This window comes from Quatrionicoccus australiensis, from assembly GCF_020510425.1.
Taxonomy (GTDB): domain Bacteria; phylum Pseudomonadota; class Gammaproteobacteria; order Burkholderiales; family Rhodocyclaceae; genus Azonexus; species Azonexus australiensis_A.
In genome coordinates this window covers 1,521,348-1,632,487 of record NZ_JAHBAH010000001.1, presented here as the reverse complement: position 1 = coordinate 1,632,487, position 111,140 = coordinate 1,521,348, and the positions used below count along the sequence as shown (strand labels likewise).

The window sequence follows — 111,140 nt, the reverse complement described above, 5'->3', positions numbered from 1 at the left end:
GAGCCGCTGCTGACGCTGTACCTGACCGACAACACGCCGGCCAGCGAAATCGCCAAGGCGGCCGCCTCCGGTTTCGTCAAGGCGGTCAAGCTTTACCCGGCCGGGGCGACGACCAATTCCGACGCCGGTCTGACCGACATTGCCAAGGCTTACGACACGCTGGCCGAGATGGAGCGCGTCGGCCTGCCGCTGCTGGTGCATGGCGAAGTCACCGATCCGGCGATCGACCTGTTCGATCGCGAGAAGGTGTTCATCGATACCGTGCTGCTGCCGCTGACCCAACGCTTTCCCAAGCTCAAGGTGGTGATGGAACACATCACGACCAAGGATGCGGCGGAATTCGTTGCTGCGGCGCCGTCGACCGTTGCGGCAACGATCACCGCGCATCACCTGCTCTACAACCGCAATGCCATCTTTTTGGGCGGCGTGCGGCCGCACTGGTATTGCCTGCCGGTGCTGAAGCGCGAAACGCATCGCCAGGCGCTGCTTGCCGCGGCCGTTTCCGGCAGTCCGAAGTTCTTCCTCGGCACCGATTCGGCGCCGCATGCCAAGGGCGCCAAGGAAGCCGCCTGCGGTTGCGCCGGCTGCTACACGGCTTACGCCGCGATCGAGCTTTATGCCGAGGCTTTCGAGCAGGCCGGTGCACTCGACCAGCTCGAAGCTTTCGCCAGCTTCAACGGTCCGGACTGGTACGGCCTGCCGCGTAACAGCAGCAAAATCACGCTGGTCAAACAGGACTGGACGGTGCCGGCCGATTACCCCTATGTCGGTGACGAGCGCATCGTGCCCTTGCGTGCCGGTGAAACGCTCTCCTGGAAAATGCTCTGAGGAAAAACATCATGCGTCTGCGTCATCTGATTCTGCCGCTGCTGGCGGCACCGCTGCTCACCGCCTGTGTCAATGACGGCGCGACGTATGAAATCGACAACACCCGCGAGCATGTGCTGTCGCTGATCCGCGAGCAGCCGCTGTTCTGGGACAGCAAGGTCGATCTCTTCCTGGTCGTGTCGCGCATGCCGTCCTGCATGCGCCGGCATAGCCTGGGCACGGGGTCGCCGGTGAGCAAGGTCGAGGTGTACCAGGTGCCGTCCGGCGCCTTCATCATCAAGGTCGGCAAGCGGATGTTCGTGACCGAGACGCAGACCTGCGAAGGCTTTGCCAAGCTCAGCGAAGAGCCGGCCGAAGGCATGGGCGAGCTGAAAGGCACTTTCCAGGTCAAGAAGGGCGAGCTGGTCTTCGTCAAGGAAGAAAGCGGCGAAGCCAGCGCCGCGCAGTGAGCCCCGATTCACCCTGCAGCGGCGCGCTGTTCGAGCCGCTGCGCCGCTGGCTGACGCAGTTGCCGCCCGGCCCGGCCACCGGCGCCGTCGCCGAACTGGCAGAACGCTTCCCCATTCTTGTCGGCAATGGCCGGCCGGTGCGCTTCGTGCCGCCGCAGGCCGATGGCCTGGTCTACGAGTGCCGGATCTGGGAAAACGGCGAGGTCGAGACGCGGCCAGACAACTGGCATGACTTCTTCAACGCGCTGGTCTGGCTGACTTTTCCGCAGACCAAGATCGCCGTCAGCGCCCGCCATGTTGGCGCGATGACGCCGGCCGGTGCGGCGCGCGGCACGGTGCGCGATGCGCTGACCCATTTCGATGAATGCGGCATTGCCGTGTTCTCGAGTCAGCCGGAACTGCTCGAATTGCTGCGCAACTTCCAGTGGCAGGAATTGTTCGTCGAGCAGCGTGCCGCCGTTATCGCGGCTATGCGTTTCATCGTTTTCGGGCATGCGACCTACGAGGCCCTGCTCCATCCCTATCGCGGCCTGACTGCCAAGGCGATTCTCTACGACGTCGCGCCGGACTTCCTGGCGCAGCCGATGGAAGCGCTGCTTGCCGCCCTCGATGCCCGTCTTGCTGCTGATCTGGCGAGCGGGCGTTATGCCCGGCCGGGCGACTTCCAGCCCTTGCCCTTGCTCGGCATTCCCGGCCTCACGCCGGCCAGCGAAGACCCTGCCTATTACGCCGACACCTGGCAGTTCCGCCCCGGTCGACGCCGCAAAAACAGCCAAAACCAGGAGGCTACCGATGCCGGCCATCCACGTTAAGTCCATGCAGATCGGCAGCGATGCCATCGATGTGCATGGCCACGTCAATAACCAGGAATACCTGCGCTGGATGCAGGAAGTCGCGATCGAGCACTCGACCCTGCAGGGCTGGCCGCTGCCGCGTTATCTCGAAGCCGGTGCTTCCTGGTACGTCCGTTCGCATTTCATCGAATACCTGCGGCCGGCCTTGCTCGACGACGAAATCCGCATCTGCACCTGGGTCGCCGACCTGGAAAAGCGCAATTCGCTGCGCCGTACGCTGTTCCTGCGCGACGCCGACCGCAGCATCCTGGCGCGCGCCGAAACCCGCTGGAGCTATGTCGATCTGAAGAGCGGCCGCCCCTTGCCGATTCCCGAAATCCTGCGTGCGGCGTTCGAGATTGTCGCCAGCGAGAGTGATGTACTGCACGCCCTGGCCTTTGCATGATCACGGATTAAGCAAAAGTCATTTGTTGATGACATTGGAAACTCCGATAATGCAGCCTTTCCATTCAAAGACAGGTGAGTTTCATGAAAATGCGGGCAACGATAGTCCTCGCCGCGCTGGCGCTGTCGGGATGTGCATCGATTTTTTCCGGATCGACCCAGGATGTGGCGATTCGTGCCACGCCGGGCGCCAAGTTCGTGGTCACCGACACCTACGGACGCAAGGTGGCGAGCGGCGAAACCGAGGGGACGGTGAACCTGGTGCGTGGCGCCGGCTATTTCAGTCCGCACGCCTACAAGGTGAAATTCAGCAAGCCGGGCTACCAGAACAAGACGCTGGCAGTGAATCCTTCGCTGAACGGCTGGTATTTCGGCAACCTCCTGCTCGGCGGCTTTGTCGGCATGGTGATTGTCGATCCGCTGACCGGCGCGATGTACAACCTGCACCCGCGTGAGATCGAGGCTGAACTGGAACCGACCGGCGAGGATATTGCGGCCCTTGAGCGCGAAGCGGCCATCGTCGAAAAAACCCGCACCTATCCGGTCTCGAGAAACGATTACACGGCGCGGCAGAAACTGGCCGAATTGCGCTGTACACCGTTGGGCCGGCCGGCGGTCGAAGGCCTGAATACCGGCAAGGAAAAATTCCTGTTCGAATGCAAGGAAGGCCAGCAAGTACAACTCCAGTGCCTGTCCAATCTGGGCTGTCGGGCTGGCTGACGCTGCCTCGGTACTTTGCTCGTGAAAAAGGCGGGACGGTCGACATGACCGTCCCACCTTTTTTTATGCCGCCGGATCAGGCGGCCTGTTCGCTGCGGGCGATGCCGATCCGGTTGATGCCGCTGAGCAAGGCCTTGATCGAGGCGGTGACGATGTTGGCATCCATGCCGACGCCGTAGCAATCGCCGTTGCCGTTGCCGGCAATTTCCATGAAGGCGCAGGCGCGGGCATTGCCGTCCTCGCCGATCGGCACCATCGAACGCTCTTCGTAGCTGCGCACCTGGATCCGGATGCCGGCGCTCTGCAAGGCATGCACGGTCGCGTTGATCGGACCGTTGCCTTCGCCGGTGAGCAAGTGCGGCGTGCCGTCGATCTCGACATTGAGGCGGATGCCCTGGGCGGCGCCATGCTCGAAAAGATGGTGGCCGAGGTAGCGCACCGGTGCGGCGCTGTCGAGGTAGGTCCGGGCGAAGATGTTCCAGATGTCGTCGGCGCTGACTTCGCCGCCGTGCGTGTCGGTATGCTGTTGCACGACACCGGAGAACTCGACCTGGAGGCGGCGCGGCATGACCACGCCGTGCTCGGTTTCCATGAGGTAGGCGATGCCGCCCTTGCCTGACTGGCTGTTGACGCGGATCACCGAATCGTAGGAGCGGCCGACGTCGGCCGGATCGATCGGAAGATAGGGCACCGCCCATTGCTCGACTGCCTCTTGAGCAGTAAACCCCTTCTTGATGGCGTCCTGGTGGGAGCCGGAGAAGGCCGTGAACACGAGATCCCCGACGTACGGGTGGCGCGGATGGATGGTGAGCTGGGTGCAGTGTTCGAAAGTGCGGGCGACGGCGTTGATGTCGGAAAAATCGAGGCCGGGATGGACGCCCTGGGTGTACATGTTGAGCGCGACGGTAACGAGATCGACATTGCCGGTGCGCTCGCCGTTGCCGAAGAGGCAACCCTCGACGCGGTCGGCGCCGGCCATGAGGCCGAGTTCGGCGGCGGCGACGGCGGTGCCGCGGTCGTTGTGCGGGTGGAGGCTGATGATGACGCTGTCGCGGCGCGCGAGGTTGCGGTGCATCCACTCGATCTGGTCGGCGTAGATGTTGGGCGTCGCGATCTCGACCGTGGTCGGGAGATTGAGAATGACCTTGCGCTCCGGCGTCGCGCCCCAGGCAGCGGTCACCGCGTCGCAGACTTCCTTGGCGAAATCGAGTTCGGTCGCGGTGAAGAGTTCCGGGCTGTATTCGAGGGTGATCTTCGTGCCGTCGGTGCGCTCGAGTTCGTCGGCGAGCGTTTTGATCAATTTGACGGCGTCGACCGCCATGGCCACGACTTCATCCTTGCTCATGCCGAACACGTTGTCGCGGAAGGTCTTGCAGGTCGCGTTATAGACGTGGACGATGGCCTGCTTTGCCCCCTTGAGCGACTCGAAGGTGCGGCGGATGAGATGTTCGCGGGCCTGGGTGAGCACTTCGATGGTGACGTCGTCGGGAATGTGCTTTTCCTCGATGAGGCGGCGTACGAAGCCGAATTCGGTTTCCGAGGCCGACGGGAAGGCGATCTCGATTTCCTTGAAACCGATCTGGCAGAGTGTCTTGAACATCTGCATCTTCTTGTCGGCATTCATCGGCTCGAACAAGGCCTGGTTGCCGTCGCGCAAATCGGTGCTCATCCAGATCGGCGGCGTCGTGATGACGCGGCTCGGCCACTGGCGGTCGACGAGCTGGACGGGGGCAAAAGCGGTGTATTTGGCGGCGGGGTTGGGCAACATGATGACGGCTCCTGTAGCGGCAAGCATTGATTCGATGGACGTCATGTTACGGAAAAAGGCGCGGCAGGTGCTTGCGTTGTTTGCCTTGTTTTGCATGTATTTGGCAATTTAATTGCGTATTATTTTTGTATATTGGATTAATATTTCTCAATATCGAAACGGGTGGAAATATCATGCAACTCGACCGCTACGACCGCCAGATTCTCGCCCTGCTGCAACAGGATGGCCGGATCAGCAACCAGGACCTGGCTGATCGCATCGGCCTGTCGCCATCGCCCTGTCTGCGCCGGGTGCGCACGCTCGAGGAGACCGGCCTGATCACCGGCTACCGCGCACTGCTCGACGCCAAGAAGCTCGGCCTGTCGCTGATGGCGCTGATCGGCATCTCGATGGACCAGCACACGCCGGAGCGCTTCGCCAATCTGGAGGCGACGATTTCGCAAATCCCGGAAGTGCTCGAATGCCTGCTGATTACCGGTCAGCAGTCCGATTACCAGTTGAAGGTGGTGATCCGCGACATGGATGCCTACCAGGACCTGCTGCTCAACAAGATCACGCGCATCCAGGGCGTTACCGGCGTGCATTCCAGTTTTGTGCTCAGGAAGGTGGTCGACCGTACGGCGCTGCCCTTGCCTGCCGAGTGATTCGGCCCGGCATAGTGTTACCCTGAAGTCAGGCCGCTTGCCGGCCCGTCCCAGCGACTGCCTCTTCGGCCCGCATTCCACTTCCCCAAGCGTCGTGCCCGTTCGATCAGAACATTTTCTGATTCGCCACCACGCCTTGTTCCGGGAGGAATGACCATGGCCGACTACCAGGTCCGCTACCAGACGATCAGCGTCGGCAGCACGGATTACCTGATCCGCTCGCTGCTCGATAGTCAGCAATTCGACGATCCGCTCGGCGAGGCCGCCGGGCTCGGCATTTCCTCGGCCAGCTGGTCCCTGTTCGGGCAGGTCTGGCCATCGGCGCGGGTGCTCGCCGGGGTCATGGACAGCTACGCGTTGGCCGGCAAGCGCATTCTCGAAATTGGCGCCGGCCTTGGCCTGGCCAGCCTGGTTGTGCATCGCCGTCAGGGCGACATGACGGCCAGTGACTGCCATCCGCTGAGCCGGGTCTTCCTCAAGGAAAACCTGTTGCTCAATCATCTCGGGCCGCTCAAGTACGAGGATGGCAACTGGGCCGGCACCAACCCCGGACTCGGCAAATTCGACCTGATCATTGGCAGCGACCTGCTCTACGAACGCGACCAGCCGGCGGTACTCGCCGCCTTCATCGAGCGGCATGCGGCGGTCGGGGCGGAAGTGTTGATCGTCGACCCGAATCGCAGCAACCGGCCGGCCTTCCGGCGGGCGATGGCCGGCCAGGGCTATCTCTACAGCGAAAGCAGTGCCGATTGCACCTTCGCCGACGGTGAAGCCTACAAGGGGCATTTCCTGCGTTTTCGCCGCGTCGACCGGGGCGGCGATACCGACATGGCCGGATCGGCCATCCTCGCCTAGACTGAATCCAGACAGTTTCTGGTCGGGCGGGCGGTGCCTGTGGCGTTGATGGGTGCGGTTCTCCCGGTTTCGATTCAAGCAAGGAGAACATCATGGCCACCAAAATGAAAGCCGCCGTCGTGCATGCCTTCGGGCAACCCCTGGTCATCGAGGAAGTCGATATTCCCGCCGTGCCGGCCGGCAAGGTACTGGTGCGCATCGTCGCTTCCGGCGTCTGTCACACCGACCTGCATGCCGCCGAGGGCGACTGGCCGGTCAAGCCGTCGCTGCCCTTCATCCCCGGGCATGAAGGCGTCGGCTACGTTGCCGCGGTCGGCGCCGGCGTGAGCTGGGTCAAGGAAGGCGACCGGGTCGGCGTGCCCTGGCTGCACACCGCCTGCGGCCATTGCGAACACTGCATCACCGGCTGGGAAACCCTGTGCGACAGCCAGCAGATGACCGGCTACACGGTCAACGGCGGTTACGCCGAATATGTGCTGGCCGACCCGGCTTATGTCGGCAAGCTGCCCGACAATCTCGAATTTGCCCCGGCTGCGCCCATCCTCTGCGCCGGCGTCACGGTGTACAAGGGTCTGAAGCAGCTCGATTGCAAGCCGGGCGACTGGGTGGTCGTCTCCGGGATTGGCGGTCTCGGCCACATGGCCGTGCAATACGCCAAGGCGATGGGTTTCCATGTCATCGCCGTCGATGTTGCCGACGACAAGCTGGCGCTGGCCCGCTCGCTCGGCGCCGACGAGGCGATCAATGCGCTGCGCCAGGACCCGGTGCAACTTGTTCAGCAGCAGATTCGCGGCGCCCATGGCGTGCTGGTCACGGCGGTGTCGCGCGCCGCCTTCGGGCAGGCGGTCGGCATGCTGCACAAGCGCGGTACGATGGCCCTGGTCGGTCTGCCGCCGGGCAATTTCGAGCTGCCGATCTTCGATGTCGTGCTCAACGCGAAGACGGTGCGCGGCTCCATTGTTGGTACGCGCAAGGACCTGCAGGAATCGCTCGAGTTTGCCGGCGAAGGCAAGGTTGCAGCGCACTACAGCATGGATCACCTCGACAACATCAACGCCATCTTCGGACGCATGAAGGCGGGCGGCATCGACGGGCGGATCGTCGTCAGCATCTGACACAAAAATGGTGTTTTTCCGGCGTCGACCGCCCGGCGGCGCGATAGTCGGCCGGGCCGGCGCCGGGGTGCGTATAATCCGCGCCTGGAAAGTCGGCCAGGCAATCGCTGGGCGGCGGGGGTAACTTCGCTGCCGGGAGGAAAGTCCGGGCTCCGCAGGGCAGGATGCCAGTTAACGACTGGGTGCTATAAGTCGAAAGACCCAAGGCAACGGAAAGTGCAACAGAAAATAAACCGCCGATGGCTTTGGGCTTCGCCGCTGCTTGCAGCGGCAAAGTCCTTTAGTGGGGCTGCAATGCCTCGCTAACATCGGGTAGAAATACCCGGTGGAGATCAGGTAAGGGCGAAACGGCGAGGTAAGAGCTCACCGCGCTGGCGGTAACGTTCAGCGGCATGGCAAACCCCATCCGGAGCAAGACCAAATAGGGAAGCATTAGGCGTGGCCCGCGCTGCTTCCGGGTAGGTTGCTTGAGCCTGTCAGCAATGGCAGGCCTAGAGGAATGATTGCCGAACCCCGCAAGGGGGGAACAGAACCCGGCTTATCGGCCGGCTTTCCAACTTCTTTCTTTGCCGCTGCTGCGAAAAATGCTCCGGCGCAGCGGTCGACCGTCGGGAATCGGGCAAAACCGGTTCCAGCCCAGGGTTTACAATGCCGCCATGAATGCCACCCTCGAATGGTCGGAAGCCGGCCAAACCCAGCGCGCCGTCTGGCGCTCCGAAGCCGCCTTGCCGGCGCCGTCCGCCATTGCCATCGCCGATGACCGCACCTCGGCCGATGCCGCCTACCGCCAGATGGAAGCCGGCACGGCGTTGCTCTGGCGCGGCGACTGGGTCAATGCGCGGCATCTCATGGAGGCGCTGAGCAAGCGGGCCGACCGTCGTTTCGGCGCGGGCCGCGGCAAGCCGGCAAAAACCGCGGCCGAAGCCTTCGCCCGGCATCGCCAGACGCAGGGCGAACGGGCGGCCTTGCTGGCTCGCCTGCTCGTGCCGGTGGCTGGCGATTTCAGCGTGCCGCTGCGCCGCGCCCAGGAAACCGCAGACGCCTGTCGCGCCGCATGGGGCGAACCGGACGGCAGGGCGAGCGTCGTCGCGCTGCGCGAACTGCTGGCCGTGATCAGCGCTTACGAATGGCGCAAGAAGGGCATCCCGGTGCCCGCCGTCGAAGGTCGCGTCTACCCGCATTACGGCGTTTTCTCGCCGGTGCGCGGCGAGTATGTCGATCTGGTCGCGCGCGCGCCGCTGCCGGCTGACTGTGGCCTGGCTTTCGACATCGGCACCGGCTCCGGCATCATCGCCGCCATTCTCGCCCGGCGTGGCGTCGCGCAGGTCGTGGCGACCGATATGGACGACCGGGCGCTGGCCTGTGCCACGGAAAACGTGCAAAAACTCGGGTTGACCGCTGCGGTGCAGTTGCAGAAATCAGATCTCTTCCCCGCAGGCCGCGCACCGCTCGTCGTCTGCAACCCGCCCTGGGTGCCGGCACAACCGAGTTCGCCGATCGAATACGCCGTCTACGACCCCGATTCGCGCATGCTGCGCGGCTTCCTCGGCAGTCTGGCGGCGCATCTGACGCCGGGCGGCGAGGGCTGGCTGATCCTTTCCGATCTTGCCGAACATCTCGGCCTGCGTTCGCGTGAAGAACTGCAGGGCTGGATTGCCGCCGGTGGCCTGCGCGTCATTGATCGCCTCGACACCCGGCCGCAGCACCCGAAGACGCGCGACGCGAGCGATCCGCTGCATGCGGCGCGCGCTGCCGAAGTCACCTCCTTGTGGCGCCTGGGGCTGGCTGGCGCATAGTCCGCTCAGGCGGAGGTGCCGGTAGCCTTAGCCCAGCGTCGCGCTCGCCAGCTTGATGCCGAAGCCGATGAACAGGCCGCCGACCGCCAGGTTGCCGACTGCCGCCAGGCGTCGCCGTTCGCGGAAATGCCGCGCCAGGTGCGTGCCGCCGAAGATCAGCCCGGTCAGGTAGAGCGCGCTGAGGATTTGCACGATCACCCCGAGGATCAGGAAGGACAGCGCCGGGTGCGGATAGTCCGGGGCGACGAACTGGATGAAGAAGGAAACGAAAAAGAGGATGGCCTTGGGATTGGTCAGGCTGATCAGCAAGGCCGTGCGAAACGGCCGTGCGGTTTCCAGCGTTGTTGTTTCCAGCTGCGCCTTGCCGGCGCCGCGCCAGGTGCGCCGGGCGGCCAGTAGAAGGTTGAAACCCAGCCAGGCGAGGTAGGCGGCTCCGGCGTACTTGAGTGCCATGAACAAGGCCGGCGTGGTTTGCAGCAGTGACGAAATCCCGGTCACCGAGAGGATCATCAGCACGGTATCGCCGACAAAGATGCCGCAGGCGCCCTGGTAGCCCTTCCCGATGCCCAGGCGCGAAGCGATCGTCATCACGTAAAGCGAGTTCGGTCCGGGCAGCAGGACGATGGCGATGGTTCCCAGGACGAAGGTGGCGAGGTCGGTGATGCCGTAAAACATGGGTTTGCCCTGAGCGGTAAAAGCGGATTCTACAACCGGCCGCGCCTCAGCGTTCAGCCGGCGAGCCAGTCCGCGACAATCCAGCCGATCAGGCCAAAACCCCAGACCCAGAGCGGAATCATGATCAGCATGGGAAACCAGAACAGCCCGCATTCGGGCAGGAAGAGGCGGGCCAGGGGGGCTGGGGGTGGCGGTTTGAGGCGCGGGGTCTCCGGCTGCCAGGAAAGGCGCAACGCGATGTCGAAAAGGCTGACCGGCACGAGTGGCAGGAGAAGAAGTACGGCATGGTCGCCCGGTATGGCGGCGTCAAGCAGGCCGAGCAGCCAAAGCCAGAGACAATAGGCGAGCAGGAACAGGAGCATCGCAAACAGCGAGCGCAGTTGGTAATGCAGTCCGGGCAGGAAGTGCAGGCGGGGCATGTTCGATTCCTTGTCTTAACGGCCGTCGCCGACCAGTACGAATGGTGCCCAGAACAGCGGATGCGAGTAGCCGCTGTCGCCGTCGATCAAATCGAGCATGGCGGCTTGCAAGGCGCGTGCCTTGCCTTGTTCGGGGCGATCGCGCAGGCGCCGGAAGGTGCCGGTGCTGAGCAGGACTGTCGATTGGGAAACCACTGACCAGTGCGAGACCAGCAGGTTGCGGGCGCCGGCATGGAAGAAGGCCTTGGCCAGTCCGGACAGCCCTTCGGCACCTGGCTTGCCATCCCCGGCTGCCGTGTTGCAAGCGGACAGGACGACCCAGTCCGCATTCAGGCGTAGTTGGGCGATTTCGCTTGCGGCGAGTAGTCCGTCGTCGTGGCGGTTGGCCGATGCCGGCGGGGTCATGACCAATGCCGCCTCGCCGGCGCCGACCTGTTCGCCGGCCATCAGACCGTGCGTTGCGAAGAGCAGGTTGCGATAGCGGCCGAGGTCGTGCGCCTTGAACTCGGTTTCGCTGGCCCGACTGCCGAGCAGGAGTTCGCCGCCGCCAAGTGCAGCGGCGACGGCGCGGGCTTCATCGGCGGTGTCGGGGAGCGGTGCGAGACGCTTGATCTGTTCGGGATTGGCCAGCCTTCCACTGCGTGTCGAACTTTCCTGCCAGAGGCCTTCGGGAAGCGCCTCGCGGACCCGTCGGCGGCCGCCACTCCGGGTGCCGAGAACAGGGTCGGCAACCGCCAGCAGCGGTTCCGGCGCGCTGGCCGGGAGTGCTGTGCTGCGTGCCAGAGCGAGACTGCCGAGTGACGGCAGGGTGACCGGGGCATGCTGCCGGATCAGCCAGGCCAGTTGTTTCCAGTCCGCTGCCGTCGCCTGTGGCGCGGGGCGCTGCAGGAAGAGGGAGAAGGGAATGCTCTCGAGCGGCCCGTCGGGCACGATGAACCATACGGCCTTGTCGGCGAGCACCTCGGATAGCGGCTCGAGCAGCGTCCGGTAGAGGGCGTACGCCTCGTCAGTGGCGTAGCGCTTGGTGTCTGCCGATTCGGGTGTGACCGACTGGCGCAGGCGGCGGACACCGGTTGCGAGCTCGTCGCTTGAAACGGGGAGGCGGACGAAGGTGGAATTTTCGCGGCTGATTGCCAGCGCGAAGGTTTCGCCCTGGGCGCAGAGGAAAACAATTGCGGCTTCGTCGGCGCCCAGCATTTGACGTGCGGCGGGCAGGGGCAGGCGTTGGCCGGAAAGCAGTTCGTGGTAACGCGGGTGGCGGGTGGCAAATTCAGCCTGCAGCATTTCCAGCTGTCGGTGCTGTTCGGCAAGCTGCCGGCGCAGAGATTCTTCGCCGGCAGTATCGCTATCTTCCCTTTCGAGGCGGGCGGCAAGCGTCTGTTCGGTGGAGGCGAAAGTTTCGCGCACCTTTTCTATGGCGCGCAGGCGATCGCCGGCCTCGCCATCGGCGGCGAACAACGCGCGGGCGAATACGCGTGCGAGCTCGCCGTGACGGGCCAGTTGCATGATTTCGAGGGCTTCGCTGGCGCGCCTTTCCGGGGTGGCCGGGCTCGCAGCCAGCAGGCGCAGATGGGTAGCGATCGCTTCCCGCCAGTCGCGCCGAATTTGGCTACCCGACGAGGTTTGCCAACCGGATTGCAATTCCGGGCTGCGCGTCAGGATGGCGGAGGCGCTGCGGGCGTTGCTCAGGGCACTTGTCGCATCGCCCTGGCGGGCCCGCAACAGGGCCAGACTGGCCAATGTCCGGGCCGTGTCGAGGTGGGCGTCGCCGAGCCGCCGGTGCCGGATTTCCTCTGCCGCGGTGAGGTGCCCATTCGCCGAATCGAGTTGCCCGGTTTCGGTCTCCATCGTCCCCAGGTTGTGCAGGATCGAGGCGCGCAGCAGCGGTCGGTTGCTGCTTTCTGGCAGGGCGGTCAATGCGGTCTGCAGCCGGGCTTGGGCGGTGGTGCTATCGCCCTGGCGATGAAGCAGGGTTGCCCAGTTGTTGTTCAGGGCGGCGATTGCTGTCGTCCCCTTCGCCAGGGGGGCTGCCTGCTGGTAGAACCCGGCTGCGCCGCGGTCGTCGCCGCGGCGTTCGAGCAGGCCGGCGAGATTGAGGAGAAGCGGGAAGCGTTCGTCGTTGTTTTCCGGTCCGCGCATCTGGAGAGCGAGGGCTGCCCGGTACTGACTTTCGGCGCCGCTCAGGTCGCCGAGCTGGTCGAGCAAGGCCCCGAGGTTGTTGTGCAGGATCGCTTTTTCCTGGCGGATATCGCCGGGGATACGGTCGATGCGCTCGATCGCGCCGCGCAGTGACTGTTCGGCCAGTGTCAGGTCGCCGGATTCCTGTGCAATGCGGGCCAGCAGCGCGAGGCCACTGACCTGGCGGTCGGCATTTTCACCTCGCCCCTGTTGTACCGCGGCGCGCGCCGCGCCGAGCGCGCCGGGGAGGTCCGCCCTTTCCCAGGCCTGGGTTGCCTTTTGCATGTGTTCATCCCAGGGATCCAGTTCGAATGCCCGGGCGGGAATGTGATGCAGGAAGGCGGCAAGAAGCAGGGCCGGCAGGAGGACGGGCTTGGCGAGCGGCATGGTGTTGGTTGGCTGGGCAATTCCGGCTGATACTATATGGCTTTTGCTTAGGAGAGGAGCGTTGTCGATGACTCTGTACATGCGCCGACTGTTTGTTGTCCTGGCTCTGGCCTGCGTCCCCTGCGTGACGCAGGCTCAGGATGCCGGTGTGCCGCCCGAAGTTGCCCGGCTGGTCGAGAAATTCAATGACGAAGCCATCCCGTTCAATGACAAGCTGCTTGTCCTCGGCAAGGCCGATGCACCGACGACTGCCGTTCTTGTGTTCGGCCTGTCTGGTAACGGCGCCTATCTGGTCAAACGGGCCATTGCCGAGATCATCGACAAGTATGTCGATACCGGCAAGCTCAAGCTGGTGGTGATCGAGATGCCCCTGACCTGGCATGACATGCAGGCCTTTGCCGGCTTCCGCTGCGTGGCGCCGGAAAAGCACTGGGATGTTCTGAAACGGGCACTGCTTTATCCGCGTGACGTGATGAACATGAAGAATGCCAGCCTGGAGGGTGCGCCCGACTATATCTGGCCGATGATGAAAGGCTTTGATGTGAGTCGCGAGCAGGCTGAAAAATGCATGCGCAATACGGCGATTGTCGGGCTTATCGAAGGGCAGCGCCGGGTCGTTCAGGAAACATGGAATACCGGTACGGCCCCGACCTTCATTGTCGGTGACCAGGTGTTTGTCGATCCGCAGAACGACAATCTGATTCTCGCGGCCATCGCGGCTGCCGTGAAAGGAGAGCAATGATGATCCGGAAACTTGCGTACGCCCTGTCCCTGATCCTTCTTTTTGCGACCGGCTCGGCATGGGCCGGGGCCGGATCGACCCCGGCCGTTGGTATCGATGCCGGTGGCAAGATCGAGAAAATCAACCAGCACGCGCTGAAGAGCGCCGTTCTGGTTCGTCAGCTTCTTGCCCGTAACGGCGTATCGGCAGTTGCCCGTTAGCGGGTTGCCGATAGGCCCTGCGCTTGTCAGCAGGGCCATTTTTACCTCTTTTTTCTAGTCTACCGTTACGCCTTGCTCGAGGCGCCGCAATACGGTGAGCGCTGCCGGGTTGGGGGCCAGTTCGTGCAGGCGCTGGATTGCCTCGATCACCCAGCGCCCGTTCTCGGTCGTGCCCAGCCAGCCGGCTTCAATGATGCGCGCCGTATTCGGGTCGAGGCCGGCCAGTCCGGCTGGTTCCGGGAAAACCGGCAGGTTTGCCGCCGGCACGGCGCGCAGCAGGTCTTCAAAGACGTTGTCAGCAGCATCGGATATTTCGAACAGGTAGTTGCCCTCGGCGAGTTCGCGGCGGGGGGCGAGTACATGTCGTTCGCCGATGCCGGCGAGTGCGATGATCTCCTTGCCGTCCGTCTGGCTGACGAGACGTAGCCGGAAGGGGGGCGTGCCGCCCGACCAGGAGAGGTAGAGCTGGCGTGTCCTTGCCTCGATGAGAAAACGGCGTGTCAGATAGGGTACGGCAAGCGGCGCAGTATTGGCACCGCGAGTGCTCATCGAACTGAGCGCCAGCGTGGTTTCTTTTTTCGCACCGAGCGGGAACAGGCCACTGACCCATTTGAAAACATTGCCTTGCATGCTCGGGGCGTTACCGGGGGCGCTGATGGTGAACGGCGACTGGGCCGCACCGATGCGGCGGCTTTTCCCGTCCGGCGTGCCGATGACGACGGCGCTGCGGCTGTCGCCGATCTGCAGCTGGTCGCCTGCGCGCAGCGTTGTGAATGGCTTGACAGGATCGCTATGCCCCTGGCGAAGCAGGCGAATGCTGTCGCTTTCGCCTTCGATGCTGTTGATCCAGCCAATTTCCTGAGCCTGGGTCTGGCTGGTGAACAGGCCTGCGAGCAGGATGAGGCTGGCGGCAAATTTACGCGGCATGCGTGTTGTCTCCTTCGGAAATTTTCTTGCGATGATCCGTGATGCTCTGAAAAGCTGTTACTGCGCTCAGCGGGAAAATGAAGTCGAGCCAGATGCCGTAGCGGAAGAAATACATGCTCAGCGGAACGAGCAAAACGATGATTGCGGCAAACGAAATCCGGCGGCCATTAACGGAAGGAAAACGGACGAAAATCAGGCTGACGATGACCAGCAGAAGGGCCGCACTGGCCAGTTGCAGCCAGATCGAGGGCGGGCTCAGTTGCCCGTACTGGAGCAGGGAGTGGATGGCATTGATCAGGATCAGGCTGCCTGGCATCGGACCGAGCGGCGTCATGTGGATGTCGCGCGCATCCTCGTTGCTGGCGCCGATGATTGCGATGTGTCCGGGCGGAACGTCGGGCAGTACCCCGCCGTCGAGGACTGCGCGGGCGGGCAGTATGCTGAGCAGACGGGTTGGTCGGCCGGCAAAATCCACGAGCGGTCTTGCTTCGTCGGATTCCAGCAGCCAAGGGAGGGCGTACAGGATGCGTTGCCCATAGCGGTCAGCATTCGGGCTGAAACGATGCTTGCCGATTACAAAGGCTGTTCCGGAAAGTGATGCGCCCGGCTGGCAAGAGGCCGGTGTTGCAGCAGCCAATGCCTCGAGCAGTTGTTGGCTTGCCGTGGTGCCGCCAATGACCGCCAGGGCTTCCATTTGCACCGACGGGGTCAGAAGTGCTGTGCCATCCGGGGCGCAGGCCAGTTGCCAGGGTTGCCAGCGGCGAACCTGGCCATCCGGGTCGCGTTCGAACAGTGGGCTGGCCCATATCTGGAATTGCGAGCGCGGCAGTTGTTTGTCGAGAAAGGATGGGCGGGCGACGAGATGCGGCGTGCCGCTATCCCGGCCTTGCCATCTGAAACTGCGCAGAAATACCAGGGTCGTTGTTTCGGCAAGGCTGGCCTGCTGCCGGAGGAGATCAAGCAATGCTTGGTCGTCCTCCGACGGCCGCTGTAACTCGACGTCAATGATCAGCAAGGCTGGTTTGCGCAGCAAGGCGCGTTCGATCAGGGCCGCCAGTTGCGGGCGTGGTACGTGGAAAGGCTCTCCCCAGGCGGAGTGGGTTGCATCATCAATGTCGTAAAAGACGAAGGGGCGGAAGTCCCGGCCCTCGGTCACGGTGACACCGCGTTGCATGCTGGTCAGCCAGTCGATCGAGCGCTCGCGTCCGGCCCGGAGCGAATCGCTCTCCTGCAGGAGGCTGAGGACGAAGACCACCAGTAAGCCGATGATCAGGTTCTGCCTGATGTGTTGCCAGGTGCTGCTGGGCGGCGGGAAGAATTTGTCCAGCACGGCCTTCAGGCGGGCGTGCAGGCGAAGCCGGGAGATGAGTTGCATGCAGTAGGCGTGATTTTGTCTTGCCCGAGATGATAGTTGGTTTGTTCCGACTTTGTTCAGTGCTCGCGGGTGGCGAGTTGGCGGGTCAGACGCAGCACCTGATAGCTCAGAAACATGCGCAGTCGACGCAGAGCGGGCAGCGCGAGCCACGCGTCGGCGCTAACGCTGTCGCTGTCGTTGCGGATTGTTTCCCGCAGGTGCTCGGCGAGGAGGGCGGTAAAGGCGGCATCCTCGATGACGACGTTAGCCTCTCGTGCCAGTTGCAGGCTGAATGGGTCCATGTTCGACGAACCAACGGTGGCCCAGGCATCATCGATAACGGCAACCTTGGCATGGAGCAAAGCGGGGCGGTAAAGATGAATCCGGATACCGGCTCGCATCAGGCGGGCGTAGAGATGCTGCGAGGCGTAGTGCTGTAACGGGTATTCGATCCGGCCTTGCAACAGCAGGCTGATTTCAACCCCGCGGTGGGCAGCCTCAAGCAGTGCGCGGCGCAGTTTGCGTCCGGGCAAAAAATAGGCGTTGGCGATGATGATGCGCTGACTGGCATGCTGGATCGCTTGCAGATAGGCTCTCTCGATGTCACGGCGGTGGTGCAGGTTGTCGCGCAGTAGCAGTGTCGCAGTCACTGTCTGCACTGCCGGGTTATCGACTGGAGAGGCGAATGATGCGGTAGGCTGAGTTTCCCTTCGCTTTAGCTGCGACCAGCTGACTAGCCACCATAGTTGCCGGACTGCCTGCAGTACATCGGCGACAAGCGGGCCGCGGATGCTGAGGGCGTAGTCGTAGCGCGGAGCCGGGCAGCCGGGATCGAAATCGTGCAGGATGTTGATGCCGCCGACAAAGGCAAGCTGCCGGTCAATGACAACCAGCTTGCGATGCAGACGCCGGATTCCGGTTCGCAGGAAACGGAAGTTGAGGAAGCCGGGGCGATAGATGCGCAGGCGGACGCCTCCTGCTTCAAGTTCGCGTCGTTTTTCCTTTGGGTATTCCTTGGAGCCGAAGCCATCGATCATGAGGTGTACCGCAACCTTGCGCTCGGCTGCTGCAATGAGTGCCGCAGCAAGCTTTTCACCTGTCGGGTCGGCGGAAAAGATGTAGGTTTCGAGAAATATTTCGTGCTCGGCAGCATCGATCGCCGCGATCAGTGCCGGGAAAAACTCGACTCCGCACTTGAGGAGCTCGATATGTGCTTTATTTGTCATGCTGTCCCAGGGGGCGATGAAGGCGTGCCGGTGCATCGCAGTTTATTGGCGGCAATTGTCATACCGAGTGGCTGATTGCGAGCATTCGGAAATTCAACAAATAACCCATGTCGCGTATTGCGTTTTTGGTTTTGTATATATTTTTTGATTTTCGCATTTAGAAAGCTTACACTTTATTTTAATGCTTGTTTAATGCAAAACCGTTCGAAAGACGGTGACGCAAAGCCACGGGACTACAGCATCGCGAGATGTCAGGTTCGCCGGGTTGCCAGGATGGATGTTCCACCTGCTTGCTTTGCGCCATTCGCCTTCCTTGCCTAGAGGATTCACGATGGCTGCCAAACCGATTTACAACGATGCCCAGGTGGTCACCTCGCTGACCAATACCGGTGGTGCCGCATGGCACAGCAGCGTAATCACCTACAATTTTCCCACCAGCATTTCAGCTGCGGCACCCGAGAACGTCGGCTTTTCGCATGCCACGGCCAGCCAGCAGGCGATGACCGATTACTGGATGCGTGCCTGGGATGATGTGGTCGGTGCTTCCATCGTGCGGATTGCCGATAGTGCCACGGCCAATATCACCCTGGCCAACAGTGCCGCCCCGTCTTACGCCTATTCGTATTACCCCAGCAGCGATGGCGCTGGTGTTTATCTGAACCCTGCCTACGGCAGCAACTCGGGCACCAACAACCTGGTTAATCCGACGCTGGGCGAGTGGGGCGGCATGGCAATCGGCCATGAAATCGGCCATGCCCTCGGTCTGTCGCATCCCGGTGCTTATAGCGGTGGCTCGCCGACTTACGAGATGAGCGCGGTGTATATGCAGGATAGCCAGCAATACACCATCATGTCCTATTTCAGCGCAGCCAAGACCGGCTCCGACTGGATTGCCGGCGATAACAAGGTGCACTACGCGCAAACGCCGATGATGAACGACATCATGGCACTGCAGGCGCTTTACGGCGTCGATACCTCGACGCGCAGCGGCAACACCGTTTATGGCTTTAATAGCACGTTGACCGGTACGGTCTTCGACTTTGCTGCCAATGCCCATCCGGTACTCTGCATCTATGATGCGGCCGGCAACGACACGCTCGACCTCTCCGGCTTTGCCGGTGCCTCACGCATTTCGCTGGTCGCCGGCAGCTTTTCCAACGCCGATGCGATGACCAACAACATCTCGATCGCCCGCAATGTCGTGATCGAAAATGCCGTTGGCGGTGCCGGTAATGACACCCTGATCGGCAATGCCGCCGACAACATCCTCAATGGCGGCGGTGGCATCGACAGCATGACCGGTGGCCTGGGTCACGACACCTATGTCGTCGATAACCTGAAGGACAAGGTTATCGAACTGGCCGGTCAGGGCAACGACACCGTGATTTCTGCGCTTTCGTTGAGCCTGGGGGCGAATCTTGAAAATCTGGTACTGAGTGGTTCCGCCAATATCAATGCGACCGGGAGTGCCGTCGCCAACAGTCTGCTCGGCAATGCCGGCGACAATATCCTGAACGGTCTGGCGGGCGCCGACATCATGGCCGGGGGGCTGGGTAACGACATTTATGTTGTCGATAACGCGCAGGATATTGTCATCGAGCAACTGGGGCAGGGAACTGACACGGTTCTGTCGGCGATCAGCTATACCCTGACCGGCAACGTCGAAAATCTTGCCCTGGCTGGTACGGCCTCGATCAATGGCGCCGGCAACGTGCTGGACAATACGCTGAGCGGCAACAGAGGCAACAATCTGCTGGACGGTGGTGCCGGCAACGACATCATGGCCGGCGGTATCGGTAACGACACCTACATCCTCGACAGCACCAGCGATGTCGTCGTCGAGTTGGTCGGGCAAGGTGTGGACACCGTGCTCTCGGCCTTCGGGCAGACCTTGAGCGCGAATATCGAAAATCTGACGCTGACCGGTACGGCAGCGGTCAACGCGACCGGCAACGCACTGGCCAACACACTGACCGGCAATGCCGCCAATAACCTGCTTGATGGCGGAGCCGGCGCGGACACGCTGATTGGCGGGCTGGGTAACGATATCTTCATGGTCGAGAACCCCTACGACAAGATCGTCGAACTGTTGAACCAGGGAACCGACAATGTGTTCTCGTCGGTTAGCTGCACCCTGGCAGCGAATCTCGAGAATCTGACGCTGACCGGGCTGACGGCAAGCAGCGGAGTCGGTAATGCGCTGGACAACACCCTCGCTGGCAATGGCGCCAGCAATATCCTGAACGGTGGTGCCGGCAACGACATCCTGATTGGCGGATTGGGGGCCGACAAACTGACCGGTGGCATCGGCGCCGACATCTTCAGGTTCCTCGGTCTGGGCGATTCCTCAGCCGGTGCGGCGCGAGACATCATTTACGACTTCAGCAACGCCCAGGGCGACCGTATCGACCTTACTCAGCTGCTCACTGGCATCACCCTGCCCAACAACCAGAGCCTGCACTGGGCCGATGCCGGTTTCACCGGCGTTGCCGGTGACCTGTGCTTTAAGTCCGGTGTCCTGATGGCCGATACCAACGGCGACGCCAAGGCCGATTTTGAAGTGCAGCTGATCGGTGTCACGACGCAATTGACACACGCCTGCGTGCTGATCTGAAGTTTTCTCGGCATTTGCTGGCAAGAAAAAAGCCATCCGGAAGGATGGCTTTTTGTTTGGTGGGCCCGCACGGACTTGAACCGTGGACCAAAGGATTATGAGTTGTCTGGTCTGACAAACTCCCCTATCCCCTGATACCCCTGTGTTTCCGTTGCTTTCCCTTGTACTGCAAGGCTTTACAGCGTTTTCATGTGGTTGGCCGGTGACTTGGCACTTACCGCATTTTACGTTATATACCCTCGTTTTCCCTGTTCTTCCGGGTGCCTGGTGGGTGCCTGATTGGGTGCCTGCCATTGGCCGTGGGTGCCTGGTCGTCTACAATACCTGAAAGCGGCCTAAGCCGGGGGAAACGGATGTCTGAACGCAAGCTTTCACTGTCGGATGCGGTGGCCAGGGATTTGCCAGTGCCAGAAAAAGGTTCGCCGATTTATTGGGACACCAAAACGGCCTACTTTGGCCTGCGCGTGAACCCCGGTGGCACGAAACAATGGGTGGTGCAGCGCAAACTGGGCCGGCGCGCTATCAAGGTTACGCTGGGCGTGTTCTTTAAGCCGGGGGATGTCCGGGTACGCCGGATGACCTACACGGAAGCGCGCAAGGCGGCGGCGGAAGTAGCCGCGGCAATTCAAGCGGGCCGGGACCCAAATTTAGAACATCGCCAGCAACTCCGCAAAGTGGAACAGGAGCGGGCAGATGAAACGCACACCGTGACCCGGTGCATGGAAATGTACATAGAGAAGTGCCGCAACGGGGCTGAACCGTGCAAGCCAAACACGATAACCGGCTACGAGAAAGCCAAGGCGCGCCTGGAAGCTGGCACGCTGGGCAGCATTCCCCTGGTTGAACTCACCGGCCAGCACTTGCTGGACTACTACGCTACCGCTTGCCGCAAAACGAAGGGCACGAAAACCGCAAAAAGGGGCGGTCGCACACAAACAAGCGGGGATTTGCGTGCTTTACGGGCTGCGTACGCAAGTGCGGTGAAGAAATTGCAGCTAAAAGACCTTGAAAACCCCTTTTTGTTGCTGAATAGCGAAGTTCCCGGCTGGTTTAAGACGAAGCCACGGCAAGTAATTGTGGCTACGGCTACCGGGCAGCTGGCGAAGTGGTGGGCCGCGGTAGAAGCCATCCGCGCCCGGGTCGATGATGCCGGACTATCGGACCATGACAAGAAGCGGCGGCTGCAAAGTGCGGCTATTGCTGATTTCCTATTGCTCGCGGTGTTGTGGGGTATGCGGCGCGTAGAACTGCTGCAATTGCGGTGGTCTTACATAAACGAAGAATGGGGCTATGTCCGGGTGCCGGGGCTCGCGTCGGAATGGGGGCAAGGCACCAAAAACCACAAGGACAACGTGAAGCCGTTGACGCGCTGGGTACGTGAGTTGCTGGACCGTCGCCGCCGGGACAATGAACTGTATGCGCCCGGTTCAGGCTGGCTTTTTCCATCGCTACGGACAAACAAGGCGGGCAAGCAGTGGCACATTGCGGAACCCAAAGGGGTTATCGCTAAGGTACGGGAAGCGTCAAAGGTGGATTTCGCGCCGCAAGACCTCCGCAGAACATTTGGTTCGCTCTTTGTGGAACTCGAAGCCGGCTCGGACACCGTGCGCGTAGCACTCAGTCACTCAGCTGATGACACGGCCAGCGCGCACTACATTATTTCGCGCCTGGAACCGTACCGCGCTATCTGCCAAAAGTACGAAGACAAAGTGCTGCTGGAAGCCGGGGTGTTAACCCTGCCCGCCAAAGATGTGACGCTTACGCCTGATGACTACATGGACTTCCTCGCCTGGCAAGCGTCTAAGCAGCGGCAGCAGGTCTGACGCGCGGCTTGGGCTTCTTCGGCGGCTTGGGTGCCTGGGTGCCTAGCACCTTGGCTACTGCTACGTCGTGGTGGTGGCGCAGCATTTCCATTTCGTATGCCGTCCGGCCACGGCTGTACCGTGTGGCGTAGGCGTAGCCGTTGGCCAGGCGCTCTATCTCGTGCCATTGCTGGATGGTGCGCGGCATTTTGCCAAATAGCTGCTGTTGCTGACTTCTGGCGGCCGGGGTGCAACCAAATGCGGCAAAGAGTAGTGCTGTCTTGATGGTGGTGGCGCCGTCCGGTGCGCTCAGGTGTGGCGCCAGCTGCGCGGCCAGTGCTTTGTGCGCCTCGGCGCTATTGCCGTCGCCGTCGTAATACTGCAAGGGAACCCCGGTATCCAACGTAGCGGCCAGTGTTTGCCAGTCGGCAAACGCATACAACTCCGCTATCAACTGCTTGGCGTCGGGTACAGTGACCGGCTCGCCGTTGGGGTGGGTGATGCCGTAAAACTCAAATGCACGCCGTAGCGATGTGGCGTTGTCGTGGGCGTCTGAAATGTCGCTAAAGGGCAGGGTCGCGGTAATGAGCATGATGGGCTGCAATTGAGTACAGAGGCATGTTACCGCAACCTCGCCGTCGTCCAAATAGCCCTGCGTTTCCGGCGATTACCCTCGGCTCGCCAATGGGGTTGATGCTGGTTTTGCGCGCCAGCGCATCGCCCTCTGCACACGCCCACCATGGCGATGGGGTTACCACTTCCCGGCCGGCGCTCTGCCTGCGGGGCAAAAAGGAAAGGGCGCCTTACGCGCCCTTTCCTGAGTGACTGAGTAGGCCAGTATCTACTCACTTACTCATTGCTACGATGGCTGCCAAGCGGCTGTAACGCTGCTCGGCGTCGTACAGTGGGGTGATGCCGCGTTTCTCCAGCGCCTTGGCGTGGTTCTTGTAGTGCAGCTCGTCCAGCGTCCACCCTTGCTTCACGAGCGCGTCGGCCCAATCAGGCAGGCTGTGGCCATGGCGCTTGGTGCTCAGTGCGTACAGCGGGCTGCTGGCATCGAACGGGTTCAGGTACGGCTTGCGAAGCAGCGGGCTGCGGTTCTTGGTCGGGGTGCGCTTGCCCTGAATCATTTCGTGCAGAGACAGGCCGGCTTCCTTGGCGGCAACTTCAGCAGCTGCGATGGCGTCGTTAATGCGTTGGGCCTTCACTTCGGCTTTGTCGCGGGCTGCGTCCAGAAGGAATTGCAGCGTGTCTATTTCGGGCAGCGTGCATGCACTGGCGTTTTCAGCAAACCAGCGCTGGATTGTTTTGTAGGTGAGTTTCATGGTGGTTGCTTTCGTGCTTATGTTGGTTGATGGTGCTTAGTATAGCTATGCCGTGTAAAGCTTGTAATGCTTGTAGTACAAAGGACATAGCTGGTTATGGGAGCCAGCGCTCAAAGCGCTCAGCGTCCAGGCCGGCCGGGATGTACCACTTCTTCGCCAGGCCGCTCCAGCGTGCGCCAAGCGCCTTGGCGTGCTCTTTGTCTTCGTACGGGACGTTAAGCCAGCGGGTGCCTACCTCGTCGTCGTGTGGCTTGTAGTTGCGGGCCTTGTCGCTGGCCATAAAGCGTTCGTAAGCCCCTTGCACGGCAACCAGCACCATGAAGCCCCCAACGATGTACAGGGCGCTGCTGGTCAGGACAGCTGCGCGCAACTCAGCGGCAGTGGCTGCCGGCCAGGCGTAGTACGCCGTGCCGGCAGCCACGATGGCCAAGGCGCCCGTAAGCGCGGTGCGGGTGAAGCATGTCGCCAGCAGGCCGCCCCACACCGCCACGGCAATGGTGTAGTACAGCACGCCGTAGGATGCGGAAATGAAGGTGCTGGTGACGATGCAGGCGGACCAGAAGATGAAAGAGAGTAGGGCGGTCATGGCGGGTATAGAGTGAGTAACGGAGTAACTACCGCTTATGCGCGGCACTCAGCCTGGGCAGCCTTGCGGACGATGTTGCGCTTCTTCTTGAAGTCGCTGGATACGTAGGCCGGGGCAATCTCTTCCAGCGCGGCACGCAGGCTCTTGATGCGGCGTTGCAGTTGGTGAATAGACAGGCCCATGTCCTTGGCCAGGTCTTCTTGCTCAACCAGGGTCAAGCCGTGCCAGTCGCAGCCCTCGGTTGCCAAGAACAGGTCCAGGTTGCCACCGCTCAGTTGCCCAGCAACGCCTTCAATGAATCGTGCTGCCGACAGGAGGTCTTCCGGGGTGTCGGTGGTGTAATCCAGCGTCTCAATGCGGGTCTCGTTGCAGTCGTCAGCGTCCGCGGTATGCGCAACGGTAAACTCATGCTGGGTAATGTCGTCGCCGTAGTAGTTCGAGACAGCGGCCTTGACGCCGAAGTTGAGCGCGAAGGACAGCAAGTTCATGCTGCGGCCCGGCTTGAAGTTGGCGATGCAGAACAGCATGACGTCTTGCAGCAGGTCATCCAGGGCGTGCTGGGGGATGCCATATTTCTTGTACAGGCGGGTTTCGATGACGCCGCGCTTCTGCATGAACAGCGTCTCGATGTCTTCGATGCCGTGATTCTTAGGGGCGATGTAGCCCTTGATGTTGGTGGTGATGGCGGTGGCAGTTTGGTATTGCATTTGGGTATTACTCCGGCTTGGGTTGGTGCTACAAAAAGGGCGGTTTGCTCAACTGCTTGATGGCCTGGCTCGTCCAGTCCGCTATTGCCTTTTTTGTCTCGGTCAACCGGTCACGTTTGCTACCCGGTTTATTAGTATAGCTACCCTCGGTAAAAACGACGGGCATACGGTATGTGTCAAGCTTTGTATAACGAAGGTAATAGAGAGTTACATAAGCTATGCGCTAAAACCGGCATAGCCGCTCCGCCTGTCCGGGGTCGATTTGGCAGCGCGTAGGGCGTCGCGGCTATCGGGTAATGGGTAGCTTCCGGGCGCGGGGCAGTAACGCGTCCTGGGGCGTTTCTGTGCGTCTGCTGGTGCCTCTGTGGGGCTCGGGTCGGGTGACGTCATGCCGGGCTACTGGACCAGCGCAAAGGTGGCCTGCCGGATGCGGTGTAGGTGTCCTTGGCTCATAGATAGCAGTGGCGCTCAACCTGGGCTTTCAAGCCCGTGCCGGACCAGCGGGAACGGCGACGAGCGGGCAGGTCGTCCGTGGTCGCGCAACTCATTCTTTGGCGATGGCGGCCACCCGGCCGCACGGGGGAAGCCACCCACACACCCGGCACCCGCTTCATTGGTGATGGGGTTTCTGCCCACGCTCAAATGGCACTCGGCTTATGCTTGGGATGGCGGCCAGGTTACACCCCGCGCTTCTGGCCATTGGTGTGCGGCGGTGGCAGTTTCGCCGCAGCGATAGGCGCCGTTCGCGCGGCACCCTCGGGCACTCTTCCGCAACCCCTGCCCGGTTCGTTGACGTGCGGCTTGTGGCAGTTAGCCGCAACGCGTACCAGCTATTCGGGCAGTGGTTCTTGGGTGTAGCAGGACGTGCGGCAAGGGCTTGGGATGGTGCGGAATAGCCCACAAGGTGGGGTGGCTTTTGTGGGCGAAATGAAGCAAGCCAGCGCCCTTAAAACAGGCCTGCCGGGCCGGTGCCCTAAACGCGGATTAGCCCCCTTGTAACCCGCACCAGGCTACCTACGATGTCCAGGTGTCGCGTCGGCGGGTGCCTGGGCCACCTACCCCGTAACCCTGCATTTGAACGCGGCGTAATGTCATTCAGTGAGCGGCCCCTATGACTCTCTTAGGTCCAGCAAGGGGGGGTAACCTACTCGTGAACGCCAGTACCCCTATGACCACTTGCTCCGCAGCAAGCCCCCCCGACCTACGAAGCCGCCAGCACAATGGCATAGCCGTAGCCACCCCTGAATCCGGGGCGATTTGGGGGTAACGCGCCTCCGCGCCAGAAGCTGGCTTGGAAGCCAGATTAGAAGCTGAACTGGAAGCTGGCCTGTCGCAAGCGTAGGGGCGCTCCGCCTTCGCTCCCGGATGCTACGTACTCCGCCTTCGCACCTGTCCACCAGCGTACCGCCTACGCTCTCTAAGCGCCTTCCGGCTAATCCGGGTAGGTGCCCTGGGCGTCGCTCGCTGCGTGTTCTGTGGAAGCTGCTATGCGTCGGTTACGGGTGCCAGGGAAGCATAGGCTGGCGCACCTCGGCAGGTGCTCAGGTGGTGACGGCTTGCCCGGCTGTGTGGCGAAGGATGGCCCGGCGGATTGCCGGGTAACCTCGCGCTCGAAGTGCGATGGGTGGATGTCGCGCTTGCCGCGTCCAGCACCTTGCCCACCGTGCCGGCGTGCAAGCTACTGGCCCGCTGGCGCTGCTCGTTGGTGAAGCGATGGGTAGCTCCGGTCCGGGGTGCTGAGTGGTCTCCACGCTCGAAGGGGCCTTGCGGCTATTCCACCTCCCTGCGCTGTCGCTCGTCAATGACGGCCCTACGGCCTGCGGCCTGCGGGCCTAGGGTGGCAGGGGCGTAGGGATGATAGGGCAAGCCGGCTCTGTACCCCGGGGCTCGCGGGTGGTGTGCTGCGGCGGGTATTCGCTACACGGTGGATTGTGAGTGGTGGTTTGCTTTGGGGTATCGGTGGGTGGGGTTCGTAGGTCGGCACTTCGTGATTATCACGCGTTGCGGCGATACACAGTGGAACTCGCTGCGGAAGCATAACGGTGGCAAACGGAAGTGGGCGGCTGACCGCATAAGAACCCTGACGAGTGGGGCATGAGTATAGGTGGTCGGGTTGGGTTGGGTAGAACGAGGGTGGGGCGGCGGTTGGACGCACTTCGTGATTACGGCTGGCCGTGGGCACGGGCCGGAAAGGGCAAGCCGGATGGGTAGTTACCTGGCGTTCGCGTAAGGCCAGGAAGCAGGACCGCACGCGGTGGCCTACGGGTCGTTCGGTTGCCAGTCTCTCTTATTTGGCGAGCGGTCTCTGCTCTGGCCATGTAGCCGGGACGGCGGCCGTAGCGTGTGCGTGCGGCACGACTCCTATGGTGATGGGTTTTAGTGGCGCAGGCTCCTGGCGCGATTTCATTTATAGAAAGGCGCCGGGGCGGTACGCATAAATAAAAGATGGGGTAGCACTTGATGGTCGGTAGCGCTCATGGGTCGGCTCGCCAAAGAGTTGCTGGACCGCGCCCGTCCCGTTGGTTGGGCGCTAGCTCACGCTACTTGAAAACCGTCTGCGGATGCGTAGTAGGTGGGCTTGCCCTTTGAAGGGGTGGGGCAAGCCTTAGGTATGGCGTGCTGTCCCCTGGTCCGTTGGTCGGTTGGTATGTAGGTGGGGCGTAGCAATGGATGCCGCAGCAGTCTTAGACGACGCCTGACGATAGATGGGGTTGCGCCAACGCGGACAGGAGGAACGTTACATGTTCGGGCGCCGGGCGGCGGCACTTCGTGATTGCAGCTGCCAGCGGTGTGCAAAGGCTAAGCCGTGCGGGCTGTGGCGGGGTTGCTATGGATGAAGGGGGGGTATGGATAGGTATGGATACTCTGGGCGGATTTTGCAAACGCCCGGAAACCCTTGTGCCACAAGGGTTTGCAATTTCGAGAAACTCGGACTTGTTACGGTAAAACTCAGGTTTGTCATGAAGTTATCACGATTGTCACGATAAAAACTCAGGTTTGTCATGAAAACTCGGATTTGTCACGAAAACTCATAATTGTCAAAACCGAACTCAGGTCTGTCTGGATTTTGCATGGGTGGCGCTATACGGAGTACCAACCACTCATTTTGAAAGACTGCCATGCGTATCAAGACCACCGTAGCCCGCCGTAAAGTTGCCGCTCAATTCATCATGAGCAGCCCTGAACTCGCTCTGTTGCCGGGCCTGTTCCGTAATATTTCAGTAAGCGACCTGGACCCGCAAAAGTATCAGATTGCGCTCCGCGTCGAGCACCGCCACGGCGACAAGCTTGTCCGCGTGACTGGCGGTTACCTGCTGTGTGGCTTCGACCTTGCCATTTTGCAGGCTCTTGAGCTTGTCGCTGTGGGCAATGCAGGCCATGTAGATAGCGATGCTACGGATGACGTGGCCACTGAGCTGCGCTCGAAGCTGGCTGCCTCCGAACCCACCGTCGACTTGTCGTACGCAACATGCTCAGTATCCCACCTGCTTCAACTGGTCGGAATGCCCGTCAATAACACCTACGTTACGCAGGTTGGTGCCAGCTTGGACCGTCTGTTCGGCGTTACGTTGTCCGTTGCCGCTGACGCCAGTAAGCCGCATATTAACGAGTCGTTTCACCTGCTGTCGTATACGAACACTGGTGAAGGCCGCACAAATGCACTGCACGTGGCGCTCAACCCGCTGCTGACCGCCGCATTGACGGGCTCGGCTAATCAAGATACCCGGATGTCGGCTGCCGAACTCAAGGCATTGGGCACGGACCACGCCGCCCGTATCTTGCATCAGCGCCTGTGCGCAATCATCAATGACAAGGGCACTCGTAAATTTCACGCCTCGACACTGTATGGCTACCTGTACCCTGCTGACAGGGCAGCGCATGACCTGGCTATTCTGCGCCAGCGCACTGAACTGGGCGACTATCAGGCGGAGCGCCGCCAGCAGGCTGCCTTGGGTGATGCGGTTGAAGTGCTGGGTACTCTGGGCTGGGCTATCGACATCGAAAAAGGCGCTGCTGAAGACTTGGTGGTGATTACCCGTCCGGCTGCGTGCTGGACTTACGAAGCCCTGGCGGCCAAGAAAGCTGAGCTGAAGGCCGCTCGGGCGGCGGCACTGGCGGCCTAAGCGCCTATAACTCCTTGGCGGTGGTTATACGGAAACGTATGCGCCGCCTTTTTCTCGCCCTTATGTTCTGTTTTACCTCGCTTGTCCACGCGGCTGATGAAGCCCCGCCGGCAAGCCTTTATGCGCGGGTGACCGGCTATTTAGTAGCCGTCTGGCAGCTACCTACTAAATACGCCACTGATGTGGCTACCGCCGCGTTTGCTGCGGCCGAGAAGCATGATGTGGACCCGGCCCTGGTTCTGGCGGTGGCGGCCAAGGAGAGTGCTTTTCGGCACGATGTTGGCAACCCCGGCGGCGGCAGTAATCCGCGCAAACCATTCGGCGTCATGCAAGTGGCGGGCAAATGGCATGCGGATAAGTTCCCGGATGGCCAGGTGCGCATCACCACTTTGGCGGAGAACTTTGACGTCGGCGCCGCAGTGCTGGCGAGCTACCTCGACGCCACCGACGGTGACGTTCACCGTGCCCTGAAGAAGTACAACGGGACCACCAAAAACACCTACTCGACGGCGGTGCTGCGCTACGCCAAGACGATAGGTGCGGTACTAGCGGGGCGTTCCGGCCGAACCCAAAAAACTGATGCGTAGCGCGCCTATGGATAGGGCTGAGTGGTTATACGTAAGCAACAACCACTCTTTATTTATCATGCGCCCTGCCAAACTCATCCTCGCTACTGCAATTGCCCTTGCCGGTTTCGCTGGCTCCGCTCAAGCTACCGGCCCGACGCTTATTCGCGTTGATATCGCTGGTCAGTCGCAGACGTTTGAACTGAAGTCGTCTGAGCCGGGTGTGTCGCGCTACGAAGTCATTGCGCAGAAGTGGACGCAAGACGGCGTCACCCCGACCCGCGAAATCCTGGCGTATCCCCCGCATTTCACGGTGCAGCCGGGCGAAAGCCAAGCCATCAAAGTGCTGGCTCGGGTGCCGCATGCTAAGACGGAAGGCACTTATCGTCTGTTTGTCCGCGCCGTCGAAGGTGGCAGCCTGTCATTCTCGGTCCCGGTCTTTATTCTCTCGACGGACAAAGCTGCCGCGCCGGTCATTACCGTCCATCGCGACGGCGGTTCGCTGGTCGTCACAAACAGTGGCGACAAGACTGAGCTGATTGCGGCTACACGGTCCGCAGCGGGCGACAAAAACGCAATGCTCTATGTCCTGCCACACTCTACCGGCAAGCTCGACGCTGCTGCGGACGTGACCTCTGTCGTGTCGCGCGACCGCCGCGAATACAAAGTGCAGTGAGCGTCAGGTGAATGCGCACGTCTCTGAAACCCTTGATTGCTGCACTGGCGCTTGCGCTGGCGGGCAGCGCCTGGGCTGACGACATGTTGCTGAGCGTCAGCGTTACCGGCATGCGTACCCCGGCTAAAGACATGCTTGTGCATGCCGAAGGCGGTCGCTATTTCGCGACCGATGCTGACCTGGGCGCTCTGGGCCTGACCCCGAGCGATTTCATGCCGGCCATCATCGACGGTGTCGAATGGCGCGACCTGCACTCAATTGGCGAGCTGGTTGTGAATCCCGCAGCACTGACCGCCGCGCTGAAGCTACCCGTCGAAAAGCTGCCGCTGACGGTCACTACAGTTGGCTTTGCATCGAGCAAGGTCAAAGCAAAGTCAGAAGCTGGTGCCTTTGTGAACTACACCATTGGGCAGACCCGGGTCGGTGACTATGCTCCGACTAATCATGTCCTTTTGGATGGCAACGTATCGACCGAAAGCGGCTGGCTGGTCAACAGCGTAGTCGGCTACGGCACGCATCGCCCGGTGAATGTCAGCGCGCTGTCTGCTAGCCTGCGCCAGCCGGATGAGCGCACGACGCTTCGCCTCGGCTCAAGCTACACATCCGCAGGCTCCTGGGGTGCGGCAGGCCGATTCGTCGGCGTGCAGTACAGGACTGACCGCTCGCTCAATCCGGGGCACCTGACCAGCCCGTCTGCGCGCTTCGACGGTTTGGCTACCGCAGTCGGCTCGGCGCAGTTGTACGTTGACGGCCGCTCCGCTGGTTCGACTGAGCTCAATGCAGGCCCGTTCCAATTGGACAACCTTCGCTTGCCGTACACCGGCGGCGGCACTGTGTCTGCCGTCGTGACTGATGCGTCCGGCGCACAGCAGGTGATTACAACCAAGCTCATCGGCGCCCCGTACAACCTCCGCGCAGGCTTGGCCGAGTACGCCGTCGAAGCCGGTATGCTGCAACGCGGCACCAGCCTCCTACAGCCCGTGCAAGCTGCTCCTGTGGCGAGCCTGACCTATGCCCGCGGTGTCACCGACTACATTACGCTCGAAGGCCACGCTGAAGGCACGGCTACGCATCGCCGCCTCGGCGCAACGGGCACCTACGCAACCGCCTTTGGCACGCTGACCGCCGCTATCGCCGCAGGCGACCAGGGGCAGGGCGTCCTGACAAAGGCGGGCTACGCTTACTCGTCGCGCGCTGTATCGCTTGCTGTGCAAGCAGTGCAGCCGGGCAAACACGTCGACTTTGACGACCGCCAGTTGCAACGCCAGGTGAGCGCCACTGCGTCTTATCGTGTCACTGACCAGGTAAGCCTCGTGGCCGCGCACGCCACGTACGGTGCGAGCAAGCGCACCTCGCTCGGCGTCAATGCCTCTCTTACTAATCAGCTGTCAGTCTCAGTGGCTGCCGAGCGCAGCATGACCGGCGACAAGCCAGCCAGCGGCGTGTTTGCTATGGCGACGTACAGCTTCGACCGGGTGTCTACACGGGTCACCGCTAATCGCACGAGCAATGGCAGCGGTTATATCACTGAAGCGTTGCAGCTGGCCCGCCGCGACTACACCGGCGTCCAGGCACAAGCGCAGCACACCTCCTATGAGTCCGGCATGGTCTACGACCGCGTCGATGTAGGGTATGCAGGTCTGGCCGGCGAAGTGTCCGCGTCTGTTGGCCGCACGACCGGCGGTACTCGCTCCGTGAGCACCAGCTCGGTGCAAGCCTCTGGCGCTGTAGTCCTAGCTAATGGCGCCGCGCACCTCGCCCGCACTATCTACGACAGCTACGCAATCGTCGAGCTGCCGGTCAACGAGTCGGGTGTGCCGGTCATGCACAACCATCGCGTGGTCGCTGAGACCAATAGCGACGGCATCGCCATTGCCCCGGCCGCCGGGTACGTGAACAACACCTATACGGTTGCATCGGACGCCCTGCCGGCCACCATCCTGGCCACCAGCTCGGGTCGGGGCGCCCCGTTCCGCGGCGCCCCGACCCGAGTCGTCCTGCCGGTCAAGCGTCCCGGCGTCATTGTCGACATCGCTGGCGCTACGGCTCCCGTGCTCGTCATGGCTGGTCAGCAAGGCTGGCGCATGGCCGACGGTGGCTACTACATCGAAGACCTTCAGCCCGGCCGGCATTCCGGTCGAGCTGGCTCATGCGCTGTCGAGCTGACAGTCCCCGACCGAATTGAAATCGGGACCGAACTCAAAGCAGCGTGCCTTTAACCCAACCCAACCCCAACCTTTTTTTACCACCAACAGGAGATTTCCTATGAAGCACCTTTTTACCAAAACCCTCTTTGCCGCAGCACTTGCCTGTGGTGTTGCCGGCGCCGCAAACGCTGACCAGATGACAGCCCCGCTGCCAATCGGCGGCACGGTCGGCGCCAGTTGCACTGCGTCTGCGGATGCGCTCAACCTCGGCACACTGCGCTCGCAAGACCTGCTGGTCGGCGGCGGCCAGCAGCTCGGTCTGACGCTGCACGTGAACTGCTCTGCGGGCACGGTGTACACCATTGGCGTGCCTGTGCACACCATCATCAAAACGGTAGGCCCGCAGACGTACGAGCTAGGCCTAGGTTCGGCAATCGATTCGGCTGACGGCACCTTTGTCGGTGACGGCTTGACTCGCACCGGCACTGGTGTCGATGAGCCGATTACGCTCACCAACATTTTTCTGCGCGCGCAACTGCGTGTACCAACGAACGGCGTGCAGAACCTGCTGTTTAGCAACGCATTCACCATTGTGTACTAACCCCAACTCAAGGATACCCACTATGAAATATCTGCAATCTCTCGTCGCCGCTGCTGCTCTTTGCGTTGCATGCGGTTCGGCCAGTGCCGTGACGCTGTCTGTCGACGTACCAATCTCACTCGAAGTCGTTCCGTCGTGCGAATGGGTGAGCATCCCCGGTGTCTCGCTGACACCGGTTGATGTCACCCAGCCCTCGCGCACCCATGTGGATGTCATGGCCTGGTGTGACGACGGCGTGGCCTGGACGATTAAATCGGACGCTGACACTGTCGCCACGACGCTCGATGGCGGCGGCGTCGAAGATGTAACCATCTCGCTCTGGTCCGATGCCGGCTACTCACTGCCGCTGGCGACCGGCCCGGGCATCAGCGGCACGACGCCGATTGGCGACTACACCGGCGGACGCGCAGATGCTCGCATCTACATCCAGGCCGCAGGCCAGGCTGCCGGCGGCGGTTTTGCGCACTCAGGTCAGCTGCAATCGCGCACCGCCAATCTCATCATTTCGTACTGATAGTGATGTGTGCCGAAAACGGGCCGTCCGCGAGGGCGGCCTTTTTCGTTAAGGAGACCTAGCTCGAATGGCGGGCGGTTTACGACGGGTGACCTATACGGTATCAGCGCACATTCGCCGATGTTGCCTACAAGCGAAAGCTTGGGAAAGGGTCCACCAGGGCCCTTTCTTCTTTCTATAGCCAGCCCGAAAACATAATGTGTCTATACTCAACACGGCGCCTTATGTGGGGGTATGGCCGTAGGCGTAAACCGGGCTATGTACAAGCGGCCGGTTGGGAAAGGGTTACCAGCGATGGCAGCCCTTTTTTCTTATGTGCCTCCGGTGGCATAGGTTGGCTCGCCAATGGGGTTGATGCTGCTCTCGCGCGCCAGCGCAGTAGCCGATTTCACGCAACCACCCTGGCGATGGGGTCTAGCGCCTATGGAACAGACCGAGTGGTTATACGCAAGTGCCTATAACCCACCTGGAGTATTCATGACCCAAGCCCAAACCGTCGTCTGCTATGAAGGCCTGCACTTCCCGTCGATTGACACCCTGCGCGGCGCCCTGCTGCCGGATGAGCCGAGCGACAACCCTTCGAAGCAGTATTTCGACCATATAACTGCCATTACGCTGCACGCGATGCTCGCCAAGCTGCATTCCGAAGGTCGCCTGTCTCCGAAAGCTATTTGCGCTGCCGTCTTTGACCGCGGCTCGGCCGCCTTGGCTGAGTGGCTGACCGGCACACCGGCGCACGACGTGCTGACTGGCGCAGACGGCGCTGGCGCACTAACTACGCTTCGCCAACGCATGTGCCCCTACTGCCTTTACGTGCTGACTAAAGCGGATGGTAACGGCTGGCCGGATGCTGAAACCGAAGGTCCGAAAATAACCGTGACGGTGACCGCCACCTTTTAAGCGAATCCCCCACCGCCCTCCCGGGCGGTTTTTCATGGTGTGTGGCGCCTATGAGTGGGCCTAAGTGGTTATACGGAAGTATCTATCAACCACAAGGGGTAACACCTATGATTCACACCGCTTCTATCAACTCCGCCGATGTCCGCGAACTGCACTCGCACGAAGGCTATATCAGTATCCCGCGGCCCGCTGCTGAGCCGCAAACGTCTGCCTGGGCCCGCCAGTGCGGTGGCCACGCGCCGGTCGGCATCGCTTCCACGGAACAGTTGGACCGCCTGATGGCCGAATACCAAGGCAAACTCGTTTTGCAAGTTGCTGATGGTTTGCAAATTGCCGATGTCGACGCCGCTACGCAAGCTGAGTACGCCGCCGTCGTAGGGTGGTCTGTTTTCACTGAAGTTTCTGACGTGAAGGCCTAACGCCATGCTTATTGCGCTCAACCTGCAAAAATACCTCGGTGTCGAAGAACTTGGCCTTGAGCAGGAAGTCCCGGCCTTGCCGTTTCAAGTGCTGGCCCGCTCGCCCGAGCTGCAAGCCCGGCTCATCGAGCGTCTGAAGGATGCCTGGGCGGAAGCCGAAGACATTGCCGAAAATATCCCGGACGCGCGTGAGCTGCTGCCTGAGCTGGCTTTTCTGTCGGATGCCGCCCTGTATGAACTCATCGACGACTGGTCTTCTGACTACATGTGCATGTCGTGGGATTATGGCCTGAATAACCGGGGCACCACCTTTGGCTACTACATTTTCATGTACCTGGAGCACGGCAAAACCTACGACTTGAAGAAGAGCCCCTTGTGGGGCCTGGACCGGTCAGCCATGGCCGCCGCGGGCAAGAAGCTGGTCCACAAGTACGCCGCCGAACTGAAGTAACCCCACACCGCCCTCCGGGGCGGTTTTCATGGTGTGTGGTCCAGCAGCAACCCCTATGGCGAAGTTGACCCGTGACCGCTAAATAACTGCACCCCCACCGCCTATGGTCAGCCGGATGTGGTTATACGTAAGGGCATTGGGAGTTCTTTGAAGGACAAATTAGCTATGACAAGCAAACGGGCCGCTGGCGAAAGTCAGCGGCCTTTTTGTGTCCGGTAGTTACTCATTTACTCAATTACAGGACATGCCGCGTGCGGCGCCTATGGGGTGGCGGTAGTGGTTATACCGGCTCATCTGCCCTAACTACATTCAAGGATTAACGGATGCCACACCAAAAAACCCTTTCCAAATTTGACTCATTGCTCGCAGTTACCAAAGCCGCCGGCTACCTGGTGATTGTGCTCAATGTCGCCGTGCTTGCCGGTATCGCAGTGGGCTCTGCCACCGCGCCGCTCATTGCTGCCGCGGTCCAGGAGGCCGCCTGATGCGCCCGCTTGTTTACGCCCTGATTGCCGCCATGCTCCTGGCGGCCTCTGCTCGCGCGGCTATGGCTGGTGAGAAAGAGAAAGCCCCACCGTACGCCGCTGCCGCTGTTTCGTGTGCTGCGGCTGATAGTACGCCCGCCAGTGTTGTGCTGCTTGATTTGCGCGCTGATAACGTCCAGTGCGCGATTGAAGCTGCAAACGCCGAAGACCGCGTGTACCTCGTTGCTCGCTCGCGCGCCGTAGCTGCCGCTGCGGCAACGCTGGCGCCGGGCAAGGTGCTTATCGTTGGTCCTGCTTCGGATGCGCAGGATGTCGCTGAGCTGGCGGTTATCTCTATCACCGCCGCAGCTCGTGAAGCCAGCGTGTGGGAAAGCCGCGATATTGCCCCGTCGGATATTCACCCGTCCGATGCGTTGTCGCTGGTTGCGCAGCGTTACGGCTGGCGACTGCTGGGCAAGGCCCCTACGCGGGACGGTGGTGGTGTTATCAATGGGTAGGATGGAAATGCTAACTATCACCTCGCAGCTGCCTGTGCCACTTCGTGATTTCGAACGCGTAGCGGCACCTTCTCTTGACCGCTACCCGTTGGGGCTTGTTGTCGCGTCCGAAGACGATGTGGCACTCATCCGCACGGTTGACGATGTGGTGCGCCCGCACGTTTCGCCGCGCCTGCTCTATGCCGGTGATGTCGCTTGCTACCTTGACCATGCCGATGGCTACGTGACGGGCAACCTCGCGCCCGCGGTGCTCGATGCTCAAATTCTCGCGGACATTGAACACGCCGGTAAGTGCTCCGGTATCGGCTCTTTTGGCGCGGACTATCTCGCTGGGGCTCGTGTGCGCCTGCCGTATCTCGTGCACCATGGCGTTGCCGAAGCGCGCCGTAGCGGCTTCTACAATCTGCACAAGCGGTGGGCTGAGCGCTACAAATCGCTGATGACGTGCAATGCGCCGGAGCCGGAGACGCCGGTGATTTGCGGCACTCTCGTCGAATTGGCGGTCTACGGGAAGTGCGGCCGGCGCGGCATTCTGCTCTTTACAACAGTGGGGCCGCGGTTTGTGCCTACGCTGGCGTCCCGCTTTACACTGGGCCAGCGTTACGTTGCAGTTAATCCAGAGGGGAAGGGGTGGCAGTGGCATAAGGCCTTGATTGCGCCGCTCCGTCCGCTGATTTCAGCGCAACCCGTCGCCATGCTTTAACAACAACGCCAGGGGTTAGCTGGCGTTTCTTTGTTAGGCGTTGATGGCCGCAACGTAGCTTTTCAGCAGGTCCGGGGTATTCAGCGAACCGATGGCTTGAAGCGTCTTTTGCTCAGCGGCATTCAGCGTCTGGACTGCGTTGTCGCGCCAGGTAAGCTTCATGCGGCGGGCCATGAAGTCCAAATTCAGGGCTTCCAGCTTGGCTGCGTCGGCTTGCAGCAGTGCGTGCCATGCGGCGTCGGCGGCTTGGGTCTCAGCGTCCAGCTTAGCGTCAAACCAGGCCTTGTTGAGAATGCGCTCAATATCAGCAACAACCTGCGTTTCAGTGATGCGGTATTCCGTATCGTAGGGCAGGGCAAGGAAAGCCTGCTGGTTGCTCCAGCGGACGTGTACGCCGCGGCGGTCGTTGTAGCGCGCCTCGATGTCGGCAACGGTGCCGGACAGGTCGAAAGCGTCCGCCGGGACGTGAAAATACGCGGTCCAGGGCTCAACGCGGCCATTACCGAAGCCGAAGTTGTCGTAATGCAGGGCGTAGTATTTGGTATCGCCAGTGCGCTGCGATTGCTTCAGCTTCTCAATGCGAATCCAGAAGTGCATGCCGACTTTCATGTACTTGCTCGAGCTACCCGTGACTTCCACGTGAACGCGGGCCGGCACGTCTTTGTGAACGCGCTCAATGCGGTAGTCGGCAATGCTGGGTTCGTAGCCGGCGTCGGTAGGCAATTCGCCTTTGCGCTCAGTTTCGTCGTCTGCTGCGTAGCCTTGCGTGAAGATGACGCAAGGGACGTTGATACGCTTTTTCAGGCGCTCGACAACGTGACGTTCGCGGGCGGCACCTTCTTTTGCGGCGCCAACGTTAGCTGCTTTCTTTTCGCGTGCAGCGGCTTGTGCTTCAGGGGTAGCGGTCCAGTTGAGTGCTGGCATGCGTGTTTCATGCCGGCTATCGCCATTGCCCGGATGGGCGGGTTAGTCACTCAGTTGTCTCGCTATTTCCTCCGGCGTCGCCGGCAAGTCCTTTTGTGTGGTTGACACTTACGTATAACCACTTGCCCGGACTTATGGGCGCTTAAAAACATAAATATCTTATGTTTTATTATTGACATAAGGAGCGCGCTCGTGTAGAATGCTTTTCATCGAATTTGCAGTGCCTGTTGTTTCCTCCTCCGTAGTACCTTGCAGTGTGTGTGTCCTGGCCATGCCTCCCCGCCTAAAAACGGGGTGGCATTTTTTTTGGGTCAGCGCCTATGGTCGGCTTCGAGTGGTTATACGCATGTACCTAAACCCTTGGAGTACCAGTAATGACTATGGATGTAACCCCGCCTGTTGATGAACTCGTTGCCCCCCCGGCTCCGGCCGCTATATACGCTCCGGCTGCCGCTACGGCTGAGCCGGATGCTTTTGCCAAGCTTAATGCCGCACTGGCCGGTTCCCGCGCTCGTGTTGCCGTGCTGGCGTCGGATGTTGCCCCGTTCCACAGTGGCAAGAACCTGGTCGCCGCTAAGCTTTCGGGTGCCGTTGCTGCTGGCACCGCCAGTGGGGCTGGTGCTGTTGTTTATGATGTGAATGTGGGCACCACCCTGGTCAAGGATGCCGTTCTGGACCAGCGTTTCGGAGAGCTGAGCGGCCAGCTGCGAACGCCAGTTGGTCGGGGTCTCGTGGGCGTGGAAGTGTCTCGCCGTGTGGGTATGGCAGTGGGTGACATGCCCAAGGCTGGTCCCTCTGTTTCTGTTTCTTCAACTGTGGCGGGCCCGGTCGTTACCCTGGTGCCGGCTCCGGTGCCGATGGGCCGCACGGGCCCCGATGGCCAAACGGTGCAGTCGCTGGCCATCACGAAATACGGCGTTATCGGCCAGCTGCCGGCACATACGGCGGGCAACCTGCCGTTCGCCGTGGAGGGCCGCGGCGGCGTAGTGAGCTACACCCTGGGCGGCGAGTCGCACTCGTATACCACCGTCTCAGCTACCGCGCTGGGTGTGGTTGCCGACTCTAACTGGGACTTGCACGTCGAGCACGGTACGGCAGGCACGGATGGAGCAGGCTTCAATCTCGCCAGCGGCAAGATTGCCACCGGTCAAACGCTGCCGCACGACTTTGGGCTGCTGGTCTCCGGCGCCTGGCAAATTGGGGGTGACAATACCCCGGCGCCGGCGCTGTTCACCCTGGGCGGCCCGGATAAAGGTGCCAGCTATGCAGCCGGCGCCAAGGCGGCTCCGTCGGGCCTGTCAGCCGGTGTGAAGCTCTTTTCACCTGCAATGACGGGCGGCGCTCGCGCCTACGCCGGTATCTCTGGTGGCGTGGGCATGCAGTCCGGCCGAACTGATGTTAAGGCGTCGGCGGTCGAGGTTGGTGTGCGGGGCTCGGCTCAAGTCAACGCAGTTGGCGTGGTGGACTGGCACCTGGGCTTCGCACGTGCGCTGGAAAATGATGCGACCGACAAGAACCGCCTGATGTTCAGCCTGTCGGCTAACCTTTAAACGACTGCAACGAAAGGAGCATGAATACAGGGCCGGTTTTTCGGCTCTGTTCTTTTTCAGCTATGCCTATACTGCCTTGCACGCTAATGGTGTGGCAGTCATAACGTGTCTAGTAGTCTCTGGCAACGGGGTTGCCAGTTGAGAGGGGGAGTGGCTATGGATGCTCCCCTTTTCTTTTGGGCAGCGGTCACGGGTCGGCTCGCCAAAGGATTGGCAACTGCGCGCTGGTGACTGCCTGCCGGCCAGCTCTCAAAGTCGTCTGTGTCCAGGAGTCAATCCTATGGCGATGGCGCCGCCAGGCGCAACAAGGGTGACGCGCCTATGAAACGGGCCAGGTGGTTATACGTCCTTATCTCAACCACCAAAGAAGGCTGTATGCACCTCTCGAAAATTGCAATTGCCGTGGCAGTTGTCCTCTCTCTAACCGCCTGCGGGGATAAGAATGGCCTTTCGGCCAGCAATTCACACGATATGGGCCAGAAAGTGGCCGTGTCCTCTAACGTCTCGGACGGCCATACCGTCTCTGACAGCAAGAACGTTAGCATTTCGTCTACGGCGCCTATCAGCACCATGTTTGGCGTAGTGCACCCGTCGATTGTCAAAGAGCTGGGTATTGACCAGGTGAAGTACACGAAGGCCGTTAAATACGACGGCGCTTCGCTGCTGTACCCGATGACGGACAAGCTGAAAGAGCTGGGTCTTGATAAGCCGGAAGGCACGGTTACCGACAAGCAAAAAGCCATGGCGGATGCCATGTTGGCTAAGCTGGCGGCCACGAAAAGTGAAACCCCGGAAGGCCAGGATTTCCGTGAGTACCTGATTTCCGCTTATGGCGCGCTGTCGAAAGGTGACTACGCTGCGGCCCGAGAGCACTTTACCGATATTTACCTGGACGGCAGCGTTGTTGCCGCTGAGATGGCTTGGGTAGCCTCGCAGAAGAGTCCAGGCATTCGCGGTGATACCTCGGATAGCTTCTCGAAAGAGCGCATGTTGCCTAAGGGGCCGCTAGACAAGTTGGCGGATGGTATTGCTTCGCTTCGCAACACGATTGACCTCGAACGCCCCTGGGTGGACAAGCTGGAAAGCGCCAAGCTGCTGGACCTGAACGACGCCCGCCACGCCATCGTGGCGCATATCCGGGAAACTCCGCGGGATGTGAAGCTGGCCGCTATGCAGCGCGTAAAAGCACCGGACTACTTTGTATCTAACGGTGAAGCCGGCAGCCCGCTTGAACTCTATTTCCCGAGCACCGGGGAATATATCAAGCAAGACGAAAAGGGCCTTCAGATTACGCGCAACGGCAACGTGTACTACGGCGACGGCATTCTCTTCAACGGCAAGGCTGAGATTGCCCTGCAAAAGAGCAGCGGTGCGTCCTACGAGCACAAGGTTGATACCGGGTCGAACAGCTCCGGTGACGTTGGCGCTTCGAACAAGTACAGCGCTGAACTCAAGCCTAACTAAGAAAGGACTATTCACATGGAAAATTGGGCTAAAACTACACTGGGTTTGGTCTGTGGGTGCGTGCTGGCCTACTTCACCCTGATGTACTTCACGACGGGGACCTCTGAAACCGTAGCGAATCAAACCACGCTGGTTGAAATTCACGAACGGGACAAGGCCGACAGCCTGGCGGAGTACCACAAGCGGGCAGGGTCAAGCCAGGCCACGATTGAGAAGTACGAGAAGCGCGCCGCAGCGCATGACGCGAACGTGCAAGCGGACCTGGCCTACGCGCAGCAGAAGTCACGTGAAGCGCAACAAGCACGTGACACCGGCACCGCCTATGCAGGGGCTCAACTATCGAAAGCAACGGATGGCGCCGTCACCGCACCTACGACTGCTCCGCTGCCTGACGATGCAACCCTACTGCGGCAGCTGAACCGCTAAAAACCACACCCGGCGCCTATGAACGGCGCCGGGTGGTTATACGTAAGCACATCTTACGTTGCGTAAGCCCTAACCCTTAAATACTCATCTACTCAGTAGGAGATTGTGAAATGCCTCGTACCTCGAAGTCCACCGTCCAGCAATTGGTTGAAGCCGAAGCTCAGCTGGAAAAATGTCAGCTCAAAGTGGCTGCGCTGCGTCGTAAGCGTGGGCAGGAACTTGCCCACGAACACGCCGTGAAGTGTCGTCGTTTGGGTGAAGTTGTCCGCTCTGAATTGACCTCGGACGTCACCGAAAGTCAGCTGCGCGCGGCTCTCGCTTTGGTGAAGGCCGCCCAGGCGGCTGGGTCTGAAGTTGGCTCGTCCGTCGCCCCGGATGTTGAGCATGTCGCCCCGTCGTACAGCGCTTAACGCCGCCATGGCTATTGCTATGGCAATGGGCCTGTCGCTCGCCCCTAACCTCGCCACGGCTGCCGGCGGGGATTGGCCGGCCTACAAGGCCGCTTTCGACAAGTGCCAGGATGCTCGCAACGCTGCTGATTACAAGCGAGCGTTTGCAGATTGTGGTGTACTGGACGCCGAAAGTCTGAAGTTTGGCGCATTTAGTCGTCAACGCGGCAGCGCGTTGGCGACCATTGGCACCGTGTTTGGTGACTTGGGCCGCAAGGCTGAAGCCGCTGCAAATGAAGATGCCGCGGATAAAATACTGACCCGGTTGCTCGATGTCGAAGACCCCTTGGCCAGCGATGACACGCTTTTTCGCAGTTGGCTGGTCAATCGCACAAACCGCGGCTATGCTGCGCTTGCTATGAACGAAACCGACAAAGCCCGCACCCTCGCTCAGCAGTCCGTTGAGTACGCCAAAAAGAAATACGGTGCCTACTCGCCGAAGCTCGCAAAGCCGATGCAAGGCCTTGTCGGCGTCCTGGAAGAAGCAGGGGACCGCGCCGGCGCGCAGTCGCTGCTCGCTGATGCCATGCAACTGGCACTTGCGCCCCACGTCAAATTGGTGGACCAGCTGATTGCTGCGGACCCCGGCACGATTACCGTATCAAAGACTGAGAACGAAGGCCTGCGCGATGTCGCTGAGTTGATGCGCCAGTACGCGAATGACTACCTGCGCGGCGCCGAACAGCGGGACATGCTGGCTAACTCACTCAGCATTTACCTGCACGTGGCTCCGCTGCCGCACCCGCTCTCAGCAGAAGGGGCGTACTTCCTGGGTAAGTTCGATTTTGAGCAGCGGGACTATCAAAGCGCGCTGCCTCTGCTGCAAACCGCAGTGCACGCTTTCGAGCAGCACCCGGATGTGCTGAATCGCACGGCGCGTACCCGGTTTGAACTGGCTAAAGTGAACACCGTGTTGCGGGACTACGCTTCGGCCGCCGCACAACTTCAATTGGCGTTGCCGGCGTATGAAAAGCTGTACGCCAAGCAACCGCGCTATCTGATGCCCGTGCTTGAACTGCGGGGCCAGGTACAGCTCGGCATGCATGACGTCAAAGGGGCTGAAGCCACCGTGGCCCGGCTCTCACTGATTGAGAAAAGCGCTCGCCAAAAGCAGTAGTCCGGCTCCCGCACTCCCCTGTAAAAATATTTCACATTGGCGCCTCTCGGGGCGCCTTTGGTTTTGCGTAAGTGGTTATACCCACTTGTAGGCAAGAAACTATACACATAGGCAACACACACACTTTACAAGGGGCATATCATGGACGCAGCACAAATTCATCCGCTGGTACTCGCGGGCAAGATGGCGATGGCCGCTGAACTTGCGAAAAGCAGCGATGACTGGGACAAAGTGTTTTCTGGCTTAGCCGCGGAATACCGGGCGCAGCAAGAAAAACGCGAATTCCAGTGTGACGAAGTTGAGTGGGTGACGCACCTCGCAGTTACGAAGGACGGCAACGTCGTTTGTGACAAGGCTTCAAGCGAAGCAGTGACGCTGACCCGTACTGAACAAAGCCCCCTCGGCTCGTACAGTACGCTACTCAAAATGGTGGAAGAACTGCGGCAGCAGAATACGGACTTGCTCCGGGCCCCCGCAAACATTGGTGACAAGCTGTTCCGCGCGATGTTCTGGCGTGGTCGTTACCAGGTTCTCTACCGTCACGTTTGCAGCCTGTATTTCATGCTGCTTGGTACTAACAGCGTCCGCGTGGACTTTGGCTCGAAGCTGGAAGGCTTTATGCGCCAGGGCCGTAGGGAAGAATGCTTGGTTCGTCTCGCAGTTCTGTCTTCAATCGTACAGCGTGAAGAACAGGCATACGGTGAAATGCAATCGAGAAAGGAAAAACGCTAAGGCCAAACACTGTTTTACCCGCTCTCTCTCTCTCCCAAAGGCACCCTATCTCTCAGGGTGCCTTTTTCTTTGCCTGTAGATAAGTAAGACGGTAGCTACTCAACTACCGCGATACTCACTTACTCACCGGCAAGCTTGTGCAGCAGGTCGTTGTTGATTTGCTCGACGCTGGCCAGCTTCAGCTCACGGCGCAATGCCTCGGCCTTGATGGGGACAGCTTGTTGCTTCTCGAAGCAGTCGATTTTGACTTGCTCCCGGGCAACGACGTGGTTGACGCTGTTGAGCTTCTGGGCAACGGTCGTGATGCCTGCGGCGGCCAGGGCGGCAACCACGAAGAAGTCCTGGGCAAAGGCGATGGTGGCCAGCAGCACCACGGCGGCCAGGGCAATGCCGGCATACAGGGCAGTGTTGCGGACAACCGGCACTTTGACGCGGCGGTTGTCGTCGTTGATGCCACCGGTGCGAAGGATGTCTTTGGCGATGTTGCGGGCGGTTTGATTAGTCATTTTGTTGTCTCGTTTGTGTTCGATGTATTAAACAATGACCCTATTATACCACGATACTAGCCGAAGTCAATAGGAGGCGTCAACCCCCGCGCGGCGCCTGGCTTTGCGGTGGTTAGTGGTCTTCGGTGCACGCCGGACCAGCGGGAAGGCGGGCTGCTGCGTCACCTCTTTGGCGAAGCGGGGACGAGTAGCCCGTGAGTAGCTGAGTAACTACTTAGAAGCTGTACGACGCTGCACGACGCTTGGGTGCTGCTGCTTCACGCCCGCGGCCCACTTCGTCCAGGCTACGCCCGGTCGTTTGGGCCAGGTTGCGCTCTGCACGTGCTTCCTGCTGTGCAGCGGCATTCAGCTTGCCCGGCTTGCGCAGCTTGTCGGCGTACTCGGCTACCTTTTCCTTCGTCGCCGCGGAAATGTTGATAACTTCCGCCTTGGCGCCTTGTTCTACGGACTTTTCCAGCGTCTTGCCGTCTTGCTTCTGCTCGGCCTTGTGCGCGGCAACAGCAGCTTCAACAGCACGGTCACCACTTTCACGCAGGTTGACCACGATGGCGTCAGCTTGTGCCTTCGTTTCCGGGCTGGTCGGACGCTCCGCCGGGTTCGGGCCTTCGCCGCGCAGATGGGCTTTCCAGCTATCAACAGCGGCCTGGGGGTCGTTGGCGGCCGGGGTGCCGCGCAGCTTTTCCGTCATTTGCTCAACGTCCTTGGGCGTAACAGCGCTGGGCTGCGGACCGTCTGCAAACCAGGCTTTGTCCTTGCCTTGCTCCGCAGTCTTCGTGTCCCGCTTGTACAGCTCGGACAGGTCTTGCGTCTTGCCAGCGGCAACGGTCGCGGCTTGGGCTGAGTTGTCTTTGTGGTCCGTGACGGCCGTATTGATTTTCTCGAATTGGCGGGTGTCCACGTCGAGCCACTGGCGCTGCACAATAGCAACAGCCTCGGCACGCATGCTCAGCTTGTCGGCATTGTCCTTGGCAGCAAGTACAGCAACGTGTTGGTCGGTCGTAGCAGTACCGGCCTTCTCGGCGCTCTTCAGGTCACGTTCAGCTACGCGCAGGCTATCCTTGCTTTCATTGGCCAGTTTGCGGGCGGTGGTCAGGTCGCTGGTCAACAGCTTGCTGTAGCTCTCGCCATCCCACTTTTCCTTGCCGTGCTTCTGGGCAAGCTTGTCCAGTGCCTCTTGGCTCGTCACGCGGTTTTCTTTGCGGTCGGCAGCCTGGGACATGTACTCGCTACCTTTGCCAGTTTTCCAAGCCTGCTCTGCCTTGGCGGCAGCACGGGTAACTGTTTCGTGACGGTCGGCAACCATGGTTTCCAGCTTCGCAGCGGCTTGCTTGTCGCCAGTCATGGCCGCGGCAAACACGGCAATGCGCTCATCCTTGGCGGTGACTTCGTTTCGGGCGGCAACCCGCTCAGCAACTGCGGCGTAGCCTTTATTCAGCACGCTGATGCTCTTGCTGAACGTAGCCAGCGGCACGGAAATGGCGCGCTCCCACGGGTCACGCACGGTAGAGACCTTCGTCATTTTGATGCCGATGTCGCCGAGCGTCTTGTTACCCGAGTGCACCATGAGATGCCCGATGATGGCGGACGGCGTGAACGCAGCACGGCGCTGGGACATGCCTTCGCCAAAAGTGTAGCCGCCACGAGTTGCATTGATGTAGCGTGACTTTTCCTGGGCGCGCTCACGTTCGCCAGCGTCCAGCTTGTTGCGGGCACCCTGGGCCTTTTCCATGGCAGCACTGATGCGCGCATGTTCGCCGCGCAGCTGCTCGCTGTGCCGGGCTTCAGGCTGGTCTTTGTGCCCGTAGCCCGCAGTCTTTTCTTCTGCTTTGACCAGCGCGTACTTAGCTTCGGCAGCCGCAATGGTGGCCTTCTGCTCGCGGTCAAGGTGGTGGGCCAAGTCTTGTTCTGCGGCGCGCACCTTCGCCTCGCTCAACTTCTCAGCGACATTGTGTTGTTCGGTCTTTTGCTCGCCCGCCTTCTCACCCGCGGCCTTGATAAGTTCGTGTTGGGCCTTTGCGGTTTCCAGCGCCTTGGTAAGCTTGGCCTTTTCAGCGGTAAAGCCGTCAAGGTTCTTCTGGGCACGCTCGTACGCTTGCTTGCTTTCAGCAACTATCAGGTAGTCGGCCACAACCTGTTGACGCTCTTTCAGCGGCTCCAGGGTGCCGGCCAGCTTCTTGTCGGCGCGGTGCTCAGCCACGGCCTTGTTAAGGCGATAAGCCCCACGTACGGCGCGGCCGGTGCCGATAAGCAGCTTGCCGGTCAGCTGACCGGCCTTCACCGTGGCGTAAATAGCCTTCACAACAACGGCAAGGCGCCAGTCAATGGCTTTGTATTTGGCCTGGTCCCGAGTGCTGGCCGTCAGCCAATTATCCAGAAGGTAAACCTTCCCTGTCAGCTTCACCTTCATGACGTCGCTCATGCCGATGCGTGCCTTTTTTCGGTCGTCGCGTGCTTGGTCGTAGGCGGCTTGGCGGTCCTTGCGCTCTTGCTTGCGCTCGGCTGCTTGTTCTTTGCGGTCTTGCTTACGTTCAGCTTGCTTGACGGCGCGGTCAACGCTCTTGCCTTTGGCGGTGAGTGCCTTGACTTGGCTCAGGCGGCGGTCCGTCTGCGCTTCAGTCTCGACGCTCAGCCGGCCCACTTGCGAATGCAGGCGGCCAGCAGAAACGGCACGGTCAATAAGGCCCTGTACCATTTCCTTGGACGCACCAGGGGCAGCCTGGCTGACTTGATAATGCCACCCCTTCGCTGTCGAAGACATGACCTTTTCAGCGCCACGGATGTTTTCGGCAATGGCGCCGGCCCGGCGATAGTCGCGGCTGTCGGTCACGGCTTGCATATCAGCAACGTGGCTTTGTACGTCCTCGCGGGCGCGTTCGGCAGCGGACAGCACCTTCTCAAAGGCAGCGGATGCACGTTCGTACATGCGTGCTTCATCCAGTTGTGGGGTGTAGGCCGTAAGCTGGTTGCCCTGCTTGTCACGCACGGCTTCACCGGACTTGTTTGTGACACCCTTAGCGGTCAACACGTCGGAATCCACCAGTGCCGTAATGGCCTTTTCGATGTCGGCGGTCTTGGCGTACTTCAGGTTCTCACGGACGCTGGCTGCAATGCCTTTGTTAGTCATCGAGGATGCGTCGCGGGTAGCCTTGATGTCGTCCTGCAAGCTCCGGGCTTGTTCCGGGGACATGACTTTTTCAAGGTCGCGTTGCTGCTGGCGCAAGTCGGCATAGCGCTCTTGCGCCGCGCTCATACCGGCAACGGCCTTGGCAACTTCATCAGCAACCTGCTGATACGTCACGCGTTCGATTTTCTCGCCCTCGGCTTGCTTGCGCTCGTTGTATTCCTTCTCCGGCTCAGAACTGTACTTGCCGTTCTCGTGCTTGTGCAGCTCGCCAGAGTCCAGGACTTCTGCCGTAGCGGACTTGATTTGCTCGCGCGTTGCTTCCGGCTCGATGCCGCGGATTTCCTTGTTCCAGGTAAATACGCTCAGCGGCTCGGCGGCTGTCGATGCGTCCTTCAGTTCGTTTACAGCGGCTTTGACGTCTTCACGGTTGTGCAGGTCTTCACGCAGGGCTACTGCGTCGGACACGTTATGGGTCAAAGCGTCGATAACGATAGACGCCGCAGCGTTGACGCGCTCCTGGTCCGGCGGGGTATAGCCAGGGGCAGCGTTGAGCTCCAGGCCCACCTTCAGGCCGCGTTCGTGCCAGTCGGCTTGAATTTCGGACCAGGGCAACAGTGACTTGTCCTCGCGCTTGGCCAGGATGGCAAACTGCTTTTCAGCTTGGCTGGCGGTGGCCGGGTCAATGCCCTTACGGGCCAGCTCCGGGTCGCGCTGCAACACGCTACGGCCAGAGAACTCCGCAACTTGCTCATCGGTGTAGCCCTTGATGGCGGAACCCAGGCCGTTCTTGCTCGGTTCGGTTTCGTAGCCAAAGGATTGCAGCATGCCATTCATGGCGGCGCCGGTAACCCGGTCCATTTCCTTGCGGAACTCCGGGCTAATCAGCGTGCGGAAGTCCACGGCGCGCCAGGTGTTGGTGCGCCCGTCAAACGTGATATTGAAAAAGAGGGTATGTACGTGATATTGCGGGTCCACGTGGCCGTCGACCATGCGCGTAGTCTTGTGCAGCACCAGAAGGGCCACTACGTTGCCGGTGTTGTGCTCGCCGTCACGGTCTTGCACGAAGGCACCGTTGGCCTCGGCATATTCAACGCCAATGGCAGCAGAGGCCAGCAGAGCCTTGCTAATGCGCTCGTCGTCGCCTTGCACGCCGGCTGCAATACAAACGGTCTTGTCCGGGCTGTACGTCAAGTCAAAGCCCGGGGAGTGCTTGAAGGCACCGGTATCCTGGTCAAAGCCATGTTGCACTGATTGACCAGCAATGATGCCGCGCAGCAGGCGGTCAACGTCGGCTGCCTGCGGGGTGCCGGTAAGCCCGGCCATAGCAGCGCCTTTGCCTGCATATACAGCCGTTACACGCTCGCCTTGGGACGCTTCCGGGCTATCAATGCTTTGCTCGAAAGCGTCGCGGTGATATTCCATGGTTTTGGCGGCGGAGGTGAGTTTTGACTTGCTGTACATAGTGGGTGTGCTTTGTGATTAGGGATACTTCCGTATAACCACTTAGCGGCAATCATAGGCGCGGTGCCGCAGCATTTTTGGGTCGGCTCGCCGATAGGGTTGGTGCTGGTCACGCGCGCCAGCGCAGTAGCCCTAACCACACGCCCACCTTGGCGATGGCTTTTAGCGCCTGTGCCTCGGTAGCTATCTCTTTACTCATTTACTCAGCTACCTGTCGGCAAAAGAAAAGGCCCCTTTCGGGGCCTGGGTTGTTACCGCATTTTGTAGCGGGTGGCTTGCGGCTTCTGTTCCTCCACCGCTGGTTCGGTGTCCGGCACATAGTCGCCGTTGAAGTCCTGGAAGTTCGGACTATCGCTGGGTTCCGTCGGGTCAACGTAACCGGCGGCTTCGTTAGCCTGGTCAGCGCGCACCTCCACTTGTGCAGCGGTGCCCGCCGCGGCCAGCTCGGCTGCAAGCCGTTGTGCCGCTTTGGTACGCACCCCTGTGTCACCCTCGGGGGCTGTCTTGACCTTCCCGACATTAGCGAAGGGGTCCAGCTCCATGCCGTCAATCTGAATCAGGTCCTTGGACTGCTTTTCCGGACGGAAGCCAGGCCAGCTCAGGAAGCAAGTGCCATAGCCGCCGGCCAGCCGCAAGAACCCTGAATTGGGCGAAAGTTCACCGATTTCCGCAGGCAGGACCACTGGTACTTCTTCCCGCTTGTCGTTGATGCTGCGGCCATCCTTTGCGTCGTTTTCGCCAAAGTTGGCTGCGCGGGACTTGCGCCACATTTCTGCCTTCCCGATTTCCTTCGAGAAGCGTTCCTGGGTTACAGAGTCCGCCACTTTCATCAGCAGAACGTTCTGCATAACGCTCAAGAAAGCCTCCGAATCGTCCGGTGTCATGACCTTCTTGACCTGAACCAAGCTCTGCATTCCAGCGAACATGAGCGCGCCGAACTTCCGTCCTTTTGTTGCCAAGGCATAGATGGATGGCACCGGACCCATCGACGAGAACTCGTCCGCAACGAACCAGATTTTGTCGTCCGGCGTCTGTTCCATTTTCCGGTTATCCAGGCTGGCTTGAATGGCCACACCAAAGACCATTGCCGTAAGCGGTTGCAGCAATTCTGCGTAGGCTTCCGGGGTCGGAATGAACATACGGCGGTCGCCGCCCTTCCAGATAAAGTCCTTAATCGAGAAGGGGCCGTCCTTGACCATGGTGAGCACATAAAGGGCATTACGGAGACTGGTGATGAAACCCGCTCCCCCTGTTCCGCCGGCCTCTGGGTCCAAATACATTTCAGCCGGTGTACCGATTGCCAGCTTGTGCAGGGCCTTGTGGCTCGTGTTGAACACGTATTTGTTGAACGCGGTCTGCGTCGGCGTGCCTTGCTCAATACAGAGCTTGATAAGCCATGCAATGACAATCTTGGCCCCCGTTTTGAAATACACCTCGGTGTTATCGTTCGCATCCTTGATAGGCAGAAACAGCGCGGCCAGCTGGTCGGGGTCAGTCTTTTCCCGGATTTCATTGAAGATGGACCACCCCGGGAACCGCTTATCCAGGGGGTTCATAATCACGTCGTCGGTGTCTTCCCGGTAGTAAAACGCGGTGAACTCACAAACGACGTCGAAAACCACCATTGTTTTACCTCGGGCCGTGACCTGGTCCAGGAGGTAGAGCATCGCGGTGGTCTTGCCCGAGCCGACGGCGCCGGCCACCAAAATGCCGTATTGCGCGCGGCCAGCGGCCAGAGGAATACCCCCCACCCACGTGTAGTCACTGGCGCCGAGCCACCCCTTTGTAGGGTCCTTGGTACGTACGCGGGCAATGACTTCTTCCACGCTGCTAAGTTTCGCGCCGCGCACGAATACGTCGGCGTTCGCTTCTACCCCTTTCTTCAGGTAGCGCTTAATCAGGTAGTAGCCCACCGCACTGGCTGCACCCAGCGCAAGCAGGGTGGCCAGGTACGGCGAGATACCGAAATGGGCGTGGTAGATTTGCGCGGATTTCAGCAACCCTGCTGGGCTTTTGCCGGACAGCATGGCGCTAGGTGTAAACGGAACATCACCCGGCATGGCGGACAGCACGCGGGCAAGGTTGTACTTCCAATACAGGGCCCACTCGCTCGTTTCGCCACTGCCACCACAAGCCACCTTCATGGACATGGCGAAGGCGCCGGTGAAGGTTGCAATGCTGTATGCGGCAACTTTGAGCCCGGCCTTGAAGCCTTGCCCGATTTCGTTGCCGTCAATATCGGCGCCGTCGCCGAGCTGGCCCCACTTTGAACGTTGGCCCGGGATGGACATTACTTCACCTCCGCGGCAGACGGAGCAGGCAGGCCCAAGGCACGCAGGCGCTCGTTTTTGAGTTGCACGGATGCGAGTTCCAGGGCGTCACCTTGTCGCAGGAACTGAGTAGCAAACACCTCGCTGTCGTGGGCAATAGCGTCCAGGTCGTCGTCGGAAAGCTGGGATTGTTCGCGCAGCAGAATGTTGTTCTGGCAGATGTACTTCAGCAAGGTGAAGCGTTCCTGGCGGTCAATCTTGCGGCGGTCGTCCTCCACGTTTTTGGCGTAGATGTGCTCGCGGGCCAGTATGCCCAAGCGCGCCATTTGACGAATGCACTCCGCCAGCGGCAGCGGGTTCTTCGGGTCCCCGGCCATGATTTCGAGCATGGCGTATTCGTCGTCGTACTCCTCCGGCCACTCAACGCTGGTGATGCGGCGGGCACGGCGGGTTGAAGAAGTCTTGCGGGTCATAAGGGTGTGTCTCCCAAGGTAGTTAATAGGTAAGGACGTATAACCACCTGGGCCGCTTCATAGGCGCCGGGAACACACGCGGCAGTCCTCGGCTCGCCAAATAAGTTGGGCAAGCGGACGCACGCTGCGCCCACCGCTGGACCGCCCGTAAGCCTCTTCCGCGGGATGGCACCAAGGCCAGGCGCATCGGACCAGCGGGACGGGCAGCCAGGCGTCACCTCTTTGGCGAAGCAACGGAAGGGACTTAGGTCGCCGGGCTACTCGAACCCTGCATTCTCAGAGACGTTTTCACGGTGTGGTAATGCGGCGCAAAGCCTTGTGCCACAGTGGATTGCGTGATTTGGTCTATTTTTGTCATGCCAGCCGCAAAAATGGCTTAAACCCTTGCCACACAAGGCTTTGCGGGCGTTTTTGTGTCACAACTGTGTAGTCACCCTCCATCTACCCCACCTCTCCAGCGAATACCAGCTACCCAACCCCTCTCCCTCCGCCCGCTACCCCACATTACGGGCCGGCCGATACGACGCGCGCCCTGGGCTATTTCGTCGCAAATAGAGCGGCTCCCTCTCACCGGGTAAGGCGCAACAATAGTTATTTGGCGAAAACCAGAACACGCCCCGGCTTCATCACGCAAAAACGCGCCCCTTTGTCGTTTGATTGCTGCGATAGATGTAGGAACGCTCGCTGAGTATCAACAAGCTTGATGTGATGCTTTTTGTGTCGAGTGTGTTCCGGGAAATGGGGCATTACCTGGTGCCCCCTGTGTTCATTGATGAAGTAGTGTGTGCTGGGGGCTTTTTGGTAATAGCCCTAACAGTGAACAACTGACGCAAGCGGCCAGCGGGGACAGTCGCGTGCAGTGAAACGAAACGCGGATGCCGCTGGATGCGGACGCGTCTTGCACACCCCGTCTCACAAAAGGGGCTACTTAATTTCGTGTGCGGATTGCACGGGAAGGGGTGTCAATTTTTGTGATTGCGAAGTGCAGCAGGGGATACGCGTACGGGGGCTTCATCCGGTGCACTCATCGGCTCGCCAGTGAAGTTGCTGCTGCTCCCTTTGACGCTATCGCTTTCGTGCGCTACTTCTCCCTAACGGATTGGCCGGTGCTCTTGCGGGGACTGCGGGGGAAGTCGGCGAGGGGTGCTACGAAACCCGGACATACCGTTTTCTACTTCGCCCGCCGGGCTGTGCGGAATGGCCGGAGTTTTGGGGTAGGCGTACCTATTTTTTCGTGTGGCCGGGGCGCGTTGTGGGGGTTGCGGACAAACAAAAGCCGCGGTGATTTGCGGCTTTGGGGTGTGGGGCTGGTGTGTTGCTTATTGCGCTTCGGGGTAGTCGTAGAACACGCAAATATCGCCAAAGTATTGGTCGAGTAGGGCCAGCATTTTTGCGTGGCTTTCCTGATTGGCGGTAGTGAGTTCCTGAACGATTGGCCGGGGGTCGATTTCTTTGTGGGAACACATGATTTCAACAAGTCGAAATAGCTCATACAAGTTGCCTTCTGGGCCGGCAAGGTCGATTACACGGTAAATGTTCGGGGGTCTTTTAATGATGGTCATGGCGGGTGCTCTGTCTCAAAAAATGCGGCCGCTATTTTAGCTGTTGGGGCAAATGAAAACCGCCTCGGATTGGAGGCGGTTGGGGGTTAGATATTGTCGGGGTTGCACTGCGCGCAGTCGTGGCCGGGACGGCAACCGCAGGGGGGGATGGGGTTGGCGCCGTTGAACGGTTTATCGCTATAACCGCCCCGCCAGCGCGGCGTGTAGGCCGGCACCTGGGCGCGGGTAATACTCCGGCTTGCATACCAGGCTGCGGTGGCTTCTGTGGTGGTCATACGGCGTCCCCTGGTTAAGCGGGAAGGGCGGCCAGGGCTGCGCGTTTCTTCGCCAGAAGGCCGGCGAAGGTGTGGCTGTTGAAAGTCTGGGTAGCGTGTTCCAGGGCGCGAATGTCGGCGGCCAGTTTTGCGGATTGGGTGCGTTGGGCTTGGGTCATGATGGTCTCGTAGGGGTGGGTTGGTTTTGATTGACTGGCGGCGCGTAGAACACCGCCTGTGGGGTTAGGCGCGGCGGGTGCTGATGGGGCTACGGGTGCACTGGCGCAGCGCTGCGAAGTAGTCGGCCAGCAGGGGTGCCTTCTGGGTAGCGCGGACGGCCAGGGCGAACAGCACAAGCACCTGGGCGGCTTTGATAAGGTCGCTGCTGGTCGGCACCACTTTGACAAGCAGCACTGCGAGTGCGAGGGGGGCCAGGGCTTTTGCAGTGGCGGTGATTTTGGCGGTCGTTTGCATGTTGGGTGCTCCGGGGTGTATGCGGGGTTAGGGGCTTACAGGGCGGCCGGGATGTAGATGACGTTAGCCGGCTGGGTGTCGGCTGCGGCCAGCGGGGCCGGCTGATACTTGGCGGCCTGAACAACGCTTTTGAAGACGCCGCCGATAAGCGCGCTGCCGATACGGTCGCCATAGACGCCGACGGTGAGAATGACGATTGCTACGGCCAGGGCTTTGGCGCGTTGGGCTTGTTTGTGGATTTGCATTTGGTGTGGCTCCGATTTGCAGTAGTTGGGGTTTGGGATTAACGGGCGGCGCTCATAACGCCGCCCTGTTGGTTGGTTGTTAAGCTTTGAGCTTGGCGCCAAAACCGGGGATGGCTGCTGCTGCGGCCTGCCAGGTGTTGCCGCGGCTGTTGTTCCATACAAGAGCCACAACCAGGTCCTTGCCGGAATCAACAAAGTAGACTTCGGCCCGCTTGTGCGCCTTGCGCATGGCCGCGGCCAGGGCGGCAATGGCGGACTTGACCGCTTCGCGAGCCTTCGGAGTGATGGCGGCGGCTACCACGCTGTCGATAGTGGCGGGCGCATACTCGAACACCCGCAGTTGCTTAATGGCGGCGGTATCAATCGCTGCTATGCCAAATGCGGCGTCAAGCGCAGCGGACAGGGTTTCGTAGGTGGTGGTGTTTTTCATGTTGAATCTTCCGTAGGGGGTTGGCTTGTGGGTTGGGTTAGTAGCGGGCGCCGGATTGGACGGCAACAGCGCGGTTGGTGTTGTAGTGCTTCGTGTTCCAGTCGAAGGCGCGGGCTTGGGCTTCACGGGTAGCGCGGGCGGTGAAGAGGGAGATGATGAAATTACGCATGGTGGCAGTTCCTTATGTTGAGTTTGGTAGGTCGCTTATGTGCTTCCTTACTATAGTATAGTCATGCATGGTAAAAACGCATAAGACGGACGCTGGCGGTAAAATGATTATAAAACAACGACTTACGACAAAACAGGGCAAGGCGGCTGTTTTTGGGCGGGGTGCCCCCTAAAAGTGACATATTCACAAAACCGATAAGACGGGCCATTTCGATAGGCAATAGCTATAAGGCGGGCTGGCCGGTCGTGGGGTAGGGGTGCCTGGGTCGTCAAGCCGGCTGCCGGACCAACGGGAAGGCTGCTGGCGGGGCTGGTGGCGTGGGGCTGCGGGGTAGGTAGCCCGGCCAACCAGCGGGCGGCCTGGCGTGTCTGTGGCGCGCGCCTGGCTGGCGCTCTGGTGTGGGCTCCGAGGCGTGTAGCCCGGACGGGCGGCCGTCGCCTGTGCGCTGCCTATCTTCTTTGGCGAGAAGCGGCCATAGGCCGCGGCGGGGACGAGTGGCCTGCGGGCGCCGGGGCGTTGGCTTCAATCCAGGGTGTGTAGCCCGGATGGGCGGCCGTCGCGTGTGCTGCGCTGTCCTCTATGGTGATGTGTTTAGCGTCTCCCTCCAGCCTGTCTATTGCCGCGTAGGGATGCCGTCACGCCTTGGCCATTCCCTTTGCCCGGCCTCTTGTCCGTCTCTCTATCAACGTGAGTGCTTTGACGGTCTGGTATGTCTGTGCCAGTAGGGGGCATGGGCCACGTTACCCGGCGGTTCTTCGTCGGCTCGCCAATGAAGTGGGTGCTGGCTCTCAGGCGGCCTGCCGGGGCGCCTATGCCTCCGCCAAAGTGGTTATACGCACCTCTCTATAACTACTTGGATGTGACCATGCAGCTTTTCTCTCTCAATAGGCCTGATGCCTTGTACGGCATTGTCGTGCCGGTATGCGCGGTGGCTCTGCTTGTCGTGCTGGCGGTCTTGCTCGCGGGTGCCTGGGGCCCGGAGCCTACTGAGTAGCCGGGGCCATTGGCCGGCTCGCCAATGAAGTGGGCTGTCTCTCGGGTGACCTGCCGGGCGCCTATGAATGCGTCAAAGTGGTTATACGTCTATACCTACTAACCACCTGGATTGGACTATGCAACTTATCTCTCTCAACATTCTTGAACGCCAGCACGTCAAGCTGAAACAAGGCCCTGAGCAGTTCTCAACCCGCCTACGCGAATGCCTGGCGAATGCCCGCAACAAGCGTATGCGTGTCGCTCGCCGTGCAAAGGGTGAAGTGAACAACGAAGCCCGCGTACGTACCAGTGTGCAACTGCCCGATGACCTGGTTACCTGGCTTCGCAAGCTCGGTAAGCAGGGTCAGCTCCGCGCTACCGTAGATGCCGCACTTGACCCTGCGGATGCGCCTCTGGACGGGGGGCTCTAATGAAGAAAAGTTCTTTGCTGGTGGTCGGTGCGCTGGCCTTCGCGTCCGCGGCTTCGCCGGTCTGGGCGCTTGGCGTAAAAACGGGTCAAACCGGCACCACCACCATAAACAGTGAGCAGGGCCACGAGTCCAGCAACAAGGCTTCAATGACGGCAGGCGGTATTGTGTTGTTGAATTCCACTTTGGGCTCGCTAGGGCGTGTTAATTTTGAGTTCATCAAGCATGGCTGGTACTACGCCAAGCCGATTAAAGGCATGATTGCGGGCCGCCTTGGGGTGGACCCGGTGTTTTACGCTGAACGTCGTGCGGAGCTGCTGGGCGCCAGTCAGGACGCGTTTGCGCAGTACGTTGGCGGGCTCTACCGTAATTGCGGTGCCGATGAAGCTTGTATCACCTCGCTGGTTAAGCATGAAGTCATTGCGCTCGGTATTCAATCACCGGGCTTCGCACAGCAAGTGTGGAAACTGAAAACCAACAAGCCGGGCGCTGCCCCGGAGGGCTACGAAGATATTGGCGATAAGGACGGGGACAATTACCTGGGCTCCGCCGTGTCGTATACGTACGCGGCCAACTACCTCGGCAAGCGCGTGACCGATATTGTGCCTGCCACCGCACCTATGTCGCTTGCGCAGCGTGGCTTTGAACTGGGTAAGGCGTACATGGCGCTGTCCGATGCGGACCTTGACGCCGCCTTTCCTAGTAAAAAGTGGCGCATCAACTACGGTTGGTGGAAAGTGGACGGGCCCCTGACTTTTCAGGTTGAAGGCTTTGGGGCCTTCAGCATCGACTTGAAAGACGGCGTTACCGTGACGCAGGGTGGGGCGCTCCTCTACGGCCAGGGCAACATGATTGACGGGCGCAAGGTTGAATACACCGATGAAGCCTCGGGCAGCGTCAAGCAAACCAAGTCGAAGAGCAACGCGTCTACGACTTCTACGGAGAAGACCACGATTTACTAACCCAAGGGCCGCGAAAGCGGCCTTTTTCGTGGGGCAGCGCCTATGAAGTCCGGCAAGTGGTTATACGCACGTACCTAACCCACGAAGGATTCTCTATGAAGCGACAACTTCTCGTCCCGCTACTGCTTGCCATCGGCGCGTCTGCCGCGCACGCAAGCGGGCTTAATGACTTCGCCGCACGGCATTACGCCTGGTATGCGGCACAGCTGCAAGCAAAGGCCCTTGAGCAGATGACTGCGAAGGGTAGGCCCGAGCTAGCTGATTACGTCGCGGCCTACGCCTTCTATGGCCCCAATGCGGACGACTACAAGACGTATCGCATGGAACTGGCCGTAGCAGGTATCTCCGTTGAGACCGCAGACAAGCGTGGCCTGGATAAGCAGTGGAACGACTGGGTGGCGTCGCGTAATGAGAGCCAGGCCTGGGGCAAGCAAGGCCAGCTGCTGTTGACGCACGCGGCCACTGTCATGCAGTGCGCGGGCCAGTCGGAAACGAAGTGTCCTGTGAGTACCCCGGGCATGCGTGACGCGCTACGGGCACAGGGCATTAACCCAGACACCCTGACTACCGATGCCACTCGTGCCGAAGCTATGGCGCAGTCGGTAAAAGACGCACGCCTGTCCTGGCTGCGCCAGAACCCTCCGCCAATTGGTCCAGTATTCCTGTCGGCGCCTGCGCCGGCCAAACTCAAAACGAAGTAAGAAAGGATGTGCCCTATGAAGAAGTTTGTTGGAACGCTTTCACGTACCCTCGCCGCGACTGCTTTGGCTCTCGCTGTGAGCGGCGCGTTCGCCGCTGGCTCTGGTAACAAAGTCGAAGAAAGCGGCAGCGTCTCGTTCAGCCAGCAGCAAGCTGCCGCTGAGCTGGGGAGCCGCGGGGCTGCCCGCGACATGGCTCGCTGCAAAGAACTCATCCGCGATATTCGCAAAGACCGGTCGTACGGTGACGACGCAAAGCACGGTGAGAAGTACGCTCGCTATGGCTTGTCAGCGCTGGGTGAAATCGTCTTTTACAGCAGCGCATACACCACTGATTTTGCCTACCACTGCCTGACCGACAAAGAAGTATGGGATGGCGGCTCGCTGTACGGCACTACGAAGATGCGCCAAGCATCGTTGCAGCGCTGGCAGGACTGGCAAGCAGAGTACCGCGTTGCTAAGCCGGATATTACATTTGCGGTGGATACCCTGAACACCTACTACGAACGCAAAGCGTCGGGCTTCGACTTCTCGACGTACGCGGCCGGCGCGGTGCTGCCCAAGACTGATGACCAGGCAAAGCGGCTCGAGAAGGTGTTGATTGATGAAGTGACCGAGCTGCTGGACAGCTACCCGCTGCGTGACAAAGGCTGGTTCTCTAAGCGCCAAGGCACTGATGAAAAGTCGGTGTCAACGAAGCAGGAGACGGCTGAATTCCTGAAGCAAGTAGGGGCGCAACAATGAAGCGCACCCTGATTTCGCTGATGCTGGTCGGGGCGTGCGTCTCTGCCCATGCGGCTGGCTCGGGTAGCTGGGTCCTGGACCAGCGAGCAGCCGAATATCAAGCTGAGTGCCTGACAGAAGCCAAGGCACTGGTTGCTGCGGTTGAAGCGGACCCGATAGCCGAGGCCAACGCCAAAGTCGCGGACACGGACGTAACGATGTTGTCTGACTTCCGCCTGCTCAATGACAAGGTCGCCTACGCTCGCTGCGACGCTTTCCGACTGACTGACTTGCCTGCCGATGAACGTGCATTTTGTGGCGTCGGTGGGCGGATGCTGATGTGCGCTGCCGTGCTGCAAAATAAGCTGGTTAGCCCGACGGAAATGCAGGCCACGTATCGCTACCAGCAGTCTGATAGCAGCTGGGAAGCTCGCAAGCGGCTGCCAGGTACTTACCAAGCTGTGAAAGTCGCGCTGTGGGTCGCACGCGGTGGCGAGCCGGTCGATATCCAGAAAATGAGCATGCCGGCTTGCGCGATTGCAGGCAACGACACCCGCCGCAACATGACAGGCGGCGGGCCGGCAGCGGGGGGGATGACGGAAAGTCAATGGAGCAAGGTCGACACTTGTCTGAAGCTGACGGCTGACGACGGCGGCGTCATCAAAGCGGTCGGCTTCATCCACCCGAAGTATGCGGGCTGGTTCCACAAAACAATGTTGGACCAGGAGAATGCAGTTATCTACCTCTCACGCGTCGTCGTGAATGAACAGAACGACGCCCGGAAGCACCCGCTGTACCCGATTTTTGAGAAAGCGGCGAAAGGGCAGTAATGCTCTGACGCGCTGAGAAGGCCGCCCGCAAAGGCGGCTTTTTCATTTGGCAGCGGCCATTGGCCGGCTCGCCAATGGGGTTGGTGCTGGTCTCGCGCGCCAGAGCAGTAGCGCACAACACGCCACCCACCTTGGCGATGGGGGTTAGCGCCTCCCGCCCGGGCACTCAGCTACGCAAATACTCATGTACCGGCCTGGCAAAAGAAAATGGCGCTATACGCGCTCCAGGTGAGTAACTGAGTAGGACAGTATCTACTCAGTTACCGGGTTACGCATCCCCGTACAGCGGCGCCTATGGGGTGGCGGTAGTGGTTATACGGACCTATTTACCTAACCCAAAGGATGAGTTGAATGACTGCTCATGAAGTGATTGGTGTGCACTCGCCGCATGCGGTGCAGCTCATACTAGCTGCGTCGGGCATTGTGTTCCCTGCGGCGCAGGTGCCTGTATCGGACGTCAGCATGTACTTTGTTGCGCCGCTAAAACCGGAAGTTGTCTCGGTCCGTTCAGGGCCAAACGGTTACGACCTGTGGACTGCAACGCTGTGCCCGAATTCACGCAAAGTCGGCATTAAAAACGTCCGCCACGCGGGAAAGTGGCGAGACTGCCTGGCGCACGTAGCCGCAAACATGCTGCGTGCAGCCTAAGCGCCTATGGATATGGGGACGTGGTTATACGCAAGTACCACTAACCACCATGAAAGGGTACTCGCATGATTGACATGCAAGGGCAAACCAAGCAGGCCTTTGAAGAGCTGCTGGATGCCGCAATCGACATTAAGGAGCAAACCACGAAGCTTGCCGAACGCAAGAAATTGCTGGCGGAAACGCTGGGCACGAAGGCGGGGGTTGTTAACGCAATCCTGTCCCTCGCAATTCGTGAACGCGACAAGCGCGGCCAGGCTATCAACGAATCCCGCAACGTCGCCGATGGCGCCGAGGCGATTGCCTGACCGGGCGCTATCAACCAAAACCAGGCCGCACGAAAGGGGGGGTACTAACTGGAACGCTGATTAACGACAAAGAAGGGCCGCCTCGAAGGCGGCCTTTTCTTTGCGCCTATAGAACAGGCCGGGTGGTTATACGGGGGTATCTAAACCACGGAGACTTTACCCTATGAATCAGATTTTGACCCTTGTAACCGCAGTTGGCATTGCGCTTGGTGCGACCGCTTGTACGGGCCCGGGTGCCAACTGCATATCGGCTAACGGCAGGCCGGTGCAGTGCAGTGCGGACGCTTCGGCTGCGAGGCATGGGAACGAACTTGCCGAGCGCCAGGCCGGCTTTGCTGCGGATAAGGCGCAGTTTGACGCAGATTTTGCGAAGCACAGTGGCAGCCCTCGGGCCAGCGCTCCTCCGAAGCAGAACTAAATTCCGCACGGCCGCCTCGAAGGCGGCCTTTTCTTTGCGCCTATGGAACAGGCCGAGTGGTTATACGGAAGCACCTAAACCACCTTGAAAGCCTCTATGTTTTTCCTGCTTGCTCCGCTCGTTCCTGTCGTTGTCGCCACGGTCGCCGCTGTTACTGCCCCGGTCGTCGCTCCCTTTGTCGCGATTGCCACCGCGGTTCTTTAACGAAAGGCCACCTGATGAAGAAAATTTGTCTGATGGCCATTGCCGCTATCACCCTGTTGGCGGCTTGTGCCCCTTCTCCTGGCCCGTCGGTTGGTGCTGAGTGCCATTCCTATAACGGTGGTCCGATTGAATGCACTGTGACCCGCGGGGCAGGCCCACACTGATGGACCCTATTACCGCATTGCTGCTGCTGGATTTGCTCTGGCGGGTTGGCTCGAAGCTCTTTGGCGGGGATTAGCCTCTGCTCCACACACGGCCCTACGGGGCCGTTTTCTATGGTGGCGCGCCTATGAGCAGGTGCAAGTGGTTATACGCAAGTACCTATAACCCTACCAGGAGTATTCCTATGCCGTTCCCCGGCACAAACATCCCCGCTTACTCTTCCGATGGCTATTCGGAAGACGTCACCCGCGCCCTGCGCAACATCATTACGGAGCATATTGCCGAACTGCCGGAAGGCCTTTACTTCTTTTTCCGCTCATACAGCGCTGGCGGCTCGCCCTGTCTAACCAAAGAGGGCCGCAAGGACCGCGGCAAACTGCTTCCGCCGGAAGTGCTGTTTGACCGTTATCTGGCCAGTGTGGGCGGTGACCTGGCAGGTTACACCAGCGCGATTGCGCCCGGCACCACGATTGGTGATGTCGCAGGCTGCCCGGTGCTCTATTACGCGGAGCACGGCATGTACCTCTACGAGCTCAAGGGCGCCAATGGGTTCCTGGAGCTCTGGCTCACCGGAGACTACTACCCGCCGGGCTGGTAAGCCCGCACTACGGCCCTTCGGGGCCGTTTTCTATTCGTAGCCTTTGGCCAGCAGCGGGTAGTCCTCGCCAGCCTTGGCTTTGAATGCTGCATCGGTGGCCATTTCGCACCTGTTCTGGTGAACGCGGTCTGATAGCCAGCTCAGCATTTCGTCCAGCAGATACTCGTAGTCGAAGATGGCCAGGAACTCTCTCAGGTCGGCCGGCAGCAGCGGGTCCATGGTAGCCAGGCGCCGGGTATCAAACAACTTAGCGTAGTCTGCTGGCGTACGGCAGCCGACTATCAGCAGGTCGTACGCCCGGGGCTCAGGTATGACGTAAAACAACTCGGCCAGCACTGGCAACACGCCCCTTTCAGCAGCTACGCAGTCTGGTGTGACCAGCACTGGCACCGGGTTAAAGTCGCAGTGGGCCAGCAACATAAGCAATTCAGAACGCAGGACATAACGCACGCGCCCTGTGTGCGCCTTGCGGAACCATAACTCGATAACTGGCCCGCTATGCAAGGTGGCGGCGGAAAGCGCCGCGCCGGCGCCTGCAAGCCAAGCACGGACTTTGGGATGGTTGCGGATGTTGCGCGGCATGGCGCAACTATATCGTGCACCCTTGGCAAACCGCCTATTTAGTCCTATATGCCCGGCTATGACTTGCTGGCGTTCGTAGGTCGGCTCGCCAATGGGGTTGGTGCTGGTTCCGCGCGCCAGCGCATCGCCCTCTGCACACGCCCACCCTGGTGATGGGGGTTAGCGCCTGTGCCCGCCGGCAGCGAGCGATTGCGTGACAGCCCCCCGCAATGGCCAGGTATGAAATGGGTGCTTGGAGCCGGTAGACCTCGCAGGATAAAATCGAAAATAACATAGGAATGCTGCTAGATGCCGACACTGCACTGGATAGGAAAAGACAAAGTCGTAAATCATCACCACGAAGTTCCATACCGGGTGCTTAACCTGGAGGAACAGGTGCGCGCTCCGGCAGAAGCGCCTGAGAATTCCGTCGACAACAAAATAATCCACGGGGATAACCTCGAGGTGCTCAAGAGCCTGCTCCCGGAATACGAGAGCCAGGTGGATTGCATCTATATTGACCCGCCCTACAACACCGGCAATGAAGGATGGGTTTATAACGACAACCTGAAAGACCCGAAGCTGACCAAGTGGCTGGGCGCCGTGGTCGGCAAGGAAGGCGAAGACCTATCGCGGCACGACAAGTGGCTGTGCATGATGTACCCGCGCATGAAGCTGCTGCATCGCTTACTGGCCCGCGACGGCATCATCTTCATCAGCCTGGACGACACCGAAGCGGCTCACGCCCGGGTCATGCTTGACGAGATATTCGGCTACGGCAACTTCCTGGCGGCAATCGCCTGGGAAAAACGCTACACCCGCAGCAACAACGCCAAGTTGTTCTACTCGGTCAAGGACACCATCCTTGTTTACCGGAAAAGCGCCGCAGTCTCGGAAATCAAAGAAGGCCGCACCGCCAGCGCCGATGCGAATTACACGAACCCGGATGGCGACGAGCGCGGCGCCTGGATGACTGCTTCCTACGTCAATCCGGCAACCAAGGCCATGCGGCCAAAGCTGGTGTACAAAATCACCGCGCCGGACGGCCGAATCGTGGAGCACCCGACACATGCCTGGAAGTATGCGGAAGCTGAACACCTGAAGCACAAAGCCGACAACCGGCTATGGTGGGGACAGAACGGCGACGCGACATTCCCGCGGCTCAAGCAATTCCTGTCTGAAGCCGGCGGCATGGTGCCAGTGGACCTGTGGTCATACGAAGAGACGGGCACCACTGATGAAGCAGGTCAGGAGATTAAGAGCATTTTCGGGTCGTTGGTCTTCGATACGCCGAAGCCGACTCGGTTGATTGAGCGCATCCTGAAGATTGCTACCAAACCAGGGGCACTCATCCTCGACTCGTTCGCGGGGTCCGGCGCCACCGCGCATGCGGTTCTGAAACTCAATGCCGCCGATAACGGCAATCGTCGCTTCATCTTGGTCGAGACCATGGAATACGCCTCCAGCATCACCGCCGAGCGGGTCAAGCGGGTAATCAACGGCTACGGCGGCGATGAATCTGGCGCCATGCCGGCGCTGGGTGGCGGCTTCAATTACTACACCATTGGTGAAACGCTCTTTACGGCCGATGGTGAGCTCAATGACTCGGTCGGCACGGAAGCAATTCGGGGCTATATCGCGTACACCGAAGGCATTCCTGCCGAGTATCGAACGCCAGTCGACAACCCTGTAAGCCCGCATCTACTGGGCTTGTCGCCTGAAATGGGCTGGCTCTTCAACTATGCACCCGACCAGGCCACGTGTCTGAATATGGAGTACCTGTCTGGGCTCAACTTCGGGGACAAAAAGCCAGCCTCCGCCATCATCTACGCTGACCGGTGTCTGCTCTCGAAAGCATTCTTGCAAGACCACGGCATCATCTTCAAGAAAATCCCCCGAGACGTGACGCGCTTCTGATATGGAACTCAAACCCTACCAACAGTCGGTGATTGCCGACCTCGAAGCGTACCTGGCCACTTTGGCCGACCACCCCGACCTGCGGGAAGCCTTCAAAGAATTCTGGCAGCAGAAGGGGGTCGCCGCTGACCCCTACAAGAACAACGTCCCTGGCGTGCCGCATGTTTGCGTCAAGGTGCCGACCGCCGGCGGAAAGACCTTCATTGCAGCCTGCGCGCTCAAGCCGATTTTCGAAGCACTGACGGCCGTTAATCCTGCTCGGCCACAAGTCGTGGTGTGGCTGGTGCCGTCGCTCACAATCCTAGAGCAGACCGTCAAGAACCTCGCTGACCCGACACACCCTTACCGGCAAAAGCTCAATGTCCTGTTCCGCAACCGGGTACAGGTCTACGAGCGCCGCGAACTGCTCCAGGGCGCCGGCTTCTCTGCGGATGTGGTCAAGGACCAGCTCTCCATCGTGGTCATGTCCTTTGATAGCCTCCGGGCCCGGAACAAGGAAGACCGCAAGATTTACCAGGACAACGGCTATCTGGCTTCCTTCATTGCGGGCAACGAGAACGCCGACTGGCTCCTGCCTGGGCATGATGTTTCGTCGCTCATCAACGTCCTGCGCGGCCTGAAGCCGGTGGTCGTGGTCGATGAGAGCCACAATGCCGAGACCGACCTGTCCGTCGAAATGCTGGTCAATCTCAATCCGGACTTAATCCTGGACCTGACGGCGACCCCGCGGAACAACAGCAACATCATCAGCTACGTCGACGCCATGGCGTTGAAGAAGCAGCACATGGTGAAGTTGCCGGTGATTGTCGCCAACCGCTCCAGCCGGACAGAGGTTATCGAGAGTGCCATCATCCTCCGCCGCAAGCTCGAAGAATTGGCGAAACAACAGGACGCCGCCGGCGGGAAGTACATTCGGCCGATTGTCCTCTTCCAGGCGCAGCCCCGTGTTGGCGACAATGCGACGACATACGAGAAGGTGAAGGAGCAGCTGGTCAAGGCCGGCATTCCAGAAGACGAAATCAAGATAAAGACGGCCGACCTGAACGAGCTGAAGGGTATCGACCTCGCCAGCCGGGATTGCGCGGTGAGATATATCATCACCGTGAATGCACTCAAAGAAGGGTGGGATTGCCCCAACGCCTACATTTTGGCGAGCCTCGCCGATAAGTCGTCGGCGGTCGATGTCGAGCAGATACTGGGCCGCGTGCTGCGAATGCCACACGTGCAGCAGCATAGTCACGACCTACTGAACCTGAGCTATGTGTTCACGGCGAGCAACAAGTTCGCCGACACCTTGCAGAGCGTGGTGAAGGCCTTGAACCGGGCAGGCTTCTCTATCCGCGATTACCGGACCGCCGAGCCACCGCAGCCTGTCGCACCGGCCCCGGTGCAGCAAGACTTGTTGAGCCAGGTCGCCACCGGCTTGCTGGGCGACTCGCAGCCGGCAGACGACCAAAGCAACGAAGGGTTCGAGTTAGGGGCAGAAGGCGATGCTGCCGACTGGCCGACGGCCCCTGTGGTGGCTGTCGACCCCGAGAGTGGCGCACCGGCGAGCGAAGCCGACAAGTTTGTTGAAGCGGTGGCCACGCAGGCTATCGAAGAAAACCAGGCCTTCGAGAAGAAGGCTGAAGCCGCGGATACGACGGTGCCCGCCGAGTTGGAGGACAAGGTGAATCGGCACAAGCTCAAGGATATATTCAAGGACCAGGCGCTGGCGCTGAAGCTACCGCAGTTCTTCGTCAAAGTGGCCCCAACCGGCTGGTTTGCTGATGCAGCCGCGAAGCAACTCCTCGAGCGCGATGAGCTGCTGAAGGACTTCAAGCTGACCAGTGCGGACAGTACGATTAGCTTTGAAGATGTGAGCGGTGAGATGTACCGCGTCGACCTGGAGAGGCAAGGGGATGGGGACTATTCGCCAAAGCCTTTTCGCATCGATGCGGCAGGCCGGCATCGCTTCAACGAGTTGATACTCACGCAAACCTACGAGAGCCAGGTGCAGGCCATCGTCCAGCGACTCTCGGATATGGTCGGCGACATGTGGCCGCTTGCCGACGAAGAGGTGAAGGCTTACGTGGGGCGCATCGTCCGGGCACTAACCCCGGAGCAACTCAGGGACTGCCTCGAGCGGGACGTTGCTTACGCTCGCAAGATAAAGACGAAAATCCAGGGGCTCGCGGATACCCACGCCATGAAGGTTTTCAGCGACATGCTGGACCTCGACAAGATTGTGCTGGAGCCGAATTTCGCCTTCCCGGAAACCATCATTCCATCCGCGAACGCGCCTGCCTTGCCGAAGTCGCTGTACTCCACTGAAGCCTCCATGGGGCAGTTCGAAGCCAAGGTTGTTGATGCAGTGGCCAACCTGGAGAGCGTCGAGTGGTGGCACCGAAATCTATCAAGGGGCAAGGGCTTCCGCATCAACGGGTTCCTGAACCATTACCCTGACTTTATCGTGAAACTGAAGTCGGGCAAGGTGGTGGCGCTGGAAACCAAAGGCGACGACCGCGACAATTCCGACAGTGAGCGCAAGCTGAAGTTGGGGAAGGCGTGGGAAGCAAAAACCGGCGGAAGCCATCGCTATATGATGGTATTCGATAACAACACCATCGCCGGCGCTGAGACCCTAGCCGGTGCCCTGACCAAGCTGAAGCAGCTGTAGCGCTCAGGCACTCTCAACGGGCTCCAGTACCCAAGTCTGCGCGACATCGAGCGTCTTCAGGCCTTTCTCATCCGGGACACGCTCGATGCCTGTGAGCGTGATGACATCACAGGACCAATGCAACAGCCGGGCGTCGTAGAGCGGCGGAATCTCATCCATCGGACTCCCGTTGCCCGGTGAGAGCAGCCTGGCCATGATGGTGTGGCGGTGCATGTCCGGAACGTACTCCTCGCCGACCCGCAGTTGGCCGACGGGGTGCTTGCCAAACGCAAACTGATACTTAGGGATGAGCCAGCCAGCCCGTCGAGCGCGCAGGAGTGCGTAGAGGTGTGTCATGCTGTTAACTGTATGGGCATCCAGTATTTATGGCAAGGCCTAACAACTTCCGGTGCTGCGCAACTTCATTGGGGTGCTGCACTCGAGCCGCCGGGGCGTTGCGGGTAGGCCCGGAATGATGGTTTTGCCAAGTCGATTGACTTGTGTCAAACCAGGTCGCGGACTGCGCTGCTAATCTCTCGCGTTTCTTAAAAAAGGGTCAAAAATGGCAAAAACGCAAAAGACCGCCACCCCGTCGCATCGCGCGGTTGGCCGTGTCGTCCGAGCGCTGACGTATCCAATTATTTCTGCTGAATTTGACCTGACGCTGCGTGAATTGAACGCATTGGCAACGCTGTCCCACGTTCCTCTCGAAATGGACAACATGATTGGCGAAGCCGCGGAAATGCTCCGAAAGTCCACGTTCGACGCTATGGCGCTAATCCCTGGCTGCCAGCAAGCATTTTGGATGGAGGAACAATTCAACGCTGCAACTGACAAGCTGGCCGAACTCGGCCTGGTAACGATTGAAAACACCCACGGGCCCCGCATGCACCTGCGGATTATGAAAGACTCCCCGGCGGAAGGCCCGGGCCGCGTCGTGCGCCTGACGAAAGCGGGCGAAGAGCTCGTCGACTCGATGGCAGGTAACTTGGCTAAATCGCTCAGTCTGCTCGATACCCCCGACGTCCGCGACGACCTAGCGCTCTACAGCTAAGTCCCGGCCTTCAGAGCGGCGCTTGAGCCAAAATAAGGCCACTCCGAGATAGGGAGTGGCCTTGAGACGTGGGGCGGGAACAGGCTCAAATTGCGTTCTGACCTCGGGCTGTGCTGTTGCTCTTCAAACCGCACCATAAAACTGCTCAAGCTCGCATGACGGTATAGCGCTCGGCGCAGCCGGCCAAACTGTCGACCGTATAATGGCGGTTTTGCCAAGTCGCTTGCCGCATGTCCATCAAAACCGAAATCCACCAGCTGCAATGCAAGCTGACCCCTACTCCGAGTCGATGGAAGCTGGTGCGGCCCGACGGCACGACTAAAATCAGCAAATTCTTCTTGTCCCTGCTCAAAGAAGTCCGCACCACGCTTGAGCCGGAAGATGTGCTGAACCCTCTCGGGCTTCTGCTCGGCGCGCATACCTACGACCACGCCGAAGCACTCTTTCGAGGGGATGTGCCGTCACTCCAGTGCTCGGAAATAGATGAGTTGGCTGTGCGTGATATCGAGTTGTTCGCGGATGGCAAACTCGTAGTCCGGTCCCTGTCCGCAGCAGATAATCCGCTAAACCCAAGACATAGCCTGCCTGATGCGCTCGACATGATTGACGCCTTGGCTGACAAGGGACCTGATGAGAAAGTGTTCTTACGCACTCTGGGCCAATTTGCAGGCCAGCTTATCAAATCAGGCGACCTAGACGACTTCAACGGCGGCGGGCCACATTTGGCCGACGTACAAGCCTATTTAGCGTCCCAGTAACGAGCGATAGCCCGGCACATCTGTTTCCGGGATTTCCTAAATGCAGGGGGCTTCGCGCCCCTTGGCTACTATATGGAGTAGGTTGGAGCTTTGGTCGGCTTACCAGCCTTCATGCGGTTTTGACGAGCGGCCCGGAGTTGCGCACGGGATTCGCCGGTAGATAGGCCTCGGCCTTGAATGCGGTCCTGCTCGCCCTTCTGTAGGGCGGCTATGAGCGACTTCTGCTGATTGGCCTGCATGTTCCCGTCCTCCGTAGTGCTGCGCGGCTAATAGTACCAAATTGGGCGCCATTGGTCGGCTCGCCAGTGGAGCGACGCCACGAGCGCAACGCCGGACGCCCTCCGGGCTGTGCACCTCGGAGCACATGATGCTCGCCAAAATAGATAGGGTAGCCGCCAGCTCCCCGTTGGTCCGCTGGCCTCACTGGCCGACACACACCGCCCTGTGCGTAAGTGCGTACTACCTATAGTAGGTGACAGCAAAAAAAGCCACTACATGTAGTGGCTTTGGTTGGCTAATCAGTCGTGGTCGTACTTGCGATTTCGCTCCCGATAGGGTTGCGCCGGGGACACCAGGACGTAGGTGGCGTGTGAACTGGGATACCACCAGGGCATCTCGACCGCATCAGATGGAACGTGCAGCGATGCGTTGATGTGCTCGACGGTCTTGTGGTTCGGGATGTCCGTGGAGCAGTGCTTGGTGCCGGAGGTAGTGAGTTTCGTGGTTACCCGGAAGTCGCGCTCCGGGCCCAAAACCTTAGTGGTTCGCGTCCCTTTGAAGTGGTACACGCAGCGCGACTCGGCATCCACAAACCAGGCCTCCATCGCGGGGGGATGCGGCTGCGGACGCGGGTCCGTGCGGTCATAGCTGCTGTTGTCGCTGACCTCTGCGCTAATCGCCGTTACCAGCAATCCGTTGGCGGCGGGCATGTCCGGGCCGTTGGCCAAGGTGTGCAGGTTAGTCAGGCGGTGCGTGTCGGCCAAGGCGATATTGGCCAGAGTGGCCGCCACTGCTGCGGCGAGAATGTGTTTGAAGGTTTTTGTCATGGGAAGATACCGTAGGTTGTGGATGGCTTAGCCTTGCCAGGCAATGCCTTGTTGCTGGGCGGCTTTGATGTCAGCAACCAGCGCCGGGATGGAGTCGCGGGGCTGCCCGATTCGCCACTGGGCGCCTGGCAGCTGGACGCAGACACGCGGGGCGGTTCCGCTGTACGGCACCAGCACATAAGCACCGTCCAGTGTCAGGCCACCAGCGGCAGCCAGCTTCATGTCGCCCTCGAGCACATTGCCGTCCTCGTCGCGAATGGCAACGCCATCCTCGCGTTCGCTAGTCTTTTGGCCGTTCACGTACAGGCGCGGCTCGGCAACATTCAGGACGGTAATGCCGGCTGCGGTGAGCTTGTCGGCAAGGGCTTGGGCTTGAGTCATGGTGAATCCTCTTAAATAGGTTAGTTTGTTGGTTAGCGTAGCGCATAATGATGGTGGCTACTCTTAGTATAGTCATGCTCTGTAAAACAGCATTAGACCGGCTGCCGCGGGTCGGCTCACCGATGAAGTGGGTACGCAGCACATGCCACCTGCCCGGCGTCTCGGCTACAAAAAAGCCGCCTCGATGGGCGGCTTGGGTTGAGTGTCTTGCGGTCTAATCGATTACGTTTTGCAGTAGCCGGTCAATGGCTTCCATCGTCAAGTTGCCGTGCTCGTCGAAGTAGTTATGCGTCTCCCCATCTGCCGGGGCGTAGGCAGTGCCATCCACTGCCGCTTGCGGCTGCGTATTCGAACCAAAGACCGTGTTGTTCGGCCTCCGGGCTATCGCAAAAGGCGGCAACAGCAAGGGCGTTGTGTGCCGTATGGGTGATGGGCAGGAAAGTGGCTTTAAGGCTCATGGGGTACTCCATAGCGGTTGATAGTCGTAGCGCATAAGAGGTGTGGCTACCATCAGTATAGCAATGCGTTGCAAAACAGCATTAGAATGCTAGCCCTGACCAGCGGGAAGGGCAGTAGCCCGTGGTGCGTCAACTCCTTGGCGATGGCGGCCGCCAGGCCGCAACAAGGGTGCCGCCCTCGAACCCCCAAATATTTGCAGCAGCAGCGCCTATGGATTTCGGTAAGTGGTTATACGCAAGTAGCTACTCAAATACCGCGCACGGTGAATGAGTAAATACTCAACTACCTCTTTACCGGTTACGGAAGGATTAAGAAATGAAACTACTCTTCGCACACACCAAAGGCGGCACGGGCCACTCCACGGGCGCGGAACAGGCGGCAGCATGGGCTGCTCACCAGAAGCTGGACCCGATTGCTGTTGACCTGGACCCGCAGAAAACGCTCATGTCCTGGTGCCAGCGTCGTAGCCAGCTCGATGTGCCGCTGGTCCCGGTGGCTTACCTTGAAAAGGATGTCATTGCTTCGACGGTGCAGGACCTGAGCCGCCGTTACGGTGTTGTCGTGATGGACGCGCCGGGCCATGCAGGCGATGTGCTGCTGGCTGCTGCTTCGGTCGCGGACAAGTGGCTCATTCCAGTGCGTCCGGGCATTGCGGACCTGGAAGCCCTGAACGACGTGCTCGCCATTTTGAAGAAGGCTCGCGTTGTTAACCCGGGTTTGCAGGCTGAAATTGTCCTGAATTTCGTGTCGACGCACCCCTTTAACCGTGAAGCTCAGGAAGCCCGCGAAGCCATTCTGGCCTCGTTCCCTGAACTGCCTATCAATGCTCAGGTTATCCGTGAGCGCAAGATTTACCGCGATGCCGCCAAGGCTGGCGCCAGCGTGCTTGAAAGCAACTCGCCGGCACGGGCAGAAATTCAACTGCTCGCTCAATCCATTTTTAACATTTAACGAAAGGAAGTACCCCTATGTCTCAATTCTCTAACCTCCGCCGCGCCGATGCCGATGCTCCGGTCAATGTCGTGGTCGATGTTGCCCCGGTTGTTGAACCGGTCGTTGTGTCCGAACAGGTTGCTGTCGAAGCACCGAAAAAGACCGGCCGCGTTACCCTCGTGCTTGATGAAGTCGACTTCATCAGGTTTGGCCGACGTTGCAGCGGCCTACGCACGTCGAAGCAGGAGTACCTGCGTCAGCTCCTGTTGTCCGACCTGGATAAGCACCAAGCGTAATGGCGTACTACCCACACCAGCGCAAGGACACACCGGCCCCCCTTTTTAGTGAAGGGGTGTTGGTTACGCAAATCGCCTTCTGGCTGCTGCTCGGCGGGCTGCGCTGGTGGCTGGGTCCGTGGGGGGCTGTCGCCGGGGCGGCTTGCATGATGCTGGCCACGGTGACTGAAGTGCGCCGGCTTGATTTGCGCCTGTTGCAGCTGCTCAACCTCGGCGCAGCGGCGGGGGTGTTCGGGTATTTTGTTTAGTCTGGCTATACAGAGTGTCACCTTGCCGAAGGTGCATGCTTCTTTTCTCTCTTAGGCCCGTCACACGACGGGCCTTTTTTGGTTGCTACGCCGGCCACTCATCGCGGGTAATCCAGCGCACGCCGTCCAGTGCATCTTTGATGCGTCCGGAGGCGGACATGGCTTTGAATGCATCCATTAGTCCGGCTTTAGTCGAGACTACCGGCCACTTCTCGATACTGTCCACCGGACAATTTAGCCACGCTTTGAATGTCGGTACGCTCGGTACAGGCCCCGCGCCAGGGAAGGTGCCGGGCTGTACGGTTACCGCCATTTCATGGGCCAGCTGTGCGGACGGCGGCCACGGCCCGGTTTCGCGGAACATGACAGTAGAGTCCTGGTCCTTGAATGACGCCATCCACGCGATGACCGCACTCAGCGAGTAGCGCACGGGGCAGGTCCGCGCAGGGCATAGTTTCTTGAATAGCGGGCCGCTTATTGATTTACGTCCTTCGCGCGCTGCCGCAAGCCAGGCAACTGACAACCCAGTTAGCTCGGCCACGGCTTGCGGCGTAAGCCACGGGTCTGTCCCCGGCGGAGCGTTGTCTTGGATTTGCTCAATAGAAATTCGTGCCATAGGTGCCTGAAAAGGGTGCCTGGTGCCAGGAACAGGCACCCTTTTCAGTGGGTGCCTGTTGGGTGCCTGGTGGGCCGTACTGGACTTGAACCAGTGACCAAGGGTTTATGAGACCCCTGCTCTAACCAACTGAGCTAACGGCCCTTTTTCACAACATAAACTACATTTGCATACAAACAAAAACTATCAAACTCGACAATTATGAGTCCTCTGCTCTAACCAACTGAGCTACGGGCCCGGAAAGCTTTAGTTGCCGTTGGTGTCGACGAAGCTGCGCAGCTTGTCGGAGCGGCTCGGGTGGCGCAGCTTGCGCAGCGCCTTGGCTTCGATCTGGCGGATGCGCTCGCGGGTGACGTCGAATTGCTTGCCGACTTCTTCCAGTGTGTGGTCGGTGTTCATTTCGATACCGAAGCGCATGCGCAGGACCTTGGCTTCCCTCGTCGTCAGGGTGTCGAGGATTTCCTTGGTGACGCCGCGCAGGCTGGAGTACATCGCTGCGTCGGCCGGCGCCAGGGTGCCGGAGTCTTCGATGAAGTCGCCGAGATGCGAGTCGTCGTCGTCGCCGATCGGGGTTTCCATGGAGATCGGCTCCTTGGAAATCTTCATGATCTTGCGGATCTTCTCTTCCGGCATGTCCATCTTCTTGGCCAGCGTGGCGGGATCGGGTTCGGCACCCGTTTCCTGCAGGATCTGGCGGCTGATCCGGTTCATCTTGTTGATCGTTTCGATCATGTGCACCGGGATGCGGATGGTCCGTGCCTGGTCGGCGATGGAGCGGGTGATGGCCTGGCGGATCCACCACGTTGCATACGTCGAGAACTTGTAGCCGCGGCGGTATTCAAACTTGTCCACTGCCTTCATCAGGCCGATGTTGCCTTCCTGGATCAGGTCGAGGAACTGCAGGCCGCGATTGGTGTATTTCTTGGCGATCGAGATGACCAGACGCAGGTTGGCTTCGGTCATTTCGCGCTTGGCGCGACGGGCCTTGGCTTCACCGGTCGACATCTGTTTATTGATGTCTTTCAGGTCCTTGAGCGGAATGCCGATGCGGTCCTGCAGGGCAAGCAGCTTCTTCTGTTCTTCCTTGATCGCCGGACCGTTGCGGGTCAGGACAGCGACGTAGGTCTTGGGGGCGGCAGCGATTTCGCCGTCGGCCCAGTCAAGATTGACTTCGTTGCCGGGGAAGGACTGGATGAAGTGCGGGCGCGGCATCTTGACGCGATCGACGCAGATTTGCTGGATCTTGCGCTCGCAACCACGGACCTGCTCGACCATGCCGCGCACGCTGTCGCACAGGCGCTCGATCGAGCGCGAGGTGAAGCGGATGTTCATCAGCTCGTCGGAAATCTGCTGTTGCAGCTTGAGGTAGGCCTTGTCCTGCGGGCCCTTGCTGTGCAGCAGCTTCTGCATCTTGGTGTGCAGGCCCTTGATGATTTCGAAACGCTCAAGGGCGTCGACCTTCAGTTGCAGCAGCGAGGCGGAAACAGCAGCGGCTGCGCCACCACCTTCTTCGTCATCGCCTGCATCTTCTTCGTCTTCTTCGATTTCTTCGGCGACTTCCGGTGCGGCCGGCGCGGCTTCAACGGCGTTCGGGTCGATCAGGCCATCGACCAGTTCGTCGATGCGCATTTCCTCGGTTTCGACCTTGGCGGCCATTTCGAGGATGTCGTCAATCGTGGTCGGACAGGCGGAAATCGCCTGGACCATGTGCTTGAGGCCTTCTTCGATGCGCTTGGCGATTTCGATTTCGCCTTCGCGGGTGAGCAGCTCGACCGAGCCCATTTCACGCATGTACATGCGGACCGGGTCGGTGGTGCGGCCGAATTCGGAGTCGACGGTGGACAGTGCCTGTTCAGCCTGCGCTTCGACTTCTTCGTCGTCGGTCGCGGCGGCAGCCGTGTCGGACATCAGCAGGTCTTCGGCAGCCGGGGCTTCGTCGAAAACCTGGATGCTCATTTCGCTGAAAGTCGAAATGATGGCTTCGATACTTTCCGCGTCGACCACGTCGTCCGGCAGGTGGTCGTTGATTTCGGCGTAGGTCAGGTAACCCCGTTCCTTGCCGAGCTTGATCAGGGCTTTGAGGCGTGTCTTGCGCGCTTCGGCGTCAAGGGGTTCCGGAGTTTCTGCTATTGCACCGTCGAGCAGCGCCTTTTCGGCTGCTTTCTCCTTGGCTTTGCTGACGCGAGCCTTGGGGGCTTCCTTAGCAGTATCTTTTGCCTTGGCCATGAACACGATCCCTTAAAATGCGGAAAACCGCCGATTTTACCATAACTTAGCTTCATTTTCCCCGGTTGCTGAGGAACTGGATGTAAGCCAGTTTCTCGGCGGCGCTCAGTCCGGCGACGCCAAACTGCTGTGCCTTGATCTGCAATTCGGCAAAGGCCCTTTTCTGGCCGCCTGCCTGCAGTTTCTCCAGGGTGTCGTGAAATTCCGTTTCCGACTCCGCTTCGTCAAAGGGCTGACCGAGAAGTTCCGCCGCGGCATTTTCGATCAGTGCTTCTTCGGGCATGCCGCGCAGGCGTTCGCGCAGTGCGGCGTAGCTGCTGGCCTCGTGGCTGGCGCCGCTGACCAGTTCGCGCAGGCGGATCAGCGCCGGGCGTTCCGGCGTGTCGGGCAGCAAATCGACCTGCAGTTGCGAGGCCAGTTGCGGCTTGTGCAGCACGAGGCGGAGCAGGTTGCGGGTCAGCGATGGTGCGGTGCGGCGTGCCTTGGCCGGCGCAGCGGGCATGTAGGACTTGAGGTCGCACAGGCGCTCGACTTCGCTCTGGGCAAACCCGCTTGCCTCGGCCAGGCGCTTGACCAGTTGCAGGCGCAGTAGCGGCGTCGGCAGTTTGAGGAGTAGCGGCTTGGCTTCGTAGATCAGCTGCGCCTTGCCTTCCGAACTGGTCAGGTCGCAGCGCTGGGCGAGTTCGCGCAGCAGGAAGTCGGAGAGCGGCATGGCCTGGGTCACCAGGCGGTCGAATTCTTCCTTGCCATAGGTGCGGATGTAGCTGTCCGGGTCTTCATCCTGGGGCAGGAAGACGAAGCCGAGGCGCTTGTTGTCGGCGAGGGCTTCGAGCGAGTTTTCCAGGGCGCGCCAGGCGGCCTTGCGGCCGGCATTGTCGCCATCGAAGCAGAAGACGATACGGTCGACCTGGCGCAGAAGCTTGTTTACGTGCGTTGCCGTGGTTGCTGTACCGAGCGCCGCGACGGCATTGCCGACGCCGTTCTGGGCCAGCGCGATGACGTCCATGTAGCCTTCGGTGACGATGGCGGTGTCGGTGTCGCGCAAAGCCTGGCGGGCTTGCGGCAGGCCGAACAGCTCGCGGCCCTTCTCGAAGAGCGGCGTTTCCGGCGAGTTCAGGTATTTCGGCTCGCCCTGGTCGATGATGCGCCCGCCGAAGGCGATGATGTCGCCCTTCTGGTTGATGATCGGAATCATCAGGCGGTCGCGGAAGCGGTCGTAGCGGCGGCCGGCTTCGTTCTCGATGATCAGGCCGGCAGTCTTCAGTTCGTCGGCGTTGTAGTTCGGAAAGACGGCTTGCAGGTTCTGCCAGCCGTCCGGTGCGTAGCCGATGCCGAAGCGGGCAGCGATTTCGCCGGACAGGCCGCGCTTCTTGCAGTATTCGATGGCACGCGGTGTAGCCTTGAGCTGATCCTTGTAGTACTGCGCGGCGCGCGCCATGATCTCGATCAGGGCGCGGGTCTGGCCGGGCTTCTCATCGTTGAAACCGCGTCCTTCGCTTTCCGGCATCTGCATGCCGGCGCGGCTGGCCAGTTCCTTGACGGCATCGACGAAGCCCATGCCCTGGTATTCCATGACGAAACTGATCGCCGTGCCATGCGCGCCGCAGCCGAAGCAGTGGTAGAACTGCTTGGTCGGGCTGACCGTGAAGGACGGCGATTTTTCGTTGTGGAAGGGGCAGCAGGCGGCGTAATTGGCGCCGGCCTTCTTGAGCGGCACGTAGCCGTCCACCAGGTCGACGATGTCGACCCGGGCCAGCAGATCCTGGATAAACGAATCCGGGATCATCGCGCTTTAACCGGCAAGTGCGGCTTTTACCAGTTTCGAGACTTCCGCCATGTCGGCCTTGCCGGCCAGTTGCGGTTTCAGGACTGCCATCAGCTTGCCCATGTCGGCCGGGCCTTTGGCGCCGGTTGCGGCAACGGCAGCGGCGACGGCGGCAGCGGTGTCCTCGTTGCTCATCTTTTCCGGCAGGTAGGCGCCGAGGATGGCGATTTCGGCCTTTTCGGCATCGGCCAGATCCTGGCGGGCGGCAGCTTCGTACTGGCTGACGCTGTCCTTGCGCTGCTTGACCAGCTTTTCGATGACGGCGATGACAGCGTTGTCGTCAAGCTCGACTCGCTCGTCGACTTCCTTCTGCTTGAGGGCGGCGAGCAGCAGGCGGATGGCGGCCAGCTTGGCGGCTTCCTTGGCCTTCATGGCCGATTTCATGTCTTCGGTGATGCGTGCTTTGAGGCTCATTTTGGGCGGCTAGTCGTTGGTTGTCGGGGTCAGGTGCCAGAGATGGGGGCGGATCCCGGAATTTCAAAGAAAAAAGCCGCCGGCTGTTGAGGCTGGCGGCTCTTTGGTGCGGCGTTCACCGTACTGGATTAGTACAGTTTCGGCGGCAGGGTCTGGCTGCGAATACGCTTATGGTGGCGTTTGACGGCAGCAGCCAACTTGCGCTTGCGTTCGGCGGTGGGCTTTTCGTAAAACTCACGGGCACGCAGCTCGGTCAGGAGACCAGTTTTTTCAACCGTGCGCTTGAAGCGGCGGATGGCAACTTCGAACGGCTCATTTTCCTTGACACGAATGTTTGGCATATAAATCACCCCCTTCCGTTAGGCGCCTGCCAGGTCAAGTAGAAGGCAGTGCGCGCAAAATTTTTCCGCTGGTTTGCGGGTAGCCGAGCAGTATATTGCAAAAGACCTTTGAGTTCCAAGTGTTAAAATGCGTCCCCATGCTAGTCCTTGGTATTGAATCTTCCTGCGACGAAACCGGAATCGCCCTCTACGACAGCGAAGCCGGCCTTTTGTCGCACGCCCTGCATTCGCAGGTCGCGATGCACGCCGAGTACGGCGGTGTCGTCCCGGAACTGGCGTCGCGCGATCACATCCGGCGTGTCGTCCCCCTGTTGCGCGAGGCACTGGCGCGCTCCGGCCGGCAACTGGCCGAGGTCGATGCCGTGGCTTACACGCGCGGCCCCGGCTTGTCGGGCGCCTTGCTGGTTGGCTGCGCCTTTGCCGAAGCCCTGGCGCTGGCGATCGGCAAACCGACGATCCCAGTGCATCACCTTGAAGGGCATCTGCTGTCGCCCTTGTTGTCGAGCACGCCGCCGACCTTCCCGTTTGTCGCGCTGCTGGTTTCCGGTGGCCATACGCAATTGATGCGGGTGACCGGTGTCGGCGAGTACGAACTGCTCGGCGAAACCCTGGACGATGCGGCCGGCGAGGCTTTCGACAAAAGCGCCAAGATGCTTGGTCTGCCGTATCCGGGCGGTGCGCTGCTCTCGAAGCTGGCCGAGCAGGGCGATCCGGAGAAATACAGTCTGCCGCGCCCGATGCTGCATTCGGGCGACCTGAGTTTCAGCTTTTCCGGCCTCAAGACGGCGGTGCTGACCCTGGTCCGCGAGCAGGGCGAGTCGCTCACCGAAACCTTCAAGGCCGACGCGGCGCGTGCCTTCCAGGAAGCCATCGTCGAGGTGCTGGTCAAGAAGTCGCTGAAGGCGATGAAGCTGACCGGCCTCAAGCAGCTGGTCGTGGCCGGCGGCGTCGGCGCCAATAAGCAGTTGCGGGCGACGCTCGACCGCGAGGCAAAACGCAAACAGTTCCGGGTCTATTACCCGGAGCTGGAATTCTGTACCGACAACGGCGCGATGATCGCGCTGGCCGGTTGCCTGCGCCTGCAGTCCGGCACGCCGGCCAAGGAAGCCGGCAGCTTTGCCGTGCAGCCGCGTTGGCCGCTGATGGAAATGTCGGCGACGGCGCAGTAGACAATCGGCCATGGCGCGGCGTCGACCGCTGCGCCCGCCTTTTTCCCCTTTTTCTTGCGGCGTTTCGGGCAATTGCTGCACGGTGGATCGGACTTGCAGCATTTGCCGCCCATCAGATTTCTCCTGGAATGTTGTGCTGCGCCATTGCGTGCGAGGTGTTGAAACGGTTCAGAAGTTGTCGGGCAGGGTGGCGAGCACGTCGATGCAGGGTTCCCAGGCGACAAGCTCGTCGAACCAGCGATCAATGAAACGGGTAATCATGGTGGCCTCCTTGGCAGCAAGCAGATCGTTCTGACCTGATGCTTGCAGTCTAGATGGCGCTCCTTGATTGATCCAATCAATAACTCAAATGTTGTTAATGCCTTTTTGCTATTGATCAGGGGGCGACGACACTTGGATGCCTGGCGTCGCGCAGTTGCGTCGCGTAGGCCGGGACCTGGGCGGCTGCCGAGCGCGCTGGCGAGAGGTGTACCGAAACTTCTACGGTCAACCGGAAAAAATAGCCAAAAATGAAAAAGGGCGCCCGGCCCGGAGGGAGTTGGAGCGGGCGCCAAGGTGCAGAGATTTGCCGGTTGGGGTCAGAAGACCCAGACGGCTTCGGGAGGGAATTCCAGCCAGCGCTTGCCGCTGCCCTGGTGTTGCTTGCCCCAGGCGCGCAGCAGGTCCTTGCCGGCGTGGAAGACGTATTCGAAACGGTCGCCCAGGAACATCGAGGTGACGAGATCGACTTCCGTCCGGTGTTCGCCGGGGCCGTCGGCCAGGTGCATCTGCTCGACGCGGATGACTGCCTTGGCTTCCTGGCCGATGGCGGCATTGGTGCGGCGCAGGCCCCACACCGAAATGCCGTTGTCGAGGTCGATGCGGGCGCTGCCGCCGCGAATGTCGCCGATGCGGCCTTGCATGATGTTGTTGCTGCCCATGAAGTCGGCGACGAAATAGGTCTGCGGCTGGCTGTACATTTCCTGCGGCGCGCCTTGCTGCTCGATGACGCCGCCGTTCAGCAGCAGGATGCGGTCGGACATGGCCATCGCTTCGGACTGGTCGTGGGTGACGACCAGTGCCGACAACTGCAACTCGACGATCAGGTTGCGCAGCCAGGCGCGGGCTTCCTCGCGCATCTTGGCGTCGAGGTTGGACAGTGGCTCGTCGAGCAGGATGACCGGCGGGTTGTAAACCAGGGCGCGGGCAATCGAGACGCGCTGCTGCTGACCGCCGGAAAGCTGGTGCGGGTAGCGTTCGGCGAGATGGTCGAGGCCGAGATTCTTGAGCGCCGCATGGACGCGCTGGATGATCTCGTTGGTCGCCACCTTGCGCAGCTTGAGCGGATAGGCGACGTTGTCGAACACGGTCTTGTGCGGCCACAGCGCGTAGGATTGGAAGACCAGACCGAGTTCGCGCTTTTCGGCCGGGATATCGATGCCGGCGGCGGCATCGTAAATGGCCCGGCCGGCGATGCTGACGCTGCCGTGATGCGGTTGTTCGAGGCCGGCGACGGCCCGCAGCAGGGTGGTTTTGCCGCTGCCCGAGGGGCCGAGCAGGGAAACGACCTCGCCGCGGCGCAGGTGCATCGAGACGCCCTTGAGGATCGGATTGCTGCCGTAGGACAGGGCGAGGTTGTCGACGGTCAGGATGGTTTTTTCAGTCATGAAGTTTTACTCCGAAACGCAGCGCCAGGGCGAGGCCGACGCCGACCAGCAGCATGTTGATCAGGGACAGCGCGGCGACCACATCGACGGCGCCGGAGGCCCACAGGGAAACGATTTGCGCGCCGATCACCTCGGTGCCGGGGGAGAGCAGGTAGACGCCGGTCGAGTATTCGCGCTCGAAGATCATGAAGATCAGCAGCCACGAACCAAGCAGACCGTTGCGGATCAGCGGCACCGTGATGTCGCGCGACACCCGGCTACGTGAGGCGCCGACCAGACGGCCCGCCTCTTCAAGTTCCGGGCCGACCTGCATCAGGGCGCTCTGGATCAGGCGCATGCCGTAGGCCAGCCAGACCACGGCGTAGGCGAACCACACCGAGAATAGCGTCGAGCGTAGCGGTGCCAGGAAGGGCACGAAGAGGAACACCCAAAATACGGCCAGACCGGCCATCAGGCCGGGAATGGCGCGCGGCGTCAGGATCACGTAATCGACGAAGCGCGACAGGCCGTCTGGTTGGCGGTGTGTGGCAAGGCCGATCAGCAGGTAACCGCCGACGGCAACGGCGCCGCCGATGGTGCCGATGAGGATGGAATTGACGATTGAGCGGATCATCGTCGATTCCTCGAAGACGGCGTGGAAGTGGTCGAGCGTCAGTACATCGAGGATATTCACCCCGGTGCCCCAGCTACTGACCACGGAACGCAGTGCGACGCCGGCAATCGGCACGAAGATGCTGAGGAACAGCCAGGCGCCGATCACGGTGAGTGCCACCCATTTCCAGCCACCGAGGGCGAGCGGGCGCTGGCGGGCCGACTTGCCCTTCATCGAAACGTAGCGCTGGGCCGACTTGAGCAGGAAGCGCTGCAGCAGTACCAGCGGGAAAGTCACGGCGACGATGCAGGTGGCGACTGCGGCCATCAGGTGGTAGGACGGAGTGCCGAGCTTGTTGGTCAGCTTGTAGAGGTAGGTGGTCAGTACCAAGTGGCCTTCCGGGTCGCCGAGGATCAGCGGCAGGCCGAAGATCTCGAAGCCGAGGAAGAAGACCAGCACGCCGACGTAGAGCAGCGCGGGCGAAACCATCGGGATCGACACGTCTCGGGCGACGCGGAAGGGGCTGGCGCCGGACAGGCGGGCCGCTTCCTCGACGTCGGAGCCGAGATTGCGCAGGGCCGACGACGAGTAGAGATAAACGTGCGGGACGTGGGTGAGACCGGCGATGACGACGATCGAGGCGAGCGAATAGATGTTCCACGGCACGCCGCCGAAGATCGACTCGAACCAGACCGAGAAGAAGCCGACCGGGCCGAGCGCGACGACGTAGCCGAAGCCGAGCACCACCGGCGAGACGAAGATCGGGATCAGGATGGGCGTCTCCAGCCAGCGCCGGCCGGGCAGGTCGGTGCGGACCATGATGAAGGCGAGGATGGCGCCGAGCGGGATGGCGATGGCACTCATGCCGACGGCGATGATCAGCGTATTTTTCGTCGCCGACCAGAAATCCGGGTCATCGAGAATGAAGGCGAAGGATTCCAGGCTGAGCGTCGCCGTCTTCATGAAGAAGGGGCCGGACAGCACGCTCTGGTAGATCACCAGGCCGAGCGGGAAGAAGACGGAAAGGGCGAGCAGGGTCACCACTGCCCGTCGAGGCAATGTTTGCAACATGGGAGTCACCTTGGGTTTGAGGTGGATCGGGGCCTCAGCGCCGGCCTGCGAAAGCTCGCAGGTCCGGGCCGGGCTGGCGGTGGGTCGCCCTTATTTCGCCTTGACGGCGCTGTTCCACTGCTTGAGGAAATCGAGGCGTTTGGCCTGATCCAGGTAGGTCAGCAGGCCGGTGCCGATGGGCACCGGGCGCAGCGCGTCGCCGAGCTGCTTCTTCAGGCCGCTGGCTGTTGTTTCGCCGTCGACATCGGGGCGGATGGCATAGAGGTCAGCCTTGTTGGCGATGATCTCCTGGCCCTTCCTGGACAGTACGAAATCCAGCCAGATCTTGGCGGCGTTCGGGTTCTTGGCGTTTTTGGCGATGAACATGACGCGGCTGATGACCAGCGTGTAATCCTTGGGCAGCACGATGCCGATCGACGGGTCCTTCTGGGCGCGGGTCAGTGCGTAGGCGGCATTGAGGTTGTAGCCGATCAGGTTCTCGCCGGAAGCGATGCGTTCCATCATCGTGCCGGTCGACGCCTGAACCCGGACCTGGACGCCGCCTAGGGCCTTGAGCAGATCGGCATAGCCGGCGCCATTGACCTGCTTGTCCTGGCTTACCAGCATGAAGCCGACGCCCGATTTTTCCGGGTCGTAGGTGTTGACCTTGCCCTTGTACTTGTCGGCCTGCGTCGTCAGCAGCTTGATGAAGTCGGCGTGGCTCTGCGGCACGTCGGCGGCCGGTACCAGGCGCTTGTTGTAGACGAAGCCGATCGGCTCGTAGGTGGTGCCGAAGGCTTCGTTCTTCCAGTTGGCCCACTCGGGCAACCTGGCTGTTTCAGCCGACTTGTGTGGCTGGGCGTAGCCATCATTGACCAGCTTGACCTGGAGGTCCATGGCCGACGACCAGGTGACGTCAGCCGAGTTGCCGGCCGCCGTTTCCGAAATGAAGCGGTTGTACAGTTCGGTCGTGCTCATGTTGCTGTACTCGACCTGGATGGTCGGGTACATCGTGCGGAATTCGCGGATCAGATGGTTGGTCTGTTCGTTGTCGGTCACCCCGTAGATCGAGAGCTTGCCTTCCTTCTGGGCGGCGGCGATCAGATCGGGTGCCGATTGGGCGAAGAGCGGAGTGCTGGTGCCGAGGGCTGCGGCGACGAGGCCGGCGGTCAGGCAGCGCTGGAAGTTGCGACGAGTCAGTTTCATGATGTCTCCTGTCTTTTGATTTTGGCACTGTCGGTTGCTTTTTTGCCGACCGACTGTGACTTGATGCTACCGGGCCAGTCTTTCGAACTGCTTTCACGACCGGCCCGGTTTTCGTTTTTTGCGTTTTTTCCCGGTTGCCCCTGGGGCCGGCCGTTGTTTCCATGCTCGTCAGAAACGGTAGCGGGCGCCCAGCATCAGCGATTTCGGCGTGTAATTGACCGGCAGGCCCGAGTCCTTGTCGTAGCCCTGGCAGGTGCCGCCGGCGCACAGCGAGTTCTGGCCGCCATTCTTGTTGGAAACCTGGGCGTAGTAGGCGTAGAGATCGGTCTGTTTGTCGAGCGCGAATTCGTAGCCGACGCCGAGGTGATCGGAGTCGCGATTGGTGCTCAGACGGTCGTCGAGGTGGCCATAAACACCGCGTATGGTATGGCGTTCGGCGAACGGCACGGCCATGCCCAGCCACCAGACGTTGCGATCGAGGGTCTTGTTGGTGACGGCGCCGTCCTGGGTGTCTTCACCGTGCAGGAAGTGGGCGTATAGCTTGGCGAACTTGAGGTCGTAAGTGGCGGCAAGGTTGTAGGAGGTGCGGTTGATGTTTTCGGTGGCCGGGGCGGTCACCGTGCCGGTACGCTGGTAAGACAGGTAGCCGGCACCGACGAAGAGCGGCCCCTCGGCGTAGCTCAGGCTGGCGCTGATGCCCTTGCCTTCGTTTTTCGGACCAGTGGCGGTGTTGCCCGGTGTGCCGCCGGTGATGCCGACATCTGCCTCGCTGTTGTTTTCCATGCCGGCCGAGTAGGCGATCTTGCCCTGGAACCCTGCCAGTTTTGGTGATGCATAGAAGACGGCATTGTCGAAACGGCTGGCGGCCGCGCTCGACCACAAGCGGAAGGCGGTGGCGCCGCCGATGGTGAATGGGTCCGAGGTACTGGCCAGCGAGTAGATCGGGGCATAGTCGCGACCAAAACGGATGTCGCCGTATTTTTTGCTGTTCAGGCCGATGAAGGTGTTGCGCGAGAAAATGGCGACGCCCGTTGTGTTGACCGATGCCGACGAGGCCGTGCCGGCCCCCGGATTGCTGACGTTGCTGGAGTGGCCGGTGTTCTGGCCGTTGTCGTAGGAAACGCCGGCTTCGAGCTGGAAGTAGGCGGAGAGGTCGTCGCCAAAATCGCGCAGCCCCTTGAAGCCGATCCGGCTGGCCGAGCCGAGGCCGCTCTGGACGCGAGCCTTGGTGCCATGTCCGTAATCGCCGACTTCGATGCCGGCATCGGCGATGCCGTAGATGGTCAGGCCCTCGGGCATGGACAGTCCCTTGCTTTTGCTTGGGGGCGGAGCTTCGGCCAGTGCCTTGGTTGCCTGTTCGGCCTTCTTGGTGGCGACGGCAGCGGTAGCCGCGGTGGCTTGCAGCAGTTCTTCCAGCTTTTCGAGGCGGGCTTTCTGGGCCTGGATCTCGGCGCGCAGCTCGTCGAGCGGTGCGGCCATGACCGGGGCACTCAGCGCCAGGCTGCCGAAGCAGGCCAGGGTGGCGAGGTTTATCGTGTGTTTTTGCATTATGTCTCCTCCTGTGGATTTCATTTCACGGGTAATTCCCGGTCGGTGTAGTACCGGGTGGGGGGATTAGAAAGAAATCAGCTTTCGATTTGCTTTCGATGCCTTGACGCGGAACAATCGCTGTCAATGAGTCCGGTCGACGGGAAGTTTTCCGTCACAGAGCCGGCCGAGGAGACAAAAAATGAAAATTCTGCTGGTCGAAGATCACCCCGAGTTGTGCGAATGGGTGGCGAAATCCCTGCGCCAGGCCGGTTACGTTGTCGACGTCACCGACCGCGGCGATCATGCCGAGCATCACCTCCTGACCGGTGGCTACGACGGCGTACTGCTCGACCTGTCGTTGCCTGGCAAGGATGGGCTGGATGTGCTGCGCAACCTGCGCGCCCGCGGTTCGCGCGTGCCGGTGCTGATCTTCACGGCGCGCGGCTCGGTGGATGACCGGATCAAGGGGCTCAACCTGGGCGCCGACGACTACCTGCCCAAACCGTTCGAACTGGCCGAACTCGAGGCCCGGCTGAAAGCGTTGCTGCGGCGTTCGGCCGGACAGAATCCGGTGATCCAGCTCGGCGAACTGGCATTTGATACGGTCAGCCGCCTGCCGATGGTGCGTGGCGCCGCCTTGTCGCTGACGCCACGCGAACTGGCCGTGCTCGAAGCCTTGCTGACGCGGGTCGACCGGCCGGTGGCGCGCGATACCTTGTTCGAAAAAATCTTCAGCATGGAGCAGGACGCGCGGGCCGAGGCGATCGAAATCTACGTGCACCGACTGCGCAAGAAGCTCGAAGGATCGGGCGTGCAGATCACCACCGTGCGCGGCCTCGGCTACATGATCGGCAGCGTTGGCGAGGCGGTCACTTGAGGGCGCCGGGCCTCAAGCGCCGGCTGGCCTTCTGGCTGTTCGGCGTTCTTTCGGCGCTGCTCGTGGTTGATGCCTGGTACAGCTATAGTGACGCGCTGGGCGCGGCCAATCAGGCCTACGACCGTTCGCTGTCGGCTTCGGTCAAGGGGATTGCCGAGCGTGTCTACGCGACCGAAAAAGAGGTAGTCGTCGACATTCCCTATTCGGCGCTTGAACTGTTCGAGGCCGGCAGTTCAGACCGGATTTTCTACAACGTCGGCATTCCCGGCGACAAGGTGATTACCGGTTACGAGGACTTGCCTTTGCCGGAGAGTATTTCGCCGAACAGCCCGGTTTTCTACGATGGCATCTATAAAGGTCAGCAACTGCGTCTGGGCGCCATGCTCAAGCCGCTTTATCGGGCGGAGTTTCCCAAACCGGTTCTGATCATTATTGGCGAAACGATCAATACCCGGCAGGAGGTCGTGCATCACCTCTTCTCCCGCGAAGTGGCGCGCAAGGCGCTGCTTATTGTCGTTGCGCTTGCCGTTGCGCTGTTTGCGACGATGATTGCCGTACAACCGATCGATAACCTCGGGCAGGCAATTCGTCAGCGTCCGGAGGACGACCTGACGCCGGTCACCGCGCTCGGCGTGCCGCACGAGGTCAAGCCGCTGGTCGAAGCGATCAATCTGCACATGGAGCGGATCAGTGCCATGCTTGAGGCCCGGCGCCGTTTCATCACCGATGCCGCGCACCAATTGCGGACGCCGCTGGCGGTTCTTAATACGCAAGCCGAATACGCCTTGCGTCAGCATTCGGAAGCTGAAATGCGGCCGGCGATCGAGGCCCTGCACCGCAGCCTGGCTAGCGCCATCCGCCTGGCCAACCAGTTGCTGTCGTTATCGCGGGCCGAGCCGATCAACGGCCTGATGGTGGCACGTCAGGCGGTCGATATCGCCGCCGTGGCGCGTGACATGGTGGTCGAATTGCTCCCACTGGCGGCACGCAAGAGCATCGATCTCGGCATTGAGGGCGACCGTGCGCCGATCGTGGTCGCCGGGCATCCGGTCTTGTTACGTGAATTGATCGCCAACCTGATTGACAATGCGCTGCGCTATACGCCGGAGAACGGGGTGGTCACGGTCGCCGTCGATCAGGCGCCGGACAGGGCGTCGACCGCCAGACTTCGCGTCATCGACAATGGGCCGGGGATTCCTGCCGAGTTTCGCGCCCAGGTCTTTCTTCGTTTCTTCCGCCTTGATGGCAGTGATTACACCGGGAGCGGACTGGGGCTGTCGATTGTTCGCGAAATCGCGCACGGCCATGGCGGCGATATCACGCTGAGTGATGCGCCGGGCGTTTCCGGTTTGCTGGTCGAAGTCTTGTTGCCCTTGGTTGAGGGCGCCGCCTAGGCCTTCTTCTTGCTGCCGATTTTCGATTCCTGGCCGGCGAGCAGGCGCTGGATGTTCTGCCAGTGCTTGCCGATCAGCGCCATGGCAATAATGCCGACAACGATGCTCGGGTGCTCGGCGCCATGCAGCAGGGCGGCATAGACCGGCGCCAGGGCGGCGGCCAGGACGGCGGCGAGCGAGGAGTAGCGTGAGACGAAGGCGACGAGCAGCCAGGTGCCGAGTACGGCCAAGCCGAGTGCGGGATCGAGCGCAATGAGTACGCCGGCGGCGGTGGCGACGCCCTTGCCGCCCTTGAACTTGAGGAAAACCGGGTAGAGGTGGCCGAGGAAGACGGCCAGCGCAACGAGGCCGACCATGTTGTCGCTCAGGCCGTATTGCTGTGCGGCGAAGACGGCGACCCAGCCCTTGAGCGCATCGCCGAGCAGCGTGAACAGTGCCGCCTTCTTGTTGCCGCTGCGCAGCACGTTGGTCGCGCCGGGATTGCCCGAGCCGTAGGTGCGCGGGTCGGCGAGGCCGAACAGCTTCGAGGAAATCATTGCGAAGGGAACGGAGCCGAGCAGATAAGCGGCAAGGATGGCGAGTGCGGTTTGCATGAGGGGATATCCCGGCTGGAGTACAATCGCGGCGGATTTTACACTGCCAAGGCATTTCGACTCCTGTATGGACATCATTTTCATCGAAGAACTGCGCGCCGAGACGTGGATAGGTATCTATCCGCGCGAAAAGGCCATGTCGCAGACGGTCGAGATTTCTCTGCAAATCGGCGTGTCGACCGTCTCGGCCGGCGCCAGCGACGACATCCGCGACACCGTGGACTACGCCGTGGTCGTTGAACGCCTGCGCAGCGATCTGGCGGGCAGCCATTTCAACCTGATCGAGGCGCTGGCCGAACATGTCGCCAGCTACATCCTGGAAACCTTCGCCGTACACTGGGTGCGTGTCTCGATTGCCAAGCTCGGCATGATGCCGGGCGTCAAGCGCGTCGGCGTGATCATCGAGCGCTCGCTCTAAAAGACAGCAAGCAAAAAGGCCCAGCGGTCGACGTCGACCGCTGGGCCTTTTTTGTCGCGCTCAGAATGCTGCGGCGAGCACGGTCATGATCGCGAAACCGGCGGCCAGCCCGGCGGTGCCGGCGGCTTCGCGACCGGGCTTGTGCGAGGCCGGGATCAATTCGTGGCTGACCACCCAGAGCATGGCACCGGCTGCAGCGGCGAGGGCGAGCGGCAAGGCTTCGCCGGCCAGGCTGCTGGCGATGACGCCGAGCAAGCCGCCAAGCGGTTCGACCAGGCCGGTGGCGAGCGCAATCGCAGCGGCGCGCAAGGGTGTCGCGCCGAGCACCAGCATCGCGCTGGCGACGATCCAGCCTTCCGGCACGTTCTGGATGGCGATGCCCAGCGTCATCCCGTGATCGGCACCGGCCGCGGCCGAGACGCCGACGGCAAGACCTTCCGGCACGTTGTGCAAGGCGATCGCGGCGACCACGAGGCCGACCCGCGGCAAGACGCTGTTGCTGTCGATGCTCTCGACGTGGGCGTGCCGGGTGTGGCGGTCCATCTGCTGCATCAGCGCGACCCCGGCCACGAAGGCGAGCGCGGTGATCACGCCGAGCGGCCACGCGGCCGGGCTGGCGGCGACGCTTTGTACGGCCGGCACGAGCAAGGAAAAAAGACTGGCGGCGAGCATCATGCCGCCGGCCAGGCCGAGCATCGGCGCCATCAGGCGCTCGGACGGTCGACGCAAGAAAAGCACCGGAATTGCCCCGAGCCCGGTGGCGAGGCCGGCAAACAGGCTGGCTTCGAGGCCCTTGGCGGCCATCGGATGAGCGCTCAGCCAGAAGGCGATCTGCTCGATGCCGAAAGCGACGGCGATGCTGGCCATGACGAGGCCGACCCACAAATGGCGGCGGGCGGCGGGGCGGGCGTAATGCTGGATGACGATCTGGCTCATGCTGGCACTCCTGGTTCGATGAGTGTCACTTTATGCGCCGCTGCGCCATAGCTCCAATCGATTGATTAAATATTGTCGATTGCTAAAGCAAATCAGCCGGGCAGCGCCGCGTCCACCGCTTTCGCCGCCAGCGTGCGCAGGATGTCGTGCGGATGGATGCCGACCAGGTAGCCACGGCGGCCGCCGTTGATGTAAATCAGCGGCAGGTCGAGGATCGTTTTCTCGATGAAGACCGGCATCGCCTTCTTTGTGCCGAACGGGCTGGTGCCGCCGACCAGGAAGCCGCTGTGCCGGTTGGCGACTTCCGGCTTGCACGGCTCGATCTTCTTGCAGCCAACCTGGCGCGCCAGTTCCTTGGTCGATACCTTGCAGTCGCCGTGCATTAGCACGATCAGCGGCTTGGCGTTCTCGTCCTCGAAAATCAGGGTCTTGACCACGGCATGCTCGTCCACGTTCAGCTCGCGCGCCGAAACCTTGGTGCCGCCGTGCTCCTCGTAGGCGTAGAGGTGGCTGGAGAAGGCGACCTTGTGCGCTTTCAGGAACTTGGTGGCCTGGGTTTCGGGGGCGTGTTCGGTTTTGCTCATGGCGGACTCTGGCTTGCTGACGACGGCTGATTTTACCGCGTCGGACACGGTCGACCGCTACGCCGCCGTCTTTACCTGTCTTTACGTGGATTTACCCATTCCGCCAGCAAGTTTTGCGCGGTGCCGGCCGATAACAGGAGCAGATCCATCAACCAGGAGAAACAGCATGAGCAGCATCAGCGTCACCACCAATACGGGGATCGGCAGCAGTTCTTCCTCTTCCGGTAGCAGCGGCACGGCGAGCAGCATTGCCGCGCTGGAAAAGCAGATTGCGGCACTGGAAAAGAAATTGACCAAACTGCAGGAGAGCGACTCGGAAGATGCCGTCGATCAGGCCGAACTGATCCAGCAGCAGATCGAGGTGCTGCAGTCACGCATTGCGCAATTGCAGAAGCAGGAGGCAGACAAGGCGGCTGCGGCGACGACCGACAAGTCTCAAGCTGCACCACCCACGAAACCGGCCGATGACAAGCTCGGTAACGAAGTCGACGTTTATGCCTGAGCGTGTTCAGCCGCGCGGGTGATGCAGCGTGTGCAGGCTCTTTAGTCGTTCGCGCGCGACGTGGGTGTAGATCTGCGTTGTCGTGATGTCGGCATGGCCGAGCAGCAGCTGGACGACGCGCAGGTCGGCGCCATGGTTGAGCAGATGGGTCGCGAAGGCGTGGCGCAGCACATGCGGTGACAGTTTGGCCGGATCGATGCCGGCCTGCAGCGCATAGCGCTTGATCAGCTGCCAGAAGGCCTGGCGCGTCATGGCGCCGCCGCGGCCGGTGACGAACAGCGCTTCGCTTTGCTGGCCTTTGAGGATGTCCTGGCGCACCTCGGCGAGGTAGCGTTGCAGCCAGTCGATGGCAACTTCGCCGAGTGGCACCAGGCGCTCCTTGCTGCCCTTGCCGAGCACACGGATGACGCCTTCGTTGAAGCCGACTTCATTGGTTTTCAGATTGACCAGCTCGGAAACGCGCAGGCCGGTCGCGTAGAGGGTTTCCAGCATGGCCCGGTCGCGCAGGCCGAGGGGTGTGTCGAGGTCGGGCGCAGCGAGCAGGTGGTCGACCTGCTTTTCCGACATAACCTTGGGCAGGCGTGACGGACGGGCCGGGTTGGCTAGCTGCAGGGTCGGATCGACGAATATGCGGCCGCGCCCGAGTTGCCAGCGAAAGAAACGGCGCAGCGTGGACAGGTAGCGCGACTGTGAGGTGGCGCGCGTTGTCCGCGACAGGTCGGCGATGAAGCCGGCGAGCGTGGTGTCGCGGCAGTCGAGCAGGGCCTCGTGGCCGTGCGTGGCCAGCCACAGCGCCAGGCGGCCGAGGTCGGAGCGGTAGCTGTCGAGCGTCGTTCTGGCCAGCCCGTCTTCCAGCCACAGGGCGTCGCAGAAATTGTCGATCTCGGCGAGATCAGCCGGGGTGGCTGTGTTCATGCTGCAGTAGCCAGCGTTTGACGTCGAGCAGAAAGCCGCCGCGCTCACGCGCAAAGCCGCCCAGGCCGCCGCCGGTCGCAACGACGCGGTGGCAGGGCACAACAACCGGGTAGGGATTGGCACCACAGGCCTGGCCGACGGCGCGCGGCGCATTTTTGATGTTTTTTGCCAGTTGACCGTAAGTCAGCGTCTGGCCGCCGGGAATCGCCGCGATCTGTTGCCAGACGCGGCGCTGGAAACTGGTGCCGGCCGGCCGCAGCGGCAGGTTGAAGGTGAACGCCGGGTCGGCAAGATAGGCCTCCAACTGGCGCGCCGCTTCGGCGGCCAGGGCGCTGCTGGCTTCCTGCGCCGGGCGTGGTTCGAGAAAATCGATGCCGGTGATTTCGTCGGCATCGCATTGCACGCCTAGGCAGAAGCCGGGGGCGGCGACGATGGCCTGGTATACCTGGTTGGGGCGGGTTTGCATGCGCAGCTCCTCCGGTCGACGGATTTAAAAAGCCGAAATCCCGGTCTGTGCCCGGCCGAGGATGAGGGCGTGCACGTCGTGTGTGCCTTCATAGGTATTGACCACTTCCAGATTGACCAGGTGGCGGATGACGCCGAAATCGTCGGAAATGCCGTTGCCGCCCAGCATGTCGCGCGCCGTGCGGGCGATGTCGAGGGCCTTGCCGCAGGAATTGCGTTTCAGCATCGAGACGTTTTCCGGTGCGGCGCTGCCGTCATCCATCATCCGGCCGAGGCGCAGCACGCTCTGGATGCCGAGCGCGATTTCGGTTTGCATGTCGGCCAGTTTTTTCTGGATCAGCTGGTTGGCGGCGAGCGGCTTGTCGAACTGCTTGCGCTCCAGCGTGTATTGCCGCGCCGTGTGCCAGCAGGCTTCGGCGGCACCCAGGGCGCCCCATGCGATGCCGTAGCGCGCCGAGTTGAGACAGGTGAATGGCCCCTTCAGGCCGCTGACGCCAGGTAGCAGGTTCTCGCCCGGGACGAAAACCTCGTCCATGACGATCTCGCCGGTGATCGCGGCGCGCAGCCCGACCTTGCCGTGAATGACCGGCGCCGACAGCCCCGGCATGCCTTTTTCCAGGATGAAACCGCGGATCTTGCCGGCATCGTCCTTGGCCCAGACGATGAAGACATCGGCAATCGGCGCATTCGAAATCCAGTTCTTGCTGCCCGACAGCTTCCAGCCGCCGGGCACGGCGCGGGCGCGCGTGTTCAGGCTGCCGGGGTCGGAGCCGGAGTCGGGCTCGGTCAGGCCGAAGCAGCCGATCAGCTCGCCCTTGCCGAGGCGGGGCAGGTATTTCTCTTTCTGTTCTTCGCTACCGAAGGCGAAGATGGGCAGCATGACCAGCGAGGATTGCACGCTGAGCATGGTGCGGTAGCCCGAGTCGATGTATTCGATTTCGCGCGCGATCAGGCCGTAGGAAACGTAATTCAGCCCGGCGCCGCCGTACTGCGGCGGCAGCGTTGCGCCGAGCAGGCCCATGGCGCCCATTTCGCGGAAAATCGCCGGGTCGACCGTCTCGTGCCGGAAGGCATCGCGGATGCGCGGCGCCAACGCCTTGCGGGCGAAGCTCTGTGCCGCGTTGCGCACCTGCCGCTCATCGGCGGCGAGCTGGCTGTCGAGGCGGAAGGGATCTTCCCAGTTGAAGGCGGTCTGGCTCATTTAACCGAACAGTTTGCGGAACCAGCCGGTCTGTTTCTTTGCTTCGGTCGGCGGGGTTTCGGTCTTCATGTTGGCCTTGACCACGCTGACGTAGTCGGCATCGTCGCGCTTGATGTGGTTGACCAGCCAGCGGGCGAGCATGGCATGCAGTTCCTCGGCGACATCGTCGCCCAGTTCCATGCGCTCCTGGTATTCGGTGACCTTGCGCGTGAACAGTTCATGCACCTTCTTGTGCGGCTTGCAGTACTGGTAGCCAGCCTCTTCCTGCATGCTTTCCTCGAAGGCGAAGTGCGACAGCGTGTAATCGACGCAGTCGTAGATCACCTGGCGGATCTGTTTCTTGTCGCCGAGAACCTGCGCGGCTTCGAGATCGTTGATGAAGTCGACGATGCGGCGATGCTGGTGGTCGATGATGTCGATCCCCGTGTTCAGATCGGGGCTCCAGATGATGGTCATGCTGCTTTCTCCCAAATATCGTTGTTGTGGATTGATTAGCCGCGTACGTGACCGTCGCCGAGGACGACCCACTTCTGGCTGGTCAGGCCGTCGAGACCGACCGGGCCGCGCGCGTGGATCTTGTCGGTCGAGATGCCGATCTCGGCACCCAGGCCGTATTCGAAGCCATCGGCGAAGCGTGTCGAGGCGTTGATCATGACCGAGGCCGAATCGACTTCGCGCAGGAAGCGCATCGCCTTCGGATGGTTGTCGGTGACGATGGCTTCGGTGTGGTGCGACGAATATTGGTTGATGCGGGCAATCGCCTCGTCGATGCCGGAAACCACCTTGACCGAAATGATCGGCGCCAGGTATTCGGTGTAGTAGTCCTCTTCCGTCGCGGCAACGGCATTCGGCAGGATGGCGCAGGTTTCCGCGCAGCCGCGGATTTCGACGCCCTTGCCGGTCAACATGTGGGCAATCGGCGGCAGCAGCATGGCGGCAACCGAACGGTCGACCAACAGCGACTCGGCGGTGTTGCAGGTGCCGTAGCGCTGCGTCTTTGAATTTTCGACGATGCGCAGCGCCTTGTTCGGGTCGGCTTCCTCTTCCAGATAGACGTGGCAGTTACCATCGAGGTGCTGGATCATCGGTACGCGGGCTTCGGCGAGCAGGCGGGCGATCAGGCCCTTGCCGCCGCGCGGCACGATTACGTCGACAAACTCGCGCATGGTGATCAGTTCGCCGACCGCGGCGCGGTCGGTGGTGGCGATCACCTGCACGCAGTCGGCGGGCAGGCCGGCGGCCTGCAGGCCTTCCTGGACGAGGGCGGCGATGGCGCGGTTGCAGTTGATGGCTTCCGAACCGCCGCGCAGGATGGCCGCATTGCCCGACTTCAGGCAGAGCGCGGCGGCATCGGCGGTGACGTTCGGGCGTGCTTCGTAAATGATGCCGATGACGCCGAGCGGCACGCGCATCTTGCCGACCTGGATGCCGGTCGGGCGGAACTTGATGTCGGTCATCTCGCCGATCGGATCGGCCAGGCCGGCGACCTGTTCGACGCCTGCTGCCATGCTTTCGACGCCCTTTTCGGTCAGCGTCAGGCGATCGAGCATCGCCGCCTCCAGGCCATTGGCGCGGGCGGCGTCGAGGTCCTCGGCGTTGGCGGCGAGCAGCGCGGCCTTCTCGCGGCGGATGGCCGCGGCGAGATGCAGCAGTGCGGCATTTTTTTCGGCGGTGGTGGCGCCGGCCAGGCGGCGCGAGGCGGCACGGGCGCGACGCCCGATGTCCTGCATGTATTCCTTGATGTCCATGATATTCCGGGTTCTGCGCAAAGAAACATTATAGCCAGACAAACAACAGGGAACTTCCGGAACCGGGTAAACTCTTATCCGCTACGACAACGAGGTTTCCATCGAGGACAAGATGGCAGAAAAATTGATATTGCCAAACGAGGTCAAGGTTTGCGCAACATGCAGCTACTGGGATGGCGAACGCCAGGTCGATGCTGAAATGAAAGTGGTGGTGGTTTCCGATGAGTGCAGGGGCGAATGCCTGGTGCAGGAAACGCCCAAGCCGGGCTTGCACGACGTGCGCGGCGAGCACTCGTGTATCTGGGAAGACCTGGATCCCGACGAGCCGGCCGACGTGGCCGAGGTGGCGAAACAGGCGGCCGGCAAGTAATGAACGACTAGCGGCCGGTGCTCAGGCGCAGGCCCAGTCGCAAAAACTCTTCCCAGATGTTGCCCTGGCCGATGCCCTTGGCCAGGCGGTCGATCTGACCGGCATGGCGTAGCGCAGCCTCAAGGCCAGCGGTCGACAGGCGCTGCAGGGCCTTTTTCACCGGGTTGGCGCGCGGTCCCCAGACTTTCGCATCCTTGAGCAGTTGATCGACCGGCCGGCCGGCGTCCATGCCGGCGCGAATGATGGTCAGCGCCCGGATTTCCTCGCTCATCGCCCACAACACCAGCGGCGGCGCTTCGCCTTCCTGCATCAGGCCGTCCAGCGTCCGCGTCAGGCGGGCGATGTCGCCGGCGAGCAGCGCTTCGCGCAGGCCTTCGATGTCGTAGCGGGCGACATTGAGCACGGCATCGCGAATCTGCGCCGCGCTCAACTGCCCGGCCGGATAGAGCAGGCCAAGTTTCTGGATTTCCTGGTGCGCGGCGAGCAGGTTGCCCTCGACGCGCTCGGCGATGAATTTGAGGCTGTCGACATCGGCGCTCTGCTGCTGCCGGCGCAGGCGACCGGCGATCCAGCCCGGCAGTTCGGCGAGCGGCGGTGCCATCAGCTTGATCGCGACGCCGGCATTGACCAGGGCCGTGAACCAGACGGCCTTTTCCTCGCGCCAGTCGAGTTCGGGCAGGGTGATCAGCAGCAGGTTGTCCATCGACAGGTTCTGGCACCACTGCTGCAGCGCCGCGCTGCCTTCCTTGCCCGGCTTGCCGGTGGGAATGCGCAGGTCGATCAGTTTCTTGTCGCCGAACAATGACATGTTGCCGCCGGCGGCGAGCAACTGGCCCCAGTCGAATTGCGGCAGCACGGTCAGCACTTCGCGTTCGCTGTAGCCCATCTGGCGCGAGCGGGCGCGGATGGCGTCGGCCGCTTCGATGACGAGCAGCGGCTCGTCGCCGTAAAGCACGTAGAGCGGGCGCAACTCGCGTTCGAGGTGCGCCGCGAGCTGTTCGCCGCGCAGCAGCATTACTCGTCTTCTTCCTGGTCGGGATTCTTCGGCTTGATCAGCGACAGCCGGCGCATGATCTGGTTGACCAGGTCGGTGTTCATGTCGCGCCACAGCATCGCTTCTTCCAGATCCTTGGCGAGCACTGCGGAGTCGTTGTAGGTGATGTCGCGGATCAGGTTGATCTCGTTCGGCGCGATCAGTACCTGGCCCTTGGCATTGACGACGCGGAAGGTGTAATTCATCTGCAGGCGGTATTCGCGCACGCGGCCTTGGGCATTGACGCTGAGAATGGTCTTCTGGCGGCCGTCGTTGACCTGCTGGAAGATGGCTTCGGCGTTCTGCGCATCGCTGACGATTTCGGTCTTGCCGCTCGCCTTGATGTAGCGCTGCAGCCAGACATTGATTTCGGAGGTGTCCGGCAGCGCGATGTAAAAGGTCTTGTAGGGCAGATTGCCGCTGACCGTCCCGCGCAGGTGGAAGCCGCAGCCGGTGAGGACGGCGGCGATGATCACTGCGAGCAGTAGCCTGAACGGGACGCGCATGGCGGTTTTTCCTTAAACGACGATGTTGACCAGGCGGCCGGGCACGACGACAACCTTCTTGGCCGGCTTGCCTTCCATGAACTTGACGGCGCCTTCGGAAGCGAGCGCGGCGGCTTCGATGCTCGCCTTGTCGGCCTCGGCGGCAACGCGAATGGAACCGCGCAGCTTGCCGTTGACCTGCACCATCAGCTCGATTTCGTCCTGCTTGAGCGCGGCCGGATCGGCTTTCGGGAAGGTCTGGTTGCCGGCATCGAGGCCCGGCTTCAGCTCGGCATAAAGCGCCTGACCGATGTGCGGCACGATGGGGAAGAGCAGCAGCGCGATGCTTTCCAGGGTTTCCTGGGCGAGCGCGCGGCCGCTGGCATCGGCAAGGTCGCACTTGTCGTAGGCGTTCAACAGTTCCATCACGGCGGCGATCGCCGTGTTGAACTGCTTGCGGCGACCGTAGTCGTCAGCAACCTTGCCCATGGTCTGGTGCAGCTTGCGACGCAGGTCGGCCTGGGCGGTCGACAGTGAACTTTGCTCGATTTTCGCGTCGACCAGACCGGCCTGGACGTGATCGTAAGTCGTCTTCCACAAACGGCGCAGGAAGCGGTAGGCGCCTTCGACGCCGGCATCGGACCATTCCAGAGACTGATCGGGCGGCGAGGCGAACATGATGAACAGGCGGGCCGTGTCGGCGCCGTACTGGTCGATCAGCGCCTGCGGATCGACGCCGTTGTTCTTCGACTTCGACATCTTCTCGGTGCCGCCGATAACCACCGGCAGGCCGTCGGCGCGCAAGGTGGCGCCGGTCGGGCGGCCCTTCTCGTCGGTGACGACATCGACGTCGGCCGGGTTGATCCACTGCTTCTTGCCGCCATCGAGATCGCGGTAGAAGGTCGGGGCGACAACCATGCCCTGGGTCAGCAGGTTGGCGAAGGGCTCGCCGAGGTCGCCGATCAGGCCGACATCGCGCATCAGCTTGGTGAAGAAGCGCGAGTACAGCAGGTGAAGAATGGCGTGCTCGATGCCGCCGATGTACTGATCGATGCCGCCCTTGCACCAGTAGGCGACGCGCTCGTCGACCATGGCCGTGGTGTTGTCCGGGCAGGCGTAGCGCAGGAAGTACCAGGAGGACTCGAAGAAAGTGTCCATGGTGTCGGTTTCACGGCGGGCGTCGCTGCCGCACTTCGGGCACTTGCACTCGTAGAACTCGGGCATGCGGGCGAGCGGCGAACCGGCACCGGTGATCTCGACGTTCTCGGGCAGCACGACCGGCAATTGCGCGTCCGGCACCGGCACGTCGCCACAGGTCTTGCAGTGGATGATCGGGATCGGGCAGCCCCAGTAGCGCTGGCGGGAAATGCCCCAGTCGCGCAGGCGGAACTGGACTTTCTTGTCGCCGAGATCCTTGGCGGCGAGGTCGGCAGCGATGGCGTCGACGGCGGCTTCGTAGCCGAGACCGTCGTATTTGCCGGAATTGACCAGCTTGCCCTTGACCTTGTCGGCATAGGACTCGGCCCAGGCCTGGTCGCTGAAGGATTCACCGTCGACGGCAACGACCTGCTTGATCGGCAAGTTGTACTTGAGCGCAAAGGCAAAATCGCGCTCGTCGTGCGCCGGCACGGCCATCACGGCGCCATCGCCATAGCTCATCAGCACGTAGTTGCCGACCCAGACTTCGACCTGTTCGCCGGTCAGCGGATGCGTGACGAAAATGCCGGTCGGCAGGCCCTTCTTTTCCATCGTCGCAATGTCGGCTTCGGCAACGCCGCCCTTCTTGCATTCCTCGATGAAATTGGCCAGTTCCGGGTTGTTGACCGCTGCGCGCTGCGCCAGCGGATGCTCGGCGGCAACGGCAACGAAGGTGACGCCCATGATGGTGTCGGCGCGGGTGGTGAAGACCCACAGCTTTTCTTCCGGATTTTCCGCGAGCGGAAAGGCGAAGCGCACGCCGGTGCTCTTGCCGATCCAGTTCTTCTGCATCAGGCGCACCTGCTCGGGCCAGCCCGGCAGATTGTCCAATTCGGACAACAGTTCTTCGGCGTAGGCGGTGATCTTCATGTAGTACATGGGGATCTCGCGCTTCTCGATCAGCGCGCCGGAACGCCAGCCGCGGCCGTCGATGACCTGTTCGTTGGCGAGCACGGTGTGATCGACCGGGTCCCAGTTCACGGTGCCGAGCTTCTTGTACACCAGGCCCTTTTCATAGAGGCGGGTGAACAGCCATTGTTCCCAGCGGTAGTACTCGGGCGTGCAGGTCGCAAATTCGCGTTCCCAGTCGATGGCGAAACCCAGCGACTGCAACTGCTTGCGCATGTAGTCGATGTTGGAATAAGTCCACCCGGCCGGCGGCACGTTGTTCTGCAGCGCGGCATTCTCGGCCGGCATGCCGAAGGCGTCCCAGCCCATCGGCTGCAGCACGTTGAAGCCCTGCATCTTGTGGAAACGGCTCAATACGTCGCCGATTGTGTAGTTGCGGACATGCCCCATGTGCAGCTTGCCCGACGGATACGGGAACATCGAAAGGCAGTAGTACTTGGGCTTGGTGGTGTCCTCGACGGCGCGGGCGGCACCGGTTTTGTTCCAGTGGCTCTGGGCTGCACGTTCGATATCGGCCGGGGTGTATTTGTCCTGCATGGGGTTCCGCTGAAAATCGTTGAATAAGGGCGGGATTATACCGGTTGGGGGCGGGGGGCGGCTTGATTGGTCGATGGGTTGCGCTGTAGGTCCTGGTTGCGGAGGGTGTTGTTCTTGTTTTGCGCGGGGGGCCTTCGGGGCGTTACCGGTGAGATTGTTGACGTCGACGTAGAAGAGGCTGGTGATGATGTAACGATGGTCAACGTCTGGCTTGGCGGGGTTGATCGGCAGGCCGATCAGGTCGAGGCGGGTGCCGACGGCCAGGCTGCGCACGGTGCCGCGACCGAGCCAGGTCTGGTAGCGGGCTTCGAGGGCGTCCATGGCGAGGCGGCCGTTGCGTTCGGCTTCGGCTGTGCTGGCGAAGGCGTAGGGACCGGCATCGTCGTGGGATTCGAGGCAGCGGTGCTTGCCGCTCAGGGCGAGCGTGGTCGGGACGCTGGTGGCGATGCTCTTCTTGGGCTTGTAACGCGCCTCGAAGGCTTCCATGATCAGACGCTGATACGGTCAACCGCAAGTTTTCGGTGAAATTGAAATGTTCGGATAACCTCTTGCCAGAATTCCTCTACTTACCCTGACGCGGCCCAACACTCGCAGCAATTTGCCGTGCAAGTTTCAGGACTTCATCCTGCGTCAAGGGCGTGATACCCCGCTTGATGGCGTTTTCTCGTTGTTGTTCGACGAAAAAACGGATATCTGGCGCTGCTTCCGGGGCGTCCGGATTGCCTCGGGCAACGGAGAGATAGATGTAGTCCTCTTCTGCGGAATCATTTCGGACAACTGCAAGAAAGGTTTCTTGGCCTGGGCAACCTGCAAGTTGAATCGATTGCCTAGCAGGCAAATGCCAGATGCTTCTGGCGGACTTAAGGTTTCCGGGGGCTGTGACGGTTCCCCAAAAAGTATCTGTTCGAAAATCGTTCGTGACGGAATCTTGTCGGATATCGGCACCAGCCTTGGGGGTTGCTTTGGCTGTTTCGCTCTTGAGGTTTACCGTGATATCCGGATGTTCCTTGAGGCGGTAAGTCATTGCGATGGCATGCTTCTCCTGCCCGCCGTCCGGAATGAATACATAGGGGAGACAAAGGCCCGGTTCGGAAGGAACGTCGAAAAGTGTGCGGGGGCGCAGACCATTAATTAGGCGATTGAGTTTCTCCTTGGCTAGCACAAATTCAGTATCGCTACTTGTCGCGTTTCCCCATAGAAAAACTGAGTCATTAACTATGACATCAAGCCCAATATCCCTATTAGTAACGGCCCATGCCTGACCATGTTGTTTGTTGACCGGTAGAAAAACCACCTTGCTCTTATGAAATTTAGTCGCTCTATCAACAATTTTCTGAAACTCTCTCGCAACCAGTTGCTTTTCCGGATGAGTTAGCGGGTGAGTAATATGTGATATAGAAAACGCTGTCCAACCATCATGCTGTCCGTCAAAAAACACGGTGGATGCCCAGCCACCATATTTCTCTCTATCAACAATCAAATCTTTGAATAAATATGCCCCCTGATCCGCTTCACCCGGCAAAGCCAGTTGCAAGCGCCCGACACACTCTTTCGGCCATTCGGGCGGAGCAGTTTCTGAACAGCCCGCGCTTCCGCAGATGATGGAAGCCAATAACGCCAAGTACTTACGCCGCATCGGATTGCCCCTGAAGACCTGTAGTCACCGAAGCAACCGCCGCCGCAGGCTCTTTTTTCAGCACATCTTTGGCACGCGTATCTGTCAGCTTGAAATCAAAGTGCGGTGCCATGGTTTCAAATGGGTTGCTGGGGACTTTTGGCAACGCATAATCTCCCTTCTTCGCCGCCGCGAAGTCGATGTTCGCATTGGCTGACACCAGCTTCATGTTCTTCTTGGATTGGAACTTCATCTCGTCGCTCTGCGCCTGCAAGTCGATGTCGTCTTTCGCGGCGATGAGCTTGATGCTGGTGTTGCCTTCGCTGGCCTGTATGGCGCCGGCCAGGAGGCCGATGGCCTGGCCGGCATGGATTCTGGCCTTGTCGGTGATGGCGAAGTTGCTGTCTTGGCCGCTCTCGAAGGCTTCCATGATCAGACGCTGATAACGCTCGGCCTCAGCGTTGCTGGCAAAGGCATAGAGGCCGGGGTCATCGTAGGATTCAAGCACCGGCGCCCGCTGCGCGTGCCGTCGGAGAGGCTGGTGAGCAAGGTGACGGGCTGGCGCTTCGACACAGGGCGGCGGGCGGTGATTGCCACGGTCAACCGGAAAAAACGGCCAAAAATAAAATGGAAATGGCTGGGTGGTGTCTAGCTGGCGGGCGAGCATGGCAGCAAGAAGAAAGTCCCGAAGCCGATTCATCCTTTCAGCGCCCCTTCACCGCGCTCGACACCAGTGGTCGCCCGGTCTTCGGGTCCAGGCCCTTGGCGCGGGCCATTTCGGCAATGTGCTCTTCGCTCGGCAACGGCGGCGGCAGGTTGGCCTTGTGGGCTTCCAGCCATTGCAGCTTGCCGTCCCAAGGGGGAAGCTTGGCCGGTGGCAAGGGCACGATCTGGTCAATTTCGGGGACAGTGGCGCCGTATTCGCGATATTCGGAAAGAATCGCACCAATAGCAGCATAGCGGCGCTCGCGCTCAGTATCTTTTTTGAGTGCCGGATAATACAAGTCGCTATCAGGCGCAGGGCCGCTCATGTAGGCCCGCAAAAATGACGCTGACCTTGCATTGCCATTACGAACACCAAGCTGGAAAATTTTCAGTGCCTCGGCATGGCGTTTTTCGGCTTTCAACGCCATTGCAAGCTTTCGCGCCGCTTGACCATGCCCTTGTTCAGCGGCACAACGGAGCATTTTGAAACCTGTCGCAATATTCTCGCTACTCGGAGATCCGTAGTTCGTCAGCGCCTCTCCCATCAAATCCAATCCTTGCGGACTGCCAAGATCTGCGGACTTGCGGTAGTACTTCCAGGACAGTTCGTTATCAAGGCGAACGCCACGGCCGCTAGCAAGAAAGCGGCCCATATCGAAAAATCCGTCGGGACTGTCTCGGCGGATCGCTTCTCCTATGAGGTCCAAGGTTTCGGCTACAGAATCTTGGTTGAGGTCGTGCCCCTCGCCGAGCATGTATCGCAAAGCCCGACCAGCCTTGTCATGACCATAGGCCCAAGCAATGCGATAAAAGCTCTCGATCCTGCTTTCGAGTTCAGCGCTATATTCCTGACTCTCACTACGCCTTAGCCAACGCGCGTATTCGTAGAGTTGCTCAGCCTCACCGGGAACTGCAGTGGCGATTTTCGCATTGACACACGAAAATGATGCATCGAGACGAATATCCGGCAAATTTGCTACGGTACGTTCTGTTGCTGTGCCAGCACCGGCATCAACTGTAAGCGAAAGGGCAAGCCCGAGTATTAGCGCGAACTGGCATATGAGCGTCCGAAATCGCCAATTTCCAATACCGATTTTGGTGATATTCAAATTCATCACTGACATCAGCGCACCTTGCCAGTGATCAATACCGGCAGCCGCCCGGTCTTCGGGTCTAGACCCTTGGCACGGGCCATTTCGGCGATGCGTTCTTCGCTGGGCAAGGGTGGCGGCAGGTTGGCCTTGTGGGCTTCCAGCCATTGCAGCTTGCCGTCCCACGGGGGGAGCTTGGCCGGCGGCAGGGGCACGATCTGGTCGATTTCGGGGACGCTGGGGTTGAGGTAGTCGTAGTTTGCGAGAAACTCCCAGATCACTTCGTAACGGCGAACGCGCTCGGGGTCTTTTTGTTGGCCCAAATAATTCAATTCGTCAGTAGGCGCAGGCCCATTAAAACCGTCCTTAAGAAACGAGGCCGCACCGGAGTTTCCAGCCTTTGCGCCCAACTGGAAGGCGGTCAGGGCTTCGGTGAATTCCGTCTCAGCCTGCAGATCGACCCCCAATTCCAATCCCGCTTTTCCATGCCCCTGTTCGGCAGCACAACGGCGCATCTGCCGGGCGATTTGGGGGGCAATGTCGATGGGGGCCAGCTTGCCGCCAACCAGATATTGCCCCTCCGGGCTGCCGAGGTCGGCAGCCTTGCGGTAATACTTCAGGGACAGCTCGGGATCTTCCTTGACGCCGTAGCCGCGTTCCAGGTAGCGGCCCATGTCGTAGTAGCCACCGGGAATACCGCGCTTGATCAGGTCTTCTGTGAGATCGAGAGTTTTCTTGACCGGGTCGTCGCTGTCGGCCTGGCCCTTGCCGATCATCTGGCGTAATTCGAGGTTGGCCTTGTCGTGGCCATGGGCGGTGGCGATGCGGATCAGGCGCTCGATGCCGGGATATACGGTCGGATCGTTCTTGAGGATGTTGCTTTTGGCAAGCCAGCGGGCATGCTTGTAAAGCTGGTCGGCTTCAGGATCGCGCGGCGGAATTTTGTCTTTCTCGTAGGCACAGGTGAAGGCCAGCTTGGCTTGTATCTCGGGCATGTCGGGCACGGGGCGCTCCTTGGTCTTGTGGTGGGTGCCCGGCTGGCAGGCCAGCAGGGGCAGGATCAGCAGCAGGCCGGCCAATAGCCGGGAGGTTGGCGAAGCAAAGGGCATGGGGCTAATCCTTGTTGCTGCGGTCGGGATTTGTACGCAGGAAGGCGGCCAGGCGGGCGATGGGGACTTTATTCTTGCCTTTGTTGTCAGTGTTTCGAGTCATGATTTTTCCCCACTTTTCATACGCCGCCGCCATCCCCTCCTGCCCCATCGGCTCCTGCCCGCTCTGGCCCTGGGTATGGTCGCCCCACAGCCTTTGTCGAATCGGGCCGGTGACTTCGGGCCGGTGGTGGGTGACGTTGAGTTCGCTGTCGACCTGCATGCTGCGAGTGTTGATGTTGGTGCTGCCGATGGTCAGGAAGGTACCCTGGCCGCCATTGGCATGCTCAGAGAGGGCGTCTTCGGGAAAAGACTGGCTATCGGCAAAAATGCGCAGGCGATGCCCGGCGGGGGCCTTGTCATCCTCTTCAATACACCAGCCCAGGCCTTCTTTGGTGAGCAGGCGGGAGACGAAGGCGGTGCGTCGGCCAGTGATTGCCACGGTCAACCGGAAAAAACGGCCAAAATTGGAAATTGACCGTAGCAAATCATGTGGCTCATCACAGAAGCTTGAGGCTCGGTTAACTTTTCCGGGGGAATCACCGCACAAAGAACTGCATTGCAGTTATTCCAATCAGTATCAATGGAATTTGGAATGCGGCGAGCTCAAACTTTCGCCACCCCGTTCGAGGTGGCGAGGAAACTGCAAATCCAATTGCATTTAGCAGTGATGCAACTAAAAGCAAAGCCAATGAAGTTGCCAGAAGAATCACTGCTTCCCCGATGCCATTGCCCATACATGACATACCACCTCCATGGCCACAAGCCTGGGACGGGGTGAGTACTCCGTAGATTATGTAAGCAATCGCTCCAATTAGTAAACAATATGAGCTTATTCGCAAGATTGTTTTCAAGTTCATTGCGTTGTAATTTGACCTTCAGTTGCGGGGCGCAGTGTCATGTGAGCTTGGCCTAGTTTGCTGTCTAACACTCACTTCTCCACTCGAACGGTAATGCTGGCGGCGATTTGTTTGGCGAGTTTTAGTACCTCGTCCTGCGCCAAAGGCTTGATACCGCGCTTGATGGCGTTTTCTCGCTTTTGTTCGATGACAAGGCGAATATCAGGTGCTGTTTCCGGGGTGTCCGGGTTGCCTCGGGCAACGGCATGATAGATATAGTCTTCGTCGGCGCCTTTTTTTCGGACGACGGCAACGAATGTTTCCAGTCCGGATTTGGCGGCTAAATGGATTGGGCGCTTTGAAGGAAAACGCCAACGTGACTTGGCTGAATGAAGCCCGGCTGTTGCGGTGGTTCGGCCATTCCAATACTCATCGATCTGGTATTCGTTGGTAACCACCTCCGGCCTGATGGGATCGCCGGGTTTAGGTGTGACTGCAGCAGTTTCGCTCTTGAGATTAATCGTGATATCTGGATGTTCCTGCAGGCGGTAGGTCATTGCGATAGCATGCTTTTCCTGCCCGTTATCCGGAATGAAAACATAGGGCAGACAAAGGCCTGTTTCCGCTGGAACGTCGAATAGCGGGCGTGGGCGCAGGCCATCAACGATATTTCTTGCATTTCGTTGAACTCCTACAAATTCAGCCGCGTCCTCCGACGTTTGTGACCACGAAAAAAGTGTATCGCCAACAAAAATATTTAACGTAATTCTACGGTTTGGCGCAATCCAACCCATACCATCCTGCTTGCCGACGGGCCAAGCTTGAACTACGATTTTTTCCTCAGTCTTGTAAGTTCTAATAACGCTTGCTTTTATCTTTTTTAACGCAACTAGCGCATCAACTTTTTCCGCTTTTGTTAGCGGGTGAGTAATATCACCAACCGAAAACGCCGTCCAATCGGCTTCATCACCATCAGGGAAGCGCGGTTCAGGCTGGCCGTATCGGACTTTGAAGCGTTCGTTACCCAGAAAAGCGCCGTGATCCGCTTCACTAGGCAAAGCCAGTTGCAAGCGACCGACACAATCCTTCTTCCATTCAGGTGGTGCTGTTTCCGAGCAATCTGCACTCCCACAGACCAATGCCACCAACAACGTCATCCACTCATGCCGCATCGGTCGCTCTTTCTGTTGCTGCAACTGCTGTAGTGGTGTCGGGTTTCAACGCATCACCTGCCGGCGAATTGTTCCGAACCAGAATTGGGGTTGGTAGCTTGAAATCCAGATTCTCTTTTTCTGCCCAATGGATCGGCAGCGCGGTGATGAAGCCTTTGATGCTATTCAGGCCGGCAACACCGTCCGCCTTGAATTGCGGCTTTTGCCAGAATTCCGGCTGGCTGGGCATGGGCGAGGCAAGTTTGTTGCCAACCCAGGGCGGAAGAAGGCTACTAGGAATAGGCTTGTCATTCTGATCCTTAGCCCCCGACCAATTTCTCGGCACAAACGGAAACGCTTTTTCATAAGCATCAGCATTGGCCTTGGCCTGCTTCTGAATGGCCTGCCAACTCGCCGGATTAGCTGGTTGCTCAATGGCCTGTTTCAAATGGCTTGCTGGTCGAACATTGCCGGTAATGCCGAAAATCTTTTTCCAGACGCCCACGCGCAAGTCGCGGGCGAAGGTACGTACCGGCTTTTTGCTTCCCGTTCCCACATCGCATTGGCTGGTGTCGGTATCGATCACAAGTACGGCAATTTCCGAATCGCGTTCGCCCAACAGGCTGCGGTCATTGACGTTGGCGCTGCCCAGCAGGGCAAAGCGGTCGTCGACGACCATCAGTTTGCTGTGAATGTAGATTTGCTCGGTTACGTAGTTTTGGCCGATTTTTTCCCAATTACGCAGGTTCAAAAACGTAACGTAGCGTTCGCAAGCCTCGACTGGAATTTTTTCGTATTCCTTGTTATTTGGATCTTTCAGTACTGCCTCGTAAGGCTTGTTTTTGTCCTTCAACTCCTTGGCTTTAAGTGCCCGGCGAATCCCATTCAGGAGGCTATGGCTCCCGTTGGAAATGCTTTGCATGGTCCAATACACCTGTGCCGCAATGGAGTGCCTCATTAAGTCGCCTTCCGGGTGAACCGGTAAGGTGACGTACACATGGAGACTGGGTTTCGTCGCATCGAATATCGCTTGTTGAATCCGAGCGATGAGGGCGAGACATACGCCGTTTTGCGGGGTTTGATCCATTGCAGCACTGCTGAGGTCATCCGCTTGGCGAACAATGGCCACTGTGCCTTTACCGATGCCCTTGGAACTGCGTTCGATAAATTTCCCGACAGGACTAAGCTGATCCTTGGGTTCGGTTTGTGGCTTCCCAAAATCCGACACAAAAAACTGACTTTCGATATAAACGAAATGGGCTGCGTTCTCGATGAGGCGCACCATTGCTTGCTGAATGCCTCTGTCATCTCCGGTGGGCGGAGCGGCAAAGGCATCCTTGTCTGCCGCCGCGTATTCTTTGATGCGCATCGCCGCGGGGGCGCTACGTAAAAACTGAATCCGTGCCGAGCCTGCTTTGGGGTATGAGGCAGGGCTGTCCGGCAAAGACAACTTGCTTTTGCTACCGATATTCCAGCGCACCACAAAATTGCGCACCATGTCCGAGACGACCGGCCCTTCGATACGACAATGGACATCTTGCCATGGCATACGAGGCTGCATGCGCTCATCCAGGGTGGTCAGGTCCAGCGTATTGGCATCCGTGCTGTGAGAATTTCGCCAAGCCGCATTGTCTTGATAGGGCGCTTGCCATCCCCCATTGAAGGCTTTGTCCGAAGTCCGTTCAGCCGGGCTGCGGTCGTCAGCAGCCTGCGCCGTAGGTGTTGCCATTCCCGCCATGCCATTGCCCATGGCTTGCCACACACTTGGCCGAGCATTATCGGCAACCCCCGACATCAAATCCGGGTCCACCACATCACTCTCTTTGAGCGGCTTAACCCAGGCAATGCAAGGGTTATAACGATTCAGGGCGGCGCGCCCGTCAGCGTCGGGCTTGAGGGGATAGGCAGCATTATCGTAACGCCCATAAGATAAATCGATGCCGCCCATATATCCGATTTTGCGGTCCACCACGATGCATTTCTGATGATGGCTGAAATAATCATTGTTGGTCCCGGCAAATGATCCTGACAACAAAACGTGGATAACTGCTTTGTCACCTGTTAAGCCCAGGCGCTTGTTGATGTCCGCGAGAACGATTCGTGTCTGGTCATCGTAAGTTTGGACCGGATTGGTGTCGTTCCAGGGCATGATGTAAAACTTTATCCCGCGCTTGGCATTTCGGTATACCAGATCGTATAAGCGAACACTGGGTGCAAGCAGCGCATCCCACGACACTTGCCAGCCGAGAATTAATACCTCGCTCTGCGCTGCATCAACGCTGGTAATCAAATCAGCGAAATAGGCTTTTCCGGACAAAAGCGGAATCGCCTTGTTGCCATTTCGAGGCATGGCAAATACGTCAGGGCCACTGCCGATCCAAGGGTTAAAACAACCTGTGGCAGTATGGGGCTTGCCATCTGTTCCGATAATTTGATGGACTGTTGAGCGGGGCTTTGCCATTACACGCCTTTCTTGAATTTATCGAATATCGCGTTGGTGGTATTGCCCAATTCACCACGAGCCAACGGTGCCGCAAACGCGCTACTGTCCGCATCGGCAGCAACGCCAAAACAATCTGCAAAACCCAAAGAATCGAGGGCATGCTCAAGTTTCTGCTGGTCCGTCCATCCCTGGCGTTCCTTGGTTACTTCGAGTTGCTTAACCTGTCCTTCAAATAGCACCCAAACTCCTTTGCCAGAGGAGTGGGCTTCTGCAAGCTGCTTTTCCTGTTCTGACGATAAGGTGAGTTTGCCTTGAACATCGCTTTGTCCTGTCATTAGGGTCGAGGTATGGCCTAGTGCCTCGGATTCGTCTGCAGCTAATACTATGCGCCAAGGCGTATCGCTCAACGCCGCGCCGTCGGGCCCCGGCATATCAGTCAGCTTAAAGTCAAAGCGCGGAGTGGTAGTTTCAAATGGATTACTGGGAAAATGTGGGAAGGCATAGCTCATCTGCGCCGGCCCCGTAAAACTCTTCTTTGACGCATGCACCGTAATCGTCCCCGGGCACTGCACGGTAATCCCGCCATCAATCGTGATGCTCGCTCCGCCTGATACCGCCAGATGAATCTTCTTCGCCGCCGCGAAGTCGATATTCGCACTGGCCGCCACCAGCTTCATCTCCTTCTTCGCCAGGAACTTCATCTCATCGCTCTGCGCCTGCAGGTCGAGGTCGTCCTTGGCGGCGATCAGTTTGATGCCGGTGTTGCCCTCGCCGGGTTGAATCGCCCCGGCCAGCAGGCCGATGGCCTGGCCGCTGTGGAATCTCGCCTGGCCGGCGACGGCGAAGTTACTATCCCGGCCGCTCGCCAGGACGATGGTTTCGCCATTGGCGAATTGCAACTGCTGGCCGGCGACCAGGCCAAGCCCGGCTTTGCCGGCCTGGATGAAGGCGGCGTCGGTCAGGTGCGGCACCTTGCCCTGATTGGTTGCCGTGTTCTTGCCCTGGGCATCGCTGTACGCCGTGCTGGGCTCTTTGGCATCGACCATGCCACCGGCGACGGTGACCAGCGCCTTGAGCGGCGCGGCCTTGGGGTCGATGGCGCTCTGGTCCTTGCCGGTGGTGCCGATGCTGCAGGCCAGGGTAACGCTCTGGTGCGTGCCGGCGGCGTTGGATAGCGTATCGGCCAACGTCGCTGCCTGCTTGAGCAGGGCGCGTCCGCTGGCAATGTCGCCAGCCGGCTCGCCGGGGGTGTCTTGGCGCCAGTTCGTCATGATCACACCCCGCCCGCCACGCAGCGCCCCCCAGGCATCGGTACGCAGCTCCGCCCCGATGCCGCGGAAGCTGCCGCGGTAATTGTCGGCCTGATGAATCAGGTGGCCGAGATTGAGTTCGCTGGTGTGCTGCGTACTCTTCAACTGGACGCGCTGCTGCTGGTCGCTGTCATCAAACAGGAGCTGGTTGTAACCCGCCGTTGCGCCGCTGGCGCCGAATTCCTTGCTCTTGAAGCCGGAGAGGGCGGCCGCATGGCCGTGGCTTTCGCTCGCCCCGCCATGCCAGGCAGGGCTGTTGCCGCTGGCGAGGTTGCCCTGGGCGCTGGGTTGCTGGTCGGTCGACGCAGCAAAAACCGTCAAATCGGCCACCTTGCCGGCATTCCCGCCGGTGGTTGGCGAGACACCGCCTTCACCTTGACCATTGAACAAGGCGCCGAGCACAACAGGGCGGTCGATATCGTTACCGTAAAAGCCGAGCAGCACCTCCTGCCCGATGCGCGGCAACCACTGCCAGCCCATGCCGGGGCCGGACTGACGGGAGACGACGCGGACCCAGCAGGTGCTTTTATCATCCTCCGCCTCGGCCAATTGCCAGGAGAAACGGACCTTGACCCGGCCCAGGGCATCGCACCACAACTCATCTGCCCCGTTGGGCGACGTCTCGCCCTGCGGGCCGACGACGATGGCGCTTATCGGGCCGGCCACGGTGGGGCGGGGATTGATGCGGGTGCCGGCGGCGTCCGCCAGAAGTGGGCGCCAGGGACATTTGCCGGGCTGGGATTCAAAACTGTTGGCGTAGCCCCGTTCTGCCGCCAGCTTGAGCAAGGTGTCCGGCAGATGAGTGGGCGCATGGACGGGCGACAACGCATCCTCGGTCGCCAGCGCATCCGCATCGGCGTTCAGAAATTTCCCGTTCGCCAGTCGCTCGGCCACGGCGTTCATTGCCTCACCGGAAAGGTTGTTGATGCCGACATGCGTGACGCCGAGCACGGCAAAGCGGCGTTCTGCTTCACCGCCCTTGGCCTGTGGCGCATCAACCAGGTCAAAACACGACCCCGGGCGCAAAGTGCGCACCGTGCCGCGCCCGAGAAAGGACTGATAACGCGCCTCGAAGGCTTCCATGATCAGACGCTGATAACGCTCGGCCTCAGCTCTGCTGGCAAAGGCATAGAGACCGGGGTCATCGTAGGATTCAAGCACCGGCGCCCGCTCGCCGCCCTGCGGCTGGGCGGTGGGGACGCTGACCGCCACCGAAGACTTGCGCTTGTAGTCGAAGGAATAGGCCGAAGCGATCGAAACCGAGAGCTGGTGATGCACGCCGAAAGCCACGATGGCATCCTGATCCTCCTGAGAATCGGCGCGGTGGAAGCGGATACCCTGGCCGCCATTGGCATGTTCAGAGAGGGCATCTTCGGGAAAGGACTGGCTATCGGCAAAAATGCGCAGGCGATGCCCGGCAGGGGCCTTGTCATCCTCTTCAATACACCAGCCCAGGCCTTCTTCAGCAAGCAGGCGAGAGATGAAAGCATAGTCGGATTCGCGATACTGGACGCAATAGCTGCGCTTGCGGGCATCGGCCATGAAGCTGGCGACTTCGTCGGACCAATGCCAGGCGGCATGGTCAGCATAATCAGCAAAAGCCGCCTCAACGATCTCGATGAGCGTCTTCTCTTGAAAAACGCGGTTGTGTCGACCGCGGGTAAGCAGCCAGGACCAGGGCACGACGGTGATGCGGTAGCGGGCAAAGCCGCCATCGGCGCCCTGCTTGACGACCGAGCGAACCTGGCCGGAACGCCCGCTGCGCGTGCCATCTGAGAGGCTGGAGAGGAGGGTGACGGGCTGGCCGAGCATCCGCTTGAGTTCGATGAAGGCGTCGGTGGAGAGCAGATCGATACACAACTCGAATCCGCCGGAAAGCACTTCGCGTCCCCACCAGGCTTCAACCTGAAAATTTAGGCTGTTGTCGTTACGCCAGCGCAGGTCGAAAAGTCGTTTTTCGGAGCTAAAGAGGGATGGCATGGTGGTGGTGAGTGCTGAATTGAAGTGATGACGTTGGGAAAAATGCATAGAGCATTGAATTTTAACGCAGTCATCTGGTTGTGTAGCGGATTGTTTTTATATGTCATGTTTAAATCGGCGTGGAATATGGTGTTTTGAGACTAATTTTGTATTTTGTTTTAGTGCATCATCATTGAGTTGTGACTTCAGTCGTGAAATCATTGAAATATATGTTTGTTTTCGTAATTGGTGATAAATGTTGCTATGTCATTTTTTGGGGCGGGTGTGTCGTCTGACTCATGGCATGATGAAAAAATATTTTCGGTGAAGGCGTTAGACGATGAATTTTGAGCTTCTGGTTCGACCACTTGTGTCTGAACATGGTCTGTGTGGCGAGAGCATGATGTTCTCCAGCGAGTTTGACGAAATACAGGAAGCACGGCGATTTGATGACCCATCGCTATCCCAGGGTGAGTGGGTTACTGATATCAAGGAGGCCGACTGGATTCGGGTGCGCCGCATATGCGAGGAAGTCTTGTCCAACAAGAGCAAGGATCTTCGCGTGGCCGGATGGCTGATCGAGGCGCTGG

At 60.3% G+C, this 111,140-nt stretch carries 108 protein-coding genes, 1 tRNA gene, 1 other RNA gene and 1 riboswitch (2 of these 111 cut by a window edge); of the genes, 54 read left to right on the top strand and 56 right to left on the bottom strand.

The genetic code is table 11. From position 1 onward, the window contains the following. The 5 genes from pyrC to KIG99_RS07895 all read left to right on the top strand — a co-directional run. A protein-coding gene (gene pyrC / locus KIG99_RS07915) for a dihydroorotase (RefSeq protein ID WP_226459670.1) crosses the window boundary here: on the top strand, positions 1–828 show its 3' portion. It extends 204 nt beyond the left edge of the window; 828 of the gene's 1,032 nt are visible here — the last part of the coding sequence; the start codon falls outside the window, past its left edge; its stop codon occupies positions 826–828. An 11-nt stretch (positions 829–839) separates the two neighbouring features. After that, positions 840–1,277, top strand: coding sequence for a hypothetical protein (locus KIG99_RS07910; protein ID WP_226459669.1), 438 nt, complete (start codon positions 840–842; stop codon positions 1,275–1,277). Continuing rightward, positions 1,274–2,089 carry a DUF3025 domain-containing protein gene (locus tag KIG99_RS07905; protein WP_226459668.1) on the top strand — a complete coding sequence of 272 codons (816 nt, stop codon included), beginning with the start codon at positions 1,274–1,276 and terminating at the stop codon, positions 2,087–2,089. The genes KIG99_RS07910 and KIG99_RS07905 overlap by 4 nt, the downstream gene beginning before the upstream one ends. After that, entirely contained in the window at positions 2,070–2,516 is a 447-nt protein-coding gene (locus KIG99_RS07900) for an acyl-CoA thioesterase (RefSeq protein ID WP_226459667.1), read from the top strand. Before KIG99_RS07905 ends, KIG99_RS07900 begins: the two co-directional genes overlap by 20 nt. 83 nt (positions 2,517–2,599) lie before the next feature. Continuing rightward, positions 2,600–3,235 carry an EXORDIUM family protein gene (locus tag KIG99_RS07895; RefSeq protein WP_226459666.1) on the top strand — a complete coding sequence of 212 codons (636 nt, stop codon included), beginning with the start codon at positions 2,600–2,602 and terminating at the stop codon, positions 3,233–3,235. A gap of 76 nt (positions 3,236–3,311) precedes the next feature. On the opposite strand, the gene leuA is transcribed toward KIG99_RS07895, so the two are convergent. Further along, entirely contained in the window at positions 3,312–5,003 is a 1,692-nt protein-coding gene (gene leuA / locus KIG99_RS07890; RefSeq protein WP_226459665.1) for a 2-isopropylmalate synthase, read from the bottom strand. 173 nt (positions 5,004–5,176) lie between these two features. Between leuA and KIG99_RS07885 the strand changes: the two genes are divergently transcribed. The 5 genes from KIG99_RS07885 (at position 5,177) to KIG99_RS07865 (ending at position 9,413) form a co-directional block, all read left to right on the top strand. Next, positions 5,177–5,647, top strand: coding sequence for an Lrp/AsnC family transcriptional regulator (locus tag KIG99_RS07885; RefSeq protein ID WP_226459664.1), 471 nt, complete (start codon positions 5,177–5,179; stop codon positions 5,645–5,647). Positions 5,648–5,803: 156 nt separating this feature from the next. Continuing rightward, positions 5,804–6,502 (top strand): class I SAM-dependent methyltransferase, encoded by a 699-nt coding sequence (locus KIG99_RS07880; RefSeq protein ID WP_226459663.1) that lies wholly within the window; start codon positions 5,804–5,806, stop codon positions 6,500–6,502. A gap of 92 nt (positions 6,503–6,594) precedes the next feature. Next, positions 6,595–7,617: an alcohol dehydrogenase AdhP gene (gene adhP / locus KIG99_RS07875; protein WP_226459662.1), complete on the top strand. Its 1,023-nt coding sequence runs from the start codon at positions 6,595–6,597 to the stop codon at positions 7,615–7,617. An 88-nt stretch (positions 7,618–7,705) separates the two neighbouring features. Then, positions 7,706–8,174, top strand: an RNA gene (rnpB, locus tag KIG99_RS07870) — RNase P RNA component class A. A gap of 99 nt (positions 8,175–8,273) precedes the next feature. Beyond that, positions 8,274–9,413 carry a methyltransferase gene (locus tag KIG99_RS07865; RefSeq protein WP_226459661.1) on the top strand — a complete coding sequence of 380 codons (1,140 nt, stop codon included), beginning with the start codon at positions 8,274–8,276 and terminating at the stop codon, positions 9,411–9,413. 27 nt (positions 9,414–9,440) lie between these two features. Here the strand turns inward: KIG99_RS07865 and leuE are convergent, their stop codons facing one another. The 3 genes from leuE to KIG99_RS07850 are packed head-to-tail and all read right to left on the bottom strand — an operon-like array spanning position 9,441 to position 13,072. After that, positions 9,441–10,088 carry a leucine efflux protein LeuE gene (gene leuE / locus KIG99_RS07860; protein WP_226459660.1) on the bottom strand — a complete coding sequence of 216 codons (648 nt, stop codon included), beginning with the start codon at positions 10,086–10,088 and terminating at the stop codon, positions 9,441–9,443. Between the two features lie 53 nt (positions 10,089–10,141). Continuing rightward, on the bottom strand, positions 10,142–10,507 hold the full coding sequence (locus KIG99_RS07855; RefSeq protein WP_226459659.1) for a hypothetical protein: 366 nt from the start codon (positions 10,505–10,507) through the stop codon (positions 10,142–10,144). A gap of 15 nt (positions 10,508–10,522) precedes the next feature. Beyond that, a complete protein-coding gene (locus KIG99_RS07850; RefSeq protein WP_226459658.1) occupies positions 10,523–13,072 on the bottom strand; it encodes a CHAT domain-containing protein in 2,550 nt (849 codons plus the stop codon). Positions 13,073–13,139: 67 nt separating this feature from the next. Between KIG99_RS07850 and KIG99_RS07845 the strand changes: the two genes are divergently transcribed. Next, positions 13,140–13,814: a DsbA family protein gene (locus KIG99_RS07845; protein ID WP_226459657.1), complete on the top strand. Its 675-nt coding sequence runs from the start codon at positions 13,140–13,142 to the stop codon at positions 13,812–13,814. After that, the gene (locus KIG99_RS07840) at positions 13,814–14,014 is read left to right on the top strand and encodes a hypothetical protein (RefSeq protein WP_226459656.1); all 201 of its coding nucleotides are present in this window, start codon (positions 13,814–13,816) and stop codon (positions 14,012–14,014) included. The genes KIG99_RS07845 and KIG99_RS07840 overlap by 1 nt, the downstream gene beginning before the upstream one ends. 54 nt (positions 14,015–14,068) lie before the next feature. Here KIG99_RS07840 and KIG99_RS07835 read toward each other — a convergent pair whose 3' ends face one another. The 3 genes from KIG99_RS07835 to clsB are packed head-to-tail and all read right to left on the bottom strand — an operon-like array spanning position 14,069 to position 17,557. Next, complete coding sequence (locus tag KIG99_RS07835; RefSeq protein WP_226459655.1) at positions 14,069–14,941, bottom strand: hypothetical protein; 873 nt, start codon at positions 14,939–14,941, stop codon at positions 14,069–14,071. Then, positions 14,931–16,316 carry a CHASE2 domain-containing protein gene (locus KIG99_RS07830; protein ID WP_226459654.1) on the bottom strand — a complete coding sequence of 462 codons (1,386 nt, stop codon included), beginning with the start codon at positions 16,314–16,316 and terminating at the stop codon, positions 14,931–14,933. The genes KIG99_RS07835 and KIG99_RS07830 overlap by 11 nt, the downstream gene beginning before the upstream one ends. A gap of 56 nt (positions 16,317–16,372) precedes the next feature. Further along, complete coding sequence (gene clsB / locus KIG99_RS07825) at positions 16,373–17,557, bottom strand: cardiolipin synthase ClsB (protein WP_226459653.1); 1,185 nt, start codon at positions 17,555–17,557, stop codon at positions 16,373–16,375. Between the two features lie 147 nt (positions 17,558–17,704). Next, a riboswitch (cyclic di-GMP riboswitch) is annotated at positions 17,705–17,794 on the top strand. Between the two features lie 58 nt (positions 17,795–17,852). On the opposite strand from clsB, the gene KIG99_RS07820 reads away from it, so the two are divergent. Further along, on the top strand, positions 17,853–20,135 hold the full coding sequence (locus tag KIG99_RS07820; protein ID WP_226459652.1) for a M10 family metallopeptidase C-terminal domain-containing protein: 2,283 nt from the start codon (positions 17,853–17,855) through the stop codon (positions 20,133–20,135). A gap of 353 nt (positions 20,136–20,488) precedes the next feature. Then, complete coding sequence (locus tag KIG99_RS07815) at positions 20,489–21,958, top strand: tyrosine-type recombinase/integrase (RefSeq protein ID WP_226459651.1); 1,470 nt, start codon at positions 20,489–20,491, stop codon at positions 21,956–21,958. Here the strand turns inward: KIG99_RS07815 and KIG99_RS07810 are convergent. The 4 genes from KIG99_RS07810 to KIG99_RS07795 all read right to left on the bottom strand — a co-directional run bounded on the left by KIG99_RS07810 (position 21,936) and on the right by KIG99_RS07795 (position 24,555). Continuing rightward, positions 21,936–22,529 carry a hypothetical protein gene (locus tag KIG99_RS07810; protein WP_226459650.1) on the bottom strand — a complete coding sequence of 198 codons (594 nt, stop codon included), beginning with the start codon at positions 22,527–22,529 and terminating at the stop codon, positions 21,936–21,938. The genes KIG99_RS07815 and KIG99_RS07810 overlap by 23 nt on opposite strands. A gap of 253 nt (positions 22,530–22,782) precedes the next feature. Then, positions 22,783–23,262: a hypothetical protein gene (locus KIG99_RS07805; RefSeq protein ID WP_226459649.1), complete on the bottom strand. Its 480-nt coding sequence runs from the start codon at positions 23,260–23,262 to the stop codon at positions 22,783–22,785. A gap of 94 nt (positions 23,263–23,356) precedes the next feature. Next, positions 23,357–23,848 (bottom strand): DUF5710 domain-containing protein, encoded by a 492-nt coding sequence (locus KIG99_RS07800; protein ID WP_226459648.1) that lies wholly within the window; start codon positions 23,846–23,848, stop codon positions 23,357–23,359. A gap of 35 nt (positions 23,849–23,883) precedes the next feature. Further along, positions 23,884–24,555, bottom strand: a complete 672-nt coding sequence (locus KIG99_RS07795) for a hypothetical protein (protein ID WP_226459647.1) — start codon at positions 24,553–24,555, stop codon at positions 23,884–23,886. A 3,119-nt stretch (positions 24,556–27,674) separates the two neighbouring features. Here KIG99_RS07795 and repC point away from each other — a divergent pair. The 12 genes from repC to KIG99_RS07735 all read left to right on the top strand — a co-directional run bounded on the left by repC (position 27,675) and on the right by KIG99_RS07735 (position 36,638). Next, positions 27,675–28,679, top strand: a complete 1,005-nt coding sequence (gene repC / locus KIG99_RS07790) for a replication protein C, IncQ-type (protein WP_226459646.1) — start codon at positions 27,675–27,677, stop codon at positions 28,677–28,679. Between the two features lie 38 nt (positions 28,680–28,717). Beyond that, positions 28,718–29,266 (top strand): transglycosylase SLT domain-containing protein, encoded by a 549-nt coding sequence (locus KIG99_RS07785; RefSeq protein WP_226459645.1) that lies wholly within the window; start codon positions 28,718–28,720, stop codon positions 29,264–29,266. A gap of 58 nt (positions 29,267–29,324) precedes the next feature. Then, a complete protein-coding gene (locus KIG99_RS07780; protein WP_226459644.1) occupies positions 29,325–29,921 on the top strand; it encodes a fimbrial biogenesis chaperone in 597 nt (198 codons plus the stop codon). A gap of 11 nt (positions 29,922–29,932) precedes the next feature. Continuing rightward, entirely contained in the window at positions 29,933–32,140 is a 2,208-nt protein-coding gene (locus tag KIG99_RS07775) for a fimbria/pilus outer membrane usher protein (protein WP_226459643.1), read from the top strand. 46 nt (positions 32,141–32,186) lie between these two features. Continuing rightward, entirely contained in the window at positions 32,187–32,669 is a 483-nt protein-coding gene (locus KIG99_RS07770; RefSeq protein WP_226459642.1) for a Csu type fimbrial protein, read from the top strand. Between the two features lie 22 nt (positions 32,670–32,691). Further along, the gene (locus tag KIG99_RS07765; protein ID WP_226459641.1) at positions 32,692–33,183 is read left to right on the top strand and encodes a hypothetical protein; all 492 of its coding nucleotides are present in this window, start codon (positions 32,692–32,694) and stop codon (positions 33,181–33,183) included. A gap of 477 nt (positions 33,184–33,660) precedes the next feature. Then, positions 33,661–34,083, top strand: coding sequence for a hypothetical protein (locus KIG99_RS07760; protein ID WP_226459640.1), 423 nt, complete (start codon positions 33,661–33,663; stop codon positions 34,081–34,083). 107 nt (positions 34,084–34,190) lie between these two features. Beyond that, on the top strand, positions 34,191–34,502 hold the full coding sequence (locus KIG99_RS07755) for a hypothetical protein (protein ID WP_226459639.1): 312 nt from the start codon (positions 34,191–34,193) through the stop codon (positions 34,500–34,502). Between the two features lie 4 nt (positions 34,503–34,506). Beyond that, positions 34,507–34,953 carry a hypothetical protein gene (locus KIG99_RS07750; protein ID WP_226459638.1) on the top strand — a complete coding sequence of 149 codons (447 nt, stop codon included), beginning with the start codon at positions 34,507–34,509 and terminating at the stop codon, positions 34,951–34,953. A gap of 323 nt (positions 34,954–35,276) precedes the next feature. Further along, positions 35,277–35,438: a hypothetical protein gene (locus KIG99_RS07745; RefSeq protein ID WP_226459637.1), complete on the top strand. Its 162-nt coding sequence runs from the start codon at positions 35,277–35,279 to the stop codon at positions 35,436–35,438. Further along, on the top strand, positions 35,438–35,935 hold the full coding sequence (locus KIG99_RS07740; RefSeq protein ID WP_226459636.1) for a hypothetical protein: 498 nt from the start codon (positions 35,438–35,440) through the stop codon (positions 35,933–35,935). The genes KIG99_RS07745 and KIG99_RS07740 overlap by 1 nt, the downstream gene beginning before the upstream one ends. Positions 35,936–35,942: 7 nt before the next feature. After that, entirely contained in the window at positions 35,943–36,638 is a 696-nt protein-coding gene (locus tag KIG99_RS07735) for a hypothetical protein (RefSeq protein WP_226459635.1), read from the top strand. A gap of 33 nt (positions 36,639–36,671) precedes the next feature. Here KIG99_RS07735 and KIG99_RS07730 read toward each other — a convergent pair whose 3' ends face one another. Then, positions 36,672–37,562, bottom strand: a complete 891-nt coding sequence (locus tag KIG99_RS07730) for a hypothetical protein (RefSeq protein WP_226459634.1) — start codon at positions 37,560–37,562, stop codon at positions 36,672–36,674. 374 nt (positions 37,563–37,936) lie between these two features. Between KIG99_RS07730 and KIG99_RS07725 the strand changes: the two genes are divergently transcribed. The 6 genes from KIG99_RS07725 (at position 37,937) to KIG99_RS07700 (ending at position 43,300) form a co-directional block, all read left to right on the top strand. Next, positions 37,937–39,112 (top strand): hypothetical protein, encoded by a 1,176-nt coding sequence (locus KIG99_RS07725; protein WP_226459633.1) that lies wholly within the window; start codon positions 37,937–37,939, stop codon positions 39,110–39,112. A gap of 375 nt (positions 39,113–39,487) precedes the next feature. Further along, complete coding sequence (locus tag KIG99_RS07720) at positions 39,488–40,576, top strand: hypothetical protein (protein ID WP_226459632.1); 1,089 nt, start codon at positions 39,488–39,490, stop codon at positions 40,574–40,576. A gap of 15 nt (positions 40,577–40,591) precedes the next feature. Further along, positions 40,592–41,002, top strand: a complete 411-nt coding sequence (locus tag KIG99_RS07715) for a hypothetical protein (protein ID WP_226459631.1) — start codon at positions 40,592–40,594, stop codon at positions 41,000–41,002. A gap of 110 nt (positions 41,003–41,112) precedes the next feature. Continuing rightward, positions 41,113–41,412 (top strand): hypothetical protein, encoded by a 300-nt coding sequence (locus KIG99_RS07710; protein ID WP_226459630.1) that lies wholly within the window; start codon positions 41,113–41,115, stop codon positions 41,410–41,412. Next, a complete protein-coding gene (locus KIG99_RS07705; RefSeq protein ID WP_226459629.1) occupies positions 41,387–42,568 on the top strand; it encodes a tetratricopeptide repeat protein in 1,182 nt (393 codons plus the stop codon). The genes KIG99_RS07710 and KIG99_RS07705 overlap by 26 nt, the downstream gene beginning before the upstream one ends. 141 nt (positions 42,569–42,709) lie before the next feature. Then, positions 42,710–43,300 carry a hypothetical protein gene (locus KIG99_RS07700; protein ID WP_226459628.1) on the top strand — a complete coding sequence of 197 codons (591 nt, stop codon included), beginning with the start codon at positions 42,710–42,712 and terminating at the stop codon, positions 43,298–43,300. Between the two features lie 119 nt (positions 43,301–43,419). Here KIG99_RS07700 and KIG99_RS07695 read toward each other — a convergent pair whose 3' ends face one another. From KIG99_RS07695 to KIG99_RS20665, 11 genes are all read right to left on the bottom strand, one after another. Beyond that, on the bottom strand, positions 43,420–43,806 hold the full coding sequence (locus KIG99_RS07695; protein WP_226459627.1) for a hypothetical protein: 387 nt from the start codon (positions 43,804–43,806) through the stop codon (positions 43,420–43,422). Positions 43,807–44,020: 214 nt separating this feature from the next. Next, positions 44,021–48,391 (bottom strand): MobF family relaxase, encoded by a 4,371-nt coding sequence (gene mobF, locus KIG99_RS07690; RefSeq protein ID WP_226459626.1) that lies wholly within the window; start codon positions 48,389–48,391, stop codon positions 44,021–44,023. 251 nt (positions 48,392–48,642) lie between these two features. After that, positions 48,643–50,682, bottom strand: coding sequence for a type IV secretion system DNA-binding domain-containing protein (locus KIG99_RS07685; RefSeq protein ID WP_226459625.1), 2,040 nt, complete (start codon positions 50,680–50,682; stop codon positions 48,643–48,645). Further along, a complete protein-coding gene (locus KIG99_RS07680; protein WP_226459624.1) occupies positions 50,682–51,134 on the bottom strand; it encodes a hypothetical protein in 453 nt (150 codons plus the stop codon). Before KIG99_RS07680 ends, KIG99_RS07685 begins: the two co-directional genes overlap by 1 nt. Before the next feature lie 1,319 nt (positions 51,135–52,453). After that, positions 52,454–52,696: a hypothetical protein gene (locus KIG99_RS07675; protein ID WP_226459623.1), complete on the bottom strand. Its 243-nt coding sequence runs from the start codon at positions 52,694–52,696 to the stop codon at positions 52,454–52,456. An 86-nt stretch (positions 52,697–52,782) separates the two neighbouring features. Continuing rightward, positions 52,783–52,971: a hypothetical protein gene (locus tag KIG99_RS07670; RefSeq protein WP_226459622.1), complete on the bottom strand. Its 189-nt coding sequence runs from the start codon at positions 52,969–52,971 to the stop codon at positions 52,783–52,785. Positions 52,972–52,985: 14 nt separating this feature from the next. Then, entirely contained in the window at positions 52,986–53,129 is a 144-nt protein-coding gene (locus KIG99_RS07665; protein ID WP_226459621.1) for a hypothetical protein, read from the bottom strand. Between the two features lie 64 nt (positions 53,130–53,193). Continuing rightward, positions 53,194–53,424 carry a hypothetical protein gene (locus KIG99_RS07660; protein WP_226459620.1) on the bottom strand — a complete coding sequence of 77 codons (231 nt, stop codon included), beginning with the start codon at positions 53,422–53,424 and terminating at the stop codon, positions 53,194–53,196. 35 nt (positions 53,425–53,459) lie between these two features. After that, positions 53,460–53,669, bottom strand: a complete 210-nt coding sequence (locus tag KIG99_RS07655) for a hypothetical protein (RefSeq protein ID WP_226459619.1) — start codon at positions 53,667–53,669, stop codon at positions 53,460–53,462. Between the two features lie 79 nt (positions 53,670–53,748). Then, positions 53,749–54,099, bottom strand: coding sequence for a hypothetical protein (locus KIG99_RS07650; protein ID WP_226459618.1), 351 nt, complete (start codon positions 54,097–54,099; stop codon positions 53,749–53,751). Between the two features lie 37 nt (positions 54,100–54,136). Further along, a complete protein-coding gene (locus tag KIG99_RS20665) occupies positions 54,137–54,268 on the bottom strand; it encodes a hypothetical protein (RefSeq protein WP_264180404.1) in 132 nt (43 codons plus the stop codon). Between the two features lie 1,112 nt (positions 54,269–55,380). Between KIG99_RS20665 and KIG99_RS07645 the strand changes: the two genes are divergently transcribed. From KIG99_RS07645 to KIG99_RS07610, 8 genes are all read left to right on the top strand, one after another. After that, positions 55,381–55,674, top strand: a complete 294-nt coding sequence (locus tag KIG99_RS07645; RefSeq protein ID WP_226459617.1) for a hypothetical protein — start codon at positions 55,381–55,383, stop codon at positions 55,672–55,674. Then, on the top strand, positions 55,674–56,633 hold the full coding sequence (locus KIG99_RS07640; RefSeq protein WP_226459616.1) for a hypothetical protein: 960 nt from the start codon (positions 55,674–55,676) through the stop codon (positions 56,631–56,633). The genes KIG99_RS07645 and KIG99_RS07640 overlap by 1 nt, the downstream gene beginning before the upstream one ends. 95 nt (positions 56,634–56,728) lie before the next feature. Then, on the top strand, positions 56,729–57,334 hold the full coding sequence (locus tag KIG99_RS07635) for a hypothetical protein (protein ID WP_226459615.1): 606 nt from the start codon (positions 56,729–56,731) through the stop codon (positions 57,332–57,334). Between the two features lie 15 nt (positions 57,335–57,349). Next, positions 57,350–58,075, top strand: a complete 726-nt coding sequence (locus KIG99_RS07630) for a hypothetical protein (protein ID WP_226459614.1) — start codon at positions 57,350–57,352, stop codon at positions 58,073–58,075. Continuing rightward, positions 58,072–58,884: a hypothetical protein gene (locus KIG99_RS07625; RefSeq protein WP_226459613.1), complete on the top strand. Its 813-nt coding sequence runs from the start codon at positions 58,072–58,074 to the stop codon at positions 58,882–58,884. The genes KIG99_RS07630 and KIG99_RS07625 overlap by 4 nt, the downstream gene beginning before the upstream one ends. 351 nt (positions 58,885–59,235) lie before the next feature. After that, positions 59,236–59,532 (top strand): hypothetical protein, encoded by a 297-nt coding sequence (locus tag KIG99_RS07620; protein WP_226459612.1) that lies wholly within the window; start codon positions 59,236–59,238, stop codon positions 59,530–59,532. Positions 59,533–59,597: 65 nt separating this feature from the next. Continuing rightward, the gene (locus KIG99_RS07615) at positions 59,598–59,837 is read left to right on the top strand and encodes a hypothetical protein (protein ID WP_226459611.1); all 240 of its coding nucleotides are present in this window, start codon (positions 59,598–59,600) and stop codon (positions 59,835–59,837) included. Positions 59,838–60,805: 968 nt separating this feature from the next. Further along, positions 60,806–61,219: a hypothetical protein gene (locus KIG99_RS07610; RefSeq protein ID WP_226459610.1), complete on the top strand. Its 414-nt coding sequence runs from the start codon at positions 60,806–60,808 to the stop codon at positions 61,217–61,219. Positions 61,220–61,249: 30 nt separating this feature from the next. On the opposite strand, the gene KIG99_RS07605 is transcribed toward KIG99_RS07610, so the two are convergent. Next, a complete protein-coding gene (locus KIG99_RS07605) occupies positions 61,250–61,801 on the bottom strand; it encodes a hypothetical protein (RefSeq protein ID WP_226459609.1) in 552 nt (183 codons plus the stop codon). A 288-nt stretch (positions 61,802–62,089) separates the two neighbouring features. Between KIG99_RS07605 and KIG99_RS07600 the strand changes: the two genes are divergently transcribed. Both KIG99_RS07600 and KIG99_RS07595 read left to right on the top strand, forming a co-directional pair. Next, the gene (locus KIG99_RS07600) at positions 62,090–63,697 is read left to right on the top strand and encodes a site-specific DNA-methyltransferase (protein ID WP_226459608.1); all 1,608 of its coding nucleotides are present in this window, start codon (positions 62,090–62,092) and stop codon (positions 63,695–63,697) included. A 1-nt stretch (position 63,698) separates the two neighbouring features. Next, positions 63,699–66,356: a DEAD/DEAH box helicase gene (locus KIG99_RS07595; protein ID WP_226459607.1), complete on the top strand. Its 2,658-nt coding sequence runs from the start codon at positions 63,699–63,701 to the stop codon at positions 66,354–66,356. Positions 66,357–66,359: 3 nt separating this feature from the next. Here KIG99_RS07595 and KIG99_RS07590 read toward each other — a convergent pair whose 3' ends face one another. Then, positions 66,360–66,692, bottom strand: a complete 333-nt coding sequence (locus KIG99_RS07590; protein ID WP_226459606.1) for a hypothetical protein — start codon at positions 66,690–66,692, stop codon at positions 66,360–66,362. A 205-nt stretch (positions 66,693–66,897) separates the two neighbouring features. Here KIG99_RS07590 and KIG99_RS07585 point away from each other — a divergent pair, with 205 nt between their 5' ends. Beyond that, the gene (locus tag KIG99_RS07585; protein ID WP_226459605.1) at positions 66,898–67,389 is read left to right on the top strand and encodes a hypothetical protein; all 492 of its coding nucleotides are present in this window, start codon (positions 66,898–66,900) and stop codon (positions 67,387–67,389) included. 230 nt (positions 67,390–67,619) lie between these two features. Then, positions 67,620–68,147: a hypothetical protein gene (locus KIG99_RS07580; protein WP_226459604.1), complete on the top strand. Its 528-nt coding sequence runs from the start codon at positions 67,620–67,622 to the stop codon at positions 68,145–68,147. A gap of 518 nt (positions 68,148–68,665) precedes the next feature. Here KIG99_RS07580 and KIG99_RS07575 read toward each other — a convergent pair. Continuing rightward, positions 68,666–69,193 carry a hypothetical protein gene (locus KIG99_RS07575; protein WP_226459603.1) on the bottom strand — a complete coding sequence of 176 codons (528 nt, stop codon included), beginning with the start codon at positions 69,191–69,193 and terminating at the stop codon, positions 68,666–68,668. A 27-nt stretch (positions 69,194–69,220) separates the two neighbouring features. Next, positions 69,221–69,574, bottom strand: coding sequence for a hypothetical protein (locus KIG99_RS07570; RefSeq protein WP_226459602.1), 354 nt, complete (start codon positions 69,572–69,574; stop codon positions 69,221–69,223). 774 nt (positions 69,575–70,348) lie between these two features. Here KIG99_RS07570 and KIG99_RS07565 point away from each other — a divergent pair. Genes KIG99_RS07565 through KIG99_RS07555 form a run of 3 tightly spaced genes read left to right on the top strand, consistent with a single transcriptional unit; the run spans position 70,349 to position 71,510 of the window. After that, on the top strand, positions 70,349–70,984 hold the full coding sequence (locus tag KIG99_RS07565; protein WP_226459601.1) for a division plane positioning ATPase MipZ: 636 nt from the start codon (positions 70,349–70,351) through the stop codon (positions 70,982–70,984). Positions 70,985–71,001: 17 nt separating this feature from the next. Continuing rightward, on the top strand, positions 71,002–71,262 hold the full coding sequence (locus tag KIG99_RS07560; protein WP_226459600.1) for a hypothetical protein: 261 nt from the start codon (positions 71,002–71,004) through the stop codon (positions 71,260–71,262). Between the two features lie 59 nt (positions 71,263–71,321). Next, positions 71,322–71,510, top strand: coding sequence for a hypothetical protein (locus tag KIG99_RS07555; protein ID WP_226459599.1), 189 nt, complete (start codon positions 71,322–71,324; stop codon positions 71,508–71,510). A gap of 85 nt (positions 71,511–71,595) precedes the next feature. Here KIG99_RS07555 and KIG99_RS07550 read toward each other — a convergent pair whose 3' ends face one another. The 6 genes from KIG99_RS07550 to rpsU all read right to left on the bottom strand — a co-directional run bounded on the left by KIG99_RS07550 (position 71,596) and on the right by rpsU (position 76,932). Continuing rightward, on the bottom strand, positions 71,596–71,940 hold the full coding sequence (locus KIG99_RS07550) for a hypothetical protein (protein ID WP_226459598.1): 345 nt from the start codon (positions 71,938–71,940) through the stop codon (positions 71,596–71,598). A 253-nt stretch (positions 71,941–72,193) separates the two neighbouring features. Next, a tRNA-Ile gene (locus KIG99_RS07545) sits at positions 72,194–72,270 on the bottom strand. A gap of 102 nt (positions 72,271–72,372) precedes the next feature. Then, positions 72,373–74,352, bottom strand: a complete 1,980-nt coding sequence (gene rpoD, locus KIG99_RS07540; RefSeq protein WP_264180403.1) for an RNA polymerase sigma factor RpoD — start codon at positions 74,350–74,352, stop codon at positions 72,373–72,375. A gap of 52 nt (positions 74,353–74,404) precedes the next feature. After that, positions 74,405–76,138 carry a DNA primase gene (dnaG, locus tag KIG99_RS07535; RefSeq protein ID WP_226459596.1) on the bottom strand — a complete coding sequence of 578 codons (1,734 nt, stop codon included), beginning with the start codon at positions 76,136–76,138 and terminating at the stop codon, positions 74,405–74,407. Between the two features lie 6 nt (positions 76,139–76,144). Beyond that, positions 76,145–76,591 (bottom strand): GatB/YqeY domain-containing protein, encoded by a 447-nt coding sequence (locus KIG99_RS07530; RefSeq protein WP_226459595.1) that lies wholly within the window; start codon positions 76,589–76,591, stop codon positions 76,145–76,147. A gap of 128 nt (positions 76,592–76,719) precedes the next feature. Next, positions 76,720–76,932 carry a 30S ribosomal protein S21 gene (rpsU, locus tag KIG99_RS07525; protein WP_119490453.1) on the bottom strand — a complete coding sequence of 71 codons (213 nt, stop codon included), beginning with the start codon at positions 76,930–76,932 and terminating at the stop codon, positions 76,720–76,722. Between the two features lie 137 nt (positions 76,933–77,069). On the opposite strand from rpsU, the gene tsaD reads away from it, so the two are divergent. Beyond that, positions 77,070–78,101 (top strand): tRNA (adenosine(37)-N6)-threonylcarbamoyltransferase complex transferase subunit TsaD, encoded by a 1,032-nt coding sequence (gene tsaD, locus KIG99_RS07520; protein ID WP_226459594.1) that lies wholly within the window; start codon positions 77,070–77,072, stop codon positions 78,099–78,101. 578 nt (positions 78,102–78,679) lie between these two features. On the opposite strand, the gene KIG99_RS07515 is transcribed toward tsaD, so the two are convergent. From KIG99_RS07515 to KIG99_RS07500, 4 genes are all read right to left on the bottom strand, one after another. After that, complete coding sequence (locus tag KIG99_RS07515; RefSeq protein WP_226459593.1) at positions 78,680–79,747, bottom strand: ABC transporter ATP-binding protein; 1,068 nt, start codon at positions 79,745–79,747, stop codon at positions 78,680–78,682. Then, positions 79,740–81,410, bottom strand: coding sequence for an ABC transporter permease (locus KIG99_RS07510; protein WP_226459592.1), 1,671 nt, complete (start codon positions 81,408–81,410; stop codon positions 79,740–79,742). The genes KIG99_RS07515 and KIG99_RS07510 overlap by 8 nt, the downstream gene beginning before the upstream one ends. Positions 81,411–81,500: 90 nt before the next feature. After that, positions 81,501–82,595: an ABC transporter substrate-binding protein gene (locus KIG99_RS07505; RefSeq protein ID WP_226459591.1), complete on the bottom strand. Its 1,095-nt coding sequence runs from the start codon at positions 82,593–82,595 to the stop codon at positions 81,501–81,503. A 168-nt stretch (positions 82,596–82,763) separates the two neighbouring features. Beyond that, positions 82,764–84,143: a porin gene (locus KIG99_RS07500; protein WP_226459590.1), complete on the bottom strand. Its 1,380-nt coding sequence runs from the start codon at positions 84,141–84,143 to the stop codon at positions 82,764–82,766. A 181-nt stretch (positions 84,144–84,324) separates the two neighbouring features. On the opposite strand from KIG99_RS07500, the gene KIG99_RS07495 reads away from it, so the two are divergent. Continuing rightward, positions 84,325–85,002: a response regulator gene (locus KIG99_RS07495; protein ID WP_226459589.1), complete on the top strand. Its 678-nt coding sequence runs from the start codon at positions 84,325–84,327 to the stop codon at positions 85,000–85,002. Then, positions 84,999–86,396 carry a sensor histidine kinase gene (locus KIG99_RS07490; RefSeq protein ID WP_226459588.1) on the top strand — a complete coding sequence of 466 codons (1,398 nt, stop codon included), beginning with the start codon at positions 84,999–85,001 and terminating at the stop codon, positions 86,394–86,396. Before KIG99_RS07495 ends, KIG99_RS07490 begins: the two co-directional genes overlap by 4 nt. Here KIG99_RS07490 and plsY read toward each other — a convergent pair. Further along, positions 86,393–86,989 (bottom strand): glycerol-3-phosphate 1-O-acyltransferase PlsY, encoded by a 597-nt coding sequence (plsY, locus tag KIG99_RS07485; RefSeq protein WP_226459587.1) that lies wholly within the window; start codon positions 86,987–86,989, stop codon positions 86,393–86,395. The genes KIG99_RS07490 and plsY overlap by 4 nt on opposite strands. A 67-nt stretch (positions 86,990–87,056) precedes the next feature. Between plsY and KIG99_RS07480 the strand changes: the two genes are divergently transcribed. Next, positions 87,057–87,407, top strand: a complete 351-nt coding sequence (locus KIG99_RS07480; protein ID WP_226441326.1) for a dihydroneopterin aldolase — start codon at positions 87,057–87,059, stop codon at positions 87,405–87,407. 60 nt (positions 87,408–87,467) lie between these two features. On the opposite strand, the gene KIG99_RS07475 is transcribed toward KIG99_RS07480, so the two are convergent. After that, on the bottom strand, positions 87,468–88,343 hold the full coding sequence (locus KIG99_RS07475) for a ZIP family metal transporter (protein WP_226459586.1): 876 nt from the start codon (positions 88,341–88,343) through the stop codon (positions 87,468–87,470). A 92-nt stretch (positions 88,344–88,435) separates the two neighbouring features. Continuing rightward, on the bottom strand, positions 88,436–88,927 hold the full coding sequence (ybaK, locus tag KIG99_RS07470) for a Cys-tRNA(Pro) deacylase (protein ID WP_226441324.1): 492 nt from the start codon (positions 88,925–88,927) through the stop codon (positions 88,436–88,438). Positions 88,928–89,093: 166 nt separating this feature from the next. Here ybaK and KIG99_RS07465 point away from each other — a divergent pair, with 166 nt between their 5' ends. Continuing rightward, complete coding sequence (locus KIG99_RS07465; RefSeq protein ID WP_226459585.1) at positions 89,094–89,429, top strand: FlxA-like family protein; 336 nt, start codon at positions 89,094–89,096, stop codon at positions 89,427–89,429. 6 nt (positions 89,430–89,435) lie between these two features. Here the strand turns inward: KIG99_RS07465 and xerD are convergent, their stop codons facing one another. From xerD to KIG99_RS07440, 5 genes are read right to left on the bottom strand one after another with little or no spacing between them, the layout of a single operon-like run. Further along, a complete protein-coding gene (gene xerD, locus KIG99_RS07460; RefSeq protein ID WP_226459584.1) occupies positions 89,436–90,344 on the bottom strand; it encodes a site-specific tyrosine recombinase XerD in 909 nt (302 codons plus the stop codon). Then, positions 90,322–90,810 carry a methylated-DNA--[protein]-cysteine S-methyltransferase gene (locus tag KIG99_RS07455; protein WP_226459583.1) on the bottom strand — a complete coding sequence of 163 codons (489 nt, stop codon included), beginning with the start codon at positions 90,808–90,810 and terminating at the stop codon, positions 90,322–90,324. Before KIG99_RS07455 ends, xerD begins: the two co-directional genes overlap by 23 nt. Before the next feature lie 24 nt (positions 90,811–90,834). Next, a complete protein-coding gene (locus KIG99_RS07450; protein ID WP_226459582.1) occupies positions 90,835–92,010 on the bottom strand; it encodes an acyl-CoA dehydrogenase in 1,176 nt (391 codons plus the stop codon). Then, positions 92,011–92,466: a bacteriohemerythrin gene (locus KIG99_RS07445; protein ID WP_226459581.1), complete on the bottom strand. Its 456-nt coding sequence runs from the start codon at positions 92,464–92,466 to the stop codon at positions 92,011–92,013. It lies immediately after the preceding gene. Positions 92,467–92,501: 35 nt separating this feature from the next. Then, positions 92,502–93,758 (bottom strand): glutamate-5-semialdehyde dehydrogenase, encoded by a 1,257-nt coding sequence (locus tag KIG99_RS07440; RefSeq protein WP_226459580.1) that lies wholly within the window; start codon positions 93,756–93,758, stop codon positions 92,502–92,504. Between the two features lie 112 nt (positions 93,759–93,870). On the opposite strand from KIG99_RS07440, the gene KIG99_RS07435 reads away from it, so the two are divergent. Continuing rightward, on the top strand, positions 93,871–94,128 hold the full coding sequence (locus KIG99_RS07435) for a hypothetical protein (protein ID WP_226459579.1): 258 nt from the start codon (positions 93,871–93,873) through the stop codon (positions 94,126–94,128). A gap of 7 nt (positions 94,129–94,135) precedes the next feature. Here the strand turns inward: KIG99_RS07435 and holA are convergent, their stop codons facing one another. The 11 genes from holA to KIG99_RS07380 all read right to left on the bottom strand — a co-directional run bounded on the left by holA (position 94,136) and on the right by KIG99_RS07380 (position 110,571). After that, complete coding sequence (gene holA, locus KIG99_RS07430; RefSeq protein WP_226459578.1) at positions 94,136–95,143, bottom strand: DNA polymerase III subunit delta; 1,008 nt, start codon at positions 95,141–95,143, stop codon at positions 94,136–94,138. Next, entirely contained in the window at positions 95,143–95,667 is a 525-nt protein-coding gene (locus KIG99_RS07425; protein WP_226459577.1) for an LPS-assembly lipoprotein LptE, read from the bottom strand. Before KIG99_RS07425 ends, holA begins: the two co-directional genes overlap by 1 nt. Positions 95,668–95,679: 12 nt before the next feature. After that, a complete protein-coding gene (leuS, locus tag KIG99_RS07420) occupies positions 95,680–98,775 on the bottom strand; it encodes a leucine--tRNA ligase (protein ID WP_226459576.1) in 3,096 nt (1,031 codons plus the stop codon). Between the two features lie 76 nt (positions 98,776–98,851). After that, positions 98,852–99,925, bottom strand: a complete 1,074-nt coding sequence (locus KIG99_RS07415) for a T6SS immunity protein Tli4 family protein (protein WP_226459575.1) — start codon at positions 99,923–99,925, stop codon at positions 98,852–98,854. After that, complete coding sequence (locus tag KIG99_RS07410) at positions 99,915–100,412, bottom strand: DUF2345 domain-containing protein (RefSeq protein ID WP_226459574.1); 498 nt, start codon at positions 100,410–100,412, stop codon at positions 99,915–99,917. Before KIG99_RS07410 ends, KIG99_RS07415 begins: the two co-directional genes overlap by 11 nt. 196 nt (positions 100,413–100,608) lie before the next feature. Further along, positions 100,609–101,733 (bottom strand): SEL1-like repeat protein, encoded by a 1,125-nt coding sequence (locus KIG99_RS07405; protein ID WP_226459573.1) that lies wholly within the window; start codon positions 101,731–101,733, stop codon positions 100,609–100,611. Then, a complete protein-coding gene (locus KIG99_RS07400) occupies positions 101,733–102,809 on the bottom strand; it encodes an SEL1-like repeat protein (protein ID WP_226459572.1) in 1,077 nt (358 codons plus the stop codon). Before KIG99_RS07400 ends, KIG99_RS07405 begins: the two co-directional genes overlap by 1 nt. Before the next feature lie 4 nt (positions 102,810–102,813). Further along, on the bottom strand, positions 102,814–103,296 hold the full coding sequence (locus tag KIG99_RS07395) for a hypothetical protein (protein ID WP_226459571.1): 483 nt from the start codon (positions 103,294–103,296) through the stop codon (positions 102,814–102,816). 483 nt (positions 103,297–103,779) lie between these two features. Further along, complete coding sequence (locus KIG99_RS07390) at positions 103,780–104,859, bottom strand: T6SS immunity protein Tli4 family protein (RefSeq protein ID WP_226459570.1); 1,080 nt, start codon at positions 104,857–104,859, stop codon at positions 103,780–103,782. Next, positions 104,849–107,299 (bottom strand): phospholipase D-like domain-containing protein, encoded by a 2,451-nt coding sequence (locus KIG99_RS07385; RefSeq protein WP_226459569.1) that lies wholly within the window; start codon positions 107,297–107,299, stop codon positions 104,849–104,851. The genes KIG99_RS07390 and KIG99_RS07385 overlap by 11 nt, the downstream gene beginning before the upstream one ends. Further along, on the bottom strand, positions 107,299–110,571 hold the full coding sequence (locus KIG99_RS07380) for a type VI secretion system Vgr family protein (RefSeq protein ID WP_226459568.1): 3,273 nt from the start codon (positions 110,569–110,571) through the stop codon (positions 107,299–107,301). The genes KIG99_RS07385 and KIG99_RS07380 overlap by 1 nt, the downstream gene beginning before the upstream one ends. Before the next feature lie 319 nt (positions 110,572–110,890). On the opposite strand from KIG99_RS07380, the gene tssA reads away from it, so the two are divergent. Next, positions 110,891–111,140, top strand: partial view of a type VI secretion system protein TssA gene (gene tssA, locus KIG99_RS07375; RefSeq protein ID WP_226459567.1) — the 5' portion only. It continues 836 nt past the right edge of the window; 250 of the gene's 1,086 nt are visible here — the first part of the coding sequence; its start codon is at positions 110,891–110,893; the stop codon falls past the right edge of the window.

What these genes read in the sequence shown, in the direction of transcription:
- KIG99_RS07910 (WP_226459669.1), top strand. Translation starts at nt 840, where the DNA reads ATGCGTCTGCGTCATCTGATTCTGCCGCTGCTGGCGGCACCGCTGCTC.
- KIG99_RS07900 (WP_226459667.1), top strand. Translation starts at nt 2,070, where the DNA reads ATGCCGGCCATCCACGTTAAGTCCATGCAGATCGGCAGCGATGCCATC.
- KIG99_RS07895 (WP_226459666.1), top strand. Translation starts at nt 2,600, where the DNA reads ATGAAAATGCGGGCAACGATAGTCCTCGCCGCGCTGGCGCTGTCGGGA.
- leuA (WP_226459665.1), bottom strand. Translation starts at nt 5,003, where the DNA reads ATGTTGCCCAACCCCGCCGCCAAATACACCGCTTTTGCCCCCGTCCAG.
- KIG99_RS07885 (WP_226459664.1), top strand. Translation starts at nt 5,177, where the DNA reads ATGCAACTCGACCGCTACGACCGCCAGATTCTCGCCCTGCTGCAACAG.
- KIG99_RS07880 (WP_226459663.1), top strand. Translation starts at nt 5,804, where the DNA reads ATGGCCGACTACCAGGTCCGCTACCAGACGATCAGCGTCGGCAGCACG.
- adhP (WP_226459662.1), top strand. Translation starts at nt 6,595, where the DNA reads ATGGCCACCAAAATGAAAGCCGCCGTCGTGCATGCCTTCGGGCAACCC.
- KIG99_RS07865 (WP_226459661.1), top strand. Translation starts at nt 8,274, where the DNA reads ATGAATGCCACCCTCGAATGGTCGGAAGCCGGCCAAACCCAGCGCGCC.
- leuE (WP_226459660.1), bottom strand. Translation starts at nt 10,088, where the DNA reads ATGTTTTACGGCATCACCGACCTCGCCACCTTCGTCCTGGGAACCATC.
- KIG99_RS07855 (WP_226459659.1), bottom strand. Translation starts at nt 10,507, where the DNA reads ATGCCCCGCCTGCACTTCCTGCCCGGACTGCATTACCAACTGCGCTCG.
- KIG99_RS07850 (WP_226459658.1), bottom strand. Translation starts at nt 13,072, where the DNA reads ATGCCGCTCGCCAAGCCCGTCCTCCTGCCGGCCCTGCTTCTTGCCGCC.
- KIG99_RS07845 (WP_226459657.1), top strand. Translation starts at nt 13,140, where the DNA reads ATGACTCTGTACATGCGCCGACTGTTTGTTGTCCTGGCTCTGGCCTGC.
- KIG99_RS07840 (WP_226459656.1), top strand. Translation starts at nt 13,814, where the DNA reads ATGATCCGGAAACTTGCGTACGCCCTGTCCCTGATCCTTCTTTTTGCG.
- KIG99_RS07835 (WP_226459655.1), bottom strand. Translation starts at nt 14,941, where the DNA reads ATGCCGCGTAAATTTGCCGCCAGCCTCATCCTGCTCGCAGGCCTGTTC.
- KIG99_RS07830 (WP_226459654.1), bottom strand. Translation starts at nt 16,316, where the DNA reads ATGCAACTCATCTCCCGGCTTCGCCTGCACGCCCGCCTGAAGGCCGTG.
- clsB (WP_226459653.1), bottom strand. Translation starts at nt 17,557, where the DNA reads ATGCACCGGCACGCCTTCATCGCCCCCTGGGACAGCATGACAAATAAA.
- KIG99_RS07820 (WP_226459652.1), top strand. Translation starts at nt 17,853, where the DNA reads ATGGCTGCCAAACCGATTTACAACGATGCCCAGGTGGTCACCTCGCTG.
- KIG99_RS07815 (WP_226459651.1), top strand. Translation starts at nt 20,489, where the DNA reads ATGTCTGAACGCAAGCTTTCACTGTCGGATGCGGTGGCCAGGGATTTG.
- KIG99_RS07810 (WP_226459650.1), bottom strand. Translation starts at nt 22,529, where the DNA reads ATGCTCATTACCGCGACCCTGCCCTTTAGCGACATTTCAGACGCCCAC.
- KIG99_RS07805 (WP_226459649.1), bottom strand. Translation starts at nt 23,262, where the DNA reads ATGAAACTCACCTACAAAACAATCCAGCGCTGGTTTGCTGAAAACGCC.
- KIG99_RS07800 (WP_226459648.1), bottom strand. Translation starts at nt 23,848, where the DNA reads ATGACCGCCCTACTCTCTTTCATCTTCTGGTCCGCCTGCATCGTCACC.
- KIG99_RS07795 (WP_226459647.1), bottom strand. Translation starts at nt 24,555, where the DNA reads ATGCAATACCAAACTGCCACCGCCATCACCACCAACATCAAGGGCTAC.
- repC (WP_226459646.1), top strand. Translation starts at nt 27,675, where the DNA reads ATGCGTATCAAGACCACCGTAGCCCGCCGTAAAGTTGCCGCTCAATTC.
- KIG99_RS07785 (WP_226459645.1), top strand. Translation starts at nt 28,718, where the DNA reads ATGCGCCGCCTTTTTCTCGCCCTTATGTTCTGTTTTACCTCGCTTGTC.
- KIG99_RS07780 (WP_226459644.1), top strand. Translation starts at nt 29,325, where the DNA reads ATGCGCCCTGCCAAACTCATCCTCGCTACTGCAATTGCCCTTGCCGGT.
- KIG99_RS07775 (WP_226459643.1), top strand. Translation starts at nt 29,933, where the DNA reads ATGCGCACGTCTCTGAAACCCTTGATTGCTGCACTGGCGCTTGCGCTG.
- KIG99_RS07770 (WP_226459642.1), top strand. Translation starts at nt 32,187, where the DNA reads ATGAAGCACCTTTTTACCAAAACCCTCTTTGCCGCAGCACTTGCCTGT.
- KIG99_RS07765 (WP_226459641.1), top strand. Translation starts at nt 32,692, where the DNA reads ATGAAATATCTGCAATCTCTCGTCGCCGCTGCTGCTCTTTGCGTTGCA.
- KIG99_RS07760 (WP_226459640.1), top strand. Translation starts at nt 33,661, where the DNA reads ATGACCCAAGCCCAAACCGTCGTCTGCTATGAAGGCCTGCACTTCCCG.
- KIG99_RS07755 (WP_226459639.1), top strand. Translation starts at nt 34,191, where the DNA reads ATGATTCACACCGCTTCTATCAACTCCGCCGATGTCCGCGAACTGCAC.
- KIG99_RS07750 (WP_226459638.1), top strand. Translation starts at nt 34,507, where the DNA reads ATGCTTATTGCGCTCAACCTGCAAAAATACCTCGGTGTCGAAGAACTT.
- KIG99_RS07745 (WP_226459637.1), top strand. Translation starts at nt 35,277, where the DNA reads ATGCCACACCAAAAAACCCTTTCCAAATTTGACTCATTGCTCGCAGTT.
- KIG99_RS07740 (WP_226459636.1), top strand. Translation starts at nt 35,438, where the DNA reads ATGCGCCCGCTTGTTTACGCCCTGATTGCCGCCATGCTCCTGGCGGCC.
- KIG99_RS07735 (WP_226459635.1), top strand. Translation starts at nt 35,943, where the DNA reads ATGCTAACTATCACCTCGCAGCTGCCTGTGCCACTTCGTGATTTCGAA.
- KIG99_RS07730 (WP_226459634.1), bottom strand. Translation starts at nt 37,562, where the DNA reads ATGCCAGCACTCAACTGGACCGCTACCCCTGAAGCACAAGCCGCTGCA.
- KIG99_RS07725 (WP_226459633.1), top strand. Translation starts at nt 37,937, where the DNA reads ATGACTATGGATGTAACCCCGCCTGTTGATGAACTCGTTGCCCCCCCG.
- KIG99_RS07720 (WP_226459632.1), top strand. Translation starts at nt 39,488, where the DNA reads ATGCACCTCTCGAAAATTGCAATTGCCGTGGCAGTTGTCCTCTCTCTA.
- KIG99_RS07715 (WP_226459631.1), top strand. Translation starts at nt 40,592, where the DNA reads ATGGAAAATTGGGCTAAAACTACACTGGGTTTGGTCTGTGGGTGCGTG.
- KIG99_RS07710 (WP_226459630.1), top strand. Translation starts at nt 41,113, where the DNA reads ATGCCTCGTACCTCGAAGTCCACCGTCCAGCAATTGGTTGAAGCCGAA.
- KIG99_RS07705 (WP_226459629.1), top strand. Translation starts at nt 41,387, where the DNA reads ATGTCGCCCCGTCGTACAGCGCTTAACGCCGCCATGGCTATTGCTATG.
- KIG99_RS07700 (WP_226459628.1), top strand. Translation starts at nt 42,710, where the DNA reads ATGGACGCAGCACAAATTCATCCGCTGGTACTCGCGGGCAAGATGGCG.
- KIG99_RS07695 (WP_226459627.1), bottom strand. Translation starts at nt 43,806, where the DNA reads ATGACTAATCAAACCGCCCGCAACATCGCCAAAGACATCCTTCGCACC.
- mobF (WP_226459626.1), bottom strand. Translation starts at nt 48,391, where the DNA reads ATGTACAGCAAGTCAAAACTCACCTCCGCCGCCAAAACCATGGAATAT.
- KIG99_RS07685 (WP_226459625.1), bottom strand. Translation starts at nt 50,682, where the DNA reads ATGTCCATCCCGGGCCAACGTTCAAAGTGGGGCCAGCTCGGCGACGGC.
- KIG99_RS07680 (WP_226459624.1), bottom strand. Translation starts at nt 51,134, where the DNA reads ATGACCCGCAAGACTTCTTCAACCCGCCGTGCCCGCCGCATCACCAGC.
- KIG99_RS07675 (WP_226459623.1), bottom strand. Translation starts at nt 52,696, where the DNA reads ATGACCATCATTAAAAGACCCCCGAACATTTACCGTGTAATCGACCTT.
- KIG99_RS07670 (WP_226459622.1), bottom strand. Translation starts at nt 52,971, where the DNA reads ATGACCACCACAGAAGCCACCGCAGCCTGGTATGCAAGCCGGAGTATT.
- KIG99_RS07665 (WP_226459621.1), bottom strand. Translation starts at nt 53,129, where the DNA reads ATGACCCAAGCCCAACGCACCCAATCCGCAAAACTGGCCGCCGACATT.
- KIG99_RS07660 (WP_226459620.1), bottom strand. Translation starts at nt 53,424, where the DNA reads ATGCAAACGACCGCCAAAATCACCGCCACTGCAAAAGCCCTGGCCCCC.
- KIG99_RS07655 (WP_226459619.1), bottom strand. Translation starts at nt 53,669, where the DNA reads ATGCAAATCCACAAACAAGCCCAACGCGCCAAAGCCCTGGCCGTAGCA.
- KIG99_RS07650 (WP_226459618.1), bottom strand. Translation starts at nt 54,099, where the DNA reads ATGAAAAACACCACCACCTACGAAACCCTGTCCGCTGCGCTTGACGCC.
- KIG99_RS20665 (WP_264180404.1), bottom strand. Translation starts at nt 54,268, where the DNA reads ATGCGTAATTTCATCATCTCCCTCTTCACCGCCCGCGCTACCCGTGAA.
- KIG99_RS07645 (WP_226459617.1), top strand. Translation starts at nt 55,381, where the DNA reads ATGCAACTTATCTCTCTCAACATTCTTGAACGCCAGCACGTCAAGCTG.
- KIG99_RS07640 (WP_226459616.1), top strand. Translation starts at nt 55,674, where the DNA reads ATGAAGAAAAGTTCTTTGCTGGTGGTCGGTGCGCTGGCCTTCGCGTCC.
- KIG99_RS07635 (WP_226459615.1), top strand. Translation starts at nt 56,729, where the DNA reads ATGAAGCGACAACTTCTCGTCCCGCTACTGCTTGCCATCGGCGCGTCT.
- KIG99_RS07630 (WP_226459614.1), top strand. Translation starts at nt 57,350, where the DNA reads ATGAAGAAGTTTGTTGGAACGCTTTCACGTACCCTCGCCGCGACTGCT.
- KIG99_RS07625 (WP_226459613.1), top strand. Translation starts at nt 58,072, where the DNA reads ATGAAGCGCACCCTGATTTCGCTGATGCTGGTCGGGGCGTGCGTCTCT.
- KIG99_RS07620 (WP_226459612.1), top strand. Translation starts at nt 59,236, where the DNA reads ATGACTGCTCATGAAGTGATTGGTGTGCACTCGCCGCATGCGGTGCAG.
- KIG99_RS07615 (WP_226459611.1), top strand. Translation starts at nt 59,598, where the DNA reads ATGATTGACATGCAAGGGCAAACCAAGCAGGCCTTTGAAGAGCTGCTG.
- KIG99_RS07610 (WP_226459610.1), top strand. Translation starts at nt 60,806, where the DNA reads ATGCCGTTCCCCGGCACAAACATCCCCGCTTACTCTTCCGATGGCTAT.
- KIG99_RS07605 (WP_226459609.1), bottom strand. Translation starts at nt 61,801, where the DNA reads ATGCCGCGCAACATCCGCAACCATCCCAAAGTCCGTGCTTGGCTTGCA.
- KIG99_RS07600 (WP_226459608.1), top strand. Translation starts at nt 62,090, where the DNA reads ATGCCGACACTGCACTGGATAGGAAAAGACAAAGTCGTAAATCATCAC.
- KIG99_RS07595 (WP_226459607.1), top strand. Translation starts at nt 63,699, where the DNA reads ATGGAACTCAAACCCTACCAACAGTCGGTGATTGCCGACCTCGAAGCG.
- KIG99_RS07590 (WP_226459606.1), bottom strand. Translation starts at nt 66,692, where the DNA reads ATGACACACCTCTACGCACTCCTGCGCGCTCGACGGGCTGGCTGGCTC.
- KIG99_RS07585 (WP_226459605.1), top strand. Translation starts at nt 66,898, where the DNA reads ATGGCAAAAACGCAAAAGACCGCCACCCCGTCGCATCGCGCGGTTGGC.
- KIG99_RS07580 (WP_226459604.1), top strand. Translation starts at nt 67,620, where the DNA reads ATGTCCATCAAAACCGAAATCCACCAGCTGCAATGCAAGCTGACCCCT.
- KIG99_RS07575 (WP_226459603.1), bottom strand. Translation starts at nt 69,193, where the DNA reads ATGACAAAAACCTTCAAACACATTCTCGCCGCAGCAGTGGCGGCCACT.
- KIG99_RS07570 (WP_226459602.1), bottom strand. Translation starts at nt 69,574, where the DNA reads ATGACTCAAGCCCAAGCCCTTGCCGACAAGCTCACCGCAGCCGGCATT.
- KIG99_RS07565 (WP_226459601.1), top strand. Translation starts at nt 70,349, where the DNA reads ATGAAACTACTCTTCGCACACACCAAAGGCGGCACGGGCCACTCCACG.
- KIG99_RS07560 (WP_226459600.1), top strand. Translation starts at nt 71,002, where the DNA reads ATGTCTCAATTCTCTAACCTCCGCCGCGCCGATGCCGATGCTCCGGTC.
- rpoD (WP_264180403.1), bottom strand. Translation starts at nt 74,352, where the DNA reads ATGGCCAAGGCAAAAGATACTGCTAAGGAAGCCCCCAAGGCTCGCGTC.
- dnaG (WP_226459596.1), bottom strand. Translation starts at nt 76,138, where the DNA reads ATGATCCCGGATTCGTTTATCCAGGATCTGCTGGCCCGGGTCGACATC.
- KIG99_RS07530 (WP_226459595.1), bottom strand. Translation starts at nt 76,591, where the DNA reads ATGAGCCTCAAAGCACGCATCACCGAAGACATGAAATCGGCCATGAAG.
- rpsU (WP_119490453.1), bottom strand. Translation starts at nt 76,932, where the DNA reads ATGCCAAACATTCGTGTCAAGGAAAATGAGCCGTTCGAAGTTGCCATC.
- tsaD (WP_226459594.1), top strand. Translation starts at nt 77,070, where the DNA reads ATGCTAGTCCTTGGTATTGAATCTTCCTGCGACGAAACCGGAATCGCC.
- KIG99_RS07515 (WP_226459593.1), bottom strand. Translation starts at nt 79,747, where the DNA reads ATGACTGAAAAAACCATCCTGACCGTCGACAACCTCGCCCTGTCCTAC.
- KIG99_RS07510 (WP_226459592.1), bottom strand. Translation starts at nt 81,410, where the DNA reads ATGTTGCAAACATTGCCTCGACGGGCAGTGGTGACCCTGCTCGCCCTT.
- KIG99_RS07505 (WP_226459591.1), bottom strand. Translation starts at nt 82,595, where the DNA reads ATGAAACTGACTCGTCGCAACTTCCAGCGCTGCCTGACCGCCGGCCTC.
- KIG99_RS07500 (WP_226459590.1), bottom strand. Translation starts at nt 84,143, where the DNA reads ATGCAAAAACACACGATAAACCTCGCCACCCTGGCCTGCTTCGGCAGC.
- KIG99_RS07495 (WP_226459589.1), top strand. Translation starts at nt 84,325, where the DNA reads ATGAAAATTCTGCTGGTCGAAGATCACCCCGAGTTGTGCGAATGGGTG.
- plsY (WP_226459587.1), bottom strand. Translation starts at nt 86,989, where the DNA reads ATGCAAACCGCACTCGCCATCCTTGCCGCTTATCTGCTCGGCTCCGTT.
- KIG99_RS07480 (WP_226441326.1), top strand. Translation starts at nt 87,057, where the DNA reads ATGGACATCATTTTCATCGAAGAACTGCGCGCCGAGACGTGGATAGGT.
- KIG99_RS07475 (WP_226459586.1), bottom strand. Translation starts at nt 88,343, where the DNA reads ATGAGCCAGATCGTCATCCAGCATTACGCCCGCCCCGCCGCCCGCCGC.
- ybaK (WP_226441324.1), bottom strand. Translation starts at nt 88,927, where the DNA reads ATGAGCAAAACCGAACACGCCCCCGAAACCCAGGCCACCAAGTTCCTG.
- KIG99_RS07465 (WP_226459585.1), top strand. Translation starts at nt 89,094, where the DNA reads ATGAGCAGCATCAGCGTCACCACCAATACGGGGATCGGCAGCAGTTCT.
- xerD (WP_226459584.1), bottom strand. Translation starts at nt 90,344, where the DNA reads ATGAACACAGCCACCCCGGCTGATCTCGCCGAGATCGACAATTTCTGC.
- KIG99_RS07455 (WP_226459583.1), bottom strand. Translation starts at nt 90,810, where the DNA reads ATGCAAACCCGCCCCAACCAGGTATACCAGGCCATCGTCGCCGCCCCC.
- KIG99_RS07450 (WP_226459582.1), bottom strand. Translation starts at nt 92,010, where the DNA reads ATGAGCCAGACCGCCTTCAACTGGGAAGATCCCTTCCGCCTCGACAGC.
- KIG99_RS07445 (WP_226459581.1), bottom strand. Translation starts at nt 92,466, where the DNA reads ATGACCATCATCTGGAGCCCCGATCTGAACACGGGGATCGACATCATC.
- KIG99_RS07440 (WP_226459580.1), bottom strand. Translation starts at nt 93,758, where the DNA reads ATGGACATCAAGGAATACATGCAGGACATCGGGCGTCGCGCCCGTGCC.
- KIG99_RS07435 (WP_226459579.1), top strand. Translation starts at nt 93,871, where the DNA reads ATGGCAGAAAAATTGATATTGCCAAACGAGGTCAAGGTTTGCGCAACA.
- holA (WP_226459578.1), bottom strand. Translation starts at nt 95,143, where the DNA reads ATGCTGCTGCGCGGCGAACAGCTCGCGGCGCACCTCGAACGCGAGTTG.
- KIG99_RS07425 (WP_226459577.1), bottom strand. Translation starts at nt 95,667, where the DNA reads ATGCGCGTCCCGTTCAGGCTACTGCTCGCAGTGATCATCGCCGCCGTC.
- leuS (WP_226459576.1), bottom strand. Translation starts at nt 98,775, where the DNA reads ATGGAAGCCTTCGAGGCGCGTTACAAGCCCAAGAAGAGCATCGCCACC.
- KIG99_RS07415 (WP_226459575.1), bottom strand. Translation starts at nt 99,925, where the DNA reads ATGCGGCGTAAGTACTTGGCGTTATTGGCTTCCATCATCTGCGGAAGC.
- KIG99_RS07405 (WP_226459573.1), bottom strand. Translation starts at nt 101,733, where the DNA reads ATGTCAGTGATGAATTTGAATATCACCAAAATCGGTATTGGAAATTGG.
- KIG99_RS07400 (WP_226459572.1), bottom strand. Translation starts at nt 102,809, where the DNA reads ATGCCCTTTGCTTCGCCAACCTCCCGGCTATTGGCCGGCCTGCTGCTG.
- KIG99_RS07390 (WP_226459570.1), bottom strand. Translation starts at nt 104,859, where the DNA reads ATGCGGCATGAGTGGATGACGTTGTTGGTGGCATTGGTCTGTGGGAGT.
- KIG99_RS07385 (WP_226459569.1), bottom strand. Translation starts at nt 107,299, where the DNA reads ATGGCAAAGCCCCGCTCAACAGTCCATCAAATTATCGGAACAGATGGC.
- KIG99_RS07380 (WP_226459568.1), bottom strand. Translation starts at nt 110,571, where the DNA reads ATGCCATCCCTCTTTAGCTCCGAAAAACGACTTTTCGACCTGCGCTGG.